Source organism: Algoriphagus halophilus (genome assembly GCF_900129785.1).
Taxonomy (GTDB): Bacteria; Bacteroidota; Bacteroidia; order Cytophagales; family Cyclobacteriaceae; genus Algoriphagus; species Algoriphagus halophilus.
Window position 1 is genome coordinate 2,537,547 of sequence record NZ_FSRC01000001.1, and the last position, 115,343, is coordinate 2,652,889.

The window sequence follows — 115,343 nt, forward strand, 5'->3', positions numbered from 1 at the left end:
AAATCTCTTCTTTTCAATTTACCTTCTGTTTAAATGATGGTGTATTAGTGATATTTGGTTTGATAGGGTTTTCTGTATAAAAATACCTTTAAAGATCAAGATGCCAATCGAATTATACAGTCACGGTAAATAAGCTATTTATCCCGCCATATTTTTTGTTTGGCAACCTTCAACTCCAATTTTTAATCAAAATATGAGGCTATATTCATTAAAAAATAACCTGAAAATAAAATTTTCACCATTTATTTAAGTTCAATTAACTCAATTTGACCCTTGATCAATCATTCAAACCGTTTTCAATTGATCTTTCTCTTTTTAAAAAACTGTGATGATTTCTCTTCAGATTCCTTTTTAATATGCTTAATTTTTCAGTGATTTTTGAATATAAATACCAAGCATGAAGCTACACACTATTTTAGGGGCCAATGGAAATATTGCCCAGATCGTTTCCAATGAACTGAATCTACACGGCATCCAAATCCGTCAATTCAGTAGAAACCCACAAAAGGAAAATGACTCTGACGATCTAGCTTCAGGAGATTTATTGGATAGCCTTGCAGTAAACAATGCCGTTTCCGGCGCTGAGGTGGTCTATCTTTTGGCTGGCATAAAATATAGCAGCAAAATCTGGGAGGAAGAGTGGCCAATCATTATGAGCAATACCATTGAAGCCTGTATTTCAAACAATGCTAAACTGGTCTTCTTCGATAATATGTATGCCTACGATCCTGATCAGATCAGCAACTTGACAGAAGAAACCCCATTGAATCCTAAAAGCAGAAAGGGGCAGGTAAGAAAGGAAATATTAGAGATGCTGTGGAAAGCGGTGGAAGAAAAAAAATTAACTGCAATGGTAGCCCGCGCGGCTGATTTTTATGGACCCAATGCTTCCAATAGTTTCCTGAATGAATTGGTGATCAAAAGAATGAAATCCGGAAAAGCTCCCCAATGGTTATATTCTGGCGATAAAAAACATTCCTTTACTTATATACCAGATGCAGGGAAAGCGACCGCATTTTTGGCTCTGCAAGAAGATTCCTGGAACCAAAGCTGGCACCTTCCGACTGACAATTCTTATCCTTCTGGAAATGAAATCACAGAATTTTTAAATAAGGAGCTTGGCACCAAGTTTAAACTTCAGGTCATGCCCTCCTGGCTGGTCTTTGTATTAGGGATATTCATGTCGATCATGAAAGAAATACGGGAATTAAAGTATCAATCTGCCGAAGACTACTGCTTTGATTCTTCAAAAATAGAGAAGAAGTATGGGCTAACACCCACTCCTTTTAAAGAAGGTCTGAAAGCCTGTATTTAATGTTATTTCTTTACCAGTTTTAATTTGTAAAGGATCATTCCGTCATCTTCTGTATCAGATAGATTTCCATCTTTTGATACTACTAATTCTCCTTGCTTATTGACTACCATTGGGTAGTCACTTGCTTTAGGAAATGGAAGGTCTACCGCCACCTGATTGAAATCCTGGTCAAAAACTGCTGCTAAATGTGGGTCTTTCTTTCTCCGCTCGAATCCAAAATTAGGGTCTTGCCTATTCATAGTTGCCAATACATCCTCTGAGATTCCTTTGGTATAAGTTGCAATATAATAAGACCCCACTTGGAACAGATTCGTCAAATTACCTGGTATTTTCTTGCTATACTCTTCAAAAAATTTCTCAGCTTGATCCTCAGAAACGGGATCATAATGCACCCAATTCGGAATATTCAACTCTACTGTCTGATCATAGTCAAAGTGATCCCCCTCCTGATTGTAAACATAGAATCGGGGTTCTATCCACATGCTCAACAAAAGCAACTCATCTGATTTGGTGTAAACAGGTATGGGAAATCCGTGGACTTGCCCATTCAGCAACTTACTTGTTTCCGGAAGCCGAACCACACCCAGGGTATCTCCAGTCGACTCATCAATTTTACTAAGGATTGGGAGTCTATATAATTTCTTGTAGAACTCCCCTTCATTCATATTAATTGCAAAGGTTTCTGGCCAAAGGGATGGAAAATAAACCTGATTGTTTTCCTTGAACACCCCCAATTTGGGATAAAACATGAAAATCTGATAGGAATATGGAATTTCAATCTGCCCCACTTTCAGAGAGTCTTCAAACTGGTAATACCCATTGGTAGGCGTTAAAACGGTTACGTTTCCATCGACATAACCTAAACCTAAGGCAGTTTCAACGGCATCTATTCCCTCTGAGTTAAATTGATGGTGATTCAAAATTTCTCCGGATCCCTCTACCTCTACATATTCATAATAGGTATCATTGGATAAAAGGTATTTGCCTTCTTCTGGATCATAATCCAACAACATCAAATCCCCAAGGTAATCTACTTCCAAAGAATCGCTTAACACGAGAGAAAACCCGAGCTTTTCATTTCCCTCGTTTTTATTAGCTGTACAAGAAAATGTCAATATGCCCAGAAACAAAAGCCCCGAACATTTTTCAAAAATTGGTTTCATCCTATTGTTTTTTGCCATGAAAAATTAAATCACCGATAAATCACCTAAGAACATAGGTATTTAATTTAAATTATAAAAATAAATCAACTAAAAGTAGGATGAATTTAATGCAATAGCCTTGCACCGTTCTTTTAGTATTTTAGTGTTTATAGAATTTATTTATGGGACACTCACATTCACACCATCACCATCCTTCAAGCGGTTCCAATCTCAAGCTGGCGTTTTTTATCAACCTCGCTTTTACCATTTTGGAAATCTTTGGTGGAATCTGGATTAATTCTGTGGCAATCTTATCGGATGCCATCCATGATTTAGGAGATTCTGTTTCGCTGGGACTGGCTTGGTACCTGGATAAAAAGTCCAAAAAATCAGCGAACGAACAATTCTCTTTTGGGTACACTAGATTTTCACTTTTGGGAGCCTTAATTAATGCTGTCATCTTGATTACGGGATCTTTTTTCGTGATATCAGAAGCCATCGACCGATTCATCTCTCCAGAGGTATCAGACGCCAAAGGGATGATCCTTTTTGCATTGCTTGGAGTGGCTGTCAATGGATATGCTGCCTGGAAGGTCAGCACGGGTTCCACCCAAAATGAGAAAGTGGTCAGTTGGCATTTGCTCGAAGATGTATTGGGATGGGCTGCCGTATTGATTGCAGGGATTATTCTCTATTTTAAATACATTCCTTGGCTGGATCCAGCTTTATCCTTGGGTATTTCACTATTTATCCTTTGGAACGTTTTCAAAAACCTCAAGGAGACTTTATACATTTTCTTGCAAGCTGTTCCAGCTGAGCTTTCACTGGAAGAAATTAAAAAGAAAATATGTCAAATCCCTCAAGTAGAATCCATTCATCACACCCATTTATGGTCTTTGGAAGGTGCTCATCATGTGTTCACCACACATGTGCGAATAAAGGAAGTTCATAGCCTGGAAGATGTATTGGAAGCGAAAGCTGCCATTAAAGAAGTTTTAAAATCCTATCCTTTCAGCCACTATACCGTTGAAGTGGAACTGCAAGAGGAGCGTTGCGAACTTACAGAACCTCATCAACATTAGATCCTAAGATTTTTTTGACCCGATTTTGAAGTTCCGGAATAACTTTTTCCTCAAACCAAGGATTCTTCTTTTGCCATAGGCGATTCCTTGGAGAAGGATGCACCAAAGGAAAATAATAAGGCAAATATTCCTGAAATGCTTTGACTGTATTGGTCAGATTCTCTTTTCTTTCTTTGGCTAAATAATAGGTTTGTGCATATTGGCCAATCAACAATACCAACTCCAACTCTTTCAAATGATGGATGAGTTTTGGATGCCAAAGCGGAGCACATTCCGCACGGGGTGGCAGATCTCCTTGTTTACCCTTGCCAGGGTAGCAAAAACCCATGGGCATGATTCCAAAAACCTGTTCATTGTAAAACTCTTCTTCTGTAACATCCAACCATCTTCTCAATTCCCTGCCGCTAGGGTCATTCCAAGGAATACCTGTCTCCTGCACTCGGGTACCAGGGGCTTGACCTACTATCAAGATTTTACTCTTTGGATGGACCGCAAAAACAGGTTTAGGATGAAAAGGCAATTCTTCCTTACAGACTATGCAGTTCTTGGCTTGGTTACAAATGGATTCAAACTTTCTCACCACACAAATTTCTAAAATCTTCAAATAAACTGTCATCAATGGGACATTATTCAAAATACAAAGGCTATTGGATGATATTGTAATTTTTTTTCAATAACTTAAGTAGATACATAATTGAATTACAAGTATTTGAAAACAACATTACCGAAATTAGGTTAATCCAATAGAACCGGATTGTTCGTATTTCTGATAGACTTTTTATCAACCAAATGACTTAAGAAATCATGAAAAACTCTTACCTGATTTTATCCTCAATCTTGATCTTATGTGCCTCCTGCTTTTCGCAGAAAGATTATGTAACCGAATATGATTACAATTATCAAGGCTCATTCAAAAAGTATAAAACCTTTGCTTTTGTGGTTCCGGATGAAATTGACACCACTTCTATCTCTCCTGTTTTAAATGCCACCATTGGGGCAAGATTGGGTTCGCAAGGCTTCCGAGAATATGAACAAAAGCCCGATATGCTGGTAAGCTATAAGATCTTTATGGATTCTATTCGGTATAGAGGGTATGTTCAACCAGAATTTGATTATTGGTTAAACAGGCGGGGTATCACCACCATCAATGAAGAAGGTGAAGAGGAAAAGGAACAAGAAAAAGATGAAACTTATAATCAGGTGAAGTATCAAGAAAACCAAGGCATGTTGGTCATTTATGTCATTGACAGTAAAAGAGGAAGTACTATTTGGCAAGGATATACTGCAGCAAACTTTGATGCATCCTCTCCTAACTTTCAATCCGACATCACCAGAGCTGCTTACCGAGTCATGAATGAATTCAAGGTTGTCAATAGGTATATGCAATAACCTCAGATAGTTATTAGGGAATATTCCTGTGCAATCTGTGGACTTAATCCACAATAAAATATGAAACCCCGATTCTTTCGGGGCTTTTTTTTGCCTAATTAATTCTCCAAAAACTAGCCGAAATCCACTCATACACCTCAAATAGACCAATTTTCAGTATTACTAGGATTAATTTTCTTTACTCCATTTTGGGACTGGCAATTGGTTTGGAACTAGTTCATCAAAACCAAGAAAACTGAACAATGAAAAAATCATTTATTATCACAGGAATTTTAGGAGCCACGATCATGGTTTCATGTGTTTCCAAGAAGAAATACACAGAATTAGAGAGTAATCTTTTTAAGACTCAAACAGAACTGGCCACTACGAATCAGGAAAAAGCTGAATTAGAGGAAAAGATGGCAATCATTGAAGCAAGAGTAGCAGAATACAATAACCGAATCAACTCTTTAAGAGCTGTTAATGATGAATTAAACAGCACGAATGCAAGCCTATATAGCATTGAAGGCTCTACGGTCATGTCCAAAAACTCCAAGACCAAGATGAATGAGACTTTGGCAATGGTGGATCAAGAAAAATTAGCTCAGGCCAAAACCTTGGAAGATTCAGTAAACTTAGCTGTAGAATACAACCTGAAGAAAAATATTACGGAGACTTCCGAAGAAGGTGATCAAGATGATGTTCAAATTGATATTGACCAAACTGTAGTGATGATTTCCGTATCAGATAAATTGTTATTCAATACAGGGAGCTACAGAATCAATAGTAAGGCCAACCCATTATTGCAAAAATTGGCTGAAGTAATCAATGCTGAACCAAGCCTACAAGTGATGATTGAAGGTCATACTGATCCAAGATCTATTTCAACAGGCGTAATCCAAGATAACTGGGATCTATCTGTGAAAAGAGCCACAAGCATCGTTAGAAAGCTTCAGGAAGAATACAATGTAGCTCCAGAGAAAATGATTGCAGCAGGCAGAGCGAGCTATATGCCGATCGTTGAAAATGACTCTCCAGAAAACATGGCGATCAACAGAAGAACTAGAATTGTTTTGATTCCAGATTTGGATATGTTCTTTGCAATGTTGTAAACTTCCCGATTACCAACACTACCAACCATAAAAGGCTGATCTCAATTGAAGATCAGCCTTTTTTTGCTAGAGTTCGTTTATTCTTTTATTTCTTTTAGTATTCTACTGTCAGGGTTCCCAAAGCATGTTTCATCAACACCTCTTGAAAATACAAGGTATAAATCGCCTGAGCCTGGTCTGCTTGTGCAGCTACCAATTGCTGATTGGCCGTAGATAGGTCCACAAAATTGGATAAACCTAATCTAAATCGCTCACGAACTGCCAACAGAGCTTCTTCTGCAGCCAATACCTGAACCTGGGTATTCTTTTCATTTCTTACCGCAGCCTGGTAATTAATATAGGCAAGCTTAACCTCTTGATAAATCTTTCTATCCAAAGATTCCTTTTGAAGAATTTGGTTTTGATACGCTACTTTCCTTCTTCCTACTTCCAACTTGGTTTGAAGGTTATTGAAAATTGGAATTTGTAAGTTCAAACCTAAAACTTGTTGAGGGTAAATTTTCAACAATTGCTCACGCAATGTCCTATCATCCAAAGAAGTAAAGAAGGTATTGTAATTATAAAAAGCACCGATTCTTGGATAATACATCGCTTTCATGGCTTTCACACTTTTTTGTGCTGATTCCACCAACATCTCTTGCTGGTCTAAATCTGACCTACTATCCATAGCCAATTCATACAGTTCGTTGACGCTTAGCCCGTCAAACGTGACCGTAGTAGCCAATGGGTCCACAGAATCCAGTTCCGGTACCACAGTAGGTTCCAGCATCAGGTATTCTGATAAATTCCAAAGGTCTGTTTCCAATTGAACCTGAGCTCTCACAGCGACAGACTCCAATCTTGCCACTTCTGATTCCTGATTGTATTGATCGGATAAGGTTCTCAGACCGGCATCTACAAAACCAGTGATCTGTTCTAATTGCTGTTTCTGATTATCCAGGTTTTCCTTAGCTATTCTATAGAGTTCCCCATCCAGCAATACTTGTAAATACCTTCTAGAGACCTCAAATACTACCTGTTGTGCTGCTCTTTCAAGCCCCTTCTCTCCTGCCAAATAAGATAATTTTGAAGATTGCGTATCTAATAATCTTCTACCAAAGTTGAACACAGGCATATTCAGGTTCACTCCAGAGGAGACAATTTCATTGGTCACGTTTGTCACCACAATTTCCCCTTCAATTTGTTGAAATTGCTGCCCTCTTTGCTGTTGAAAGGAGGTACTTAGATTCGCACTTGGGAAATGAGAGGCCAAAGCCGATTGCTTTTGCCTTTTCAATACCTCCATTTGGTTGGACTGGATTTGAAAATCCAGGTTTTTGGAAAGTGCAATATCTACTGCTTGCCGAAAGTCCAGTTTAAGGGTGTCTTGGGCTTGAACTCCTCCTAAAGTACTTATCAGGAGTGTAGCTCCTAAAATATAGTTACGCATGGGTAATAACTTCATCTTGATCAATTTTTCCATCCAGCATTTGAATCAACCTGGTACCAAAATCCGCATTTTCCCTGGCATGGGTAGCTTGGATTATGGTCGTGCCTTCCTTGTGAAGCTCCTGGAAAACCTGCATGATTTCCTGAGCTTGTCCAGAATGTAAATTACCAGTCGGTTCATCCGCTAAGAGTATTCTTGGTTTTCCGGCTATTGCTCTGGCAATACCAACCAATTGTTGTTGCCCTCCTGATAGCTGGGCAGGGAATAGGTCTTTTTTGGCTACCATATTGAATCTATCCAATAAGTCTGCAATGATACTTTTTCGCTCATTGGAGGATACTTTTCTATATAGAAGTGGAGTTTCAATGTTTTCATAAACGGTCAACTCATCAATCAAATGATAGGCCTGGAAAATGTAGCCGAATTCTGATTTATGAAGGGCAGATCTATCCCGATCCCTCATTTTGTTGATATTATTGTCTCCAAACCAATATTCCCCAGAATAGTCCTCATCTAACAAACCAAGAATATTGAGTAACGTTGACTTACCGGCACCGCTAGGTCCCATCAACGTAACAAACTCTCCCTCATTGATGGTAAGGTTAATTCCTTTGAGAATAAAAATCCTTTGAAAGCGGGATTCTATGTACTTATCAATTTCTTTAAGTTGAATCATTCTGTTTTAATGAAATAGGTATTGTGTGTAATTAATCACTTTTTAATGTTTTTGCCGGATTCAATGAATACACCTTCCAGCTTCTATAGGCAATGGTAATTAAGGCCAATAAGAATACGACAGCAATCGAAATCACAAATGGCCATATAGATTGAGTGGTTCTATTTGCAAAGTCCTGTAACCAGGAATTGGAAAACCAAATCCCGAAGCCGATCGCCAAAATAGCTGCCACCGACAATAGTTTGAGAAAATCTGCAGCAAGCACCCCCACCACATTTTGTTGGGTAGCTCCCAGCACCTTTCTAATACTGATCTCTCTGGTTCTTCTTAGGGCTACATAACTAACCAACCCAAAGAGTCCCATGCAGGCAATGAAAATGGCAATTCCTGAAAAGACTCCAAAAATCAATCCTGCTTGTTGTTCAGAATTATACATATGAGCATAGGCTTGATCCACAAATACGGGATTGAAAGGCCGCTCTGGTACCAACCTCTGCCAAACATTCTCCAAAGTAGCCAAATGAGTTGCAGGGTTCCCTACCGGAAGTTTTACCAAGAGCACGTTCGCCTGGTCAGGATCATTAAATATGACTAGTGGCCCCACTTGATGATGCAAAGAATTGAAATAAAAATCCTTTACCACTCCTTTCACTTCTGAGTTGGAATTAAAGCCAACATTGATGGTTTTGCCTACTGCTTCTTCTACTGTCCAGCCCATTTCTTTTACGGCCGTCTCATTCAAAATCACGGTATTACGGTCATCTGATTTTTCCAATTCACTTCTTTTTGGATCTGTTTCAGAAAAATTATTACCTGCTATCAAATCCAAATCAATGGTTTTGATCAGATCGGTATCTACAGAATATCCAGTAATCATGAATTCTCGCTGATTATCACCACCAGGGAAAATTTTATATCCTGCTTTGATGTGTACCGGCATGTCAGCAGCACGGGAAATGGAAGTAGCTGCTCCTGACCTCAACAGTTCATTCTTGAGGGTTTCTATCCCACCTCTCATGTTGTAGTGGTAGCTCAACGAAACTAAATGCTCCTTGTCATACCCCAGGTTGATTTCTTGCATGTAATCCAATTGGTTTTTCACCACCATGGTGGAAATCAAGAGACCAATGGAAACAAAGAACTGAAAAACCACCAATGTTTTTCGTACCCATGCGCCTCCTCCCATTTTGGTCTTGTTGGCCAAGGCTTTAATGGGCTCCATTCCAGAAAGGATCAAAGAAGGATATAACCCGGCCAATACTCCCATCAATGCCACAAAAGCAAGAATCAACGTGACTCCTAGTGGAGTTACCAAAAGGTCTAATCTCAAAGGAACTCCACTGATCGAAGAAAATTTGGGAGAAATCAGATAGAGCGCCAAAATACTGAGTAGCGTAGAGGCAAAAGTCAATAGCATGGATTCGGAAACAAATTGTCCAAATAATTGGATTCTTCCTGCTCCCATGGCTTTCCTCAAACCAACTTCTTTATTTCTTTCTGTGGCTTCAGCAGTAGCAAGATTCACATAGTTGATCACCCCAATTGCGATCAGTAATAATGCAACAATTCCAAAAATATATAAATAACGAATATCAGTCCCTGGCTTAATTGAGTCCAAAGCCTGATCTCCAAGATGTATATTGGTCACAGGTTGAAGGAAAAAGGCAGTTTCATATCCATACTCTGCCAATTCTTTGCCTAAATACTTATCGACTAGCTGTGCTAATTTACCTTCAAAAACTTCTGGCTCTGTTCCGGGCTTCACCTTGACATAGGTATAATAATTACTGGGAGACCACTCCGGATCTCTACCATGCCTATGGGTCTTAAACGAAGCTAAAAAATCAAAATCAATATGGCTGTTGGATGGAAAGTCCTCCATGACCCCAGAAATCACATAATCATCATTGTCTATTTTCAAAGCTTGACCTTGAGCTGCATTGGCATTCCCAAAATATCTTTCTGCGGTGCTTTTGGTCAACACCACTTGATTGGGTTCTGAAAAAGCCTGTAGTGGATTTCCGGAAACCATTTTAAAATCAAATACCCGATAGAAGTTTTCATCTACATAGGCAAAAGCTGACTCCTCTTGGTTTCCTTCCCCTGCATCTACCATCACAGTAGAAAAAATACTGATATCAAAAATCAAGGTTCCGGTTTCTGCCTCAGGTATTTCCTCTAAAATGGAAGGCACCAAACTGGAAGGTGTAGTAGACACCAACTGCGATTCCCCATCAGATTTGAATTCCTGATTCATTTTATAAATCCGGTGATAATCCGAATACATCGTATCATAACTCCATTCATGATGGATATATAGACAAATAGCCAAGAAACTTACCACTGCGATGGTCAGGCCCAACAGATTGATTCCAGTATACAGCTTTCGCTTCTGGAGATTTCTAAAAGATACTTTCAAGTAATTTTTCCACATGGCCAAAAAAGGTTTGATTTAGGAAAATTGAATTTTAATGAATTGTCATGTTCTTCCAACACAAAAAATAAAGGTGAATTGAACACACCTTCGGCTTTTGTGATCCTACTGCTTTCTTTCCCAGTTTTGTGCCATAAAAAAAAGCCCCTGAAATAACTCCAGAGGCATTTTTTGGTATTCAACCCTATTGTTTTCTCGAACATTTTTGTTCGCATGCGGACGAAACATATGAATTATTTCATCCGGTAAGATGGTCTTTTTTAAAATTTTCGATATTTCCCATCCAGGTATTTATTGGCCTCCTTTTCTGAGAATCTCGCTTTTTTACTATCCCAATGCAAGGTCTGGTTTGGAAAACGACCAGCAATCACTCCTAGCAAAATGGTCTCTGTCAATCGGGCTGCATAAGAGAATGGTGCACTACATTCATCTTTACCAAGACAGGCATCCACAAACTGATGGTAATGTTTTTTACTTTCAGCATCATAGTCCTTTACAGGCTTACCTAAGTTAAATGACTCAATGTCCATTTCCACATAGTTACCATCAACTATTTTTCTTGGCAACTGCTGGAAGTGTGGAAGCAACAATCTGCCTTCCTCACCAATAAACATTGCGCCTTGATCGGGTAATTGATCTCCATTTGGCAACACCAAATCTTCATGATCTGCAGGAGCTCCAGGTCCATCGTACCAAACCCATTTCAATTTCTCTGTAGTTTGTGGTGTACCCGGGAATTCATAGGTTACCACGTTATTCTCTGGAAAACCAAATCCTGTGGGTTGACGGCATTCGTTGATGATCGTTTCCGGTACATCCAACTGTAAGGCATTATAAGGGGTGTCAAAAATATGGACTCCCATATCTCCAAGCGTACCACAACCATAATCCATTACTTTTCTCCAGTTACCTGGGTGATAATATCCTTCTTTATAGGGTCTTTCCGGAGCTGTACCCTGCCATAAGTTCCAATCTAAAGTAGATGGAACCGGATCTGATCCCGCTGGCTCTGGCCCATCAAATCCCCAGTTTTTGGGAGACCAGGCTCTTACGGTATGAACTTTCCCTATGATTCCTGATTGAATCAAAAGTGTCGCTAATTTATAGTCATAAAATGAATGAACCTGAATCCCCATTTGAGTTACCAGATTCTTCTTTTCAGCCATTTTCTTCATTTCTCTAGCCTCTGAAACATGATGGGTCAAAGGCTTTTGACAATACACAGGCTTATCCATTTTCATCGCCATCAAGGACGCAGGAGCATGTGTATGGTCTGGAGTAGAAACAACTACCGCATCAATTTCATCTTCAAGCTCTTTCAATAGAACACGATAGTCTGCATAGGTTTTCGCATTAGGATGAAGGGCCTTTGCTTTGGCCAATGCCTCACTATCTACATCACAAAGCGCAACCACATCTACCAAATCATGGGATGAGATCGCATCTAAATCTGCCATTCCCATTCCACCTAGACCAATGTGTGCAGTTCTTAACCTACCTTCTGCATTCAGTTTCCCTAAAAAAGATGGTGCCAAAGCGGCTCCAAGCATACCGATGCTACTCTTCTTTACAAAGTCACGTCGGTCCATGATTGCTAATTTCTTACTCATTTTTGTGCTTTATTACTTGATTAATTTAATTCCTTGATTCGAATATTCTTAAAATGAACTACATCGCCATGTCCTAGAAAACCAATATGCCCAGAGGATCTTTGAAGCCCTGGGTGATCTTTGCCATCCAAGGTCCCATTTTTACTTGCCTCTAAATAATCTCCCTCCAATATCACTTCTCCATTCAAAATAATTTTGATTTTCGGATGCTTGACAATTACTTCTTCCTGATTCCATTCACCCACTGGTTTTAGATAGCCACGTTTGGCAGGGATCACCCCATAAACAGAACCATGGTATTGGTATTCATGAAGTTCCGCATATTTTTCGGCAGTATTGTCCAAAATCTGAAGCTCTTTTCCCATATAAGCAGCATCTCCTGTCAAAGGCGCATGAATCCCCAAACCATTATTAGCTCCTGGAGTAAGCTGAAATTCAAACCTCAAGACAAAATCCCCATATTCCTTTTCGGTATAAAGATTTCCTCCTCCACTCCCCTTGGGATCAATGACAATCATTCCATCCACGGCTTTGTAAGACTCTTTGTTCCCCACCCATCCCTCAAGATTGGTCCCGTTAAATAAAGAAATAAAATCTGAATCCTCAGATTTGACTTGTGCTTCAACCGAAACGGATAGAAGAAGTAAAAAAGATAGTAAGACAAGAGAATATTTTCTCATAGGTTTAAAAGGGTCTATTTAATTGCTACTCTATTTGAAAAGACAATTTAAAGGAACAATGGGATATTTCCTTAAAAACTTATTTAAAAATTTTCAATACTTCCAAGGGTGTTATTTTATTTTTTTGAAAAAGATAGAATTTATTCAAAATCAAGTGGGAGGCAAAAGCTTTTTTTTAGGGCTGGTTTTTAATAATTGACAGCTCTTGTCCAATATTCCAAGCACACTTTCCATCGTTAGGATAAGGTGGTATTTTAGATGTATGGAAAATCGATTCAAACTTGGGGATCACTTCAAGGGCAGAGGTGCTCAAATCAAAACCAGGAATAGGTTTTTAAGTAGAGAATATGTTACGGAGCACGTAGAAGGGTTAGACGAAGAATTACACGTAAACCCGCATACCAAAATTTACTATGAGCAATCAAAATCCATTGTAAACAAAATTTCTAGCCCAGATCTGGGAATGAGCTACTCTTTAAACCCTTACCAAGGTTGTGAACATGGATGTTCCTATTGTTATGCCAGGAACACCCACGAAAATTATGGGCTGGATGCAGGGATCGATTTCGAAAGTAAAATCATGGTAAAGAACAATGCAGCGAAACTTTTAGAAGAGCTATTCCTGAAGAAAAGCTGGAGGGCTACCCCCATATCCCTATCCGGAAATACGGATTGTTATCAACCCATCGAACGAAAGCTGTCGATCACCAGAGCACTGCTTTCCGTATTTTTGAAATACCGCCACCCTGTGGGAATCATTACTAAAAACAGTCTCATCCTCCGCGACCTTGATATCCTTCAGGAACTTGCCCGGCACCGTCTGGTTCATGTATACATATCGATCACCACGCTGGATGAGCAACTCCGAAGAGCCATGGAACCGAGAACTGCAAGTGCTTCAAAACGGATTCAGACCATCGCGCAACTTAGTGATTCAGGAATCCCTGTTGGAGTCATGAATGCTCCTATCATTCCAGGTCTGAATGACCATGAGATCCCCTCTATCTTAAAAGCCGCATCTGACGCAGGAGCTCTTGCTGCAGGAAAGACGTTGATCAGATTAAATGGAAATGTAGCTCCCATATTTAAAAACTGGATTGCTACTCACTATCCCAACCGAGCCTCCAAAGTTTGGAATCAAATCCAATCCATCCATGGAGGCCAGGTAAATGATAGTCGCTTTGGTAAACGAATGACTGGCGAGGGAAAAATCGCTGAAATCATCAACCAACTCTTCCTCACTGCCAAAAACAAACAGTTTCAACACAAAAGCTTTCCTGATTACGATCTTTCTCTTTTCAGGAGAGGGGGCAATCTTAACCTATTCTAAAAGCGATCCCTATAAATTACTCATCTTTCAATACATTGGCAGGGTTGGTTTGGGCAGCAGTAAAGGAATGAAGCCCCACTATGATCAAACAAATAACCAATACACCCAAGCCAGAAATCATATATATGAAATAAGGCATCTCTACTCGGTATTGAAATCCATTGAGCCAATCATTTAAAAAGTAATATGCAGGATAAACGGCTAACGCAAAGGAAACCATCACCAAGAGCACATATTCCTTGGAGATCAATCCTAAAATCTGAAGGATACTTGCCCCTAACACTTTTCTAATACTGATTTCTTTGGTTCGCTGTGCAATGGTGAAAGAAGAAAGTCCAAATAAACCCAAACACGAGATTAATATTGCCAGACCACAGGCTAAGCCCAATACATTCCGGATTTTCAAGTCTTCCTGATAAAATCTACCAATCTCTTCATCTAAAAATTTAAAGGTCTGATTTTCTGACCCTATGACTTCTTGATACACTTTTTCCAGTCCCAATTTAGCCTCCGCCAAATTGATATGATCCTGAAGCTTGACATTGATCGCCCTAAACGTTTCAGGTTGATAAATCATCAGAATAGGCCTAATCTCTTCCCTTAACGTTCTTGAATGAAAATTTTTCACCACCCCAACAATGGTTCTCTCTTCTCCAGAAAACTTCATCTTTTGTCCTACAAGCTCTAAGGGGTTTTCAACAAGCACCTGATTCATAAACACCTCATTCACCAACACCTCACCCTCTCTATTTTGACTCGTTCGACCTGCCAATAACTCCAACCCGTTTACTTCCACAAAAGCAGAATCCATATTTTTTATCTGTACAAAGAAATCCAGCTCGGCTGTATCTAATTGATACTGGGCATCGGAAGTCCATAAACTGGTAGAAGAAACCAAGTCTCCACTAAGGCTTGTCCCTTCTACATAACTCAATTGATTCAATCTTTCCCTCAGCAATTCGAATTTATCCTGCCCTCCTCTATAAGGTAAAGAAGAATATAAGATGGCCTGACTATTAAACCCTAGGGGCTGACTGGATACGTATTTAAGCTGAAAAGAAATCACTGAAACAAGAATTATAAATGCGATCGAACTAGCAAATTGTAACACAGTCAGGTTCTTTCTCAGAAAGACTCCCAAAGAGAATTTATGGGATTGTTTCACCTCCCCTTTTAGAGCTCGTTGAGGTTGATAGCTGACCAAAACCAAGGATGGATATATTCCGGAAACCAAGGTCAAAACCAAGGTAAACCCTATGATAAATAGCATGTTTTCAACAGATAAAAAGTCAACTGAAATCCCATTGGGAAGATAGGATTCATATGAACGCAATAAAATCTGAACCAGTAAAAAGGAAATAATGGTAGCTGTCAGTACAATCAGATAGGTTTCAGCCAGGAATTGAACGATCAACTGGAATTTATTCCCCCCTAAAGTTTTGCGAATCCCCACTTCTTTCGCTCTGCCAATTGCCTGGGCGGTTTCAAGATTCACAAAATTCAAACAAGCCAATATTAAAATGATCGCTCCAATCACCAACAATCCATTTAGGAAGGTTTTTGAAACAGAATTACCATCGTAGGTCTGTCCAAAATGGACCTCTTTCAAAGGCTCCGCAAAAAAACTGGTCTCAGCATCTTCTTGATCGCCTAGATTTTTGGCTACAATCGCCTCTAACCCTTCATTGACACTACTTTCAGTAACTCCATCCAACGTTTTAATATAAAGCTGGCTGCTTGAATTCACATTATCCCATTGCTCCAAAGCATATCGGTTTTTGTTGGAGGACATGGATATCGTAGAAAAGGAAATAAAATCTGTGAATATAAAGTCAGTGTGCTCTGTAAAGTCCTTAACCACACCTGTTACCTTGGTGTACATGGTGTCTGTTTCGGTGTAGAGAATCTCTTTCCCTAATACCTCATTAAAAGACATATCTGGAAAATATTTTTCTGCAGAAGAGGCGGTCAAAACCACTGAGTAAGGCTCTTCCAAGGCATTTTTAGCATCCCCAGCCAACCATTCTCTCTTAAAAATCTCCAAATAACCAGGACTTGCCAGAATCACTTGATTTGTTCTTCCAAAATCTTTCTCTGGTGACTGTACCACTACGTTGGTCTGGTAAGTAGTATAGAACCTCGCCTTTTGATCAATGCCTGAAATTTCATCTTCAATCACCTCTCCTAATGGCATAGGAGTCCCCGAATTGGGATAGACTTCTCCTCCACCAAAGTCTGTGACAGTAGAAATCCTATAAATATTTTCTGCTTTGGGATGAAAATTATCAAAGCTATTGGCATACCAAACCACATTGAACACCAGAAAACAAATTGAAACTCCTATGGATAGGCCAAGGACATGAATTGCCATCCTCAACCTATTTCTAAGGATATTTCTAAAGGCGATTTTGAAGTAGTTCTTCAACATATTTCATTTTTTTTAAAAATCTGACTGACCTAAACCTGGGTTCTAAATGCATGGAAATCTTTATTCATCCTTTAGTACTTCTGAAGGATTGGCTTGGGTGGCGTTGTAAGCATGCAGCCCAACAATCAGTAAGCAAATACTCAAGATGAATAAACCAGATAAAGCAAAAAGCTCATATGGCATTCCAATCTTGAAGGCATAGGTATTCAAAAATTCACTTGAAAAGAACCAGGCTATTCCTGAGGCCATCACAAATGAAATTCCAATCAACCATACATATTCCTTACTGATCAATACTAACACTTGCGCGATGGTCGCACCTAAAACCTTGCGGATCCCAATTTCTTTGGTGCGTTGGGCGATTGTAAAAGAAGATAACCCAAATAGGCCTAAGCATGAAATCAAAATAGCAAGTCCGGATGCAAAGCCCATGACATTTCTAAGCATTTGATCATCTTTATAAAACTCTGCAACCGTCTCATCAAGAAAATTAAATTCAGACGATTCCAATGGGTAGACCCCTTTAAAAAGTTCGTCCATTTCGGATTTTGCCACACTGATATCCGTTCCTTTCTCTAACTTGACATTGATAATCGGTGAATATTCAGGCATATAAAACATGACCAAGGGGCTTATTTTAGATCTCAGATTCAACGCATGAAAATCTTTGACCACTCCCTTGATTACTCTGTTTTGACCATTGTAATTAAACATCAAACCCAACACTTCTTCCGGGTTTTCAAGTCCTAATTCCCTCACCAAGGCCTCATTTACCAACACATGATCTACCTGGTTATTCATGTTTTCTCCTGCCACCAACTCCAGTGTATTTACCGCCACAAATGATGAATCAATATTCTTGGTCTGTATATCGATTTCCATTTTGGTGGTGTCCACCACTAGGTTGATACCAGAGATATTATAACTATTGGAGGAGACCAAGGCATCACTTTGCGAAACTCCAGCTATATAGGATTTTTGAAGTAACCGCTCCTTTAAAACATCAATCCGGCTAGATGACTCCATAAATGGGGTAGCAATGAATAGTACGGCTTCTTTGTCAAAGCCCATTTCCTGTCTACTCAAAAATCTTAATTGGCTATTCACCACCAGCACCATAATGACAAAAGCAATGGAACAGGTAAATTGCACCACCGTTAAATTTTTTCGGAGAAATACCCCAAAAGAAAATTTTCCAGTGACTCCTTGCCGCTCCCCTTTTAAGGCTCTTTGAGGATCATAATTTCCAAGAACTAAGGCTGGATATAGCCCCGCTACCAAGGTCAACAACAGGGAAAACCCGATCAAGAAAACTAAATTGCTAAGGGAAAAGAAATTCAGCTCAAAATTTTCAGGCAAGTATGACGTTGAAACTGACCTTAACATTTCAGTGAAAACTCCTGAAATACAAGTGGCAATCAAAACAATCACTAGCGTCTCTGCCAAAAATTGATTCGTTAGCTGTCCTTTACTCCCACCTAAAGTTTTCCGGATTCCTACCTCCTTGGATCTGTTGATGGCCTGAGCGGTTTCTAGGTTGATGAAATTCAGGCAGGCTAAAACCAAAATAATCAATCCCAAAATAACCAGTCCATTGAGTATCAATTTGTTTGCAGGCTCGTTTCCTAATGCATCAGAAAAATGAAGTTCGGATAAAGGCTGAGCAAAATGTTGTCTATACTCTTCATCCTCATCTCCTAAATACTTTTTAATCATCTCCGGAAATGCTGCTTCCAGGTGCTCTGGACTTACCCCCTCTGCCAACTTGACAAACAATTGAGAATCTGAAGTAAAGGCATCCCAACGTTCCATATTGAATCTGGAATTGTCTGGAAGGACATTTAAACTGGTGATCGAGATAAAATCCGTAAAATCAAGATCTGAGTTTTCGGTGTAGGGCTTCACGATGCCTGTAACTGTAGCTGAAATTGTATCCTGGTTGAAATAAACTATTTCTTTCCCTAATATTTCCTCCGCAGGCAAATTTGGAAAATAGACCTTGGCAGTTTCTTCCGAAAGCACCACCGAATTTGGCTTTTCCAATGCCTGTTCCATTTTACCAACTACCCATTCTCTGGGAAATATCCTGAAGAAGGAATTGGAAACCAATAAAGCTCCATTTCTTCTACCTAAGTTTTCGTTGGTTTCCGGAATTCTGACCATGGTCCTTTTAAATAAATGGGCATGGGCTTTTTCCTCAATTCCTGTTATATCCTGATCAATGACTTCAGCCAAAGGAAATGGAACTCCCGGATTACTATACTCCATATTTCCATAGGATGACTTTGTTGTAATTCTAACTATTCGATCTCCATCTGGATGGAAGTTATCAAAGCTGTAGGAATGGACCACCACATTGAAAATTAGGAAACAAATAGAAATCCCGATTGATAAACCCAGAATATGAATTATGGTCCTCAGCTTATTTCTGAGAATATTTCTCCATGCTATTTTGAAATAATTTTTAATCATACTTTTTCTATTTGATTTGCCTCTGCGACTAAACTATTTATTAAAGGAAAACTATTCATCTTTCAAGGTTTTCACTGGATTCATTTGTGCTGCAAAATAGGCCTGAGCAGAAACGATCAGTAAGGTAAATCCAATTCCACCTATCGCAAGCAGTGTGAAGTTTACCCAAGAAGGCCAGGCCTTCACTGCAAATTGTTCGATCCAACTTTGCATCACATATAAACTTAATGGGAGCGCGATCAAGATTCCCGCTAGGGTGATGATCAAGAATTCTTTGTTAAACATCCACGAAATACTCCAAATAGATGCACCCAATACTTTTCTGATTCCAATCTCTTTGGTTCTTCCGGAGATACTCAATGCAGCCAATGCAAATAAGCCCATCGCAGCAATTAAAATGGCAATCCCTGCAGCAAAAAAGACCATTTTACCTAGCCGCTCATCTGCCCTGTATTGTGCTTCCACGGTCTCATCGAGGAAGCTAAAGCTAAATGCCTCCGAAGGAAATACCTTTTCCCATTCGCTTTCCAGCAAGGCTCTAAAAGACTCAAAATCTGTCCCTGTGCCCTTGACAATCACTTTAGGATTAGTTGCGGAGTTGATACTCAAGGAATTAATCCCACTGAAAACCGCATCTGGACTTTTAGCGAATAAGACCGGTTCAATATCCTGATATAAGGAAGCATGGTTAAAATCTTTTACCACGCCCACTATTTCATGGCTATCGAATCGTGTGCTAGGCAACATCTCAGCAGTTGGATCATCCCAGCCCAAGGCTTCTGCAAACTTTTCATTGATGACAAATGCACTGCTATCTGCTCCTAAATCAGGATTAAAGTCCCGTCCATCTACCAATTCCAGACCAAGGGTTTTGATATAATCCCCTCCTACAAAGTTCACCCGAAACTGAAATTGTTTTCCTTCTTCCAAAGGAAATCCAGCCTCCCAAAATGCATCGTCTCCGTAGGTGGCGATGGTGATTCCCGCTGTTTGAATCTCAGACCTGGCATTCAAGGATTGTCTATATAATTCCGCTTGTTTAAAACTCTCATTAATGGTTTTAATGAAACTTGGAGAAGGGATTTCCGGCACATCTACCAGCACCACCATATTTTGATCAAATCCCAAATCGAAATTGCGAATGGTATTCATCTGGTGTACCATGATGAGTGTAGAGGCGATTAAAAGAAAAGAGATGAAAAACTGTATGGCTACTAAGCCTTTTCTTAATCCTTGCTTTCCAAAATGAAGCGAAAGGGTTCCTTTTAAGACTTTGATGGGTTTTAATCCCGATAGGAAAAATGCAGGATAAGCTCCTGCCAAAAGTGTAATCGACACTACTAATCCAACTAGGATCAAAATTTGGTTCAACCCATAAACCAGCACTAGATTCTTCTCAAAAAGCTCATTAAAAGTAGGCAAAAGGACTTCTGCTAGAATGACTCCAATAATTAATGCTGCCATCGTAGTCAGGAAAGCCTCTGTCAAGAACTGAATGACCAATTGACCAAAATCAGCCCCCATGGTCTTTCTTACCCCAACTTCTTTGGCCCGGGTCATGGCCCTACCAACGGCCATGGTGGTGAAGTTAATACTGGCAATCAATAGAATTAAAACCGCTATCGTCGAAAGAATCCAAAGTAATTTAGGGCGGGTAGTTTCAACCATTCCCCCATTTGGATCGTCTGAAAAATGCATTTCTGAAATAGGTTCCAACGTAAAGAAGTATTCTCCTTCTTCGTAATCCTCTCCTAGTACTTTCTTCATCATTGCTTCCATTCCCGCTTCCACATCCTGTTCTTGCTTGGCACTGGAAAGGGTCACATAAGTTTCCCCAAACACATTATACCAAGAGTTTCTACTTCGCTCCTCCACCATGAAATCAAGATTCTCGTCATTTAGGAGCATGTCAAATTTGATACTTGAGTTTTCCGGGATATCCTCTAGGATTCCAGCAACTTGATATTCCTCATATGACTCTCCCAATCGGATTCGGATACTTTTACCAATCGGGTTCGCCTCTCCAAAATATCTACCGGCAGTCTCTTCTGTGATGACGATTCCATATTTATCGCCCAACACATTAGAAGGATCGCCTTGCAGTAAATTGAAATCAAAAATTTTCAGGAATTCAGGACTTACCATCAAAAACTCCTGACTTTGGGTATTGGTCTCATCCAAAAAGGCCTGCGCAACCCCACTGATCATCCGTGTCACATTTTGTATTTGAGGGAATTCTTCTTGTAATGCGGGAGCTGAAACAATGGGGGTGGAAAAGGAACTTCTCAACTCCCCTTCAAACATTTCAAATCTTTTTAACCTAAATGTATTTTCAGAGTTGGAGTGAAATGTATCGAAATTCATTTCGAACTGAACAAAAAAGAAAATCAAAATACTCACTCCCAAACCGAGAGAAAGACCAATTAAATTGATCCCTGTATGCAACTTGTTTTTAGACAAATTACGAATGGCGATTTTGAAATAGTTCTTGATCATGGATATATGGATTTAGATTGGCTTAGTTTTATATCTGTAGGGTTTGCTATTCATTTTTGATGGATTCTACCGGATTGGCATGGGCCGTTCTAAAGGATTGGAAAGAAACAGTCGTATAGGCCAATAGGATGGAAATACTTGCTGAACCGACAAAGAACCAAACGGAAAGTGGAACTTTGAACGCAAATTGAGCGAGCCATTCTTTCATCAGAAGGTACCCTGAAGGAAGGGCAACCAATAGGGAAATTCCTACCAAAATCAAGAATTCAGAGGTCAACTTATTGACAATACTCAGTGAAGAAGCCCCTAGCACGCGTCGTATTCCTATTTCTTTCTTGCGAGATTCTGCAGTGAAAATGGATAGGCCAAATAGACCCAAACAGGAAATAAGTAAGGTGAGAAAAGCAAAAGAACCTAGCAATGTACTGGTTTTGGATTGTTGCTCATATTGCTGGGCAATGTCCTCATCCAAAAACTTATAATCGAAAGGCAATCCATTATTTATTTCTTTCCAGGTAGCTTGCATCTCAGTCAACAACTCAGGACTGATCCCCTCCTCCGACTTGATCAAGGTATAAGAAGTACCATCAAAAGCCGCATTTTTGGCTGGGAGGTAAATGGTTGGAGTAATAGAAAAACGCATGTCTCGAGTATGGTAATCTTGAACTACCCCTATAACAGTTCCCTTGAAGTTTGAAAACAACTCGCCATTTTCTTCGGTAAATACTCTCAATTCAGATTGTAATGCAGTATTCGCATCTTTTCCCATCCATTCCAACGCAGCTTCATTGACAATCATGGCCACTTGGTCCAACTGAGGGAAACGGTCTCTCATTAAACTGTGAATCCCCCTATCTGCTCCATCTTCTATGAATTCCCTGCCCGATACCATGGGGATACCTAAACTTTCAAAATATCCTGCATCTACATATTGTACATTGATATTTTTAGTATCACCTTCCTTGATACCCGGATAATCTGCTGTGGGGTTCCAACCGGTGTCTATCCCTGGCCTGTCACTGGTAAACTTCACGGAACTTACACCTGGGATTTTTGCCAATTCTTGTTTTAGAACATCTCCTTTCTCTTTTGCGAGTTCTCCCATTTTAACTGAAATCAATCCATTGGAATCAAAGCCCATGGAGGCATCTGATAGGTATTGATGTTGAAAATAGGCTACAGAAGCACAGAAAACCAACAACGTTGATAGCACAAACTGGAAGACTACCAATCCTTTTCGAAGCAGGGATTTGCTTCTACTCAAAGGAGATTGCTTTAAGATCATTTCTGGCTTTAATCCAGAAAGGTAAAATGCAGGAAAAATTCCCGCCAAGAGTGAGGAAAGTACCCAAACGCTTATTATCAATACTTGTAGTTGGGTATCATTTACCAAGTCTATTGGAATTCTTAAGTCCAAACTGGTTTCAACCAGGGGAACTACCAAATAGACAATCATTAGTCCAATGACAATGGACAGCGCGTTGATTAAAAATGACTCCGCTAAAAATTGGGCAATCAATTGACCTCTTTGAGCTCCATTGACTTTTCTAATCCCTATTTCTTTCATCCTCTTTATTGCCCTGGCTGTTGCCAGGTTAATAAAGTTGATACAGGCCAACACCAATACAAAAATCCCTATTGAAAGAAAAATCCAAAGGGTCTTTGCAGCAATTGGAGGAGTCCATTCTCCTTGAAAACCTGCATTGGTATGGATATCTGTAATCGGTTGTAAAAAATGCACATAGGATTTTGCCTCTTCTGGATTCCTATAATTCCCATTGATTTCTGGAATGGCTTCGCTGACCTTATAGGGATCTTGCTGTTCATTGACTTTTACATAGGTATAGGTCTGAGGCCACCAGAAACTACCAAAATCTGAGGTGATTGGAAATTCATTGAACGCCTTGAAAGTGTTCATGCCAGAAATAAAATCAAATGCCATATGTGTGTTCTCCGGCAACTCCTTCAACACTCCTTTCACTTGAAAAGCAAAGTCTCCTGTAGAAATTAAAACCTGATCAATCGGGTCCTGATTTCCAAAATATTTCTGGGCGGCTTTTTCTGTGATCACTACTTGATAGGTGTTTTCCAAAACACCATCCCAACTCCCTTTTATCAACTCAAAACCAAAAATTTCATCAAATCCCTCATCCGAAAAAATAAAGCGATCCTCTCTAAATCGCTCTTCAGGATTTATTCCTTCAGGAGCATATAAATAAGTACTGATCTGGGTTAAGCTAACCACTTCATCCAGCTGCCCCTCAAATTCCTTTCGAAGCATTGGTGCTACAGCACCTCCTGCCCAAGCCCAGGAATTCTTTGATTGAACCTCTTGAACTACTCTAAAAATCCGGTCAGAATCTGGATGAAACCTATCATACGTTTTTTCCTGTTTGACATAGGATAAAAGGATCAGACAGCAAGCCAAACCTAAGGACAATCCCAATACATTGATGAGTGAAAATGATTTCTGACGAACCAAATTCCTCCAAGCTATTTTAAGGTAATTTTTTATCATGCAGCAGATCTGTTTCAATAGAATACTGAATTCCCGGGCTATTCTATTTTACAATGCTGCCATCAATTCCACATTTATGCCATCAAAAAACCTCCAAAACGGAGTGTTTTGGAGGTTTATATGGCTTTTGATTCAAATTTTTCGGACAAATTTGTTCGCCTACGGACTATCCGCCCCTATCAGTCACTTAAATAATTTAATGGATAGGAGGTCAACCCAACTCATAAATTCAATCATCCCTGACGATCAATCTACCCTTTTACATACCTATTCGTTTTTTAGACTTTCAATGGGATTAATCACCGCAGCACGATAGGCTTGTGAAAATATGATTCCTATACTGATCAAGAGGATTACCCCGACTCCTATTCCTATCGGTACAACTCCGATACTGACTCGGGAGGCGAAGAATTCCAACCATAAATTATTGATGAAATAAGCGGCAGGAACTGCCAACAGGATCGCTATTCCGAGCAATTTCAAAAAGCCCTTGGAAAGCAAAAAGATAACCTGGGAAATACTGGATCCTAAAGTTTTGCGGATTCCTATTTCCTTGACTCGAGTTTGTGCGGTATAGGTAGCCATGCCCAACAATCCTAAGCAGGAGACAAAAATGGCCAAGAAGGAAATAAGTCCGATGACAGCAAACACATCTCCCAACACCTGATGGATAAACAAAAGCTCCTGATCCAGGTATTTGTAAGAGAACTTGGAATCAGGGTTCACTTCTTTCCAGGTAGCCTCGAGGGAAGCCAGGGTTTGGGCTTGATTGACCCCGGATACTTTTACTAAAGCAAACCCCAAAGCATCATTTCTATTTCGTAAAACCAGGCTTTGCATGGGTCTATCAGGTGAGAGGAACTGAAAATCCTTTACCACGCCGGCAATCTGTACATTTTTAAACGCAGCTCCATCCTCTACCGCCAGTTGTTTCCCCACTGCCTCGGTGCTACTTCCAAGATTAAAACTTTTTACTGCGAATTCATTGATCAAAATGAGGTTATCACCCCCTTCTAATGGTAGATTTTTACCTGCTACCAATTCTAAATCCAAGACCTCTACGATTCCGCTATTGACATCAAAATAGTTGGTTTCCAAACTATCCAGTGGGTAATCCGGGTTGATCACTTCTGTTCCAAAATTCCATCCTCCGGCGGGAATAAGTGAGGATCCTCCTACAGAAGAAACGGCAGGATTAGCGTTCAATGCCTGTGCAAATCTTGGGTAGTTCTCATGATTGAAAAGCTTAACGGTGACGACATTTTCCTTGTTAAAGCCGTAATCAAAATTCAGGATATGCCTTGCCTGGGATTGAATCAAAACCACCGAAATAATAAAAATCAAAGAGATTGAAAACTGGACCACAAGAAGAACATTTCTCAAACCCATACTTTTGAAAAGCCGAACGCCATTCAGTTTATTAAAAAGATTGACAGGATTCAGTTTTGCCACGTAGGTTGCTGGAAGTACACCTGCAACTACCCCTACTAAAATGCTGAATCCTATAAAGATCAAAATACCAAGTAAACTCTGCTTTAGGGAAATTTTAAGATATTGGTTAAAAGTCAGTCCATCCACGCCATTTTCCAGAACCTGAAGCATCAAAAATGCAAAGAACAAGGAACAGAGAGATATGACCACCGCTTCTGTTATAAACTGTCCAAAAATCTGTCTTTTATTCGCACCCGAAACCTTCCTGATCCCTACTTCTTTTACTCGCGTCAAAGCCCGAGCTACAGACATATTGGTGTAGTTTAAACAGGCTGAAAACATCACGATCAAGCATAATATTGATAATATCACTAAAACCACTTTTGGAACTGACACATGAGTCATGTTGCCAATAAACCCCACAGGAGTGATTTCTCCCAAAGCCACTGCCTTAAATGAATGCTTGTTATCATATTTATCGCCATAAATCTCCTCCGAGATATAATCCAGGTTTGACTGTAAATCCTGTTTGGCTTTTCCTTCTTTTAAAAGCACGTAGGTATAATTTGACCAGACATTATCCCAGTCACCCTGAGCAGCCATGACTGATCCCTCAGGGAGCGATTTCATCGTACTGAGGGAAGCCAATAATTTAAAAGGAAGGTGTGTTTTGCCTGGGCTGGGATTTAAAACTCCGGTGATGGTAAAATAACCGAAGTCAGTTTCGGTATTCCCCTCTTCAATATCCATTGCTCTGATATCCTTGTCATGAAATGCCACTGTTTTACCTAAGGCTGATTCATCTTTGAATAGGATCTCCGCCATGTCAGAAGAAATAACCATCGAAAAAGGCTCGGTTAACGCAGTGTTTGGATCACCTTCCTTAAAGGAAAAATCCAGGATTTTGAAAAGGTTGCCATCAGCGAAATACCCTCCCCCAGTCGCAAATTTTTCTTCATAAATAATATCACCCCCAATTTCACTATTCAGCGCAGCTGCTTCTTCAATATTGGGATAGTCACTTTTCAGCTTCTCAGCCAAAGGCAAAGCCGAACTGGCTGTTTCACCATTATTCTGCTGATAACGAGTGGTATGAACCCGATAAACCCTATCCTTCTTACTATGATAGGTATCGTAGCTGTATTGATCCATGAGGATCATGATGATGAGGAGACAAACGGACATGCTCACTGCAAGTCCCAGTATATTGAGAAAGCTAAAGGATTTATTCCTTTTAAGGTTTCTCCAGGCAAGGATGAGGTAGTTTTTGAACATATTCTGTTAGATGATATGGACTTAGGAAAAGTTACAAGATTGTTCTATCGAGGACGATTCCTCTTCCCCATCCAAATTCCTGTGCCAAGCAAAAAATCATGCTTTTGAGCTTGAAATAGCCCTTTTATTAGATTCCTGATATTGATTTCGGACCTTTTTAATGAAAAAAATATTTCCGTTCAACAGGCTCTTTTTCAATTCATTGAATTTGATCGCAAATTTTCGAGATTTCAATAATTGAAAAGTATATTGAAAAAAATAATTGAACCCAACATGCCCCATTTAAGAAATCAGATTCTCCTTTTTCTTGCCCTTTGGTTCTGCTATGCTTCAGCAATTGCTCAAGAATCGCAAGGTACCGTTTTAGTAGATTCTATTTATTCTGAAAACCTGGAAAACAATTTCGGAGAAAATCCAACTAGAAAGGTATCCATTTACCTCCCTCCCAATTACGAACATACCCAACAACGGTATCCCGTCATTTACTTTCTCCATGGGTTTATGGGAAACAATCAAATGCTTTCTTATATGAAAGAGATTCTTGATTTTTCGATCAACACCCATAAAATCAGGCCTTTTATCATGGTGATTCCAGACGAGCAAACCACGTATGATGGGAGTTTCTATAGCAATTCAGGGATCTATGGGAATTGGGAGGATTTCACTGCCTTCGATCTTGTGGAATACATGGATGAAAACTATAGAACCCTTGCCAAAAAAGAGAGCCGTGGAATTACAGGGCATAGCATGGGAGCTTATGGGGCTTTGAAAATCGCCATGCATCATCCCGATATTTTCAATTCAGTGTATGGTTTAAGCCCTGGAGCATTGGCCATTGTAAGGGAGTATGGTCCTAATAGTGATACGTATAAAGAACTTTCGGGAATCGATAATTACGAGGACCTGAATAAAACTTACTTCGGAAAAGTCATTATTGCCTTTGCAAAATCTTGGTCACCCAACCCCAACAATCCACCTTTCTATTGTGACCTTCCATTTGAAGTGAGGGGTGAAGAATTAATTGTCAATCAAGAAGTTTTAAAAAAATGGCATGCCAATATGCCTGTACATATGATTGAGGACAATCTGGATAACTTACAACAGTTAAAAGCTATCAAATTTGATTGGGGAAGGAATGCCGGAGACCGATTTACTATCCAATGTAAAATGTTTAGCCAAAGGCTTGAGAATGTTGGAATCACCCATTTTGCGGAAGAATATATAGGAACTCATACCTCTGGGATCTATACCAAGGATGGCAGGATTCCTAACCAAATGCTTCCCTTCTTCGATTTCTATCTGGAATTCCAATAAAATCTAAATCAATCCCCAATCAACCGCTTTCTTGATCATTCCCACTGAGTTTTTGACATCCATTTTGACAAACAGGTTACGTTTGTGAGTAGCTACTGTATTGGTACTGACAAATAATGCATCAGCAATTTCCTGCGTGGTGTATTCTTGGGCAATCAACTTCACCACCTCTATCTCCCGTTTGGTGATTTTCGGGATTTCACCTTCTCTGGGTTTGGGTTTTTCATGGAGACTCTCTATCATTTTCTCAGTCAGATGGGAACTGAGAACTTTCTTCCCTTCAAAGGCATCTTTAATTCCTTGGATCAAGGATTCCTTGGATGCATTTTTAAGCAAATAGCCCGTAGCTCCTACTTTAAATAAAGAGGTAATGATGCTTCCTTCATCATTGGTAGTCAGCATGATTACTTTCACCTCAGGATAGGATTTTTTTACATGCATGGTAGTTTCCAATCCGTCCATGACAGGCATTTGCAAATCCAGAAGCAGTACGTCTATGGATTGATTTTTCAAAAATTCCAAGACTTCTAAACCATTACTGGCGGTCCCTACCACTTCAATGGACTTATCCTTTGCAAAAATTGCCTTTAAACCATCGAGCATGATTTGATGGTCATCGGCTAATAGAACTTTGATCTTTTCCATATGGATTTCAATTTCTGGTCTAAGCTTCCGGTTTTGGATGAAGAGGGAGGTTAATGGTCACCAAAGTTCCTACTCCAGGCCTACTGTTTATATCATAAGTCCCTCCTATAAACTCGGTTCGAAAGGCAATACTTTTCAACCCCATTCCCTTTTCTGATTCTGAGGAACCAGGATCAAACCCGACTCCATCGTCTTCTATAGTCAGGTCAAACCATTCTTCTGAGTAGGTAATCTGAACAGACACCTCAGAAGCTTTTGCATACTTGACGATGTTATTCAAAGCCTCCTGAACAATTCGATACAACATGACATTGGTATTGTCATCAAAGGTTTGCTCTACCCCATGAACATGGAATTCCGCGTCAAAAGGATGGGTTGCATCCATTTTTTTAACTAAATCCTCGAGGGCCTTACGAAGTCCCAGTTTCTTTAAGGCCTGGGGCATCATTTCATGCGCAATTTTTCTTACTTCGGTACAAGCTTCATCGATCATTTGACTTGCTGACCCATAGATTTTCTTGGCATTTGAATCATCAAAATTAATTTGAAGACTCCCAATGTTTACTTTTAGGGTTGATAGCAAATTCCCCAAGCCATCGTGTAAATCCCGGGCGATTCGGGACCGTTCTTTTTCCTGGCCTTCCAACATCGATCGCATGGATACTATTTGCTGTTCCCGATGAGCATCTTTGAGTTCGATTTGAGCAGATTTTACTCGGTTCTGATAGTAAAGGAACCCAATCATTGAAATCAGAAATAGGCCTGCTAAAGAAATGATTAAAAATGTCACTTGTTCCTGTTTTTTTTGGTTTAAAACTTCCTCCTCTAACAGTTGAATGGTCAGCTGATCTTTTTCGAATTTTACTTTCAAATCAGCCATCGCCTCCAAACTGCTTTCTCGAAGCTTATACTCTTCTTGGATTTGTTTTTGCCTCAAGAGTAATTCGTATGCCGCTTCAAAATCCTTGTTTAATAAAAATCTCCGCCTTTTCACATCCATGATGGACTCTTGTATCCCGATTCGATCTGCTACACCTGGGGTATTTTCAGCTTGTTCGATCAGGCTCATGGAATTATCAAAGCCATTTTCCTTTATAATTTCCTGAATGGAAGTGGTATCTATGTTTTGTTCTGCCACATCGTACATCATCGAGGCGATACTGAGCATAGATTCAACTACACCGATATTCCCAGCCGCTTTTCTGTGTTCATAACCTTTAAGGTAATTCCTAGTGGCTAATACCAGATCCCCTTGCAGTCGGTAACATTCTCCCAAACCTTGATAAAGCCGCGCTATATCAATAGGTGAAATAGGTTTTTCCTCTACTCTAAATGCCAGGGCAGTCTTAAATTTTTGTATTGCCTCATTGACATTTCCCCTGGTATATTCCGCAATCGCCCAATTATTCAAAACTCCTGCCTTTCGCTCCTCGTTCCCAATTCGTGCATAGTAATCATATGCCTGCTGATAGGAATCATTTGCATCAGATAAGGATCCATATTCCATCAATATGGTGCCTTTGGTGTCAAAGACATTTCCCAAGCCATAATAGTCAGCGATGCTGGTAAAAGTTGTAGCCGCACTATCCAGATAAGCGGTCTTTTTATCCATCTCATCCAATCCATGACACCAGGCCAATCGATGGTAAGATTTACCTATCAAGTTCGGACTATTCAATTTCTTCGCTAACTCCAGCGCTTTTTGGGCATATAATTCAGACTCATCGCCTGCATATAAAATGTATGCGATCCTCAGGTAGGTTTCAGTTTTCAAAGAATCATCTGGTATGCTTTCAACCCTTGATTTCAGGCTATCCAGATTATCTGATTGCGCAAATGTCAATCTACAAGTCAGGTAACACAGAAAAATCAACAATCTCTTTAACCCCATATCAGGATGTTTGGCCTATAAAAAAAGAAACATTTATCAATAAAACTGATAAAGTATGAGAAATCAACTCCTTAGGAATTTCCACACTCCAAAGTAGTTCTTTTCAAATTTTGAGACAACACCCAAAACCATGACTTTTTCACCTCACACAATTGTGTGAGTTTTCCTCTAATAGAAGTATGATTTTCTGAAATCATACGAATGGGTGTAAAAAACCGACCCATGCCTTCCTAGCTTTGAAGCAAGTTTTTAGCGTGATTTTTCAACCAATTAATTCTTTGTTCATGTCTTTTAAAATTACCTACTCCTCTATCAATAGACAGGTGGAATTCGAGGGCCAGTCTCAAACCATTTTGGATCTATCTATCGCTAACCGCATTCCCCATATGCATGAATGTGGTGGCCATGGCATTTGTACCACCTGCAGAGTGAGGGTGCTACATGGGATGGAAAATCTTAGCCCCAAAACTGATTCCGAGAAAATAAATGGTCATTCCAGAAAATGGGATCCAACGGTCCGCCTTGCTTGTCAAGCCAGACCCAAAGGGGATGTCATTGTCCAACGACTAATCTGGTCCAGTGGAGAGGTGAATAATTTGCAAAAAGAATTGGTACCACAAGGGAAAGCGGAAGAACGACCCATCGCAATTTTGTTCTGTGACTTAAGAAACTATACCAACCTATCTTCTGAAAACCTAAACTATGACATCGCCTACCTTCTGAACAAATTCTACACTGCATTAGGCGAACCTATCTTAATGAATAATGGAATTATTTATCAATATGTGGGAGATGAAATTGTGGGAGTATTTGGGACCAACGGAGGTTCTGCACAAAAAAATTGCGAAGATGCTATCCGTGCTGCTCTAGGAATGCAGTATGCCTTGGAATCCCTCAACAAAACGGAACTCAAAGATTTTGGCATCAAATTAAAATCGGGAATTGGGATCAATTTTGGAACTGCCTATATCGGCCTTTTAGGTCACCCCACCTTCAAGCAATTTTCTGTGATTGGAGATCCTGTGAATGTAGCCAGCAGAATCCAAAATGAAACCAAATCCACTGGTACTAAAATACTCATTTCAGATTCGGTATTCCAAAATATAGAAAGTGGCTCCTTAATCATCGGCCAAGAATTCAATAACAAAGTCCGGGGAAAAGATGACCCTATCAAAATCCTTGAACTCTTGGGCTTCAAGGAACTGAACCTTCAACTGGAATTGCAATGCTCCATGAATTTTCTATTAGAAGACGAGGATCGATTTGCTGAAATCTTCTACCAAAAAGTCTTTGATATTGCCCCAGAGGTCAGGGCATTATTTAGGAATAATATGACAGAGCAGGGAAGATTACTTACCCATATGCTCGGTGGAATCATCCATTCTTTATCTAGACCTGATCAACTCCAAAATGGATTAAAAACATTAGGCAGAAACCATGTAAGCTATGGGGTCAAGGTCGAATACTACCCAGTAGTTAAACAGGCTATGATGGAAACTATTGAAGAAATCCTCGGAGATAATAAAACTACAAAAACCATCAATGCCTGGAATTCAGCATTGGATTATGTCATCGAAAACATGCAAAAACATGCCTATCCAAAAGCTGAAACTGTCAGTAGCTAAAAAGAGTCAAACCACCATTTAATTTTTATAGAATCATTTTTCTCATCATTAATTTAAACTAGTAATCATGACAACGAAAGTGAAAGAATTAGAGCAATCAGTGATTGAAGCATTTGTTACTCAGATTAGAGGCAAGGTCATTTTTCCAGAGGATCCAGCATATAACGAAACCCGAAAAGTTTACAATGCCATGATCAATAAACATCCAGGTATGTTTGTGATGTGCGCAGATGTAGCCGATGTCATCTATGCTGTTAATTTCGGGAGAGAAAACAATCTCTTGGTCGCAGTACGAGGGGGTGGCCATAATGGAGGGGGCTTAGGGCTATGTGAAGAGGGAATGGTCATCGATCTATCAGGTCTTAAATTCGTCCATGTAGATGTTCAAAACAGCACCGTGAGAGTTGGAGGAGGAAACTTATGGGGTGAAGTAGATCATGCCACACATCCATTTGGATTAGCAGTCCCTGCCGGGATTATCTCCACTACGGGGGTAGGTGGGTTGACGTTGGGTGGAGGGGTAGGTTACCTCTCCCGAAAATATGGTCTGACCATAGACAATTTGTTGGAAGCCGATATGGTGCTAGCTGATGGCTCGTTTGTAAGGGTGAATAAAGACCAGAATCAGGATCTTTTTTGGGCAATCCGAGGAGGAGGAGGGAATTTTGGAATTGTCACTTCTTTCAAATTCCAAGCACATCCCGTAAAGACTATTATTGGTGGCCCTACGCTGTGGCCCATAGAACAAATTGATGAAATCATGGAATGGTATCATGAGTTCCTAAATCATTCATCTGAAGATTTAAATGGATTTATTGCAACCATGGTGATTCCAGGGCCTCCTTTTCCAGAAGCATTACATCATAAAATGTTCTGTGGAATCGTATGGTCGTATTTAGGTGATCCAGCTAAGCAAGAAGAAGTATTCCAACCTATTTTGGAAAAGAACCCAATTTTCCATCATGTGGGCGAAATGCCTTATCCATCCATCCAGACTATGTTTGATGGAATGCTTCCACCGGGTTTACAATGGTATTGGAGAGGAGATTATTTCAAGGAATTGGGTGCAGAGGTAAGGGCCAAACACTTGGAATTCGGATCCAAGATCCCTACTCCGCTTTCACAAATGCACTTATATCCTATCAGTGGGGCTGCCAGCCGAGTGGGCGAAGAAGAAACTCCCTGGGGACATAGAGATGCCAAATACGCAGGGGTGTATGTAGGGGTGGATCCTGATCCTGCCAATGCAGAAAAAATCACCCAATGGTGCAAAGAGTATTGGGAAGCACTTCATCCCTATTCCTCAGGTGGAGCCTATCTGAACTTTATCCAAGATGAAGGGCAGGAACGGATAAAAGCGAGCTACAAAAAAAATTACGAGCGCTTAACCAAAATCAAAAAAGCATACGACCCGAATAATTTTTTCAGGGTGAATCAAAATATCTTACCCGCAGATTAAGGCAAGCGCTTTCCTGTGAAAACAAAAGGGACTTAAGCATAACAAAGTCCGGGCAGATGCCCGGACTCTGTTTTTATAATTACCTGTGTATGGTACAGTTTATTCGCTTTTCAACGTTTTGGCCGGGTTGATCAACGCTGCTTTGATGGCTTGGGAGCTCACCGTTAAGAAGGCTATGATCAATGCTGCCAAAGTGGTCCAAAGAAAAACTTTCCAATCAATTGAAATACGGTAAGCAAAAGACTCCAACCAAGTATCCATGAAATACCAAGTTACAGGGATACCAATTACTACGGCGATCAACACGAGTTTCGTGAATTCAGAAGAAATCAACCGGACTATACCAGCTACCGAAGCGCCTAATACTTTACGGACAGATATTTCCTTACTTCTTTGTTCGGCCATGAATGTGGCCAGTCCGAACAGCCCCATACAGGAAATGATTATCGCAAGTCCAGTAAAAACTCCAGTAAGTTTCGCGGTTCTCTGTTGAGAAACAAATTTCCGTTCGTGTGCCTCGTCCACAAACTGGTATTCAAAAGGAGAACCAGGATTGAATTTGGAAAAGAGGGCTTGTAGATTATTCATCGCCCCTGCATATTCCAGGTTGTCTTTTAATCGGACATGGATAAAATTCAGGTTTCTTTTTGGACCCATGATCACGATGGGTTTCACCTGGTCAAAAGGTGATTCCATAATAAAGTCCTTCACTACTCCAACGACGGTGAATTCATAGGAGTCATCTTTGATAACCTGACCAATAGGATCCTCAAAGCCCATCGTTTTCGCAGCTGTTTCATTAATGACAGCAGCCAAACTATCACTGGGGTATGAATACACGTCAATATCACGGCCTGCAATCAATTCCATTCCAGCGGTCTTCACCAAATTGGCATCTGAGCCCATTCGACTGATATTTGGCCTGAACTCCTCTGGCTTACCTTGCCATTCCATGGCATCGGTGTCACTGTAAATTTCTGTTAGTGGTGAAAAGGTATAACTGACTGATTCCACTTCATTCATTTGAAGAAGTTCATTCTTAAATGCGACTTTATTTTTTCTGATGGATTCGGTCAAGGGATGGAATAATAAGTTTTCCTTGTTAAGGCCCAAGTCCCTGTTCTGAACATAGACCATTTGGTCTCGGATTATCCAAGCTGAAGAAATCAATATTCCCACAATGGCAAACTGGAACACTACCAACACCTCTCGTGGATTTACCCAGTAGTGTCTGGATTGAAGCTTAGATTTCAAGACGATGGCAGGTCTGAATGAACTGAGCAAAAATGCCGGATAACTTCCTGCCAACACCCCGGTAATCACCACATATATTCCAGAAGTCAGCCAGAAAAAAGTCTGAGTAAAGGGGCTTTCCAATTCTTTACCGATCAATTCCTGAAACCATGGAAAGGAAAGGGATACGATTAAAGTCGCAAGAATAAATGCAAAAAATGCGATCATGATGGATTCTACCAAAAATTGTCGAATCAACATTCCTCTTCCTGCTCCTGAGATCTTCCTCACTCCCACTTCTTTGGCCCGTCTCTCACTTTGGGCGGTACTCAAATTGACAAAATTGATACAGGCTATCAATAATACAATGATCGCCACGATTCCAAACATCTTGATCAAATCAATTCTTCCTCCAACGGATACTCCGTTTTCAAACTTGGACCTTAAATGCCGGTCCCTCATAGGAAAAAGGAAGTCACTGATTCTTTCACTTCCAGAATTTTCGGAGGTAAACCCTTTAAATTTCTCATTGAAAAAATCCAAATCCGTCCCTTCATTCAACATCGCAAATGTCAAATAGGAGTTATTGTTCCAATTTTCATCCACCCATCCCAATTGCTCCAATTTTTGAAAAGGAAGAAATGCTGTGTAATCAAAATCAGTGTTTTGAGGAAGATCTTGAATGATTGCCTTGACCTCTAAATCAAGCTGTTTTTCTAAAGTCACCGTTTTTCCGATGGCCTCTTCATCATTAAAAAGATTTTTGGCCAGGGTTTCTGTCAATATAATGGCATTCGGGTCAAACATTGCATCGGAAATATCCCCTTGCAATACCTTAAATGAAAAAATCTCGAAAAAATCAGGATCAACAAAGGTGGTTTTTTGATACATGCTGGTAGCTCCTACACTGATCAACATTGGATCCCATTCCGTCAACCTACTGGTAGCTGCTACTTCAGGAAACTGCTCCTTCATGGCGGGTGCATAAGGAGCCGGAGTGTAATCCCAGGTAAAAATTTCTCCTTGATTGTTGTCATTTCTCATGACTGCGTAAATTCTATCAGAATTTTGATAGAAATTATCCACTGACAATTCAAACTGGACCCAAATCAGGATCAAGATGGATGCTGCCATTCCAATGCCTAGACCTCCTATATTAATGAAGGTATACCCTTTACTTCTGGTAATATTTCTCCAGGCTATTTTTAAGTAGTTTTTCCACATAACAGGTTGGTTATTTTATTCACAACTTTCCAAATTCATTCAATGAGAGGTATGAAAAGATCAATCGATAAACTCCAAATTGATACTACCACCGGAACTTCTCATGGAAAGTAGAGGTCCCCCTCCATTCATTTTTCCAACAATCAGGTCTTTTTTCACTTCTCCATCAAAATTGGAAAATCTTGAATTGACTCTCCCACCTCGCAAATCCAGGTTCAAACCCAATCCAGCTGGTACCATGGCAGTGATACTTCCACCTGAAGTTTGAAAAGACAGGTCTTCATCTACCCCAAGCAATTTTGCACGAATCGAACCGCCACTGGTATTCGCATCAATGCTCCCCGAAATATCTTCCAACGTCACACTGCCCCCAGAAGTATTGATTTCAAGATCTCCCTCCAGACCATTGATTTTTACAGATCCCCCGCTGGTTTGAACATCCACCATTCCATCAAATCCAGTTAATGAAAAGGATCCTCCAGAACTTTGGGAAGTGACTTTACCACTTGCATCTGCAATACGAATACTACCTCCACTGGTCTCGATCTTATGTTCTCCGGAAACATTTTCTAATGAAATAGATCCTCCACTTGATTGAAAGTAAGAGGACATCTCGGTAGGCACCTGTACCTTGAAGGAAAGGTTTAGATTGTTTCGATTATTCCAGCCTGAATTATTCTTTTTCTTTACTTTAAGGGAAATCGTATTGCCACTCTTTGATATATCCAATTGATAATTTTCGAGCAATGCTTCAATTTCAGGATCTTTGGAACCATACTCTCGCCCATTTCTTTTAACATACATTTCTACAATCACCTGGTTTCCAGGCATACCTATTACAGCCACGCTAGCACCAGAAGTTTCTACGTCTAATTCACCCTTTCCACTAAGGGTAAATTCTTTTGTTAAATAAGGGTCAGCAATGGAGCTGGCTATTAATTCCTGAACTGAAGCAAAGAACAGACAGAAGGATAGATAAAACAGAGAATAGAATGAGGTTTTCATGGTAGTTTAAATTATCAAACACCCTACTCATTCTACTTTTGTGCCAGCAAAAACCCCTTTAAAATGGCTTTTTGGGCATATTTTCAATAGAACTACCAGAATTTCTCGGACAATTTCGTTCGATTTCGGGCAAAGATCATATAATTTTCTGAGTTCAGAGATCTAAAAAAATCACATCAATTTCATTTCAAAAAATTATAGTTGGCTCTATGGTAGTTCTCGATTACCACCCCAATCGTTTTTGCACCAATTCATCAATTTGCTTGAAAAGTAGTTTTGGGTGCTTTGTCCTCCAGGAGACATCATCCAATTTACCCCCCATGACAAAGAATTGATCGATTCCAAACCTGCTCATCTCTTCCATCACTTGGGGCCGTAAATTCAAGGCCGCAATCCAACCTTCTTCCAGTTCATCTTGCCATTCCTCATAATAATCTACGGAATCCAAATCGGAATGAAAATTAAAGACATTTTCACCCACGAGGATAAATTTATTGATTCCCTCACTGATCATCAGTTCAATCACATCTCTCTTCAAAGTCATGATATCATTATTTAAGAGATCATTCCATTCTCCCAATAATTCAATAACCGCAAATCCATGCGTGTAATCAGCAAAAAGAACCTTCAGATAAAGGGTCTCACTCCCAAAATTATCCCATTGAGGATGGATGAGGTAATTATATATTTGATCTGTGAAGTAAACCTCACTGTTTTCATAGCCAAAAAATGGAGACTTCGGGTCTTCTGCGGAAATGTATATATTCCTCCAATTGTAATGGGGTTCTAAAGTATGCATAAGTCAAGTCCAATTGAACAAACTAGAACAAAACAAAGGAGGAATTGCTCTAAAATAAAGGGCCAGGTCAAATCCTTACCTCACTTGCATCCACTTTTTACTTTCCTTGTTGACAAAAGTGATGGGTACAAACTTGTCTGTGGGAGCTCCAATGTAATAGACGGTCCAATTGGGGTCATGGTTGGCCAGCATGTCTGAAATACAATCTGCCCGATGCCCCTGGGGATTGGCACAATCTTCCCAATAAAAAAGCTCGACTTTATAATGCAGGGATTTTACTTCGTTGTTGATGATTACCTGGATTTCTATGTCCTGTTTTCCAGGAAATGTCGGAATTGGAATGGCGATATGGCTCATGGCTCTAGGGGTTTAAGTGTGTACTAATAGATGCATTTATTTTTAGGTTGTTTATTCTCATTCAATCTATATTTCCAGCAGATCAAGGTTTTCCTATAATTACTGACCTGACATGAGGTGTTTCATGCCCATCCCTGCTGATCTAAATTCTTGGAACTTTTCACTTTGTTTCGATTCTTGATCCTTAATACTCGGTAATTTCAACTCCGTACTATATCACTCGCTCTTCAAACTATTCACAGGGTTCATCATCGCTGCTTTGATGGCTTGGAAGCTAATGGTAACTAAGGCCACGATCACGGCCAACACCCCCGCAACCAAGAAAACCCACCAATGTAAAGGCACTTTGTAAGCAAAGCCTTCCAACCATTTATTCATGGCAAACCATGCCAAAGGTGTGGCAACCAAAATGGCAATCAGCACCAGCTTGATGAAATCTTTTGAAAGCAATCCCACGATACTTCCCACGTCTGCACCCAATACTTTTCGGATTCCGATTTCTTTGGTTCGTTGCTCCGCCGTATAGGTGGCCAATCCCAGCAACCCCAAACAGGCAATCATAATTGCCAAGACTGAAAAAGTGGTAAAGATCTGTCTGAAGCGGAAATCCGATTCATACTGGCTGTTAAAATCCTCATCCAAAAAGCTGTAGATGAATGGACGGTGAGGAGCCAGTTCCTTCCATACATTTTCAATTTCTGACAAGGTTACTGGAAGATTTTCTGTGTTGAGTTTGAGACTCATATAGCGACTGGCATATGCCTCAAAAGGCAAAGTCAGAGGTTCTACGGTATTATGTAAGGAAATGTAATTGAAATCTTTCACGACCCCGATGACTTCTCCTGCTCTTCCCCACTGATCAAACTTTTTCCCAACAATATCTGCTGGATTGGAATAGCCATATTGTCTGGCTGCCGCCTCATTCACTACCAAAGCCGATGTAGAATCTGAGGGATAATCTCTGCTGTAGGATCTTCCAGCTACTAATTCCAGATCAAAATGATCAATAAAATCCAATCCGACCTGAAATATGGCCTGCCCTTGCATCACCATTTCACCTTCTGGATTCTCGATGGTGGTTCCGGCATTTGGGAAATGACTTCCAGGTACGCTACGGGAAAAAGCCACTGAAGCAATGTTTGGATTGTTCTCCAATTCATTTTCCAAAGCAGAGGATACGTTGTTTACTTGCTCATCGTAATTGTAATCCACAATTAACATTTGCTCCTTATCAAATCCCATATCCTTATCCAATAAATGACTCATTTGATTGTAGACGATAATGGTCCCGGCAATCAATGCAATAGAAAGGCTAAACTGAAAAACCACCAGGCCTTTTCTCAAATTGGCTCCTTTGGCATCGGATTTATTGATGCCCTTCAGGATCGATACCGGTCTAAAACTAGATAAAACCAAAGCCGGATAGGAACCAGCAAGAAGTCCGACCACTAGTACAATGCCCAAAAAGAATGGAATGGTCTGCCAATTCAATATGCTATTGAGCATCAGTTCTTTTCCTGTCAGCTGGTTCATCAATGGCATGGCCAAGGAAACGAAAATTACTGCTACGATAGCAGACAAGATTACAATAACCAATGACTCTCCGAGAAATTGGAATATCAAACTGTTTTTATCTGCTCCGATGGATTTACGGATCCCAACCTCTTTGGCACGCTCCATGGATCTGGCGGTAGAAAGGTTCATGAAATTGATGATAGCAATACCGAGGATAAATAATCCAATCACAGAAAACACATAAATATTCGTCAAGGAAGCTGTTTCGCCAGGTTGACGCTGCACCTCAGAATTGAGGTACACATCTTTCAAAGGCTCAATTCCAATAGTGTAATTAGGCCCATTTTCTTCGCTTGCCCTCCGAGCTATAAATTCCGGAAGCTTGGCCTCAAACGCTTGCTGGTCAAACTGATCATTTACTAAAAAATAAGTATAGGTATCCACATAGCCCCAAGCATCAAAGACAGTTGGTCGGGATTGATGAAAAGTGCTTAAAGAAAGCAGGGTATTAAATTTCAAGTGGGAATTAGAAGGTAAGTCTTTCATGACTCCAGTGACCGTGTAATCACCGGGATTTGCTCTACCTGCCACATCCGATCCTTTCAGCGTTTTACCCAAGGCTTCTTGGTCTCCAAAATATTTCTTTGCGGTGGACTCTGAAAGCACTATGCTATAGGGTGCCACCAAGGCTTTTTGAGGATCTCCCTCTACTAGTTCCCAAGAAAACACATCAAATACCGTAGAGTCCATGAAAACTATTCCTTCCTCTTGTTGAGTCTGATCTCCAATGGTAAACAGAATATCTGCCTTACCTGAAAATCTGACCACTTTTTCTATTTCTGGAAAATCCAGTTCTAAAGCTGGCCCCACGGGTGCATTTCCCCAAACCCAATAATTTTCCCTGGAATTACTCTCAGCTTGTTCATCCTCAGAAAAATATCCGTGGACCACTCTATATATCCGATCCCCTTTCTCATTAAATTGATCATAGGAAAGTTCATCCTGAACAAACATAAATATGAGCACGCAACAAGCCATTCCGATACCCAAACCCAGAATATTGATAAAAGAGTACACCTTCTTTTTAAGGAGATTTCTATAGGCGATTTTCAGATAATTCTTAAACATATATTTCTAATTTTTTAAGCTATTTGGATTAACACCAATGCTCTTTTTACATTTCACTTTTCATACTTTCCCACTTCCTCTTTGGTACCTCTGACTTCGTCTTTCGTATTTACCACTTCATACTTCTCATTTCTCATTTCGTTCTTCCCATTTCTCACTCATCCTTCAAACTCTTCACCGGGTTTGCCTGGATACTTTTATAGGTCTGGAAGAAGATAGTCAATGCTGCCAATCCCAAACAGGTACCAACCGCCAGTGTGATCACCCAAATGCTGATACCAGTCTTGTAGGCAAATTCCTCCAGCCATTGATTCATGAAATAAATAGCAAGCGGAATGGCCAATGCAACAGAAATTAGAACTAATCGAAGATAGGATGCAGACAGCATGACAAAGATTTCTGCCATGGAAGCACCAAAAACTTTTCGGATTCCAATTTCTTTGGTTCTCAAATGAGTGGTATAGGCCGTTAACCCAAACAGTCCCAAACAGGCAATCAAAATGGACATGAAAGTCAATACTTTTAGTAAATCAGCCATTTTCATTTCAGACTGATAAACTTTTGCAAAATCCTGATCCATAAAGGAATAATTCAAAGGAATCCTTGGCTCATAAACATCCCAACCAGCTTCCAATTCCTTGAGGACAGATTCCACCTGATTCCCCGCAACTCTTACTGTGATGTAATCTCTCAGGTAATAATCATGCATGTATTCGATGACCAGAGGTTTGATCTCATTTCTGTAGGTTTCGAAATTGAAATCCTTGACCAATCCTACCACTTCTAAGGAAGCCTCATCATTTTCCCCTTCGTTTTTCACCAGAATCTGTCCAATCGGATCATTAGAGATGCCCAAGTATTCGGCAGCTTTTTCATTGATGATGATTTTCCCGGCATCGGTGCCTGGCGTTTGTGCAAAGTTTCTCCCCTTCAATAATTCGAAATGATAGGTAGTCAGATAATCTGCATCTGCTTCATACCAATTCATTCCTTGATTTTCTTTGGAATTAATGGAGTTAAAAGAGCGCATTTGATATTGACCAGTCATCGGAATTCCTGTTGAAAAGCTCATGGATTCGATTTGGCCACTGGAGGCAAATCTCCCCTTGAAATCCTCACGTTGTTCATTTCGTATTTCCCCATCATTATGAATGATGACCAGTTGCTCTTTATCGAAACCTGGGTTGGAGTTTTGAATAAAGCTCATCTGACGCTGTACCAGAAGGGTACAAATAATCAGGGTCAAGGAAGTAGCGAACTGAAAAACCACCAAGGCATTTCTGAAGGAATGGGCATTCTTCCCAGCGGATAATTGCTTCTTAATGATCAACAAAGGCTTGAAGGAAGAAAGGTAAAAGGCTGGGTAAGCTCCAGAGATCAAAGTCAATCCAATCAAGAGCAATGGAATCATTGCCAGGATCCACGGATTTGTAAATAAATTAAACTGAAGATTTTTACCTGAAAGTTGGTTGAACAGTCCATTTGACAACTGAACTACCACCAGTGAAAGTATCACTGAAATCAGAACCAAGATGAATGCTTCAGTCAGAAACTGGTAAATCAATTGGGATTTCGCCGATCCCATTACTTTCCTTACCCCTACTTCCATAGATCGAAGCCCCGCTTTGGCAGTGGCCAAATTCATAAAATTGATGCAGGCCAAAAGCAGCACAAAAACAGCTACCAATGAAAAAATATACACATAGCTTTCATAGCCATTCGCCTCCAACTCTCTCAATAAATGAGATTTCAAGTGGATATCCTGAATGGGCATCAATTGAAGATTGTAATCCGATCCCTCTCCTTCCTTATTAAAAGCAGGAATGGCATAGTTCGAAACGATTTGATCCAGTTTCGACTTTACGGCTTCACTACTACCATGTTCAATTTTCAGATAGGTATTTAAGATTGGCCAGGTCCAAGAGTCCATTAAGAAAATCTCTTGATGCATTCCCGGTTCGTATACCAACATATCAAAATGTAAATGGGATTGAGCAGGTATATCTTGGATCACAGCAGCAATTTCCCGAGGTGTAGGGTCATTACTTCCGATCAACAATACCTTTCCAAGGACTTCCTGAGGTGAAATATCTCCAAAATACTTCTTTGCGAAAGCTTCTGTTATAACAATATAATTCGGCTGGGATAATGCCTTTTCCTTACTTCCTGCCGCCAAAGGCATATCAAAAACCTGAAAGAAATTTGGCTCGGCATAAAATACATTCTCTTCACGGAATACCTGATCCCTATTGGCTCCTGATCCTGGCTGTATGGTAAAGTCATTCCATTTCAGTATTCGGGTCACCGCATTTACTTCCGGAATGTCAGAAGCTATTCTTGGCCCCAAAGCGGGTGGAGCAGTGGCATAGCTCGCTGTTTTAAAGTTCCCCCATTGCGCATTCACCCTATAGACGGATGATGATTCAGGAAGGTATTGATCATAACTTAACTCATCCTGGATAAAAAGTGTAATCATCAAAAAACCACTGATCCCTAGCGTCAAACCAAAGACATTCAATCCAGTATACAGTCTGTTTTTCTTTAATACTCTCCAGGCAATTTTTAAGTAGTTTTTTAACATAGTCAAATCAAAATAGAATGAAAGGGGTACAACATTTCCTATTTCATCTCATTCTTTAATCCCAGTTTTGTGCCATAGAAAAAAGCCCAAAACAGCATTGTTTTGGGCTTTTTTAGCGGATTCTTAGTGAGCAAGCGAACAATTTCGTCCGCTCGTGGTCAAATCATAAAATCACTATTCATCCGATAAACTATCCACCGGATTCGCCAAGGCGGACCTGATGGCTTTGGATCCTACTGTTAAACCTGTAATCAACAGCGAACAAATCATGACCACCACAAAGAGTCCTGTTGAAAATGGAATTTTAAAGGCAAAATTTTCCAGCCATCGCTCCATCATCCAATAAGCAATTGGAACTGCTATAAAAAAGGCTAAAAGAACCATTAAGAAATACTCTCTTGTCAATAAGAATGTAATCTGGGAAACGGAAGCTCCCAACACTTTGCGAATACCGATCTCCTTTACTTTTTGGCTGATCATAAAAGAAACCAGTCCATAAAGGCCTATGCCGGAAATCAGGATGGAGATGGCAGCAAAAATCTTGAATAGTAAAGCTAATTTCTGCTCACTTTCATAGAATTCCTGAATGGATTCATCCAAGAAATACCCATGATAGATTTGCTCAGGATAGGTTTTTTCAAAGGACTGCTCCAAATCAGCAATGCTTGCCAAGGATGCGTTTTGGTCCAATTTCAACCCCACAACATGGTAAAAATCCTTCTTCGGAGCAATGACCAGCTGTCTGATTTCATCGCGCAGGGAGTTAACGGTAAAATCTTTGATCACTCCAGTAATGGTGGCCCACTCTCTCATAATGCCCAGCCTAAACTGCTTGCCGATCGCATCATTTGGATCTTCAATCAGTAAGCGCTTGGCCATGGTTTCATTAATTACAACCTCCCGAATGGTGTCGCTAGCCTGATAGGGACCTCCAGCTACGAATTCAATCCCATAGGTTTCAAAATACTTTTCATCCCCAAACTTTGCAAAAGCAGGAAAAGGCACGTCTTCTGACTTTCCGTCAAAATAAAAATTAAACAGGCTATTATTATCAGAAGCTGGAACATCCGAAGCCAAGCTTGCGGAGACTACGCTTGGATTGCTAAGTAATTCCTGCTTGAAATATTCAATTCTCCGTTCATCCTCTGAATCAAATGGCACTTCAATGTAATAGACATGATCCTTGGTGAAACCCAAGTCTGCATCCTGAACCATGTTCATTTGTTGAATGGCAATGATCGTGCTGATCATCAGGATCTGTGCGATGGTGAATTGGACTACTACCAAAGCTTTCCTAATCGATACTCCTCCCACCTGACTTTGGTGGAATTTGCTTTTCAGCGCATGAATGGGCTTAAATTTAGAAATCACCAAGGCGGGATAAAACCCGGAAAGTAAAGTCAAAGCTACTATCAAAATTCCGATGAATATCAGGACGACAGGTTGGAAGAAATCCATCTTCTCAGGAACATCGGCGATCAGGCTTAAAAAAGGAAGTAATAAGGTGGCTCCCATCACACCTATCAAAGCTGCAATCAACACAGACAGAAAAGTTTCTCCAAATGATTGAAAAATTATCTGGGCTTTGGAACTTCCCATGACTTTTCTTACCCCAATTTCTTTCCCTTTACCAATGGCACGGGAAGTGGCCAAGTTCACAAAATTAATGGAAGCCATAACCAGAATAAACAATCCGATGATCACCAAGGTGTTGACGGTGGACAATCGGGTCACACTGCCGCTGATGCTTCCATATTGTTGGTCAAAGTGAATGTCTTTGTAAGGCTGTAAGATCAAAGACTTTTCTGAATTCCCTCTCCCCTCAAAATTCTTCTTGGTAAAACCATCCAAAGCGGCTTGAGCACTCGCGACATCTGTATGCTCTGCCAAGCTCACATACAATTGATTATCGCTTCCCAAACTGCCCCAGGACTCTAAATCATGATCAAAAATCCTTGGATTGGATCTCACTGTCTGGTAGGAAACCAGCATGTCAAAAAACATATTGCTATTATCCGGAATATCTTCCACGATCCCTCCAACAGTTAATTTCAAGCCGCTGGAAAAATCTAAGGTTTTGTTTTCAGCCAATTCCCAGTTGTCAAAAAACTTGGCTGCTGTCGTTTTAGTAAGGATTATTTTATTGGGTTCTGAAAGGCTTTGGATGTTGCCCGAAGCAAATTCCAGATCAAAAAGATCCGCAAAATCCGGAGTGGTATAGAAGGTATAGTCAATTTCATATTTGTCAGGAATCCCAACTTCAGTTGCATCTTTATAGATATTCACTTGGGTGTTGTAGGCAGATTTTACTGGCACCACTTCTCCAAAAGGCAAGTTGTCTGCAGCGATGGCATCTGGTACAGGGTTATTGACCCCGGGATTGTAATCGTATCCATCCGGGTATTTGTCCTTAGAAACGACGCGATAAATTTCATTGTAATGACTTTGAAACTTATCAAAACTCATTTCATATTGTACTACCATAAAAAGTAAAAGGGATGCAGTAATCCCTATGGCTAAACCAAGAATATTGATTACACCTGCCCATTTGCTTCGGACCAGATTTCTCCAAGCAACTTTCAAATAATTTGTAAACATGTTGGCAATTGTTTTGGTATTTCTAATTCTCAAGATTGAAAATCCCAACTAGCTATTCCAGTTTAATGCCAAAGCTAAACTGCTTTAAAAAGCCCGAATAGCTATTTTTATGAAATCCCTATTCAAAAGTAACGGACAATTTTGTTCGATAATGGGCGATTTCGGGAAGCAGAAGTAGTAAATAGTCACAGAGTGGGCAGTCGGAGTCTCAGAAGGAAATGGTCAAAGTTACCAGTCCTTCAATTGTCATTCCCACACCTCGCTTCGCCGCATTCCGTATATCGTATTCCGTATAGCTTATATCTTACTTTATAAATTCATTCTACTACATCACCTTCGATCTCTGAAAACTAAACAGAAGATAAAAAAGCGAGGGTAAAATAAACAAGCTTCCTATCAATAGTGCCCAAGCCAGGGTTTCAATTGGTTTTCCAACTGCTGCAGAATTGAATACTGAAAGGTTTTCTCCGGATTGGGTAATGATGATATCCGGAAAATAATGGTATCCAAAAGCAATCAATATCGCACTGACTATAAAACCACTAAGGGCTCTGCTTGATTTTCTGTTTCCCTTTTCAATCTGAAACCAAAGAAAGACCAATGCAAGGGTGGCAAGTAGGAGTATTGAAAGTGTCAAGGGTTCTTGTACCAAGAGACTGACCAATGCAATTCCTTCAACTTCAGCTGCCAAAAAGACCAATCCACCTGCCAGGACAATCGCCACCATAAACATCCGTGATCTCTTCAAGAGGAATGGTTTCAAGGTAAATTCCTCTGTTTCACCTACCAGGTAAACAGCTGCCAAGAACCCACAAATTGCCACTGTAAATACACCGATAGAAAGGCTAAAGAAATTGAACCAGGGGTGGATAAAGGAATCGTAAAAATTCACTGCATTCGGGTTGATGTTTCCGCTGACGGTTGCTCCAAATATCAAACCCAAAAACAAGGGAGTGACAAAGCTGGAATAGGTGAAAACCAAATTGTAAATCCGCTGCATATCATCCTTCACCGCATCGTAATGCCTAAAGACAAATGCAGTTCCCCTTCCAATGATTCCTATCAGCATGAGCACCAAAGGAATATGTAAGTGCACGGAAAGCATGGTATAAATAGCCGGAAACCCCACAAAAAGGATCACAATCGTAATAATCAACCACATGTGATTGGCCTCCCAAATCGGTCCGATAGTCTGATAGGTAATTCTTCTGACCTGATCCCGAATCTTTGCCGGAGAGGTCATTTCCACGATCCCAGCACCAAAATCAGCTCCTCCCATCAGAATATATAACAAGATGGACAACCCCAGAAAAACAATGACCACGTAAAGCATGCTTTCGAATTTAAGAGTTAGAAATGACTGACTTGGAACTCATTTCACCTGAACCTTTCAGGGAGCTAGGTACTGCTTTGATCTGTCGGATCAGCAAGAAGGTAACTACGAGAGCGAGGGAAACATAAATCGCTGTGAACAAATAAAAGGAATACGCAATCCCGGGGATTGGGCTTACGGCATCTTCTGTCCTCAGAATTTCATAAATAATCCAAGGCTGTCTTCCTACTTCCGTCACGGTCCAGCCGGCTTCTACTGCGATAAATCCAAGCGGGGTAGCCAAAGCAAACAACCTGAGAAACCAATCCTTCTTCATCCATTCCTTCTTTTTCCAATTGGAAAAGAAAAATAACAGTCCCAGGCCCATCAACACCATACCCAAGCCTACCATAATTTGAAAAGCAAAGTGTGTCACCAGGACGGGAGGGTGATTTTCTTCTGGAAATTGATCCAAACCAATTACCTCTGATTCAAAATCTCCATGAGCCAAAAAGCTCAAAGCTCCCGGAATTTTCAAAGCATAATTTACTTCCTTAGCTTCCTCATCAGGAATCCCACCAATTATCAAAGAAGCCCCTTTTTCAGTTTCAAAATGAGCTTCCATTGCCGCCAATTTTGCAGGTTGTCTGACCGCAATATCCTTGGCCGATATATCGCCAGAAATAGGCTGAAGCAAGGCAGCAATCCCTCCAAAAACCAAAGCAATGCGGAAGGCTTTTCGATGGAATTCAATGTTTTTCTCTTTCAACATCATGTAGGCATGAATACCTGCTACTGCAAACCCAGTTGCTGTAAACGCAGCCAAGGTCATATGTAAGGACTGAGAAAACCAAGCATCATTAAACAAGGCCTGTATGGGATCAATATTCAGGTATTCACCATTGACAAAATCAAAGCCTGTAGGGCTATTCATCCAACCATTGGCAGCCACCACCAGTATACCAGAGGCCAGACCACTAATTCCTACCACCACACCGGTAAACCAATGAAACCATGGTTTGAATTTACCCCAACCGTATAGAAAGAATCCCAATGCGATGGCTTCAATAAAAAATGCCGTTCCCTCCAAAGAAAACGGCATTCCAAAGATCGGTCCGGCATGCAACATAAACTTTGGCCAAAGCAACCCCAGTTCAAAGGAAAGCATGGTTCCTGATACTGCACCAGTCACAAAAAATATGGCCACTCCTTTGCTCCAAGCCTTGGTTAAATCTTTGTACAAAGGATTTCCAGTCTTCAGATATTGATAATGAGATGTGGCCATAAAAAAGGGCATCACCATACCAATACAGGCAAAAATAATGTGAAACCCGAGCGAAAGCGCCATTTGGGAGCGTGCTGCGAAAAGGTCCTCCATGTAACTTCTATGTTTAATGACCAGCTTTTTCAGCTAATCAATCACGTGAAACTTCTTACCAAACTGACACACAAATTGAGGGATTAGTTCACCTTTTTCAAACTATTTTTTCAAGAGCTCTTGGGCTCCCCTTGAGTTTGACCAAAACACTAAACCATCTACGAAAAACGCACCTTCTAAAAGTCAATTTGGTGTTTTTTATCACCATGCCAATCAATTAGTTAAGTGATTTTTTAACAAAAATCAGTAGCTTAATAACAAAAAACCAGTTTTATGTACGTCAAACGGTATTATAGTTTTTGGATGACAGTTCGCTGGTCCAAGTTTTCTTTGATTTATGGCATACTCTATTCCTTTATCATCATTGTCCTATATGAAATTACTTCCATTCCATTTTCACTCCCTTGGGAACCCATCTCAGTAATCGGTGTCGCTGTTGCTTTCTTTTTAGGATTTAAAAACAACAGTTCCTATGACCGAACTTGGGAAGCAAGAAAAATTTGGGGAGCCATTGTGAACGAAAGCAGAACCTTCGCCACGGCAATCCTAAGTTTACCAAATCCCGATATGCCTTTGGAGGAGAAGAAAAAGTTCATCTATCGACATTTGGCCTGGCTGATGGCTTTGAAGCATGCAATGCGTCAGGAAAAAACATGGGAACACAACCTTCCCGTCAACAAATTGAATTTCATTCCTGGATTTATCAAGGAATATTACGACGGTATTTTTACTGAAATAGATAGGTACCTTTCTGAAGAAGAATTGAATCAACTCAAAAGCCATTCAAACATTCCCTCACATATCTTAAAGAACCAAAGTAATGAGATTTCAAAATTAAAAGAACAAGGGTTTTTAAGTGATTACAAGCAAGTCAGGCTCCATGAGCTAATCGGAAATCTATACACCCATCAGGGGATGTCAGAACGCATCAAAAACTTTCCGTTCCCTAGGCAATATGCCTCCACGGGGCTTTGGATCACCTATATTTTCTGCGCATTGATACCTTTTGGCTTATTGGATATTTTTGAACAATCCAGGGCACTTCACTATTGGCTGACCATTCCTTTTTCTGCCATTATCATTTGGATCTTCTTTTTGGTGGACAGGATCGGTGATTATTCTGAAAACCCCTTCGAAGGAGGTTACAATGATGTGCCAATTTCTTCAGTGGCCAGGGCCATAGAAATTGATCTTTTGGAAATGATCGGAGATGAAAATATCCCTGCACCTTATGAAACTGAAAATGGTTTCTTGATGTAATGGAAACCCAGTCATAGATAGAACAAAAAAACCACCAAAAAATTGGTGGTTTTTAAATTGGTATATAATTGAGTTTAACGTTTTCTAATGCTGCTGGAACCAGACACTTTGATGTCTCCCATACGAGGTGAGCCTGAGTATACAATATCTCCTGAACCAGAAGAACGAACTGATATTTCACCCAAATCACCGACATAGGTGTCTCCGGATCCTGATTTTTTTACTTCCAATTCTTCGAATGTCACCTCTTCTGCTTCAAAATCACCGGAACCGGACTGACTGATTACAGCTCCTCCTATTGCACCTCTATCAATTTGGATTTTTGCAGATCCAGAGATGGATGCATCTAGTTCGTCCGCTCTCAAAGATTGCATGATGATGTCCCCAGAACCAGAAAGAGCCAACATAAAATCTTCGGCTACCACATCAGATTTTACATGAATCTCTCCTGATCCAGAACATCTTAAACCCTCGAGGCTTTTATATGTCACATAAAATTTCAATTTCACTCGGTTATAGCTTCCCTTTACTAAGCCCAACTTCAGTTCATTCCCTTCTATTTCAGTTCTAACCTTACTTAGGTCTACACCACTGGCTTCAATCCGAACTTCCTCCTTATTCCCTTCCTCCAAAATCACTTCCCAACTACCTCCGGAATGCACTTCTGTAAAATGACCAAGAGATCTTGTTTCTGTCTGCTGGGCTTGTGCACAAGAAACTAGGATAAAAGCTGAAATGGCAAAGGCCAACAATTTTGAATAGATTTTCATTGTAATGATAGTTTTGTTGATTTGATTTATTCAATGGAGTTTCTAAATAAAAAACATGGATAGCATCACGTGCTATGAATAAGATGCAGTAAGTGCTTTGAAGGTTGCATGCTGTTATCAGGGTTACTAGTATATTTTTTCATCCTATTATTCTGGGTGGAAGAAATCATACAAAAACGGCCGCCTAAGCACTTTTAATAAAGAATCAAATCCAATGGGATAGCTAGTGCATGAACATTCTTCTACCTGCCATATTCCAGATCTTCTCCATTTTATATCCTCTCTATTCACCAGTATTGTGCCATAAAAAAAACCTGCTCTAATGTCAATAAAACTCGGTTTTGAGAGCTAGTGGACTAAATATTCGGACACTGTTGACCAAATTCGAACAATCAAAAAATTCCTTCCCCTGAATGTTTTACTAAATTCTAAAACTGGTAGTCAAGTAAAAAAGTATTCAGAATGAGATCGTAACTAATTCTCGTTTTTCTCTTCCTTCTTTCTGGCTTTTTCTTGCTTCTTATAATACCCCCTGAAAAGAAAATTTGATTTCATCGCCTCCATATTCTCATTTAATTTGTAAGTACTGGATTCAAGATTTTGAAGGGTTTGATCCACTTGTTGTCGAAACAAGGAATCCTGTAAAATCAACCCGGCAGTTCCTTTGCCTTCCTGGATATTATGGAGTAATAAATTGACGCTCTTCATCATTTCCTCCGCTTCTTTACTAGTATTTTGAAGCTGGATCAAGGTTTCCTCGAAATTAGAACTCATACTACTGTCGGTAAATAACTGATTGACCAGGCCATCTCCTTTTTCAAAAGAGGTGATCATATTCCTACCCGATTCAGTGATTTCGACCGCATTCGAACCAGCATCTCTAAATTTACGAATCGCAGTATTCAAGTCGTTCACTAATTCTGGTTCTGACAACAAGTCCCATAGTGCTTTGCTTTGATTCAATCTTTCTGTGATCACAGAAAGATTTCTTAAGGTACTTTCTAAATAATTCCCGGTGGAATTAAGTGTTTGAAGCATTTCATCCGTATCAATCTGAGGCAATGAATACAATATATCTCCGGGTTCCAAGAGGGGGGCATCTGCCTCCATTTGATTAATATGAAGTATTTTATTTCCCATCAAGCCATCGGTATTGATCGTAGTCTTCGAATTTTTCTTGATATAGGGCTGCATGGATTTATGAATCAGGAGTTCCACATGAATGATAGAATCATTTTTCATATCAATCCCACTCACCGTTCCAATATCCATTCCTTTGAAGCGCACATTATTACCAGGAAGAAGCCCATTGACATCTTTCATCTCTGCGATCACTTTGATAGAGGAACCAAAAATATTCTGATTTTTACCTATTAAATACAGGGAAAAAACCAGAAATATCAGGCTAGCTAATACTAGTACTCCCAGTTTTGCATTTTCTATTTTCCGTTCTTTTTTCATCCTATCGAAAGAATTCACTGACTTTTGGATCAGTGCTTTTCATTAAATTTTCATACGTATCCGTCTCATAATTCCTTCCCTCTATCAAAGCAATTACCCGATTAGAAGTCATTTTTATACAGTTCATGTCATGAGAAATGATCACTGATGAAGCTTTGTATTTTTCTTGAATAGAAATCATCAGCTCACTGATTTCTCTACCTGTAATGGGGTCTAATCCTGTAGTAGGCTCATCATACAATATCACTTGTGGTTTCAAAATCAGCGTTCTTGCCAAAGCGATTCGCTTTCTCATTCCCCCAGACAATTCTGCCGGCATCATATTGACCGTGTGGGAAAGCCCAACATCTTCCAGAGCCTCCATCACTGCATCTTCAGCTTTGTTTTCACGTTCTTCTAAAGTCCAATGCCTCCTCAATGGAAACTCCAGGTTTTCCCGGACGGTCATGGAATCATACAATGCATTACTTTGAAAAAGAAAACCTACATCTTTTCGGAGTAAATCCATTTCATCCTCATCCAATTCACTGATATCCTGATCTAACACCTTAATTTCACCAAAGTCCGGCTCCAAGAGTTTGATGATACATTTGATCAAAACGGACTTCCCAGATCCTGACTTTCCAAGAATAACCAAGTTTTCCCCTCGGCCTAATTCCATAGAGAAGTCCTTGAGCACTTGATTACTACCAAATGACTTATTGAGTTTTGAAACTTTAATGATATGATCCTTCTGTTCCATTTCTTAAGTCAGTCCTAATAGATCAGTAATCTGAACAGCAATCAAATCCAAAATAAAAACCATTAAAGACGCGACGATCACGGCGGTGGTAGCCGACCTCCCTACTCCCTCTGTGCCTTTTTGAGAATTATAGCCTTTATAGCATCCAACTATACCTATCGCAAAACCAAAGAAAAATGTCTTGATCAATGAAGGGATAAAATCCCCAAAAGTAAGAGCATCAAAAGCTTGAAACCAGTAAAGGGACCAACTTACAGAACCTTTCAAATTCACCCCTAAATACCCTCCATAAAGAGAAATAGCAATAGCCAAAATGGATAAAATGGGAACCATCAACGTAGAAGCCATCACCCTGGTGACCACCAAGTATTTAAATGGATTGGTTCCTGACACTTCCATTGCATCAATTTGTTCTGTCACGCGCATGGACCCCAGCTCAGCACCTATTCCAGATCCTATTTTACCGGCACATATTAATGCCGTGATAACCGGTGAAATTTCACGAACCAAGGATACCGAAACCATAGACGGCAAGAGGGAGGCTGCTCCAAACTCGACCAAAGTAGGTCTAGATTGGATTGTCAATACCAGCCCCATGATAAAAGCAGTGATGCTTACCAAGGTGAAGGTCTTATAGCCAATCCAGAAACATTGATTGATAAATTCCTCATATTCCTGCTTTGGTTTGACGATCTGTTTGAAAAACCTTCCGGTAAACCTAGCTATTTCTCCTACTTCTTTGAAAAAAGGTGTATTGATTACATCCAAAACCCAAGGCGTTATTTTTATACTATAATTTCAGAAAAGTATTTATTAAAGATGACGAGAAATAATTCCTAAATAACTGATTTATATCAGCTTTACTTGAAGAAAAAAGTTTATTACTTCGGTAATTTCTCCAATCCTCTTTCAAAAAAATTAGAGAATATCACCTACTGAATTTCTGAATTATTGAATAAAAAAATGGCCCACCTGAATTTACAGGTGAGCCGATATCATGTTAGAAACAGGAGCTTTATTATTCGTTTTTAATGCTTTTCACGGGGTTTGCTAAAGCAGCCTTCAGGGATTGCATCATCACGGTTCCTGCTGCAATCAGTCCTGCAATCAATCCCGCCCAAAGAAAGACGGTCCAGCTAATGCCAATCTTATAAGCAAAATCTTCCAACCAGCTGTCCATTCCAAACCAGGAAATTGGAACCGCTATCAAGAATCCAATCAATACCAGTTTCATAAAATCTTTGCCAAGTAATATCAGAATATTGCTGGTTTCAGCTCCCATCACTTTTCTAATTCCTATTTCCCGAGTTCTTTGTTCCGTGGCAAAGGTGGTTAATCCAAGCAATCCCAATACGGAAATCAAAACAGCTAAAGCAGAGAAAAAGGTAAAAATTGTTTTCACTCGTTGCTCGGCTTCATACTGCCTGTTAAATCCTTCGTCCACAAAACGTGGCTCAAAAGGGAATCCAGGGTTCAAATCAGCCCATTCAGATTTGAGGTAAGCCAAAGTTTCCTCTCTTCTGGAAGCATCTATTTTGATACTCACCTGGTTTGACCGATCCTGAGTAATCATAAATACAATCGGCACAATCGGCTGATGCAAGGATTCGAAATGGAAGTTCTTCATCACTCCAGTAACAAAGCCATTTCTTCCTCCATAATTAAATTTCTTTCCAATTGCCTCTTCTGGAGTTGCCCATCCAATATCACGAATAGCTACCTCATTGAGGATAAAGGCTTCGGTGGAATCACTGGCCATTTGAAAATCAAAATCTCTTCCCGCCACCATCGGAATTCCATAGGTTTTAATAAACTCGTGACCTACGTGGATATCTGCGATTCTTACATCCAACTGGGACATTTCACCATTCACTTCGGCAGTTCCATCCTGCGAGTCCAAAAGTCTTCCCGATGGCACTCTACTGGAAATGGTTACAGCAGAAATCCCTGGATTATTAACCAATCGATCTTTAATAATCTGGTAGTTTTCCACTATTCTAGGGTTTGCAGGCAAAACCACAATATCATCTTTTTTGAAGCCCAGGTCTTTGGATTGCATAAAATCCAATTGCCGCACTACGACAATGACGGCTACAATCAAAATTACTGATATAGCAAATTGACCCACTACCAAAACGGATCTGAAATTCTCATGTCCCTTTCCCGCTTTAAAAGTTCCTTTCAGCACCTTTGAAGGAGAAAATCCCGATAGAAATAAAGCGGGGTAACTTCCTGCCAATAACCCAACTCCAATAGCCAAGCCAACTAAAATCAGAAAATATTCAGGATGTTCAATAAAATTAAGGCTTAGCTGTTTTTGCGTGAAATCTGAAAAAAGAGGAAGGAATATATAGACCAGAATGACCGCGATGATCAAGGAAATAAAGGTCATCACAAAGGATTCCCCCATAAACTGGTTGACTAACCTACTTCGATCTGCTCCCATCACTTTTCTCAATCCTACTTCCATGGATCTCAATGAGGATCTGGCTGTAGATAGGTTCATAAAGTTGATACAAGCAATCAGTAGGATGAACAATGCTACTGCAAAGTACACATACACGTAATCGATATTTCCATTGGCTTCTATCTCGGAATCCAGATTGGAATATAAATGGATATCCTCAATGGGCCACAAATGCAATTCAGTCACTTTGGACATGGGTACCCCCGCTTGTGCTTCTCCCATGTTCCGATCAATCAAAGCTGGTAATTGGGCTTCCAAAGCTTGGTAATCATACCCCTCTTTCAACAAGACATAGGTGGAGAAATTATTCCCCCCAAAATTTTGCATAAATGCCTCCAAGCCTCCATAAAATTGGATTACGGGGTTCATAGTAGCAATGAAGTCCGGATGCATATGGGTATTATCTGGGATATTTTCAAAAACTCCTCTGACCTGGAATGTCAAGGTCATTCCCTGAATTTCACCAATTAATTCCTGACCTATAGCCGAGGAATTCCCAAAATACTTCTTGGCCATATCCTCTGAAATCAACACGCCATCTCCTGACTCCAACCCAGCTTTAGGGTCACCATCAATCATGTTCCATGAAAACACATCAAATACTTCGGGATCAGCAAAGAAAAAATCATCTTCCATAAAGGAATTCTCTCCAGACCGAATCAACAATCCATTATTCGTCAGTCGAACTACTTCCTCCACCTGATCACCAAAATCAGACTTGATCAATGGACCAAAGGGAGCAGCCACATGCCCTAAGTGTAAACTCACATCTCCATCTGCATTGTACCAATTTCTGGATACCCTAAAAATCCTATCTGAGTTGCTATGATAAGTATCGTAGCTCAATTCATGCTGTACAAACAAAAAAATCAGAATACTGACCGCCATCCCGATAGAAAGCCCTAGAATATTGATAAAGACATATAAGGGGTTTTTCTTGGCGTTTCTAAAAACAATTTTGAAGTAGTTTTTAAACATGGTCGAGCGGGTTATTTTGAAAAAAAAAGTTTGACTTGAGCTGATTAGCCTCAAGTCAAACTCTAATGGAATTTTTATTTTCTAATGATTCTGGCCGATCCAGAACTTCCTATAGATTGGCTGGTCGGATTTCCTTTGATATATACATTTCCAGAGCCAGAAGCGCCTACTTTTAAATCTCCTGTAACTCCTATTGAAGTAGCTCCAGAGCCGGATTTTCCAATTTTCACATCTCCGGCCATCAAATCCAAGGCATCAAAGGAACCAGATCCGGATTGACCAATATTGGCATTTTCACAAGAGCCTCCCTCAATAATTACTTTTCCTGATCCACTCATACCTACAAACAAGGATCTTGCTTCAAGTTGTTGCATCTTAATATCTCCTGAACCAGAAGTTCCGATTGCAAATGATCTGGATGAAATATCAGATTCAATTTCCATATGACCTGATCCACTTAATCCAACAGATTCCAATTCACGGACTGTTACATATGCAGTAAAGTTCACATTGTTATGTCTGCCTTTCTCCAATTTAATTTCCAGCGATCCATCTTCTACTTCTGTGATGACTTGGCTTAGATCAAAGCCTTTAGAAACCAATTTCACCTCGTCTTTATCTCCGATTGTGATATATACATCCCAAGACCCTGAAGAAGTCACTTTTGTAAAGTCACCTGGCGTTCTAGTTTCTGTTTGTGCCTGGGCAGTTGCACCCATCAAAAAAAGCATGAACACGAAGGCGGATATAGTTGAAAGTTTCATAGCGTTTTTAGTTTAGTTGGTTGTCATCACTAATTCAGAGACTGTGCCAACCGACAAAAAGCCCTTTTAGAGCCCTGAAAGGGTCAACTGAAGAATAAACTTGTCCGAACAACCTTGATTTTGACCGCAAGCGAACAAAAGAAACATAAGGTATCGAAGGTAGATAGGAAAGGATTTGGAATTAAGTTAGAATAATCCCAAATCCTGAATTCTCCTACTCACTTTTTAAATAGTCTACTGGATTTGAAGCGGCGGTCTTAAAACTTTGATAACTGACAGTAAGCCAAGCGATAAGAATGGACAGCATTCCCGCACCAAAAATCAGGACCCAACCTATGGAGGTCCTAAAAGCGAAATTTTGAAGCCAATACTGATCCATCACATAGTAGGCCAAGGGCCCTGCAATGACAAAAGCAATCAAAACTAAAACGGTAAAATCCTTACTCAGCAAAGTGACCAAATGAGGCATTGTTGCTCCCATGGCCTTGCGGATACTAATTTCCTTTGATCGCTGCTCGGTGGTATAAGCTGCCAACCCGAAAAGCCCCAAGCAGGCAATACTGATCGCCAGGACTGTAAATACCAAAATGATATTACCCATATTCTTTTCTGATCGATAAAGGGAATCAAAATTTGAATCCACAAAAGAGTATTCAAAAGCAGCTCCATTAGCATATTTTGACCAAAGCTCTTCAATTAAATTTATCCGATCAGTAATATCACCAGGATTTAGTCGGATAGCCATTTCCTGATAATAATCAGGTGCAATCCCCATAATCAATGGTTCTATTTTTAGCTTGAGATTATCATAATTAAAATCCTTAATCACCCCGATTACTTCCCTTTCTTCGTTGGTATCTGCATCAAAATACCCAGAGATTTTTTGCGTTCCGTCCAACTCTGTCCAACCTATCTGTTTGAATGCACTTTCATTAACTATCAAGGCTGAGCTGTCAGTTGGAAAATCTTCAGAAAAAAACCTTCCTTGCACCATCTCATACCCCATTGCATCCAGGTGATCCTGGTCCACCCAATTCATCGTAAAGAGATAATCTTGCTCGGTATCGACCGCCCGGTACACAGAGGTCCAATCTATTTTCGGAGGCAAATTATTAGCGAAGGAGGCTGCAACAAAGCCAGTATTCGACAATAGGTCCTGCTTGAAAGCTTCAGCATTATTTCCCAAAGCCCGGGTATGAAGCAAATTGATCACATTTTCTTTGTCAAAACCTAAATTGACTTCCTGCATATAGGTCAGCTGCTTATACACCACCAAACTACTGATGATTAGGCAAATAGAAACAATGAACTGAAAAATAACCAAGCCATTTCTAAAGCCAGATCGTTTGGTTCCTTTTCTTACTTTTCCCTTGAGCACTTCCGAAGGAGAAAAGGATGTCAAGTAAAAGGCAGGATAGGAACCAGCCAAGAGTCCCACGAAAAAAAGAAAGGCAAAAAAACCTAGGAGTAAAATTGGATCAAGAAAAACCATCCAACTCAAATTTTTACCTGAAAGGGCATTGAATGGCTGCAATGCTACCAAAATAAAAATCAAAGCCACAAAGCCAGAAATAAAACTGTAAATCATGGATTCAGAAAGAAACTGGCCAACTAGTGAAGTTCGACCTGCGCCGATGGATTTCCTTACTCCTACCTCCTTCGCACGATTAGCTGATTTGGCCGTGGCAAGATTCATGAAATTGATGCAGGCTATCAGAATGATAAAAATGGAGATAGCCCCAAATATGTATAGGTATTGGATGTTGCCCGGCGTAGTCGGTTCTTCGGAAAGCTCAGAGTACAAATGGATATCCTCTACAGGCATAAAGCCATACCCAACATTATTTCCTTGGGCTCTTAGCTCATCCATGGAAAAACCAAGATACTGTTCAATCTCAGGTCCAAAATATTTTTCAATAAATCCATCCAGAGCGGTCTGTACATTACTCAGGTCTACCTCAGGATAAGTCCTGAAATACGTATATAGATTGTTACTGGACCAACTCTCGTTTTTCATGTATTCCCAGCTTTCTCCTGAGATGATCATATCATACGTGAGATGGGAATTTGATGGAGGATTACTGATCACTCCTGTAATTTCAGAAGCAGTTTTGTCTGAACCACGTAAAAGCACCTTCCCTATTGGGTCTTCATCTCCAAAGTATTTTCTCGCATTATCTTCGGTAATTACAATTTTATTTGGACCATCCAAAACTGTGGCTGGATCTCCCTGTAGCAGCTCAAATCCAAAAAAATCGAAGAAGTTTTTCTCAACCACCAGAATATTTCCCTCTGTGAAAGTGAGTTCTTCATATTGGATTGGAACTGACTCCCATTGCCCTACCCTAAGGGTGCTTTCAACTTCAGGAATTTCTTCGGCCATAGCAGGCCCAATAGGTGCCCCTGTCATGGCCATGTTAAATTCATTACCGTTAAGCTTTCCGGTAAAATCAACTCGGTAAAGCCTTTCACTTTGTGGATGAAACTGGTCATAACTCAATTCGTCCGCTACAAAAACAACAATCAGTATACTGGCGGCAATCCCTAGACTAAGGCCCAGGATATTGATAGATGCATACACTTTGTTTTTCTGCAGCGTGCGAAAGACAATTTTCAAATAATTCTTCAGCATGGTAGGTTGGTTTAGTAGTCAAAACAGGAAATAAAAAAGCTTCCTACTTTACAAGATGACACTAAAGCCAAAAAGGTTGCATCTGAAGGACTTTATTATGAAGAAAAAGGCAGGAATTAAACGCTAACCTTCAAGTCCTTATTCGCTTTTCAGACTTTTTACCGGATTGACTATAGCAGCTGAAATTGCTTGATAGCTTACAGTAATTAAAGCCACTCCCAAGGTCAAAAGCCCTGCTACCAAAAACACAGAAAGTCCCAAGTCTATTTTGAAAGCAAAAGAATCCAGCCAACCGTCCATGGCAAACCAAGCCACTGGAACAGCAATTAAAAAGGCAATCCCTACCAGCTTGGCAAAGTTGATTGACAAAAGGAACACAATGCTGCCCACGGAAGCCCCAAGTACCTTTCGAACGCCAATCTCTTTCGTACGGAGAAATGCCGTATAGGCTGCTAATCCAAATAAGCCAATACAGGCAATTAGAATTGCCAAAATGGAAAACACTCCTAAAATTTTGCTGGAGGTCTGCTCATTTTTATATAGTTCCGCCAAGCCATTGTCCAAGAAATAATAGGAAAGAGGAAGGCCGTCGGATAGGCTTGCCCATTTTTCTTCTACTGCTCCCAACACTTCATTTTGACGGTTATTCTCAAATCTGATTGCAAGGGTATTGGTGAAACCAGCTGGATTTTTGGTATTGAAGATTGCCAATGGTGTCACCACTGTGTGTAGGGATTCAAAATTAAAATCCTCGACCACTCCCACCACTGTTAACTCGGATGTAATATTTTCTCCATTGATGTTATTCGTAGTCATCAAGTGTTGCCCTAAGGGATTTTCATCTCCAAAAAACACTTTTACAGCGGACTTATTTAAAATCAAAGAAAGTGAATCATTGAAATCTTCATCAAACACCCTTCCTTCTAAGGCTTCTATTTTTAAAGTACTGAAGAAATCAGCTTCGGCAGAAAAACCTTTGGTGGTCAACACATCTCCTCCACCAGGCTTGGTAAATTGAACACCAAATGTACCTTTTCCTGGCATGGTGCTAGTCTTCCCTGCAGATATCACTCCCGGTAAATTCTCTATCTCCTGCTTTAAAGCATGATGATTGTCTTGATTGCCAAAACGCTGTAAAACCAATACATTTTCTTTATTAAAGCCCAAACTGGTGGATTGGATGAACTGTATCTGATCATTGATGATCAAGGTACCTGAAATCAATACAATGGCAATTCCGAATTGAAATACCACCAACCCATTTCTGAGCCAATTGCCTTTACCCGTCTGCAGTTTTCCCTTGAGAATGCTGATCGTATTGAATTTTGAAATCTGGAATGCAGGATAATACCCTGCCAATAAGCCTACAATCACCCCGAAAATCAATAATAATGGAATGGAGGATACCATGGCTGCAAAATCAAATACCAAGGATTTCTGGGCCAGATTATTGAAAAATGGAACGGCAAAGCTGACCAAAACGATTCCAATCATCAAACTGACTATGGTAAGTAATACTGCTTCCAATAAGAACTGAGTGATGATTTGCTTTCTTGCTGAACCCATCGCTTTTCTCACACCTACTTCCTTAGCACGATCGGCGGATCTGGCAGTAGCCAAGTTGATGAAATTGATACAGGCTAAAACCAGAATAAATGCAGCTATGGAAATAAAAATATATACGTATAAATAATTGCCATTTGCCTTGATTTCTCCCTCCAGATTGGAGTGCAAGTGAATATCTTTTAGCGGCTGGAGGAAATAACGATAGCCATTCCCTGCTGCTGTATAATCCGCATAACTGATCCCTAAATTCCGCTCAATTTGCCCCGAAGCATATTTGGTCACTAATCCAGGAATTGCATCTTCCACGGATTTAGCCGATACATTTGGATCCAATTTTATATAGGTATGTGCAGAAAAGGAGGTATAATTATCCTGATCTATAAAAGGAAAGGAAGTACTGGAAACCAAGTAATCAAATTTCATATGGGAATTTTCCGGAATATCTTCCATGACTCCTGTAATCTCATATTCAGTTTGTCCTTGCTTGATGGTTTTACCCAAGGCAGACCCTCCTTTAAATATTTTCATGGAAACCGAATTGGAAATCACCACAGTATTGGGCTCCGCCAATGCAGTCTCCTTATCCCCTTCTAATAACACAAAATCAAAAACATTGAAAAAATTAGAATCCACAGCTGCCACGTAATCTTCTTCATAAGGAGTGTCTTCATAGGTAATTACATTCCCTGCACCAAAATTAAAAATCCGGATAGCATCCGATACTCCTTTTACTTCCTCTTGAATTACCTCTGCAAAACTATGGGGAATGATGGAATAAAAATTTACATGATCTGGGTAGATCCGTTCCAATGCGACGCGGTGTATTTGGGCATAGTCTGGAACAAATTTATCATAGGAAAGCTCATCTTTGACATGCAGCATGATCAACATGCAGCAAAGAAAACCTAGGGTCAGACCCATCACATTAATGATGGAATAAACCTTGTTTTTAAAGAGATTTCTGAGGGCAATCTTAATATAATTTTTAAACATAGCTCTGGGGTTTAGGGCGTTTAAATAGGCATTTCTACGTTAAGTCCATTTTATATTCTTTTTAATATATCCTACATCTTATATCATAAATCCTACATCTAAATCACTCGCTTTTAATCGCCTGTACCGGATTGGAATGGGCAGCTTTCAAGGATTGTAAGGTGACCGTTAAAAATGCGACACCTAAAATCGTAGCAGCTGCTACCGGTATAAACCACCATTCAAATGAAATCTTGTATTGATACCCTGCAAGCCAGTCTTTCATTACCCAAAAGGCAATACCGGATCCGATAAGGATAGACAGGGAAACGATTAGAATAAATTCCTTATTAATGACTTGTAAAATGGAAATAGTGGAGGCTCCCAATACTTTTCTTATTCCAATCTCTTTGGTTTTTTGTTCCGCCACATGAGCAGAAAGTCCAAGTAATCCCAGACAGGAAATCAAAATAGTCAATATGCTAAAATATTGAGCAAGATCTCTTAAACGTACATCCTCCTGATATAATCGAGCATAGTTTTCATCCATGAAACTATAATCAAAAGGAAATTCCGGGTTTAGATTTTTGGCAACAGTTTCTAAGTAAGCCACTGTTTCCTGAATTTTACTAGTATTTACCTTGATATAACCTTGCCAGGTGTTTTTAGGATCTAGCAGAAATATAGCAGGGGCTACATCTTTTCTAAAACTCTCAAAATGAAAATCTTTCACCACTCCAGTAATAGCTCTTTCCTCATCCCAAAGTCTAAAAAATTCATTTCCTTCATGATCTTGCTCCATTAATTCCAAAGCCGTCTGATTTAATATAGCTCCTGATACCGAATCCGATCCATGCTGGTGATCAAAATCCCTTCCCCTCACCAATTGCAAACCGGAAGTCTTTATGAAATCATAGTCGATCCGGATGATCTCAAATAACGCCGCATTTTCGGGGTCTTTTCCTTCCCACTCTACTCCTCCCGTATTAGAGTTTCTTCCCATAAACCCAAAGGACGAGCGGCTGACGGATTCTATGTTTTCATTTTTCTCCAATTCTGCTTTGAAAACATCAAAACTCTCCAATAACTTCCCTTCCAAGGTTACTTGAATCAATTGGTCTTTGCTGTATCCCAGGTCTTGGTTCATAGCAAAACTGATTTGCTGATATACTACCAAGGTGGAAACGATCAAAATTGTGGCAAGAATAAACTGAAATAGAACTAATCCTTTTCTGGCCATCACCACCCCTTTACCTGATTTGGTATATGACCGAAAAACTGAAACTACTTTGGTGGCTGACAGGTAAAGCGCTGGGTAACTGCCCGCAACCAATCCGGTAAATAAGATAATACTGAGCAATTCCATCCAGAAAATACCTGAACCATAAGGCACAAACATTTCTTTTCCAGTCAATTCATTAAATATGGGAAGACTAATTTCTACCAATAGCACGGCAATGAACCCAGAAAAAAATGAAATCAATATAGACTCACTCATAAACTGCATGACCAGTGATTTTTTGTCAGCTCCGGCCACCTTTCTTACCCCAACCTCCTTGGCACGTTTTTGAGATTTTGCAGTGCTCAAGTTCATGAAATTTATGCAGGCGATGATCAGGACGAAGAGACCGATCATGGCAAACAATTTGACGTTTTTTATTCTCCCTTCTATCAACTCACCATCTTTCCATTGCCCGTAGAGGTACAAATCTGCCAAGGGATATGCAAAAAGGCGCACATTGGAATCCTCATTTCTCTCGGAAATATAATTTTCAATACTGGCTGAAAAAGCTTCAGGATCTGTTCCTTCTCTCAATTTGATGATGGTACTGGGACCATTATTTCCCCAGTCAGAAAGCCATTCGTTTTCCTGAAAAAACAGGGCATAAGGCAAAATATAATCAAACTTCAAGGAGGAGCTTTCTTTCAAATCTTTAAGAACTCCCTGTACAATAAAATTTTTTGAGTCTGTCCCTTGTCGAATTTCTACATCCTCCCCTACCACATCTGTTTTCCCAAAGAGGGAGATAGCCCCTTTTTCCGTCAAGACTACATGGTTGTTTGCAGTCAACATCCGATCCAAATCTCCTTGCGCCACATCAAATTGATAAATCTGAAGTAAATCAGGCATGGCATAAATCCCAGTCAGCTTGATTCTCTTATCTTTTTGGATGAATAACTGGGTTTGTGACCAGGTATAGGTAGATGCAAATTCTACTTCCGAAAGAGTTTCCTTCATGCTTTCTGCCAATACGCCTGGAGTAGAATTGGTAGTAAAAACATCAACGCCATACGTCTGGTGCTCCATCACTCGATAGATTTGATCCAGATCTTTAAACTCTCTATTTACATTCAATTCAGAATTGACCCAAAGACCGATTAAAATAGCAGCCCATAACCCCAAAGACAACCCAAAAAGGTTAATGAAAAAAGTAAGCTTATGCTTGGCAAAACCCCGTAAGGCAATTTTAAAATAGTTCTTGAACATAGTAATGCGTCGTAAAGTGGAGGAGGTTTGATGAGGAATATTATAAAGTTGGTTTAGCTTTCTACTGAAGGAGATGCACTTAGGCTAGGAAAAGTTGCATAGAAAGTGCCAGTGGAATAAAATGCCCTAATTACTGAGTAAAAGCCATTTATCGGGATCTCTTTTGTCCGCTAATAGGCGCTTTTGGTCGCAATCGGACGATAACGGAAAATCTGGTTGCTTTCTCAATTCTTGAGATCTTAATGACCTTTCCAGGAGAACAAGAATCCCCTCAATTTTTCTAACTTTAGTATACACCAAAATTTTTGAATGATGACCCTGTTAATTTTACCATGGCTTGCACTTTTATTTTCTCAGGACCGGCCAAACTTCGAAGCCCAACTCATTGACTCCAATGTCTCTATAGGTTATGGAGTGGTCGTAGGTGATGTGGATGGAGATGGAAAACCAGATTTAATTTTGGCAGATAAAAAACAATTTGTTTGGTACCGAAACGGGGATTGGAAACGCTTTGTAATGGTAGAAAACCTAACCGAACGGGATAATGTCTGTATTGCAGCTAGGGATATTGATGGAGATGGAAAGGTAGAGATAGCTGTAGGTGCACAATGGAATCCAGGAGAAACCAGCGATGAAGCTCAATCCGGCTCAGTTCATTTCCTAATCCGACCCGCAGATCCTACACAACTTTGGACCCCAGTGCAACTTCCACACGAGCCAACGGTACATCGTATGTATTGGGTAAAAACAGGGAGTGAAACCTATCAACTCGTCGTACTCCCACTCCACGGTCGAGGAAATAAAGCAGGCGAGGGAGCTGGAGTGAAAGTGATTGGCTATGAGAAACCTTCAGACCCAAAAAATCCATGGAAAACCAATCTCATCGATGAATCCATGCATCTGACGCATAATATGACCTCCAAAGACCTGGGCGTGGGTGAAGGCGAGACCATTTTCATAGGGGGAAAAGAAGGTGTAAAAAGCTTTTCTTATCAAGATAACGCCTGGTTTGCCGGACCTACAAAGGAGTCCCCTCCAGGACATGAATCTTATGGTGAATTGGCTCTTGCAATGATACCCGCCAGAGGAATACTGCTGGCAGGCGTAGAACCCATGCATGGCAATCAAGTGACAACATACACCGCAACCCAGGAATCTGCTCAACCGCAGCGGATCGTCCTGGATAAAAACCTAAAGGAAGGGCATGGGATTGTGACTGGGGATTTCTTGGGAAACGGATCCGTTCAAATCGTGGCTGGATGGCGTATGCCCAATGAAGCCAGGGAAATTGGAATTAAATTATATGAACCTGTAAACGAGAACTATACAGAATTCAAATCCCACTGGATCGATCAAAATGGCATGGCAACGGAAAGTCTAACTGCCGCTGATCTCAATGGTGATGGGAAACTCGATCTAATCGCCTCTGGCCGATCCACCCATAACCTAAAAATTTACTGGAACCGAAGAGATTAAGTTAATACAAGTTATTATCTATCCTCAGGGAGGCAGACGATCCCGGGAATCGGGAGATGCAACCTCTTTTCAGACTTCAGACTCTTCTTATCTGATTTCAGGTTTGAATTAAAGTACTTTTAAAACTCACACTGTACATTTCGAGACTGGTAAAACACCCAATCGATGCCTAAAAATAGAATCAATACAAAATTTGAACTTCCATGTGGGATTACTCTGAAGAATAGATTGGTAAAATCTGCCATGACAGAGCGTATCAGTAACCATAAATTGGAACCCACTATTGAGCACGAAAGACTCTATGAAAAGTGGGCTGATACTGGGGCGGGTTTATTAATTACCGGAAATGTGATGATTGATAGGATTCATTTAGAATCCGCTGGAAATGTATGTTTTGATGATGAAAAGATGCTGCCAAAGCTCAAAAAATGGGCTGCTGCCGGAAAAAAGAATGGAAATCATATTTGGGTACAAATCTCTCATGCCGGAAGGCAATCCAATAAATTTAGCACCTTAAAACCATTGGCACCTTCAGAAGTACAACTCAAGAAACTTGGCCTATTTGGGAAACCAAGAGCCATGTCAGAAACGGATATTAATGTCACCATCAAAGGTTTTATAAAAGCTGCCAAAATCGCCAAAGATGCAGGTTTTACAGGGATCCAGATCCACGCAGCACATGGCTATTTGATCAGTCAATTTCTTTCCCCTTTAACCAATCAAAGAACGGATGATTGGGGAGGAAGTATTTTCAACCGTAGCAGATTACTGCTTACCGTAATTCGTGAAATACGAAAGGTGGTCGGACCTTCTTTTCCAATTGCAGTAAAATTGAATTCATCCGATTTCCAAAAGGGTGGATTTACTGAAGAGGAATCACTGGAAGTAATTAAGCTGCTGGACAATGAAAAAATTGACCTCTTGGAAATTTCTGGAGGAACTTATGAAAAAGTGGCGTTCTTTTTAATGAATGAGGATCAGGTTAAGAAAAGTACACGACAAAGAGAAGCCTATTTTATCGACTTTGCTAAAAAGGTGAGAACAATCAGCAACTTGCCCTTATTGATTACAGGAGGTTTCCGATCCTATGACTTTTGTAATGCAGCATTGGAAAAGGGAGAATTGGATTTGATAGGAATGGCCCGTCCCTTTATAACCAACTTAGATGACATCCACAGTTTTTTGAAGGGAGAAATTCCTAACCTGGACAACCTTATTTTAAGAACTGGAATTAGTCAGTTTGAGGACGCGGCTGAAGCTGGGTTTTATGCAAGACAATTGATCCGACTATCCAAAGGCAAGAAGGTAAAGCCATCTATGAGCCCTTTTATATGTTCCAATTTTTTAATCCTGAATGAACTCCGTCTGGCAGTCTCCAAAAAATTCAAATCCTAAAGTGTTTTCTAAAATTAAAACAGCACTATAACAATGGGCATTTAATTAGGGATAGGTACTTCTCTCCTCTCAGCTTTCTAAACTACCTTGAAAAGACAAGCTTTAGCCCTCCGGATTCCACCAACTAACCTTGCACATCAAAAACCCATCTAAGTAATTTCAATAGCTTTTAGAGGAAATTGACATCAATTTTTTTATAGATGGAAAAGGTAAACATGATGATCCCCTGTGAAATGAATTGAGTTATGAGAATAACCAATACAGTTTTTATAATACTCCATACTGACCGCGTTTGATAAAATTGTAACACAGCAAGTACATACCAAAAACTTATAAAAAGCCCTAAAATCAGACCTAATATTTTCATGGACGACGGAAAGAAAATAAAGATGATTATGGTAATGGTATAATAAAGCATCGTTTGTCCACTTAGATAAGCAGATAAAGCTAAATTTTCGACAAAATTGGTTCCTTGCCCTATAAAAAATAACCAGATAAGGAAACCATAAATTGGACAGTTGAGCAGTATAAATACATTGAAATGCCTAAAAGAGAAACGCAAAAGCTCAATCTCATTTGTTTCTATCTTGGAATAATTGATTGCGGTATCTTCGAACTTCAAAATAAAAAATAATGCTACGGCTACCATAATTACCAAAAAGCTAAAGGGATTAAAATAGGTCTTTCGCTGCCCTGAAATATAGGCACGAGCCACCCTGCCTGGCCTGTATACCAATTGTTTAACTAATAGCAGAATTCCCCGGTCTGTATTACTAAATGCCATCCAAAGGTCTCTCAGCAACTGTTGGAAATTCAATCTTTCAATATCCGTTTTTTGACCACAATGAGGACAATATTGATAATCACCCGTTATTTGTTTACTACAGTTTTTACATTTCATCCTCAATAATTGGTTTAGTGCATAAACAATATTCAAGTAGCTTCAGCCTACGTCTAAGACATTGTATTACAGGTTATGAGCATACACTTAGCCACTTTATCTTTAAATTGCTCCATTTAACCTATTAGCTAAAAAAGTCATGAGTTTTAACCTACTTAAATTTAGTAATAAGAATAGTATTATGGCACAAAGCCAAAATCACACGGCAGCTAAACACCAAATAATTCATCATATCATAAGGGCTTCCATAAATACTCAAAAATTGAATTTTTAGCATTTTTTCTGGAAGAGCTACTCTTGATTATTGTGGGTAGACGTACCAAGAAGTAAAGAACTAAATCATCTTTTAGATTTTTAGAACCTCAAAGATGATCTCACTTCACTTGTCTTGGCTCGAATCTCTTCGAGCCTTGCGATTTTCAGTTCGTGAAGACACAAACTGGGAAAAACAAAACCTTATACCCTACATTAAAATCTCCACTGGCTTTTTTTATATATTAAGAGTCGTTAACCAAAATCGTAGCCCATTAACCCATAAATCCTCCTATGAAAAACACTTTTTATATAGTTCTCGTCTTGTTATTAATTTCAAGAAATACGTTGGCTCAAGGAACGTATACGTTTCAGCCTCCCATTGAAGGTCGTGTTGTAGATCTGCTTCACGACAATCAATTCATTTTTAAAGATCTCAACAAAAACAACAAACTAGATCCCTATGAGGATTGGCGGCAACCTGTGGACATCCGAATCGCTGATCTAATAAATCAAATGACGCTGGAGGAAAAAGTGGGAATGATGTTGATCAATACCCTAAATGCTGGAGAACACGGAAAAATAACGGATCAAGCTGTAGACTTAATTGAAAATCAGAAAATGACCCGGTTCATTTTCAGGAATACCATTAAGGACAATCCAGTCAATATTGGCCCTGGAAATGGATTTGCTGGAGTACAAATCTCTCCCTTCGATGCCGCTCAATTTATGAATGCGATCCAAGAGCTTTCAGAGCACACACGCCTGGGTATACCAGCTATGTTTAAATCCAACGCCAGAAACCATATGGACTATGATTCTCGTGCCGGAATTAACGTGGAATCCGGATCATTTTCATCCTGGCCTAAAGAAAGTGGACTGGCAGCGACAAGAGATCTGGAATTAATTGCCGACTTCGCTAAAATCATGGCAGAAGAATGGAAGGCTATAGGCCTGCGTGGCATGTATGGATACATGGCCGACTTATCTACCGAACCGAGATGGTACCGGGTACATGAAACCTTTACGGAGGACAGCGAACTTGCTTCCGATATTCTCTCAGTATTGATAAAGAATCTTCAGGGAGAGCAATTGAATTCAAAAAGCATTGCCTTAACCATTAAACATTTCCCCGGTGGAGGGCCCCAGGAAGGAGGGGGCGATCCGCATTATGATTTTGGTAAAAACCAGGTCTATCCGGCTGGTAAATTCGATTACCATCTCGCTCCTTTTAAAGCTGCTGTGGACGCAGGTGCTTCATCCATCATGGCTTATTATGGCATTCCGGTAGGCCAGCCTTATATGCCCAATACAGTTGGGATGGCTTTTTCCAAAGGAATCTTGACAGAGTTATTACGTTCGAAACTCGGCTTTAGTGGATATGTGAATTCCGATACTGGAATAATAGGTGACAGAGCTTGGGGATTGGAAGATAAAAGTGTGGATGAACAAATTCTGATTGCAATTGACGCTGGAACGGATATACTTTCCGGTTTTAGCAATAACAAGCAAATCCTGGACTTAGTGAAATCCGGTCAACTTTCTGAAGATAGAGTCAATCTTTCGGTGACCAGATTATTAAAAGAGCAATTTGAATTAGGCTTGTTCGAAAACCCTTATGTTGACCCAAACCGAGCAGATTATGTAGTGGGAAATCCTTCTTTCCAAAAAAAGGCCGACCTCGCGCAACGTAAATCAATTGTGCTTCTCCAAAATAAAATGACTCTTCCCCTGTCTCAACCTAAAGAACAGGATACATTGAGGGTCTTTACTATGGGAATGAATACGGCTTTGTTTAAAGATCGAGCATGGTCAAATTACATCTTCACTCCAGGGGATGACAACAAAGCGAATGAGGAAACATTGCCAGCCATAGATAAAGAAACTGATATCGCTATTATCCGAATTCAGGTAACAACGGACGGAGGGCGCGATAGAAGATTTGGAGGAGCTAGTCCTGATGAATTAAACTTCCTTTCCTTTTCAGAAATGGCTAAATCAAACTCTTGGAAAATTTCACCTTCCTTAGAGGACATTCAGAAGGTTATGGAAACCGTTGGTCCGGAGAAAACCATTTTATCCATTGACTTCCGCCAGCCATATGTATTGGATGAAGCCAGTGGTGTTCTCAATGCTGGGGGTATACTTGCCACGTTTGGGGTAAGTGATGCTGCCGTGATGGATATAATTATGGGCAAATTCAATCCGAGCGGAAAACTGCCATTTGCCTTGGCAAAAACCAGTTCGGCAATTATTGAACAAGATCCAGACGCGCCGGGATATCCCGAAAAAGACACCTTATTCCCATTTGGGTTTGGGTTGACTTATAAATGAGATCTTGAATAGGTTGAGCAGCTAATTCCTCGAGAATTATCGGAATCAAATGCATTTGAAAACAAAAAAACCTTCGAGGTTTTAAAAAATCTCGAAGGTTGAATTTTGCTACGGTTCGTGCCTTCACGAGCCTTTTTTATTTATAAGTTCCCCAGTCCCGGCTTGTGTCTGCACGAGCCGTTTGTAACATCAGTTCGTGAAGAAAGAAACTTGTGCGACCATAGGCCTTTTTTCAGATTTATGACTTTAGCTTTCTGACTTAAGATTGCTTCGCTCGTACCTCACTCGCAATCACGATCAAATCAGAAGATCGGTAGTAACTAAATCTTATATCCTACATCTAAAATCTTAAATCAATTTATTCGCTTTTCAGCGAGTTCACAGGATTCGCAGTGGCAGCTTTGATGGATTGATAACTGGTGGTCAACAAGGCAATCACCACTGCAAAGAGTCCTGCCCCCAGGAATACCTGCCATCCCAAATCCTGTTTAAATTGATAATCTTCCAGCCATTTTTTCATGGCGTACCAGGCCACTGGTGAAGCAATCAAAAAGGCTATCAAAACCAGTTTGGCAAACTCTTTCGACAGCAAAACGATGATGCTTCCAATGCTTGAACCCAATACTTTTCGGATACCAATCTCTTTAGTTCGCTGCTCTGCAGTAAATGCCGTCAAGGCAAAAAGGCCCAAGCAGGCTATCACAATGGCAAATACTGCAAATATGCCAAAGACCTTTCCAAGTCGGGTTTCTGCTGCATACATTTTCCCAAAACGATCATCCAAAAAAGAATAAGTGAAAGGTTGCCCTGGAGCAAATTCATTCCACTTTGCTTCCACAAATTCAATCACCTGATCCGTATCATTCGCATTGAAACGAAAAGAGGCAATCCCTTGAGGTCTTTTGCTTAGGAAAATCATCAAAGATCCAATATTCTCTTTCAGAGATTGGAAGTGGAAGTTTTTCACCACACCTACTACCGTTTTGCTTTCCAATTCGTCTAAATTCATCGTTTCATTGTCCCCCGCCAAGGTGTAAATTCGCTGTCCGATTGGATCCCCTGTAAAGTTGAATTGCTTCACTGCAGATTCGTTTAGGATGACTGCACTTGAATCAGATGGAAAATCCATTGAAAAATCTCTACCTTCTACAATTTCCATTTCCATAGTCTTCACATAGTCGTAGTCTACCCGCCAGTTTTGAAGACTAACTAGATTTTCTGTTTGCTTGGGATCTTTTCCTTCCGCCCACCAAGGTGTATCAGATCTATTGGTGCCAGCTACTGGCAAGAACCCAGTGATCGTTCCGGATTCCATCATACTATTTGCTAGAATCTCCCGCTTGAAAGCTTCTGCCTGATCTCCCAAGGCATAAACATCATCAATAGTGATGACTTGATCTTTACTGAAACCAATTTTCTTGTTTTGAATGTAGTTCAGCTGGTTGAATACCGCGATGGTAGCAATGATCAGAATTATGGAAATCGAGAACTGGAAAACCACTAGGGAACTTCGTATCATCCCACTTTTCATTCCGGAGGCCACCTTTCCCTTTAAAATGCTCACCGGTTTAAATCCAGATAGAAAAAATGATGGATAGGTACCAGCAAGAAGACCTGTACCAATGGCACCCACCATCAAGATGATATAAAACGTCAATTGGGAAAATGGAATCCCCAAGGTTCTCCCTGCCAAATCATTGAAAACTGGCAATAGCAAGGCTACAATTGGAATCGCAATTAAGAAAGAGATGACACTTAGCAAAATAGACTCCATCAGGAACTGTCGTATCAAATGAGACCTATAAGATCCCATCACTTTTCGGATACCTACTTCTTTGGCCCGATTGGAAGATCGCGCAGTGGATAAGTTCATAAAATTGATGCAGGCAATGACCAAGATAAATAGGGCAATTGCCACAAAAAGGTAGACGTAGGTGATATTGAAATTTGGCTCAAATTCCCCCATCAAATCACTTTTCAAGTGAATATCAAGCAGCGGTTGCAGCACGTATTCCAATTTGCCCCCATCAGCAAGCATGGCATCCATTGTTGCCCCTTCACCAAATATTTTACTTAATTCAGGTTCGACATTCTTTTTGATCAGTGATTTCATCTTTAAATTCAAATCCTCTGGATCAGCCCCTTCCCTTAGTTTCAGGTAGGTCTGGAAATTATTGCTTAGCCAAGAGGTGGTTTTCGCTTCATCCAAACCTTCCATAGAAAGTAAAAAATCGAAATGGAAGTGGCTATTTTGAGGAATATCCTCATAGATTCCAGTGATCCGAAAATCATAGTCATTATCTAAAATCAAAGATTTTCCTAAAGCACTTTCTCCAGGAAAATACTTCTCAGCAATACTTTTGCTGATGGCCATGGTGTTTGGCTCAGTTAGAACGCCCTCCGGATTTCCTTCCAAAAGTGGCATCCCGAAGACATTAAAAAAATCCTTGCTCGCCCAAATTACATTATTTTCTTTGATGTTCTGATCTACTTTTTTGACCAGATAGGAACCACGCTGTCTAAAATTAACCGCGAATTCCACCTCGGGAAACTCAGCAGGAAGTGCTTCTGCCATGGGCGCCGGTGCCTGGGTCATATTATAATGATTCCCACCAAAAATAATTTCCGAATGAATTCTGTAAATCTGATTCGCATCTTTGAAATGCTTGTCGTAAGAGAGTTCATTGATGACAAAAAGTGAGATAATCATACAGACTGCCACCCCGACGGATAAACCCAAGATGTTGATAAAGGTGTAGAACTTATGCTTTTTTAAGTTCCTAATGGCGATTTTGAAGTAGTTTTCAAACATAGCTGTACTGGTTTAGGTGGGTTTCCAAAATTCAGAAAGAGTTCCTTGCCTTCATTAGATGCTTACTGGTTCCATAAGGTTGCAGAAGTCCTACTCTCTGAGGGTTATATATTTTTTAAAAGGTGTATTAAAGATTCCTAATCCTTTTCTTCTTTCTTCTGGGACCTATTCATTTCATTGAGAAAGAAATAATCCTTTTTACGGGAATCCGGCAATCACGAGATTTTTAATCGAGATTGCATGGTCAAATTTTCTTCATCTTACCATGAAGAACCTTAAATCATTCCTTTTTTAACTTAATTCGTGTAGCTCAAATTCTAAATCCCCTTACTCACTTCGAAGGGAATTGACCGGATTGGCAGAAGCTGCTTTGAAAGCCTGGTAACCTACCGTGACCAGGGAAATCAGAATCAATAGCACCCCTGATCCGGCAAAGATCCACCAACTCAAATCTGTTTGGTAGGCATAGCTTTGCAGCCAATTATTGGCAAAATACCAAGCAATGGGAACGGCAATGAGGATCGAAACCATAATCAAAGCAACAAAGTCTTTGGAAACCAAAGTCAATACGCTCATCAAGGAAGCCCCCATCACTTTCCGTACTCCGATTTCTTTTTTACGTTTTTCGGCAGTAAAGGCAGCCAATCCAAATAGCCCCAAACAAGAAAGGAAAATGGCTGTAGTACCAAAATATTTAGCCAGTTTCGAAGCTCTTTGTTCTGAAGCATACAAGGACTGATAATCCTCATCCATGAATGAATAGTTCAAAGGTTGACCCGTGAATTTCTCATAAACCTCGGATATTCCTGCAATACTGGCTTGCTGGTCATCGGACTCAATTCTTACCATCACTTTTTGAGCAAATGCGGGGTCGTATTTTAGAAATGCAGGTTTGACTGTTTCTTTTAAGGACTCAAAATGAAAGTCTTTCACTATGCCGATTACTTCTTTGTCTTCTCCCCAAAGATTCACGATTTGACCTACCGGATCCTGAAAACCAATCGTTCTGACGGCGGCTTCATTTAGGATGATCTTGTTATCTTCTTCTCCGAATTCGGGAGAAAAAGCACGACCTTCAGCCATTTCAAAACCCATGGTTTCGATCAAGCCCATATTCACAGTAATATTTTCAAACTTCACTTGTTCCTCAGGATCTTTTCCTTCCCAAGTCAATCCGATCGTAGAACTGGCAAGCCCTACCAATGGATGGGATAGGCTTGAGGCATTGCTTACCCCTGGCACTTTCTTGGTTTCTTCGAGGTAGGTATCCAATTGATTTGGAGCAATTCCAGAAGCATTCAGTTCCAGTAATTGTGCTTGATTGTACCCTAAATTTTGATTTTGGATAAAGTTCATCTGCTTACTCAATACGGTTATTCCAATAATGAGCAAAAGCGAGATGGAAAACTGAAATACAACCAATCCCTTTCTTGCCAAAAGTTCTCCAAAACTTCCTTTGAGATTGGATTTCATCACCTCTACCGGTTTAAACTTGGAAAGGTATATAGCCGGGTAAATTCCTGCTAATAATCCTGTAATCAACCAAACACCAACTATAATGAATACAATATCTGGTTGAAATGTAAGGCCAAGTGACTTGGAGGTAACTTGATTAAAAAATGGTTGTAATAGAAAGGAAACCAAGATCGCTAAAACAACGGCAAAAAAGGTCAGAACTAATGATTCTGTAATAAACTGGGCAAATAATCCTCCACGACTGGCCCCCATAGATTTCTTCACTCCGATTTCCTTTAACCTGCTCATGGATCTGGCCGTGGTCAAATTCATGAAATTGATGCAGGCAATGACCAGGATGAATATTGCGATGACGGAAAAGATTTTTACATAGCTGATTCTTCCTCCCGCAACTTTTCCATCCTCATAGGTTCCGTACAAGTAGGTATCTCCAAAAGGCTGTACAAAAACAGAAACATTGGATTCAGCTTCCTTATTTTTTATGAAATCAGCAACCTGCTCATTGAAGGAAGCCACATCTGTTCCTGCTTTCAATAACACAGTGGCAGTTGCATTGAAATTATCCCAATGCGCACCTTCGCCCAGCATTTGCTTAAAAAAAGGAAAAGCCAATAAATATTCAGGCTTAACCAGATCAAGTTTCCCATAGTCCTTGTAAACTCCGGTCACTTCTACCTCATTCTTAAAATCAAATACCTGCCATTTCAAGGACTTTCCTAAAGCCAGTTGCGGACTACCAAAAAGTTTATTCGCCAAGGTTTCTGAGATGACCACAGAATTAATATCTGTTAGGGCTTTTTCTGGATTTCCTGCCAAAAAATCTACATCGAAAATCTGGAAATATTCCTGATCCACGAAATATCCATCCCCTTCCATTTTTGTATTTCCCTGCTCAAAGGTCACTCCTTCGATAAAGGGAGAAAATGCAGTTGCCTTATCCACTTGTGACAATTCGGCTTTCATAGCCTCCGCCATTTCCGCAGGGGTATATGGAATAGTGACAATTCCAGTAGAATTATCATGATTCGTCATCACGGTGTAAATCTGATCTATCTGGGAATGATAACGATTGACACTCAATTCATCTTTCACCCAAAGCAATATGATAATGACCGTGGTAAGACCTACAGTCAACCCAAAAAGATTGATGGCAAAAATATGCTTGGACTTCATGAAACTTCGGAAGGCCAATAGAATTTGATGACGTAGCATGGGGAGGTTGGTTTAGTTGATGGTCTTTTTCGTCATTGCTTCCCCCGGCTTTCGGGAGAAGCAATCTCGCCCTAAGAAATCTACTCCTACTTTTTTGGATAAGTGCTTCTTTAACACGAGACTACTTAGTGGTTCCTCCTCGCAGTGACGGATTGTGCTTCACACGTTTTACACATGAAACTGCTCACGAATATTTTCAGTCACCACCTTACCATCAAATAAGTTGATCGTTCTGTGGGCATAGTTGGCATCATGAGGAGAGTGAGTTACCATCACGATGGTAGTTCCTTCATTGTTTAACTCCTCCAAGAGGCGCATTACTTCTTCACCATTGGTAGAGTCCAAGTTACCTGTAGGCTCATCGGCAAGGATTACAGAAGGTTTTGCGACAATAGCTCTGGCAATCGCCACACGTTGCTGCTGACCACCGGAAAGTTGCTGTGGGAAGTGATTTCGACGGTGCATGATGTTCATCCTTGTCAATACTTCTTCCACCCTGGTTTTGCGCTCATCTGCAGGAATTTTCAAATACAATAGAGGTAGCTCTACGTTTTCAAAAACTGTCAGTTCATCGATCAGGTTAAAGCTCTGAAACACGAATCCGATATTTCCTTTTCTCAAGGAAGAGCGTTGTCTTTCAGAAAACTTGGCCACTTCCTGATCCAAGAAATAATATTCACCGGCATCAGGGTTATCCAATAAACCAAGAATATTTAAAAGAGTGGACTTACCACAACCGGAGGGTCCCATGATTGCGACAAATTCCCCTTTTTTAATTTCGATTTGAATACTATCCAAAGCGGTAGTTTCTACCTCTTCAGTAGCATACATTTTCCTAAGATTGACGGTTTTGATGACGTTTTCCATATGGTGTTGTTATTGCCCGATGTCCGAAGTCGCTGATCCGATCCGGCTCAATCAGTGGTTTTAGTATTTATTTTATTTTTTGACTTTACTAGTTCTATCCTATTGATTAGATGGCAAGAATCCGGTTTTGGTTGCATGGGTTTCCTTTTTATACATGACACCCCAATTCATTCTTCTCAATTCTAATTTCTATTTCAACTCCAGTACCTCGTTATCCCCGAAATTCTCATAGCCCGATACAATGACTCTTTCTCCCTCTACCAAACCTTCCAGTACTTCGTAATATTCAGGATTCTTTCTTCCCAAACGGATATTTCTTTTCTCTGCATTTCCTGCAGCGTTTAAAACAAATACCCAGTTTCCTCCGGTATCTTTAAAGAAGCCTCCTGTAGGTAATAATAAGCTTTGCTCGCTATCTCCTAGCTCCAGCCTAATCCGAACACTTTGACCACGTCTGATCCCTTGTGGGCTTTCACCTGTAAACTTCATATCCACTTCGAATCGACCATTGGTAATGGTTGGATAGATTTTCATAATCTCCAATTCATGATCTACACCACTTAAGGTGAATTTACCTCTCAGCCCCTGTCCAATTCTTGGTAGGTATAATTCATCGATCGGAACTCTCACTTTAAACTCATCTAATACATCGATTTGCCCATAGCGCTCTCCCGAATTGATTGCTTGCCCAACTTCAATCTGCTCCATGGCCAACTGTCCAGCTATAGGAGCCTTGATGACCAGGTTATCCAAAATCCGACCTACTCCATTCAGAGAAGCATTCATTCTGCTTTCTGACTGCCTAAGCTGAGCGAGCTGATAAGCTCTTGCGATGGAATCACTTTTATATGATGCATAAGTCAACTCCTTACGCTTCAGGTTATATTCGTATTGCTCGGCTACTTCCTCGAATTCACGGTCTGAAACCAGGTTTTTCTCATGAAGCTCCTTGAATCTTTTATATTGGGGCTCTAGCAAACTGATTTGATAATCAATTTCAGCCAGTTGACCTTGTTGACTCAAATCATTTTGATCTAAAAAGAGACGAGTTTGACGCAGGTTATTGATTTGTTCGTACAACATCGTTTCACGCTGCATGACATCTAATTGTAGATTGGAGTTGGCCATGATCAAAATCGTATCACCCACATCCACCAAGGCTCCGGACTCCCGGACAATTTCGGCAACCATCCCGCCTTCTACAGCATCTAGGAAAAAAGTCTGTGCAGGTTCTATTTGGCCAGAGACCAAAATATAATCTGTAAACTCTCCTTTACTTACCGTAGCAATACTTAACCGATCTCGCTCTACATTCATGGTAGAACGGTGATCCGCAAAGCCTATTTGATAAATAATTCCGATGAGCAATGCTGCTCCTCCGACAATCCATGCAATTCTCCTGGGCGTCCAGGTCTTCTTTTGTATTTTTCTATCCATTGTGTGTATCTGCCATTTTCGGCTATACCCTTTATGCCAAATGGTATGCCATCAAAAAAACATCGTTCTCAGGCTTAAAATGGAGGTTTCACCTTTTTTGAATTTGGATCTCCCGAACATTTTTGTTCGCAGGCGAACAAAACTCATTCAACTTTCTTATTTTTATCAAAAGCAGATCACTGGCCCAAAAAGAATTAAAATGGCCTAATTTCCGTCATAGGGCTGGATTTGATTTTAAATTATTTGAAATGTAGAATTCGGTATGCTTTTGGAACACTACAGTGCAATTATTTGAATATGGCGAAAGCCTAGATCTTATTCTTTAAAACCCAACAGATAGATGAGTGAGCAAAAAATTGGTAAAATTCTCATTATTGATGACAATGAAGACCTACTAAAAGCTGCCAAGATTTTTCTAAAAAGACATTTTGCGCAAGTAGATACTGAAACCAACCCTGACCTACTTCCTATTTTGACTCACAACGAGCAATATGATGTGATCATGCTGGACATGAACTTTACTAAAGATGTGAGTTCAGGACAGGAAGGTTTTTATTGGCTTGACCGGATCCTGGAGCTAGATCCTTCCGCTGTGGTGGTCTTGATTACTGCTTATGGAGATGTCAACCTTGCTGTAAGAGCTATCAAGGAGGGTGCTACTGATTTTGTCTTGAAGCCATGGGAAAATGAACGCTTATTGGCCACGTTGAACTCTGCCCTGAAACTAAGGCAGAAAAAACTGGAGGTAGATTTACTGAAAGACCAGAAGCAAACACTTCAGGCGGACATGGACCGCAAGTTCAGCGAAATCATCGGTCAAAGTGCGGTCATGCAAAAAGTCTATGAAACCATAGAGAGGGTAGCTTCAACCGATGCCAATGTTTTGATCTTAGGCGAAAACGGGACAGGAAAAGAATTGATCGCCAGAGCGATCCATAGACATAGTAGAAGAAATAAAGAGGCTTTTGTAGGAGTGGATCTTGGATCCATCACTCAATCACTATTTGAATCCGAATTGTTCGGTCATAAAAAAGGGTCCTTTACGGATGCCAAAGAAGATAGGGCTGGAAGGTTTGAACAAGCACATAAAGGCACCCTCTTTTTGGATGAAATCGGAAACTTACCTCTTCCACTTCAAGCTAAATTATTAGCAGCATTACAAAATCGGCAGGTTACCCGTGTGGGAGCAAACCGTGCCATTGATGTCAACATCCGGTTGATTTCAGCGACCAATATGCCGATCCACAACATGGTATATGATAATAGTTTCCGACAAGATTTATTATACCGGATCAATACGATTGAAATCCAGCTTCCTCCGTTACGGGAACGAGATGACGATATCATGTTGCTGGCCAATCACTTTATCGCTTTCTATGCCAAGAAATACAATAAGGATGTCAGAAAAGCTTCAGAACCTTTGATCAAACGAATGATGAAGTACCATTGGCCTGGAAACATCCGGGAACTGCAACATAGTATTGAAAGGGCAGTAATTATGAGTAATCATAATGTGCTTCAGCCAGAAGATCTCTTCCTTCAAAAAATGCAGCAACCGGAAAGCAAGGATGAATCGGTGAGTTTAGAGCACTTAAATATTGAAGACGTAGAACGGATTTTGATTCGTAAAGCCCTTCAGAAACATAACGGACATATCACTAGGGCCGCTGAGGAATTAGGATTGACCCGCTCCTCACTTTATCGCAGACTGGAAAAATATGGTTTATAAGCGGTTTTCGATAGGTGTTGGGTTTAGGATTTTCCTGATTATTTTATGCCTATACCTAGGTTTATGGCTTTATTATAGGCAAGAGTTATGGCTAGCGCCGGGTATTCTAGGGCTGATTGCTTTGATCCAAATAGGCGAATTGATTTACTATGTCAACTCGGTCAATCATAAGCTTGCCCGATTTCTAGACTCCATTCGTTTTACTGATTTCTCCAGCTCCTTTACCTCTGATAGCCAAATGGGAGGTTCCTTTAGAGAAGTGAACATGGCATTCAATGAAGTCATGAACGTCTTCAAACAAACCAGGGCTGAAAAGGAGGAACAAATGCTGTTTCTCCAAGTGATTATCCAGCATATCAACTCAGGGATCATCTCTTTCAATTCTGAAGGAAAAATCGGGGTGATCAATAATGCCGCCAAGCACTTATTACAAATCCCTCAGTTTCGAGATATTTCTGATTTAGGAAAGCTCTCTACTTCTTTATTGGAACAGGTCATGGAAATGAAACCTGGTCAGCGAATCTCGTATCGGGTCAATCCAAACCTGCACTTGATCATTCAGTCCACCTCTTTGAAAATGGGAGGTCAAAGCTGGACGTTGCTCTCTCTACAAAACATCAATGCGGAACTTCAATCCAATGAATTGGAAGCTTGGCAAAACCTTACCAAAGTGCTGAGACATGAAATCATGAATTCCATCACCCCTATTTCCAGTTTGGTAGATTCGTTGAGTACCATTTTAGAAGAAGACTCCTACGTACAAAAAGAAGGGTTCTTGATCAAGAAAGACGGCTATCAAGACATACAGGAAGGATTGGAAACCATCGCCAACCGAAGCAAGGGCCTGGTAGCTTTTGTCAATGCCTATCGGGATTACACCAACATCCCTACTCCTAAAAAGGAGCTGATTTCTGTTAAATCATTGTTCGAAAATGTCCTGATTTTAATGAAGGAGGACCTGAAAGTATCGGATGTTAAAATTGTGACAGACATCATGCCGGAGGATCTTGAAATCAATTGTGATCCAGATCTAATTGCGATGATTTTGATTAACCTCGTAAAAAATGCCAATGAGTCTTTACAAAATCAAGAAGAACGAACCATTTGGCTGTCTGCCTTATCCCAAGGGGATTTGGGAATTCTGATCCGCGTGGAAGATCATGGCCCAGGAATCATACCGGAGGCCCTCGAACGAATATTTGTTCCTTTCTATACCACTAAAAAAACGGGATCAGGGATCGGTTTGGCAATTTCAAGGCAAATCATGAACCTTCATAGAGGAAGTTTACAAGTGACTTCCATCCCCAATGAAAAGACGGTCTTCACCTTAAATTTCAGATAACTATCGGTTATATAAGGAGGAATAATAATCGGTATAGTAGTTATATACATCAGGGGTCTGTCGGTACAGATCCCTCAATCTTTTGAAAACAAAAATAGATTGAGCGATCAATTCTTTTTCATTAGTCACCTCAACGGAAGCTACCCCCCTATTTTCTACACTGAACAAAAGTCCGGAAGGACCGATGATATCATATCCTTCCTTTTTCTTCTTCTTTTCAAAATTTAAAACCTCCCCATCTGTAAAAGTCAAGTTTGCCAACTGGTAACTATTCAAACTTTTGCCTTCTGCCAACACTTTATCGGACTCCAAATCGATGATTTTACATTTTTTACTGCTATTGTTCAGCAATATCCGGTAAGATCTAGACCCTACTTTTAGATCTGCATATTCCAGACTTTTTTCAACTCCTAGATTTGCTATTTCTTCGCCCTCTGAGACCAAAGGAATATTGATTTTTGGTAGTTCCCAACTGGATTCTTGGGCATTGGTTGAAATAACACTACCTATCAAAAGGGCAATTAGTAAGAATGACGTTTTCATCAGAAGGAGTTTATGGTGAACAAGTAATTGATACGCTTTTCATTCCTCCTAAGTTCTTATTAAACAGGAGTCTGCCATCATTTATTTTTGAAACTGACTTAAGTGGCCACTAACTTTCCGAAAATTACCCAGTACTGGGTATTTTATTGTAGTTCAAGTATTTGTAACTTATATACAAAAAAGAGGATATGGAAGAAAATATCATCACCCAAACCCAAATAGCTTTTCACAATTTGAATGGACTCATCAATGGTATTGCCATGGATGGACATATTTCAAAAAGCGAATTCGACGCACTCAAATCCTGGTGTCAAACTCACGATGGTTTATGCTCTATAGATCCTTTCAAGGATTTTCATGAAGAGGTAAAAGAAACAATCAAAAGTGGTGTCCTGGGCTCAGAAGAAATAATAGAACTGCAACAAATTATTGCGAAATATTCTCCCTTGTTTGAAGAAAAGGATCAAATCAAAGCGGATCTACATTTCTTACAAGGGGTTTGTTATGGAATCATGGCAGATGGAGACATTAACAAATATGAGTTAAGCCTGCTCCAAAAATGGTTAACTGACCACGATCACTTGAAAGACACCTACCCGTTTAATGAAATTACTGCTGTGGTGAAAAAAGGCATCGATGCCGGTAAAATAGAACAGGAGGAATACAAGTACCTCAGCAAGTATTTCTTGGAGTTCCTGAAGATTGACTAGTTATCATCTATTTCTGAAATCATTGAGTTGTCCCATTGAAAGCCTGTTAGGAAATGGTCTTCAATGGGACAATCATTTGTTATCTTTTGAATTGAATGGAATGCATATTAAAGGTGGACCAAATCGATATTCCAGATTCAGTACGTAAAATCAGGTAAATAGGGGTCGGAGCCTTCATTTTTGAAATTGGAATTTCTACCGTTAAGAACTGCTTGTCTTTTGGTTTTTGAGAATTGTCCAGCAACCTGGACTCCCCGATAAGCTCTCCGTCTACACTTCCTGCTCGTACTTCCAACTTACCTGATATACTTCCTGGCTCTACCTCCATTTCCAAGGAGGAAATACCACTCAGATCCAATTGATCAAATTTAATGTAAGCTCCTTTTTCGGTGAACTTTACAAAATGAGAGTTATTTTCATTGGATTTGGCAACATGTACGAATTCATCCGCACGGGTAGGTGATAGGCTTGGGCTTCTTAATACCAGCTGTTTGGTAACCTTTAAAGGTTGAATACCATGGGCTCCTTGGTCTTCATAGGATGCCTGAATTAAATAATAAGATTCACCTGAGCTGGACTGATCCAGCTGATAATCTCCTGCCAAAGGAAGTGTTCTTTCTTTGAGGGATGGGTCAGCGATGGCCAATATAAAATCCACCATCTCCTCAATCTCACCTTTATCCAGGTGGACGTGACCAGGCATTTCGGTATCTCCCCAAACTCCTGCACCGCCCTTGGTTACTTTCTCCACCAAATAGGCTTTTGCTTCTGGATCCTTTAGGTACTTCTGGGACACTTCGGTGTAACTCGGACCAACCGACTTATCGGCAATGCCATGACAGCCTTTACAGCCAGATTGATTGATCAATGTCTCCCCTAAACTAAGCACTTCTTCTTGGTGACCTGTTTGAATGAGGTCGTAGCCTCCTTCCATAAAATCAATGCTGAATTCAATTTTAGATTCGTTGATTTCTGCATCTTCTCGGTCTGAAACCAATACCTCATAGGAGACTTGATCACCTGGAAAATAAAAGCTTTGGTTCCCATTCCATTGGATATCCACCACTGGTGCTTCATTCCCAGCTAGGATCTCCATGGATTTTTCAGCTGTGGCTCCTGAGTCATCGGTTACGGTCAAGGTCACTGGGTACACTCCTGGCTTTTCAAAGGTGAAACTTGGGTTTCTCTCTTTCGAACTTCCAGCATCTCCAAACTCCCATCGATAGCTAAGCTCATCACCCTCATCAAAATCCTGCGTCCCTTCCGAAGAAAACTGAACCCGCAAAGGGGCCGCTCCAATTCTTTGATCCGAACTCAACTGAACCGAAGGCTTCCGGTTCCCTGCAGAAAATTCAATTCGATACAATCCGGAATTATCATTTTGGGAACGCCAGAAGGTTCCATATTCTAAAATATACAGTGCTCCATCTGGGCCATATTGCATGTCCATGGGCTTGTCAAAATTGGTAGATGGCATGAACTGTTCTAAGGTATCCAATTCATTATCTTCGGTAAGACTGACCATGAAAATCCAATTTCTCATCCAATCATAGAAAATGGACTTTCCATTGAAATAACCTGGAAACCGCACTTCGGAATCCCGGTAATCCTCTCGGTAATAAACCGGTCCAGCCATGGCATTCCTCCCTCCTGTCCCTAGCATCGGGAATTCCTCCGACTCATCATATGGATACCAGATCAAAGGTTTTTGTGCCGGTGGCAACTGTTGAATTCCAGTATTTCTTGGAGAAGTATTGATTGGGGCATTGGGATCAAATTGGAATAAGGATTCACCTGTGGCGAAATCAAATTTCCAATAGGCTTTATTGTCCCCCACAAAATACGGCCAACCATAAAACCCTGGTTTAGTTGCCAAGTTATATTCATCGTGTCCTTTGGGACCTCGGAGAGAATCACTTACCGCAGCATCTGGCCCCACTTCTCCCCAAAAGAGATTGTCATTATGCGGATCGATGGCAATTCGAAAAGGGTTCCGGTTTCCCATCACATAAATTTCCGGCCGAGTCCCTTCCGTACCTACCGGGAATAAATTTCCCTCAGGAATGGAATAAGTACCATCGGGTTCTGGATGAATTCTCAAAATAGCACCACGCAAATCATTGGCATTGCCCGAGGATCTTTGCGCGTCCACATTTTCATCTCTAAACTCACGCTCATCAATCGGATTATAGTTACTGGACTCAAATGGTGTGGAATCATCCCCTAGGGATAAAAACAAATTACCATGTCGATCAAACTCCAGGGAACCACCAGAATGGCAACAATCTCTGTAAATCGGGATATCCAACAATACCTTTTCGGAAGCCAGATCTACCAGATTATCTTTAAAATCAAATCTGGAAAGTCGATTGATTGAGGTATTTGGCGGAGCATAGTATAGGTAAATCCAATGGTTATTTTCAAAATCAGGATCTTTGGCCAAACCCATCAGCCCGTCTTCTCGCTCGGGATAAACAGGTAAAAACCCAGCCTCCACTAATTCTCCGGTCTCATGTTGATAAAGCCTGATTTTCCCAGCCCGTTCTATAATCAAAACATCTAGATTGTCGAGAACCTCAATTTCCATAGGTTCATTCAATTTCTCAACCAGGGTGATTTTTGTAAATCTACTTTCGTCAGGTTTGACAGTAGCAAATGGGTCTGAATCTTGTTCGGTGCAACTGCTCAGGCAAACACCTAAAACAGCCATGGCCAACAACCATTTCTTCATAAATTCTATCCTTAATTTTTGGCAGTGCCCAAGATATAAATTTTAGTTTTCTATGAAATTACCGATGGTGGATTTCAAGACATTATTCATTGGACTCCTAAAAAAAGTCCAATATCTACTCAATTTGTCATATAGAAGACACATCCACACCCCCTATTTATCCGTATTTTAAGCTAGCCATAAAAAACTTTATCTTTAACCAAAACACTAAGAGTGGATTGAAGGTTTTATCTTTTATTGGCTGATTCATTCGCCACTCGTTAAACTATACAACAACCCATGAATTATTTTAAAAATATGTCTTCAAAACTATTGATTGCAGGATTTGCGCTCATGGTGGCAGCCTGCGGAAATTCTCCAGCTGAAAAGAATGAAAATGGTAGTGCTGACATGGAAAAAGTAGCAGCTTATAAAGGGGATACCGAATTGGCGACTTTCGCTGGAGGCTGTTTTTGGTGTGTGGAAGCACCCTTTGAGGGGTTAGATGGGGTCATAGCAGTGACCTCTGGATATTCCGGTGGTAAGGAAAAGAATCCCACCTACGGAGAAGTAAGTAGCGGAGCTACTTCACATCGAGAATCTGTACAAATCACCTTTGACCCAGAAGTCATCAGTTACTCCGAACTGGTGGATATATTTTGGCAAACATTTGATCCTACTGATGTTGGAGGATCCTTTTACGATCGAGGTTCACAGTACGAATCGGCAATTTTCTACCATGATGCCGAACAAAAGAAAGTGGCTGAAGAATCCAAAAAGCTGTTGGATGCATCAGGAAAATTTGACAAGCCTATTGCCACTCCTATTATCAAATACACGAATTTCTACCCAGCTGAGGAATACCATCAGGATTATTATAAAAAGAATCCTAAAGAATATTATGCTTATAGAAGCGGAAGCGGAAGAGATGCATTCATCAAGGCTCACTGGCCAGAATTGTCAGAAAAAAAATATCCAGCTCCTTCCAAATCTGAATTAAAAGCCAAACTGACGGACTTGCAGTACGAAGTCACCATGGAGGATGCCACTGAATACGCCTTCCAGAATGAGTACAACGGCAATAAAGAACCTGGTATCTATGTGGATATTGTAACTGGAGCTCCCCTATTCAGTTCGAAGGACAAATACGAATCTGGCTCCGGATGGCCAAGCTTCACGAAGCCTATTGATGCAAGAATCATTGATAAACCTGTAGACAGATCTGCCGGGATGACCAGAGTGGAAGTCCGAAGCAAATTAGGTGACAGCCACATAGGCCACGTGTTCTACGATGGACCAAACCCTACCAACCTACGTTATTGTATGAATTCAGCAGCGATGAAATTTATCCCAAAAAGCGAGATGGAAGCTGCCGGATATGGAGATTACTTATGGTTAGTAGATTGAAATGGTTAGTAGATTAAAAAACTACCTCTTTTGAGAGATAAAGCCCAGATTAATCTGGGCTTTTAATTTTTTAGTAGGATCAATTTTATTTCTGCTAATTTTAGTTCAAAATTGAGGGTAGTATTTTTTCAAATGCTACAAATGAAGCGTCTATCTATTACCAAACCTATTATTGAATAATTTTTTGATATTGATTTTGAGGTATTGAAAAGAATTCAAAGCAAGAATCAGGGGAATTATAAATATTTTAAGAGAATTTGAAGGATTTGACGAGGAAGTTTCAAACAATTTTAAAATATTACTCCTTCATCCTTCATATAGTTGTTTCTATTTCAGCAAAAACGTGGAAACTTTATTAAAACAAGATAACCGGCCTAATGAATTTTGACCTATTAATCGTTGATGACGATCCCCAATTTCAATTATTACATAGAAAATTAGCTGAAATAACTGAATTTCATCTCCATCCCCATTGTGTTTCAAACGGATTGGATGCAATTGAATATATAAAGTTGAAAAGCGCAGAACCCAAAAAGAACCTGTTGATCTTTTTGGATATCTACATGGAAGGAATTGATGGATGGGGGGTATTGGACTATTTGGAATCCTTGAACCTCCCCAAAAGATTCAAGGTGATTCTGATCTCTTCTTCAGTCAATAGTGAGGATAAGAAAAAAGCCATTAAATATCACTCCGTGATCGAGTACATAGAAAAACCCCTGGCAACCGATTATTTAACCATGCTGAAAGACTGCTATTTGTTCTAGATGGATTTTAGGGCAGAAAGGGCAATTCCTTATGAGAAAACTATTTTTCCCTTTTCAGGTAAAATGTGTTAATCAATCGAACTCTAGGAAAAAGTTGGAGGCGTGAAAGATCAAATATTTGATTTTTGAATCAATTATTCTATTCCACTTTCTATATTTAATAAAACTTTTAAAATTTCATTATGAAGAAGTTCGCTTGGATTGCCGGTATCAGTGCATTGCTTATTTTCTTACTCTTTTTTTGGTGGAAATTCTATTTTGTTTTCGGTGAAGGAGTCAAAGCCGGAAGTTTAAATTACTTCGTGAAAAAAGGGGTCATCTTTAAAACCTTTGAAGGCAGAGTCGTTCAAGAGGGATTTCAAAGTCCCACCGCTGGAGGATTGCAAAGTAACGAATTTAGATTCAGCGTGGTAAGTGATGAGGTTGCCAGCGAATTGGAAAGGGCTTCGGGAAAATTTGTGGAACTCCGATACAAAGAATATAATGGAATGCTTCCCTGGAGAGGCACTAGTAATTTTGTGGTAACGGAAGTTTTGACGGTAAAAGAAGCAGGCAAAACGGACGGATCCGCTTTGCCATTTGATCAATAATTAATGGGTCCAATAGTCGACTACTACCACTTTGGATAGGCTATTGCCTAACACTTCTCCAAATGCTTTATGATCTGGATGAGGTAAATAAATAGCACGATCTTCTTCCGAGTGAAAAGTCAGCGTAAATGCATGGGTCAACCCATCATTTAATCCTTCAGGGCTGTTGTTAATCCCCCATTCAAATCCTTTTATTTGTTCGATTTTACTTGGCAATGCAGCAAATGCATCAATTACCTCTTGAATTTTTTCAGGACTCGTTTCTTCCTTAAAACCAAACATCACTACATGCCTTAATACTGAATCCGGAGCAGTACTTTCCATTTCTATTTCTTTCATTTCTTCAACAATTTTTTTCTCTTCTGTTTCCTGCGAACAAGCCCCTACCAAGGCCATTGCAACAACTAAAAGGACACTTTGATATAGTTTTTTCATAATCTGATGGTTTTTGACCCAATCTAGGCAGAAACTATAAATTTCTCCAACTCTTTGTCAAATCAGAAAGACAAAATCATGTTAATTGAAGGAAATAAGCTATTTGACGAAAAGATTTTAAATTAAACGAAAATTTCGTAGACTTACGAAAATTAAATATTTAAACATGAACAATTCTACTCACCCACTTCTATTTTGTCTTTTATTCGGGTTTTCACTCTTCAGCTGTACTTCAAAGACCGAATCTACAGTTGATCTGAATTACTCTTTAGTGAAAGTGGATTCTTTCCAGGTAAATAACTTTACCAGAGTGAGCATCCGGGATTATAGCCATGAAGAAAACATCTATTTAGGCTACTCTGAAGTTGAAGACGATCTACTTGAAATTTCAGAAAACGGAGAAATTATCAAAAGAGTCAATAAAAAAGGAGATGGACCGGGAAAATATGGGAATTGGAATCCAGTTGGCTTAGCCTTTGGCCCCAATCAAGAACGAATTGTGGAGCTTCCCTTTCAAGTAATTTCTTACGACCCCAATTATGAGATTACCCATTCCCACCGTGTGTTATCTCCGTTACCGATTAGAACGAATACTCCTTTGGGAAAAACTCCTTATTTTGTTTCTAATGACACCACTCATTTGTTGGTCGGCCCAAGCAATTACCTGACTGCCTCTCATTTGATTCGAAATCAAGAAGGAAAAGACACACTCAAAAACTTTTATCAATTAAACTTATTTACCGGTGAGACGAAAATGGTAGTCCCTTACGAACCAACCTCGGTTTATGAGCAGACAGAAAATGTTTATAACGGGGTCATGGGGAAGACTTTTTTCATTGACCATGACGCCAATGAATTGGTAGTAGCACAAGAACTGGATCCGGAAATCCTAGTGTATCAATTACCAGAATTCACGTTGAAAAACTCCATTCCTATCAACTATTCTGAATTTTTGACTTATAATCCTGTACCCATAGGAGCGCCTTTTGACGATCCACAGGCAATTAACCTTGCAAGACTTTCAGGGAGAAACAGAAAACTGATTAACCTGGGGAACGGCTTTGTGCTGCTCCAGTATTTCACCGGGATTACTGAATCTGAATTCGAAAACCGGAATTCAGAAGAAAACCCTTATTCTGCGGTACAAGATGCATCTGAGCAAAGAATTCTTATTTTTAAAGACGGAAAACAATTGCCAGTAGAATTACCGGGAATTGAGGGGGTGTTGGTCACTGCTCTCAAGGAGAATAAACTGTTAGTCCAAGAACCTGCAAATACGGAAATAGAAGAAGAGTTTACTAAATTCACCATCTACCAATTACAAACCAATTAGCTATGAAAGTCGCATGTTTTAGTACCAAATCTTATGATCAAAAGAGTTTCGATTTAAGATTGACAAAACATGGACATCATTTCACCTATTTTGAGGCAAAACTGGATAAGCACACGGTAAATTTAGCAAAGGGGTACGATGCGGTTTGTGCATTTGTCAATGATCATCTCGATGCTCCGGTTTTAAAAATACTCCATGAGTTCGGAATCCAGGCGGTTGTACTTCGCTGTGCCGGATACAACCAAGTAGACCTGAAAACTGCCAAGGAGCTAAACTTAAAGATTTGTCGTGTTCCTGCGTATAGTCCAGAGGCAGTGGCCGAACATGCATTTGCCATGATTTTGACTTTAAGCAGAAAAACCCATAAAGCTTACAATAGGATCAGGGAAAACAACTATTCCTTGGAAGGTCTTGTGGGGTTTAATTTAAACGGGAAAGTGGTCAGCGTCATTGGAACCGGTGCTATCGGCACCGCTTTCTGTAAAATAGCTCTAGGCTTCGGCTGTGAGGTTTTGGCGTATGACCTGATCGAGAACAAAGAGTTGAAAGCGATAGGAGTAAAATACCTGAACTTGGATGAGCTATTATCGCAAAGCCAGATCATATCTCTCCATTGTCCTTTGACTCCAGGAACCAAGCATCTGATCAATAAAAAGACCATAGACCAAATGCCAAATGGCGTGATGATCATTAATACCAGTCGTGGGGCTTTGATCGAGACCAAATCTGTCATTAGAGCCCTGAAATCCAAAAAGATAGGATATTTAGGAATTGATGTTTACGAACAGGAAGAGGACTTATTTTTTAGGAATTTATCCGAAGAGATATTGATGGACGAACAAATTGCGCGATTAATGACCTTCCCTAATGTGTTGATTACAGGTCACCAGGCATTTTTAACCCAAGAGGCATTGTCCCAGATTGCAAAAACCACCTTGCTCAACCTAGACGAGTTGGAACAGGGCAGTGAGCTGTCTAATGAGGTCACCTACTCCGAATAAGTTGGCTATCGCTAAAAAGAAAACACCTGACCTCAAGAGAAGCCAGGTGTTTTTGTATCAAAAAGTAAATAGATCGGGTTGCCCCATTCTATTTTTCCTTATTTGATCACTTTAACATTTACAGCGTTAACGCCTTTTTTACCTTGAACTAGTTCATAGGATACTTTGTCGTTTTCACGGATATCGTGAACCAAACCAGACTGGTGTACGAAAACGTCCTCGTCAGAGTCAGATGGTGTGATGAATCCAAAGCCTTTTGTAGTGTTAAAGAATTTTACTGTTCCTTCATTCATGATTTCTTGATTTAAAATTTGGTGTTCTTGTGTTTTTATTACTTTGATTTTGATTTTTTGTATTCTTTACTGGCTCCTCTTCAGGAGGAGTATCGGTGAAATTACCGAAGCGATCAACGTAGACAATCATGTCATCCAAGTCGCCGCTTTTGGGCTGTGCTTTTCTTTCTAACTTTTTCTCAAATTTTTCTTTCTGTTTTCTTCTCTTTAATTCAGCTTTTTGCTTCTTAATGAAGCTATTTTGATTTTTTGACATACAGTTATTTTAGTTGACAAATGTGAGGGCATGACCAGTCTTACCAGCCCTACCTGTTCTTCCGATTCTGTGTATATAGCTATCCATTGTCATGGGCAGCTGATAGTTTATCACATGGGAAACATCAGCCACGTCTATACCTCTGGCAGCTACATCTGTCGCTACCAACACTCTGGTTTCGCCAGATTTGAATTGCTCTATCGTTTTATTTCTAAAATTCTGAGACTTATTTCCATGGATCAATCCTGATTTAATCCCAGATTGGTTCAATTTTTTACTTAGCTTATCTGCTAAGCGTTTTGTTTCTGTAAAGATGATCACCTTATCCATGCCTCGATCCTGAAAAAGGTCTGCAAGCAATACAAACTTATCCTTGCCTTCTGGTACCCGGATGATTCCTTGTTCAATGTTTTCGTTTGTGGTAACCCCTGAATTGATTTTCACCTCCACAGGATTATTCAATAAGCTATTGATCAGTGCTTTCTGACTGGCCTCCAAGGTGGCAGAAAACAACATGGTCTGTCTTCTTTGGGTCATTGCCCCAACAAGCTTCTTGACATCATTGACAAAACCCATATCGAGCATTCTGTCAAATTCGTCCAATACCAAGGTTTTCACTTGGTTTAGCTTTAGAAGTCTTCTGCTGGCCAAATCCAACAACCTACCTGGGGTACCAACGATTACATGAAGTTTTCTCGAAAGCACCTTCATGTCCGTGTTGATATTGGTCCCTCCAATAAAGGTCGCAGAGTAAAGGTTCATCCCTTTGCTCAAGCTTTTAAATTCCTCTTCAATTTGAAGGGCCAGCTCCCGGGTAGGAGTTACAATCAATGCTGTAAACTGGTTTTTGTCCTGTAATGCATGTTCGATAATAGGAATCAAAAACGCTCCTGTTTTTCCAGAACCTGTATTGGAAATCCCTAGCATATCTCTTCCTTCCAACAAAGGGGCTACTGATTGCTCTTGAATATTGGTCATATTCACATAGCCTTTTGTTGCCAGGTTATTCATCAATCCTTTTGAAAGCGATAGGCTGGTGAAAGAAGTCTTCGATTGAAAACCCTTTTGCCCAGTTGGCTTGGCTTTCTTGATCAATAAATTTGGATCAAGCGTAGAAACCTTTTTCTTCTGAACCTGTCTCGGCCCGCGATTAGGTCTACTAGAAGAAGTAGGCTTCGTATTTCTATTTGTGGTGCTATTCATTATTTGAAAACTTTTTGAGGCTCCAACTTCGGAGTGTTTCCGAGGATATAAAGCATTTTAAAATGGTCTAAAACAGCCATCAAAAAGTTCGGCTTGGAGTAATAAGGCACATTAAACTCCGCTGCTGTAGCTTTTACAATAGGTGCGATTTTTTTATAGTGTACATGACAAATATCCGGAAATAGGTGATGTTCCACTTGGTAATTCAACCCCCCGGCAAACCAGGTGATGATGCGTGAATTCGGTGAGAAGTTACAGGTAGTTGCCAACTGATGCAGCATTCGCTCACCTTCCACATTTCCATGCTCATCAACTACCGGAAAATTAACATCTTCCACAATATGAGCGATTTGGAAAACCATGGTTATTACAAACCCTGTCACAAAGTGCATGGATACATAACCTAACAATATCATCCAAAAAGGAAAGGGAGAGAAGATTAATGGCAATCCTAGGATCACAGCAAAATATCCCGCCTTCCAAGCGATGATCTTCCACAAGGTTTTTTGATATCCATTTTTCCCTTTCACCAATCCCTTGTCATGGTATCTTTTAAGTCTAATGAAATCCTTGGCTGTTACCCAAGAAAGTGTAGACAAGGAGTAAAAGAACCATGCATAGAGATGTTGAAATCTATGAAGTTTATTTTGCTCAGCTTCAGGAGAAAATCTCAAAAAGAATGGAGCATTGATATCATCATCATGTTCATGGATATTCGTATAGCTATGATGCAACACATTGTGTTGAATTCTCCATACTTCTGAACTTGCTCCCACCATATTCAAGGTGTAGCTCACGAACTTATTGACTAAAGGATTTTTTGAATAGGAACCGTGACATGCATCATGCATGACACCCATGCCTATGCCGGCCATTCCGAAGGCTGATAATAAATAGCAGGTAAATAGCTGCCATGTTTCGGCAACCCATCCTGAAATAATGAGTGCTTGAGGGATTAAAAATAGTGAAACGAGTAAAACAGTCTTGATGACCATTTCCTTATTTGCATACTTGGATTTGTTATTGGACTTGAAATGTCCATAAACCCTTGACTTGAGGGTGACAGAGAAATCTGATAGATTTGATTCTGAGAATCTTACAGTTTTAATAGAGTGTTGTTTTGGTTTAAATTAAAAGGCAATTCTGATACTGTTGGGGAGGATTTTTACTGCAGGTTTTAATTCGAAAAATGACGCTGGGCCATTGTTGAATTAAAAAAGTAGAAAAGGGAGAGAATTAAAACCTAGGTAATCGTAAGGGAAAACTCTTGAATTTGCTACTTAAGCAGGTTGATAATCAACGCTAACTTTACTTCAAGGATCAGGATAATAGTTGTTAAGTGAATTCCTGACTGGGACAAAGGTCCATCTATTATTTGGTAATTCCTAATTTGTATCAAAATAGGGGTATTTTAATCCCCTATCTCTCCACCGGTATCTCATGGAAATGATTCAAATCACTTAAAAGGCCTCCAATTCAACATGCCGTTGACATGGATCATTTCCACTTTATTGTAGCGTAATTTCGGGCTAAGGTCCCTATTCCCCATGGCTTCCTTATTCATGATGATCAAATGAAAATCAATGGCTTTATAGGATTGGGGCACATATTTAAGACCTAAATTTACTTGTCGGTAGGAAGGAAAACCGTATTTGTTGGCTTGAGGATCTGTATAATCCGGCAACCAATGAAGTCCGAAATGCAAATATGGCTTAAGACCTGTATCCCCTATTTGATAATCCACATAAGCTACCAAGGCATCCATTCCTCCAAATCCTTCATTCCGCTCTCTAGGAATAAAGGTATACCAAGCATCTTTCCCCCACTCTCTAGGGCTTAGCCATCTCCCTTTGCCATCCAAGTGAGAATAACTCAAACTCATGGACCAGTTTTTTACAGCATAACCAGCCTTTGCCGACACTACCCAATTGGTATCTTCAGGGTCTTTGTATTGAAATATGGGATTGATATTACCTCCATCCCCTATCCCATTTTGAAATCCAAACTGAATTCCTGAAAACCACTTGCCATGAGGTTGCTCCGGCCAATTTTTCTCCAATGATGCCCAAAGGGTGTTGGATATATTCTGCACCAACGTTTCTGAAACACTTATTTTTCCAAACTTTTCGGTTTGATGGGAAAACTCCAAGATCCCTATCCAATCACTATTGGTATTCCCTGCATACTGAGACGGTTCTCCATTAATAGCTCTACCAACAGGAAATACTCCAATAGACTCCCCAACCCCAAGCCATTCAGAAGTTCCCCTCACTCCCATTTTACTGATTGCCCATAAACCGAATTCCCATTTTGGACTTGGTGCATACCAAGCATGGAGTCCCTCTATGGCTGTGGGAGCAAGTCTTCCATCCTGGGCATTGACCCAATCGGTATTGATCCCCATTCTACCCACTTTTGCACCCCACTTTTCTTGGGTGTAGGATATAGAAAGAGTCTCCAATTTTCCGAAAAACTTATCTTCTGGGTGGAGCAAATCAAATAATCCCACTTCATAACGATTCCCAAGCCCGGAAAGGGGATCCGGACTCGTGAGATCGGAACTCCATAGATTTCCGTAAAACCGATAACCCACATGGAAGTTTATATGATCTGCAAAAGCCAGATTCGCCCCTAGGTTCAAGCTTGAACCCAGGGCAAAGTCATTTTTAAAGTCTTTTGGATAGCTGGTACTCATCCAAAACATTCGGAAATGGACATCCGGTACTACTTTTAGCTGACGCTCTGATTGTTGAGCAATAGCTTGAAAAGATAGCACCAGGAATAATCCTAGTAGTATCTTTTTCATTTTAGTTTTGCTATCGCTTCTTTGATAGGTTTGAAAGGACCAAACTTATGTTGCTCCTCTGAAAATTCATCTGCATAAGGACCAAATGGATGATCCATTGGCTTTTTACTGATATCTGGCCAATCATTAGGAAAATCTCTGGTAGGTCGATCAAGGCTGTTTACATAGGCTGCCACATCCCAGGCTTCCTCGTCAGATAGCATTGGATTTTCATAAGTAGCCCCAAAAGGCATATTGGCTTTGACATATCCGGCAAATCTTGACATTCTAAATAGACCGGCTTTCTGGTTGTAGCTATGCTCTCCCCAAAGTGGAGGGTAAGTGTAACCGGTCCCGTCTGCTTTTGCCAAGCCTTGTCCATCCGCCATATGACAGGCAACACATTGTCTATCATACACAAGTTTTCCTTTTACCGGATCGGCAGCTCTATCCAACAGTGGCACCTCATAAATCCCTGCTCCTACCGGTTTTTCTCCTTTTGGAACATCCTGACCTAGCCAATTCATATAGGCAACCATGGCTTTCATTTCTTTGCTGTCCCTAGGCAAGACACCTCCATTCAAGCTTCTTTGGAAACAGCCATTGATTCGCATCTCAATATCTTCAGAAGTACCAGATCGACCTCTTACTTTTGGATAAGTACTTGCAGCAGCTGAATAATTATTTCCCAAGGGAACGGTACCTGCCTGAAGATGGCAATTCTGGCAATTCAACCCATTGGATATCTTTTTGACCTTTCCGTTTGGCCCCAAATATTCAGAAGTATTGGCAATCAATTCTCTACCATACTTGATTTCATCGGCATTGGGTTCCGTATCTACACTTGCCCAATCAGGCGCTTGCCACATACCCGAAGGATCCATCAATGCCTTAGAAACAGGTGTATTCACTACTTGGGCTACTACAGGCTGCTCTTTAAAAGCCGGTAGATTAACCCCCGAGTAGGACAAATAAATTACAAATCCGATTACGCCTACTAATAAACTGGCCAATACCAATAAACTTAGTACCAGCGTAATCAATTGCAGAAATGGTTTTCCGATCTCTTTCATAGTGCTATATCAAGCTACAAAAATGGCTCAAAGAATGGCTATAATGCTGTGACAAGAATCACATCTGGCTTGACATATTGTAATTTAATAGGCTTCTGCTAAAAATACGAGTTTAGCCCCCACTAATCCTTGAAAAATAAAACGATCTTCTTTTTGGTAGAGATTAATTTCCACCACCTCTCCCAACATGCATTCTGCCTGAAAATTGATTAAAAATTTAGCTTTCTCAATGTTCCTTTCTTTCAGGATATTTTCTACCCATAGAATGTAGCTGGTATTATTCACATGATCGTTTAAGTCTAAATCCGAATACCTTACCATCAGCTTTTCACTGGCAATCAAGTCTCCTTCCACTTTCACCTTCGCTGCTTGCCAATCCGGTTTCTCCAATGGATCAAATAGCTGGGATGGCAATACCTGCTCAGGTCTCATAGGTCTTTTGGACTCCATGTTCAACAAAAGATAAGAGGTCATGCAAAGTGCGAGGATATTATCTTCCTCATCAGTCATCATAAACTCCCTGAAAGCAAACAATTTCTCTACACCTCTCCCGGCAGTATAAACTTTCACATGATCGCCCCAAGAGGGCAAATTAAAACAATGAAAATCCATTCTTGACAATACCCACATTTGACCATTTTCCATCAAATTCCTCCCAAAATCCGCAGAATCAGCATGCCCCCAAGAACTTTCCTGGAATAAGTCTGCCACACAACTCAATCTGATTTTCCCCGAAGGATGAACTTGAAACGAGCCGATTTCAAAGTCTTTTTCGTACTGAAAGGTAGAAGCATGACTCATGAAACAGAAGAGGGTTTAACTTTTTGCGGAATAAGAAATACAGCTTTACGGAAACTTGAAAGCAAGGTGATCCCCAAGGCAGCTACCGCTACCATGGCGAAAGAGGTTTTCAAATTAAAGAGATCAGCAATGAATCCAATCAAAGGAGGTCCTAACAAAAACCCGAAAAATGAAATGGTAGATACCAAAGCCAAAGCCACGCTTGGCGCGTATAATTTAGATCTCCCAGCTATGCTATAGGAAAGAGGGATAATAGATGCCACTCCTAATCCAACCAATAAAAATCCTACAGTAGCCACCGTAACTGTGGGGAATACCACCGCTAAGGCTAAGCCTACAAATATCAAAACACCACTTACTTGAATGACGGCAACTTTGGTAAATCTCGCTGCAATTTTATCGGTAATAAATCTTCCTGTAGCCATGGTTCCCATAAAGGCTACATATCCTAACGCAATTAGTGAAGGGTCAGCATTCACCACTTTTTTGAAATACACGCCACTCCAATCAAACATACATCCTTCGCACATCATGCCCAAAAACGCAATCAAGCTAATTCTTAATAGCAAAGCATCCGGCTTTTTCAACACCAACCCACCATCTGCAGATGCAGCTTTTTCTTTAATGATGAATCTTTGAGCAACTAGAATAATCGTCAAAGAAATCAACATGACCACCCCATAATGCTGGGCTGGACTTAGCCCCAGGTAGATCATTAATGCGCCGATTCCAGCTCCTGTAAATCCCGCCATGCTCCATAGACCATGAAAGGAAGCCAGTATATTTTTCCCCATTTGGTCTTCCAAGTTTAATGCTTGAGTATTCAATGAAATGTTCATGGTATTCCCTAACATTCCATACAGAATCAAAACCGGAACAAGTAACCAAATAGCAGGAGCCAATCCAATCAAAGGCAAGGTGAGTGCATAAGCAACCGCGCCGATCATAATGACTTTTCTGCTTCCAAATTGATGAACTGCCCAACCCGCAATTGGAAGTCCTATCACTGAACCCAACGGAAGGAACAATAATAAAGTCCCGAGTTGACCTTCTGAAAGATCAAACCTGGCTTGAATATCAGGTATCCTTGCAGCCCATGAGGCAAAACATAAACCCACAAAAAAGAAAAATGCTCCGAGGGCTACTCGGCGTTTGGAATAAGAAATCATAGGTTGGGTATAGATTAATAGGCTCCGAAATTTAGAAAGATTACTCCAATAAGCGGCAAATAACCTCTCCTCAAGCTTAAACTATTTGGGAAAAGGGGTGTTATTGTGGTAAATTTAAGCACATGGAATTTATCATCGTAGGTGCAATTATCACCACAGCCATCTTGATCATCAGATTCATTATCAAAAAAGTATTTGATTAAAAAAGCCAGTTCCCTATCAGAAACTGGCTTTAATTATTCCATCTAAACCTAATAGTTAATTTGGAAGCTTCTTCGCAAATTTTCCATATACCCAGGTTCCCGCTATAGCTGAAATCAAGGTTACAAATACAATGGTAAATCCACTTCCTATTTGAGCAAACAATGGTCCTGGACAAGCTCCGGTAATCGCCCATCCTAAACCAAAGATGAATCCTCCGATAATCTGTCCTTTCCTAAATTCCTTTTTAGGAATATTGACAGTCTCTCCTTTGATCGTCTTGATGTTGAATCGTTTGATGATCTGGATGGAAATGATCCCGGTAATGATCGCGGAACCAATGACTCCATACATATGGAAAGACTGAAGACGGAACATTTCCTGAATTCTAAACCAAGAAATGATTTCAGCTTTGACAAACACGATTCCAAACAAAATTCCGACAATCATGTATTTTACTAAGGCTAGGCCTTTTTCAATATTCTCTTGAGAGTTTGGAGCATCACATACTGCAGCCCCTTGTATATTTTTTTCTGCTACTTTCATTTTATCATCTAATTAAAATCCCACCAAAGACATCAAAGGTCCCAACAACAAATGAGTCATCACAAAACCGCCAAGCATAAAGAAAATGGTAGCTACCAAGGATGGCCACTGAAGTGAACTAATTCCCATGATCGCATGCCCGGAAGTACATCCTCCTGCATATCGGGTTCCAAAGCCCACTAGGAACCCTCCAATCACGAAGAACAAAAGGCCTTTCGCAGTAAATAAAACGCTCCAGTCAAAGATGTCAGATGGCATCAGGCCAGAGAAATCCGTGATACCCAAAGCTGTTAAATCAGCTTTTGTCTGATCTGCCAGGATAAAATCATTGGGGTTTGCCAAGTAATTAGTCGCTATAAAACCACCAATTAACACCCCTAACACAAACAACATGTTCCACATTTCTTTTTTCCAGTTATAGGTAAAGAAAGGGATGCCTGCAGGTACGCAAATGGCGCAGACATGTCGCAAGGAAGAGGAAATCCCAAAGGTCTTATTTCCAATTAAGAGCAACGTTGGCACTGTAAGGCCAATCATTGGGCCCGCTACGTACCAAGGCCAAGGCTGGGTAATCCAGTCGATAAATTGATTCATTTTTATTCTCGTTTATTTAAAATCTATAGTCTAGTATGAGATTGAAATTCATCATTTCAACCCGGTTTATCACATATTCCAAAGGGATTTCCCTTTCAAATAGTTCTTTTTTGGCTACTACCAACAACTGTAAATCAAGTCCATGGAAAAACCCTTTAAATCTGTAATCTGCCAATCCTGAGAAATGCAGATAGCTTGGGATTCCATATTTATTAAGTTCTACATGATGGATATCCGGAGTTTTTACATGTGAGACTCCCAACACCACCTTCATTCTGTCATCTGCCAGCTGTTGTTCAAACTGGGTCATGATGGCATGAGTAGCACCTAATCCTTCGAACCGCTCCCTTGGAAGGCTCGCAAAGAACTGTTCCCTCCCCCATTCTCTTGGGAATAGAAACCTTCCCCGGTCTGAAAATCCAAGGTAGTTTACCGTCCATTTACTATGGGGCCATGACAATCCAGCTCTCATTCCAAATGCAGAGGATTTCTCCCCTGGCAGAATATAAGCCTTGGCAGGATCAGGATTTCCTCCATCTCCTATCGCAGCTTGGAACATGGTTTGTACCCCCCAAACCAAATCAGGTCCTTTCACCATGGGCTTCCTGCCTTCTACTTGGGAAAGATTAGTGGCAAACACCCCCTCCGAAAGATAGCTCCAGGATTTTGCTGTTACCTGTTCATTATCCCATCCAAGCCCTAACACACCAATTCCTTTGGTATGAATATGATGTTGGTAGCTTTCTTCCTCACCCGTTGGATTTCTTCCAGTAGGATAAAATCCAAAAGATTCATCAATGGGCAACCATTCTAGAGATCCTCTTGAAATCACATGGGTAAACCAAGCCCCTTGCACCGTGAAATCACTTTTATTCCAATCTAAGGATAGACCGCTGAACAAATTGGGACGCATCCTATTATCAGAGGCATTAAGCAAAGGACTTTCGAAATGATGTCTTCCGAACCAAGCTGAAATGGAAGAAGATTCATAGGAAATGTAAAACTCCTCCAATCGATCCATATCCTTGTGATTTTCGGGATGATGAACATCATACAATGGCAGTTCATATCTATTCGGCATTCCTGTCAAAGGATCTAGTTCGGTGATATGGTTTTCAAAATGTCTGAAGACAAAAAAACCACTAAAGCCCACTCCTAGTCCTTTCCATCTTGGTGAGAAATAACCGACTCCAGCTCCTGTACCCCAAGTACTGTAATTAGTCAAAGCACCCTGATTGACAGTTCCCATCATATATGACCTGAGATGAAACTCAAACGATCCAGTTTTCAATAGTTTACCAAACAACTTTTTGTCTGGCTCTTCTTCCATTTCTACCTCTTCATACGAGTGCTGGGAATAAACTGATTCAGCCATCACCATGAGAAGAAATAGTAATGCAAATTTGGCGATCATTTTCTGCATATAGTTGTGACTTTAATCACATGGAATAAGTTGATACTAAAAATGGCAAGTCCTAAGACTCGCCATTTTGGGAATTAAGCAACTTTTCTCCTAGCATTTAGAGAAGTGTAGTCGGGCAAACGTAATCTGTCACCTGAAACTTCTCGGATTCTTTGATGGCCTTAAATCCTCCATCCACATCGATTAAATTATCATATCCTCTCGCTCTCAAAATGGAATTAAACACCATTGATCGATATCCGCCAGCACAATGAACGTAGTAAGTTTTATCCTTGTCTACTTTCAACATACTCTCATTGATGTAGTCCAATGGTGCGTTTTCAGCATCTACTACATGTTCTGATAAGTATTCACTGTTCTTTCTAACATCCAGAATAGTCAATTCAGGATCTTTCTCTTTTCTTTTTGCAAGCTCTTCTGCAGAAATAGATTCTATTGAATCCAATTCATGTCCAGCTTTTTTCCAGGACTCAATTCCCCCTTCCAAATAGCCTAAAGCATAGTCATAACCTACTCTTGCTAACCTGGTGATTACTTCTTCTTCTCTACCTTCATCCGCTACCACCAATATCTCTTGTTTCAAGTCGGGAATCATTGCTCCTACCCATACTGCAAAACTTCCGTCAATTCCGATATTCACAGAGTTAGGCACAAATCCCTTGGCGAAAGTCTGAGGGGCTCTTGTATCCAAGATCAACGCTCCTGTTTCATTTGCAGCAGCTTCAAATTGCGCAGGTGTCAATGGTTTCACACCTCTTTCCAATACCTCATCAATGCTGTCATATCCTTCGATATTCATCATCACGTTTTGAGGGAAATATGCTGGAGGAGGAGTTAAACCTGTAAGTACTTCTTTGATAAACTCCTCTTTGGTCATTTCCTGAAGCGCATAATTGGTCTTCTTTTGGTTACCAAGGGTATCTGAAGTCTCCTTGCTCATGTTTTTTCCACATGCTGAACCTGCTCCGTGTGCCGGATAGACAATCAAATCATCTGGAAGGGGCATGATTTTATTTCTAAGGGAATCATATAAATGACCTGCCAATTTCTCTTGGGTCAAATCCTTCACTACTTTTTGGGCTAAATCAGGTCTACCTACATCACCGATGAATAAGGTATCTCCGGTAAAGATGGCTTCTGGCTTTCCTTCCTCATTGTAAAGTAGGAAACAAGAACTCTCCATCGTATGTCCTGGAGTGTGAATCACTTTCACTTTCACCTTACCTATCTGAAATTCCTGACCATCTTCAGCTACGATTGCATCAAATCCCATTTTCATGGTCGTTGGTCCATACACGATAGGCGCACCAGTCTTCGCAGAAAGATCTTGGTGACCAGACACGAAATCAGCATGAAAGTGTGTTTCAAACACGTACTTGATCTTCGCATTTCTTCTTTCAGCTTTTTCAATATAAGGCTGAACTTCTCTTAACGGATCAATCACCGCTGCTTCGCCATCTGACTCAATGTAGTAAGCTCCTTGAGCTAAACAGCCGGTATAAATTTGTTCGATTTTCATATGATGTGTTTTTATATTTTCTCTATTCGGATGTTCAAATATACCAGTCCAAAAGAACTGTATAGATGACTTTTGTCACACTATTATGCTTCTTTTAAAATATTGGATTCAATAGTTTGAATCAATTGATGTGCTGGCACCACTCCGGATTGTCTCCAAAGGATTTTCCCTTTTTGGAACAAAATCAACGTAGGAACACCTCGTACTTGAAATTTGCTCGCTGCCAATGGGTTTTTATCCACATCAACTTTCAATATTTTGACCTTGTCTCCCATTTGTCTGGAAGTATCTTCCAAAATAGGATGCATCATCTTACAAGGGCCACACCAAGTTGCAGTAAAGTCTACCAACACTGGCTGGTCTCCGTCAATTAATTCCTGAAAGGTTTTAGGTTGTGCGCTCATGGTCATTTAATTTATTTAACATAACAAAAGTACAGAGTCAATAGGTTCTCTACAGTAATTTTTATCACAAAGGGCTAGATTTCTATTTTACCTTTAACTTTTAAAAAGTGCTAAAAAATCCTCAGTTGGGAATTATTTTTTTATTTTCGCCAGTCTAATATTCCGAATTAATGCTCAAGTATAAGCAAATCAATAATTTAACCGGCTGGGTGGTTTTTACCGTGGCCGCGATCGTATATATTTTGACAGCCGAAGAGACGGCAAGTTTCTGGGATCCAGGAGAATTCATCGCTGTTTCTTATAAACTGCAAGTGCCCCACCCTCCAGGAGCACCATTCTTTTTGCTGGTTTACCGAATGTTTAGCTTCCTAGCGCTAGGTGATCCCTTAGAGGTGGCTTATTGGATGAATGTAGGAAGTGCGCTTTTTTCTGCATTTACTATTTTATTCCTGTTCTGGTCCATTACCCTCTTTGGAAGAAGACTTTACAAAATGGAGGAAGGAAAAGAGAGCAAAGGGCAAGTAATTACCTTAATGGGTGCTGGAATCGTAGGTTCCTTGTTTTATACATTCAGTGACAGCTTTTGGTTTTCAGCGGTGGAAGCAGAAGTATACGCCATGTCTTCTTTCTTTACTGCCATTGTCATCTGGGCATTTTTGAAATGGGATGTCATCAAAGATCCTAGAGATGAAAATAAATGGATGATCTTCATCGCTTATTTGGTAGGACTTTCCATTGGCGTTCACTTGCTAAACTTAGTGACCCTACCTGCTCTGGCGCTGATTTATTATTTTAAGAAGTATGAGAAACCAACTATAAAAGGTGCCATTCTTGCCTTTTTGGGCGGTGGAGTAGCCTTGGTCATCATCAACAACTTTATTATTCCTGGCTTACCTAGCCTTGCAGGTTCCATGGAGATATTCTTTGTCAATTCTTTAGGACTTCCTTTTGGATCAGGGATTATCTTCTTTGCGATTGTGTTCTTTACGGCTTTGTTTTTTGCTTATAAATATTCCAGAAGCAAGGAAAATGCTACCCTCAACACCGCTCTACTTTCCTTGGTGTTTATCTTAATTGGATATAGCAGTTATGCCTTAATTGTCATTCGTGCCAATCAAGACCCCATCATCAATGAAAATGCCCCTAAGGATATCATCAGCTATGTATCCTACCTAAAAAGGGAACAATACGGGTATCGTCCTCTGCTCCATGGTCAATACTTCACAGCCAAATTGGTGGACCAGGAAGAAGGGGATCCAGTCTATATGAAGGGGGAAGACAAGTATGAAATTGTGGATTATGGGCTGAAAAACATCTACGAGAAAAGCAAGACCACGATTCTACCTCGGGTATATTCTACTCAGGAAAACCATAAACGGATTTATAGACAAAAACTTGGCTTAAGAGAAGGTCAGGACCCGACATTCGGCGATAACTTATACTTTATGTTTAGCCATCAGTTAGGGCAAATGTATTGGAGGTATTTCATGTGGAATTTCTCCGGTCGTGAAAGTGACTTTTCAGATGCTCCTTGGATTGGAATTACGGATGCCCTGTCTGATAAATACCCTGATTATATCAAGGAGAACAAGGGGCATAATAACTACTTGATGCTCCCACTCTTATTAGGGATTATCGGAATGTTCTTCCAAGCCAAATACGATCCAAAATCTTTCTATGTCAACTTGATGCTATTCCTGATGATGGGAGTGGTACTGGTACTCTACCTGAATTCCCCTCCGGTGGAGCCGAGAGAAAGAGATTATATTTATGTGGGTAGTTTCTATGCTTTTGCTATCTGGCTGGGAATGGGCGTAATAGGCATTGCCCATGCCATAGGTAAAATGAATAAGAATTTGGCTACCGCTGGGTTGGTTGCCACCCTATTGACAATGCCAATTGTGGGGCTGGTAGCAAGCCAGACTTGGGATGATCACAATAGACAAGGAAGATATTTCTCAGTGGATTCTGCAAGAAATTTCTTGGCATCTTGTGCTCCAAATGCCATTCTGTTTACTGGGGGTGATAATGATACCTTCCCGCTTTGGTATGTACAGGAGGTAGAGGGATTCCGTACGGATGTGAGAGTAATTGTACTCAGCTATTTTGATACGGATTGGTACGTGGAACAAATGACCCGACCGGTCAATGAATCAGAGGCATTACCATTTAGTTTGGATAAAAACAGGTACCAAAAAGGAACCAACGACGTACTTTACGTCACAGGAGACGAAAATCCAAACTCTGCCATATCGGTTAAAGCCTACCTTTCTTTGCTGAATTCCGGAGATCCAAGATTGAATGTCAACACGGGAGGAAAAAGTGTGGTCAACATGGTTCCTTCCAGAAACCTGATTCTGGATGTGGATTCTGCTTCTGTGGCCAATAAAGATATCATTCCAGAAGAGTTCACTCCGTTATTCACTCCTCAAATTAATCTGAGAGTGAAAGGACAGTACCTCACTAAGGGAACTTTGATGTTGATCGATTTGATCACCACCAATAATTGGGAAAGACCAATCTATTTCAATAACACTTCCCTTTCCACGATTGGAATTGACCTGGAAAGCCATGTGGTCAATGAAGGATTGACTTATAGACTCCTTCCTATTCAGAAACCTGACTTCATCAGGGATGAATTAGTCAATGCAGACTTAGCTTACAAAAACTTCATGGAGAAGTTTGCATTTAGGGGAATGGACGATCCTGATGCATACCTGGATGAGGAATATAGAAGGTTTGCTTCCAATCATAGAAGTGCTTTAAACTCTATTGCCATCGCTTTATTGGATCAAAATGAAATGGATAAAGCAGCAAACATCCTAAACTATGGGCTTGAGGTGATGCCTCATGTTGCAATTCCTTACGATCTTTCAAGTGGACAGTCAGTACCCTTGTTCTTTGAAGTAGGCGAAGAAGAAAAAGCCCTAGACATCATAGATAAAGTATCCAAAAAATCGTTGGATATGATTGAATTCTATACCGCAGAAAACCGTGATTATGACCGGGAAATGATGATTTCCGTAGAAATGATCAGGTATTTCATCCCTCTTTTGGAAGAGCGAGGTTACCAAGAAAAAGCGGATGAATTAAAAGCTAGGCTCACCGCCTATATGGGAGCAGAAGCGCTCCCTACCGAGATTGATAGAAGATAAAAAAAGAGGCCCAAGGGCCTCTTTTTATTTTTTATGTAGGATGTAAAACAAATCCAATCCCTGAGCAGGATCTTCTACAATGGGATAATCTTCATGGGTAATATCCATGGCTTTGCTGGACTTTTGTTTATGAAGCTTATTTCTATTGATCCTATTCAATATTTCATAAGGCATGCGAAGTATCGATGCAGGAAGCTTGTGCTGCAAATCAAAAATATCAAACCGCATGATTTTATTGACAGATTCCCGATTGGCCTGATGATACGTCCAGACCTTGTCCGTTCCACCCACTCCTTTTGCCTCCACCTGATCAAAAATTGATTTCGAAAGATCAATTAATTGTTGAGGAGTATATTCCCTGACATGCCAAGGATTTCTTGAAAGCGTATGGTTAATATTCGGCGTGGAAATAATTGCCTTACCTCCCGGTTTTAAAACCCGGTAAATCTCTTCCAAAAACAAGCGATCGTTTTCAATATGTTCGATCACCTGAAAACTTACCACTGTATCAAATGAGTTATCTTCTATCCCTGCAAATGGCGGGATGACTGCTTGCTTGAAAGAAACATCAGGGAATTTTTGCTGGAGCATATCGATTACTTCCTGGATCTTATCAATCCCTAAGTAACCGCTAGCATGAGGCAATAATATTTCCACTCCCCTGCCTTCTCCACATCCCACTTCCAGCAATTTGCCAGAAATCCAGGGCTGGGCAGCAATGTATGCTTTCAGCAAACGTTGATGAATAGGACTGTCACTAATTAACTTGTCAGAAGCAATTTCCGTTGTATAGGTAGCCATACAAAATTTTACTATTTTGGCAAAAGTAAGGTTAATTTTTAAAACCCGATAGAATCACCTAATGAAGCTTAGAACAAACATCCTTTTCTCATTTTTTCTACTGGCATTTCTAGCCATCCATCCGGCTTTTTCACAGAAGAAGCTAAACAGCCTCAATCAAGCACTTCGGTATTCGAGGTACTCTAGATTAGGACTAAAAATCATTCCTATCAAAGAGAATGAGACCGATTATAAATTGCAGATGGTCGTAGAGAAAATTGAAGAAGATATCAACTTCAATACATTTAGTTTCTCTTACATGATCCTCAACAGTTATGATCAAGAGATCATGGATGATGAGGTAACAATTCTTACAGAAAATGATATCAAGCTAGATACAGAAAGGCATTGGTTCTTTGAAAAGACTGTCAGCATTCCGGCAGATCAAGAAGTTGCAGTAGCTTTACTTTCTGTGTTGGATACAAGGCAGGCGGATGAATATTATTACCATATTGACTTGAAAAGTCCTTTTGTCTTTGAGCAACCCTCTTTTGGAGCCTATTATGCCAATAACGTTCCCTTTGACCAAAATTTCTTAACTAAAGGTCAGTCCCTTCTCTTCAAATCAGAGGAAGGTCCTAGTCTTCATGAATTTTATTATCCGGCTACCTTCGATGTCCCTTACCCCCCTATGGAGACGAAACCTGCCACTGTACCCAAAGAACTGGAAGTAATAGATGAAGGAGATTTTCTAACCAATGTACCTGAAAGCTTGGATAATGAAGGGTATTATTTCATTCAAGGTGACACCAGCGCTAGCACTGGATTGTTATTGAAAACCACCCACGAGGCATTCCCTAAAGTGAAAGATTGGGAGGAAATGATTCAAATGGTCACCTATATATCCACCAGAAAAGAACATGAAACCTTACTTGCAGCGGAAGATAAAAAGAAAGCGCTAGATGAATATTGGTATAATTTGACCCGAAACCCGGACATTGCAAAAGACTTAATTCGTGAGTATTTCCGTCAGATCGAGTTTGCAAACATCTTATTTACAGACTTTAAAGAAGGTTGGAAAACAGATCGAGGGATGATCTATGTGGTCATGGGGCCACCGAATGAGGTCAACTTTTATCAGGATAGAGAAGTATGGACTTACATGGGTATGAATGAGAGTTCAAAAATTCGCTTTACTTTTGTCCGAGTTAAGAATATTCTAAACCCACACTATTACTCGCTGAACCGCTCCAGAGCATATCAGCCTGTTTGGTTTAAAAACATATCCATATGGAGAAGCGGAAAGATGGCTTTCTGATTGATAAAGGAGCAACCGAGAAAGATTTTCTTTTTGGGACAAGAGCTGTCATGGAGGCAATCCATGCAGGAAAAGAAATAGACAAAGTACTGATTCAAAAAGAGTTAAACAACGACTTGATCAAGGAATTGCTGAAGCTCTGCAAAGCAGATGGCGTCCCTGTAGTTCGAGTACCAGATGCGAAACTCAATAGAATAACCCGTAAAAATCACCAAGGGGTGGTAGCGTACATTTCTTCCATTGAGTATGCCTCATTGGATCATGTCATTGAAACTTGCTTTTCTGCTGGAAAATCCCCTTTGATATTGATTTTGGATAGAATTACGGATGTCAGGAATTTTGGTGCCATTGCAAGGTCTGCTGAGTGCGCCGGGGTGGATGCCATTGTCATCCCCTCCAAAGGAAGTGCACAGATTAATTCGGATGCGGTAAAAACTTCTGCCGGTGCTTTGAATTTCTTACCGGTAGCCAGAGTCAAAAACCTCTTCTATACCTGTAGGGATTTGCAAAAAAGCGGGCTGACTTTAATTGCCATCACTGAAAAGACGGATAAGAGCATGTATGAAGCTGATTTTTCAGCTCCTGTAGCCATGATCATGGGCTCGGAAGAAGATGGAATTTCAAATGAGCTAATGGGAATAGTAGACGAAAAAGTGAATATCCCAATGCTTGGTAAAATTGAGAGTTTAAATGTTTCAGTTTCTGCCGGGGTAGCCATTTATGAGGCTATGAGGCAACGAACAAACAAATAAGGTTCTTGGGGAAGGTCAAACAAAGTCCTTCCCTTTCTTTTTTGCATTGGCCACAAACTCTCTGAATTTTTTTTCTGCATCCAGCTTACAAATCAGAATGACATTATCCGATTCATTCACCAGGTAATTATCTAATCCCTGGACCACCACCAGTTTATCGCTGCTGACTTTTACATAAGAATTTTCTGTATCGTACAAGATGGCATTTCCCTCCACTACATTGTTTTTCTTATCCTTTTTCTTTAATTCATGGAGGCTATTCCAAGAACCTAAATCGGACCAACCAAAAGTAGCTGGGATCACATACACCTGATCTGAATGCTCCATAATCCCATTGTCAATGGATATATTTTTTAACAAAGAATAGGCTTTGGTGATGAATTCATGTTCATTTTCTTTACCAAGAAACTCAATCCCCTCATTAAATACCTCAGACACATCAGGCATATATTTTTCATAGGCAGAGATAATGCTGGAAACCTTCCAAATAAACATCCCGGAATTCCATACAAAATCACCGCTCTCCAAAAAGGTTTTGGCAAGTTTCAAATTAGGCTTTTCGGTAAATGTTTTGACCTTAAAAATCTCCTGACCTTCCTCTTCCAGGTATTGAATATACCCATAGCCGGTTTCCGGTCGATTGGGCTGAATTCCCATGGTAATTAATCTACCCTCTGTCTGAGCTGCATGACATGCTTGATCGATGGCAGCATGAAACTTATTTTCCTGCGTAATTAAATGATCTGCTGGAGCGACCACTAAGGTAGCCTTAGGGTCAATGGCATTGATTTTATAGACAGCATAAGCAATGCAGGTAGCTGTATTTCTCCGGAGCGGCTCTGTCAGGATCTGGTTATCGCTTATTTCAGGTAACTGCTCCTTGACTAAATCAAAGTACTGTTGATTCGTTACCACATAAAACTTATCTGGACTGGAAATTTCCTGAAACCGATCATAGGTCATTTGGAGCAAGGTCCTGCCAGTACCTAGAATATCTAAAAATTGCTTCGGTCGGTCGTTCCGACTGTATGGCCAAAATCTGGAGCCAATGCCCCCTGCCATAATGACGATATATGGTTTTACCTGCATTTTGGGTTTAAACAATTCCTTCTTTCATCAAATCATGAATATGAACAAATCCAGCGATTTTGTCCCCATCCATGGCTACAAGTTGTGTGATATTATGACTTTTCATCTGATTTAATGCACGAATGGCAAATTCATCTTGTGAAATAGTCTTTGGGTTTACCGTCATAATATCCCCTGCAGTTAGCTTTTGGATATCCAGGCTTTTCTCCAACATCCTTCTCAAATCCCCATCAGTAATGATCCCTTTTAAGTTTCCCCCCGAATCAATGACCGCTGTGGCTCCCAATCGTTTTCCTGAGATTTCTACAATTACTTCTGCCAACCCCGCTGCTTCATTCACCATAGGCAATTGCTCTTTGTTCAATAAATCCTTGACTTTAAGATACAACTGTTTTCCAAGAGATCCTCCCGGGTGGTATTTGGCAAAATCCTCTGAGGTAAAGCCTCTCGCCTCCAATAAACAAACTGCCAAAGCATCCCCCATGGCCATATGCGTAGTGGTACTGGTGGTGGGAGCTAAATTATGCGGGCAAGCTTCTTCTCCTATGGTTGCATTCAGGACATAATCTGCATGTTCTGCCAAATAACTTTTGACATTACTGACAAGTGCAACCAGTACAGATCCTGATTTTTTTAGAAGAGGAACCAACACTTTAATCTCAGGAGTATTTCCACTTTTAGAAATGCAAATCACCACATCATCCTCCTGGATCATCCCTAAGTCACCATGAATAGCATCTGCCGCATGCATAAATAGAGCAGGTGTTCCGGTTGAATTTAAAGTTGCTACAATTTTATTGGCAACAATGGCACTTTTCCCGACACCTGTGATTACCACTCTTCCCGTTGAGTTTAAAATCCTTTCCACACATGCCTCAAAATCACCATCTATATACTCTACTAAATTTAAAACAGCATTCGCCTCATTTTGCAATACCCGAGTGGCTGTATTTCTAATATTTTTAGTTAAATTCAATTTTACCTGCGTTTATGAGTATTTTCGTACAAAGGTATAAAAGTAATTAATCATTCCTGTTTACAGGCTAAGAGCACCCTTTAAAGCACCTGTTTCAAGTGGAAGAAAAAGTAAAATCAGAACTCAAAAAAATATTTGGCTTTAGCCAGTTCCGTGGGAATCAAGAACCCATCGTCGATAATTTACTAAGCCAAAAAAACACCTTCGTCATCATGCCGACTGGGGCGGGGAAGTCATTGTGTTATCAATTGCCAGCAGTTGTGTCTGATGGTACGGCGATAGTCATATCGCCTTTGATTGCATTGATGAAAAATCAGGTAGACCAACTGAATGCCATTGGTATCAATGCCCATTTCCTAAATTCAACGCTGAATAAATCAGAGGCGACAAAAGTGAAAAATGAGGTATTAAGCAAAAAAACCAAGTTGCTTTATGTGGCACCGGAATCTCTCACTAAGGAAGAAAATGTCACGTTTCTCAAATCAGCACATTTGAGTTTTGTGGCGATTGATGAGGCACACTGTATCTCAGAATGGGGACATGATTTTCGGCCTGAATACCGAAAAATAAAATCCATAGTGGCTCAAATAGCCCCTAATCTACCTATCATCGCTTTGACCGCTACTGCCACCCCTAAAGTGCAGCAAGACATACAACGAAACCTTCAGATGGAGGAAGCAGATTTGTTCAAGTCTTCCTTTAATCGAACCAATTTGTATTACGAGGTTAGGCCCAAATTAAAAAATGAGTCTAAAAAGCAGCTGATTAAGTTCATCAAGTCCCATAAAGGAAAGTCCGGAATCATCTATTGCCTGAGTAGAAAAAAGGTAGAAGAAATCGCCCAACTCCTTCAGGTAAATCAAATCAATGCAGCTCCCTATCATGCGGGATTGGAATCAGCCGTCCGGATAAAAAATCAAGATGATTTTTTAAATGAGGAGCTAGACGTCATTGTGGCCACCATCGCCTTCGGGATGGGGATTGATAAACCGGATGTCCGTTACGTGATCCATTACGATGTACCCAAATCACTAGAAGGGTATTACCAGGAAACCGGAAGAGCAGGTCGCGACGGGCTGGAAGGACATTGCCTCATGTTTTACAAGTACGAGGACATTGTCAAATTGGACAAGTTCAATAAAGACAAACCTGTTACCGAACGAGAGAATGCACGGGTTTTACTTCAGGAAATGGCAGCCTACGCCGAAACCGGAGTATGTAGAAGGAAGTTTATCCTGAATTATTTTGGGGAGACATTCGAAAAGGATTGTGGATACTGTGATAATTGTAAGAGAGACCGCGAGATTTTTGAGGGGATGACCTACATACAAACCGCATTGGAAGCAGCCCTTCAAACCAATGAACGGTTTGGACTTGAGCACCTGGTGAAAGTAATCATTGGAGAGCCTACCGAATACGTCACCAGCTACAAACACGATCAGCTTCCTGTATTTGGAAAAGGAAAAGAAGTTCCTGAAAAATATTGGACTTCCATCATCCGGCAAGCCATGATTTTTGACCTGTTAGAAAAGGATATTGAATCATTTGGCGTGTTGAAGCTTACTCCAAAGGGTAAAGAATTTATAGAAGCACCCTATTCTGTCAATCTGTATAAGGATCACGATTACGCGACAGAAGACCCATCCAGTACTCCTGATGTACCAATTACAGCAGGGATTGCTTATGATGAAAAACTATTTGAGCTCCTCAAAGCGGAGCGAAAAAAAGTAGCAAAGTCAAAAGGCTTACCACCTTATGTCATCTTCCAAGACCCTTCTTTGGAAGAAATGGCAACCGTTTACCCAACGACTCGAGAGGAACTTGCCCAAATCAACGGTGTTGGTATGGGAAAAGTCGCTAAATTTGGTGCGTCATTCTTGAGGATTATTTCTACCTATGTAGAAGAAAATGAGATTGAGACTGCTTCAGAAGTGGTAGTGAAGTCAGCAGGATCAAGGTCAAAAATAAAAATTACGATTATCCAACAGATTGATCGTAAAATAGACTTAGATGAAATTGCGGACAACTTGAACATCAGCATGTCTGAACTTCTTCAGGAAATTGAGCAAATTATCTATAGTGGAACAAAATTAAATATCGATTACTACATTGAACACATCATGGATGAGGAACGTGAGGATTTACTCCATGATTATTTCATGAATGCAGAAAGCGATCGAATTAAAGATGCTTTGGAAGAACTGGAAGACGAGGATTTCGCAGAAGATGAATTGCGGGTCTATCGAATCAAGTTTATTTCCGAGCATGCTAATTAACGTGAATTGAGTCAATGAATATACTCTTATTAGGCAGCGGAGGCAGAGAACATGCTTTCGCCTGGAAAATTGTACAAAGCCCAAAATGCACACAGCTATATGTGGCTCCTGGAAATGCTGGAACTTCAAGCATTGCAAAAAACATCCCACTTTCAATTACTGATTTTGAAGGAATAAAAAATTTTATTCTTGAGCATTCCATTGAGTTGGTTGTGGTAGGCCCAGAAGAGCCTTTGGTAAAAGGTGTAGTGGATTACCTGCAAAACGAGTCCGAGACCGCATCTATCCCCGTAGTTGGTCCTTCTCAACTTGGAGCTACCCTAGAGGGAAGTAAGGACTTCTCCAAAAGATTTATGCAGCGCAACCATGTTCCAACTGCGGCTTATGAGACTTTCACCGCAGAGGATATTGAAGCAGGACTTGCTTATCTGGAAACTCAAAACTTGCCTATCGTTTTAAAAGCAGATGGGCTTGCTGCAGGCAAAGGAGTATTGATCTGCCAAACTTTGGAGGAAGCCAAGGAATCCTTCAAGGAAATGCTGATCGATCATAAGTTTGGCGCAGCCTCAGCGAAAGTGGTTGTAGAAGAATTCCTTCAAGGAATCGAGCTTTCGGTATTTGTGGCTACGGATGGAAAGAGTTACAAAATTTTACCTGAAGCCAAAGATTATAAGAGAATCGGTGAAGGTGATACGGGTTTGAATACCGGAGGAATGGGTGCTGTAAGCCCTGTGATTTTCGCCGATGAAGCCTACATGAAAAAAGTAGAGGAATTGGTAGTCAAACCTACTGTAGATGGTCTATCTAAAGAAAATATCCCTTACAAAGGTTTTCTGTTCATAGGATTGATGAATAACAACGGGCAGCCTTATGTAATAGAATACAATGTAAGAATGGGAGACCCTGAAACAGAGGCAGTACTACCACGAATCACCAGTGATTTTGTGGACTTACTGGTAGGCATTGGAACGGGAACCTTGGACCAATACCAATTGGAAATTTCTCCTGAATATGCCACTACTGTAGTCATGGTGAGCGG

At 40.2% G+C, this 115,343-nt stretch carries 82 protein-coding genes (2 of these 82 cut by a window edge); 25 read left to right on the top strand and 57 right to left on the bottom strand.

Annotation, left to right across the window (positions count from 1 at the left end):
- Positions 1-17 carry the 5' portion of a TldD/PmbA family protein gene (locus BUR11_RS10640; protein ID WP_074224791.1) on the bottom strand. 1,627 nt of this gene lie to the left of the window's left edge, so only the first 17 of its 1,644 coding nucleotides appear in the window; the start codon lies at positions 15-17; the stop codon falls past the left edge of the window.
- Between the two features lie 380 nt (positions 18-397).
- Here BUR11_RS10640 and BUR11_RS10645 point away from each other — a divergent pair, with 380 nt between their 5' ends.
- Positions 398-1,315: an NAD-dependent epimerase/dehydratase family protein gene (locus BUR11_RS10645; RefSeq protein WP_074224792.1), complete on the top strand. Its 918-nt coding sequence runs from the start codon at positions 398-400 to the stop codon at positions 1,313-1,315.
- Between the two features lie 2 nt (positions 1,316-1,317).
- On the opposite strand, the gene BUR11_RS10650 is transcribed toward BUR11_RS10645, so the two are convergent.
- Positions 1,318-2,478 carry a hypothetical protein gene (locus BUR11_RS10650; RefSeq protein WP_074225213.1) on the bottom strand — a complete coding sequence of 387 codons (1,161 nt, stop codon included), beginning with the start codon at positions 2,476-2,478 and terminating at the stop codon, positions 1,318-1,320.
- 161 nt (positions 2,479-2,639) lie between these two features.
- Here BUR11_RS10650 and BUR11_RS10655 point away from each other — a divergent pair, with 161 nt between their 5' ends.
- The gene (locus tag BUR11_RS10655; protein WP_074224793.1) at positions 2,640-3,539 is read left to right on the top strand and encodes a cation diffusion facilitator family transporter; all 900 of its coding nucleotides are present in this window, start codon (positions 2,640-2,642) and stop codon (positions 3,537-3,539) included.
- Here BUR11_RS10655 and BUR11_RS10660 read toward each other — a convergent pair.
- Positions 3,517-4,155, bottom strand: a complete 639-nt coding sequence (locus tag BUR11_RS10660) for a uracil-DNA glycosylase family protein (protein WP_074224794.1) — start codon at positions 4,153-4,155, stop codon at positions 3,517-3,519. The genes BUR11_RS10655 and BUR11_RS10660 overlap by 23 nt on opposite strands.
- A 188-nt stretch (positions 4,156-4,343) precedes the next feature.
- Here BUR11_RS10660 and BUR11_RS10665 point away from each other — a divergent pair, with 188 nt between their 5' ends.
- Positions 4,344-4,928, top strand: a complete 585-nt coding sequence (locus BUR11_RS10665) for a DUF4136 domain-containing protein (RefSeq protein ID WP_074224795.1) — start codon at positions 4,344-4,346, stop codon at positions 4,926-4,928.
- A 242-nt stretch (positions 4,929-5,170) separates the two neighbouring features.
- Positions 5,171-6,019 (top strand): OmpA/MotB family protein, encoded by an 849-nt coding sequence (locus BUR11_RS10670; protein WP_074224796.1) that lies wholly within the window; start codon positions 5,171-5,173, stop codon positions 6,017-6,019.
- Positions 6,020-6,113: 94 nt separating this feature from the next.
- Here BUR11_RS10670 and BUR11_RS10675 read toward each other — a convergent pair whose 3' ends face one another.
- The 5 genes from BUR11_RS10675 to BUR11_RS10700 form a co-directional block, all read right to left on the bottom strand.
- A complete protein-coding gene (locus tag BUR11_RS10675; RefSeq protein ID WP_234982144.1) occupies positions 6,114-7,463 on the bottom strand; it encodes a TolC family protein in 1,350 nt (449 codons plus the stop codon).
- Positions 7,441-8,124: an ABC transporter ATP-binding protein gene (locus tag BUR11_RS10680; protein ID WP_074224797.1), complete on the bottom strand. Its 684-nt coding sequence runs from the start codon at positions 8,122-8,124 to the stop codon at positions 7,441-7,443. The genes BUR11_RS10675 and BUR11_RS10680 overlap by 23 nt, the downstream gene beginning before the upstream one ends.
- Positions 8,125-8,155: 31 nt before the next feature.
- Positions 8,156-10,558 carry an FtsX-like permease family protein gene (locus tag BUR11_RS10685; protein WP_074224798.1) on the bottom strand — a complete coding sequence of 801 codons (2,403 nt, stop codon included), beginning with the start codon at positions 10,556-10,558 and terminating at the stop codon, positions 8,156-8,158.
- A 260-nt stretch (positions 10,559-10,818) separates the two neighbouring features.
- A complete protein-coding gene (locus BUR11_RS10695; RefSeq protein ID WP_074224800.1) occupies positions 10,819-12,168 on the bottom strand; it encodes a Gfo/Idh/MocA family protein in 1,350 nt (449 codons plus the stop codon).
- Between the two features lie 20 nt (positions 12,169-12,188).
- Positions 12,189-12,848 carry a 3-keto-disaccharide hydrolase gene (locus BUR11_RS10700; RefSeq protein ID WP_074224801.1) on the bottom strand — a complete coding sequence of 220 codons (660 nt, stop codon included), beginning with the start codon at positions 12,846-12,848 and terminating at the stop codon, positions 12,189-12,191.
- Between the two features lie 262 nt (positions 12,849-13,110).
- On the opposite strand from BUR11_RS10700, the gene BUR11_RS10705 reads away from it, so the two are divergent.
- The gene (locus BUR11_RS10705) at positions 13,111-14,178 is read left to right on the top strand and encodes a PA0069 family radical SAM protein (RefSeq protein ID WP_074224802.1); all 1,068 of its coding nucleotides are present in this window, start codon (positions 13,111-13,113) and stop codon (positions 14,176-14,178) included.
- A 16-nt stretch (positions 14,179-14,194) separates the two neighbouring features.
- Here the strand turns inward: BUR11_RS10705 and BUR11_RS10710 are convergent, their stop codons facing one another.
- From BUR11_RS10710 to BUR11_RS10730, 5 genes are all read right to left on the bottom strand, one after another.
- Complete coding sequence (locus BUR11_RS10710; protein WP_074224803.1) at positions 14,195-16,606, bottom strand: ABC transporter permease; 2,412 nt, start codon at positions 16,604-16,606, stop codon at positions 14,195-14,197.
- A gap of 60 nt (positions 16,607-16,666) precedes the next feature.
- Positions 16,667-19,078, bottom strand: a complete 2,412-nt coding sequence (locus BUR11_RS10715; protein ID WP_074224804.1) for an ABC transporter permease — start codon at positions 19,076-19,078, stop codon at positions 16,667-16,669.
- Positions 19,079-19,129: 51 nt separating this feature from the next.
- On the bottom strand, positions 19,130-21,574 hold the full coding sequence (locus BUR11_RS10720) for an ABC transporter permease (RefSeq protein WP_084560928.1): 2,445 nt from the start codon (positions 21,572-21,574) through the stop codon (positions 19,130-19,132).
- A gap of 46 nt (positions 21,575-21,620) precedes the next feature.
- A complete protein-coding gene (locus tag BUR11_RS10725; protein ID WP_074224806.1) occupies positions 21,621-24,092 on the bottom strand; it encodes an ABC transporter permease in 2,472 nt (823 codons plus the stop codon).
- Between the two features lie 267 nt (positions 24,093-24,359).
- Positions 24,360-26,798, bottom strand: a complete 2,439-nt coding sequence (locus BUR11_RS10730) for an ABC transporter permease (protein ID WP_074224807.1) — start codon at positions 26,796-26,798, stop codon at positions 24,360-24,362.
- Between the two features lie 273 nt (positions 26,799-27,071).
- On the opposite strand from BUR11_RS10730, the gene BUR11_RS10740 reads away from it, so the two are divergent.
- Positions 27,072-28,112, top strand: a complete 1,041-nt coding sequence (locus BUR11_RS10740) for an alpha/beta hydrolase (RefSeq protein WP_074224809.1) — start codon at positions 27,072-27,074, stop codon at positions 28,110-28,112.
- A gap of 3 nt (positions 28,113-28,115) precedes the next feature.
- On the opposite strand, the gene BUR11_RS10745 is transcribed toward BUR11_RS10740, so the two are convergent.
- Together BUR11_RS10745 and BUR11_RS10750 are read right to left on the bottom strand one after the other, a co-directional pair.
- Complete coding sequence (locus BUR11_RS10745; protein WP_074224810.1) at positions 28,116-28,757, bottom strand: response regulator; 642 nt, start codon at positions 28,755-28,757, stop codon at positions 28,116-28,118.
- 19 nt (positions 28,758-28,776) lie between these two features.
- A complete protein-coding gene (locus BUR11_RS10750; protein ID WP_074224811.1) occupies positions 28,777-30,648 on the bottom strand; it encodes a tetratricopeptide repeat-containing sensor histidine kinase in 1,872 nt (623 codons plus the stop codon).
- Positions 30,649-30,932: 284 nt separating this feature from the next.
- Between BUR11_RS10750 and BUR11_RS10755 the strand changes: the two genes are divergently transcribed.
- Positions 30,933-32,273, top strand: coding sequence for an adenylate/guanylate cyclase domain-containing protein (locus BUR11_RS10755; protein WP_074224812.1), 1,341 nt, complete (start codon positions 30,933-30,935; stop codon positions 32,271-32,273).
- A 67-nt stretch (positions 32,274-32,340) separates the two neighbouring features.
- Positions 32,341-33,732: an FAD-binding oxidoreductase gene (locus BUR11_RS10760; RefSeq protein ID WP_074224813.1), complete on the top strand. Its 1,392-nt coding sequence runs from the start codon at positions 32,341-32,343 to the stop codon at positions 33,730-33,732.
- A 99-nt stretch (positions 33,733-33,831) separates the two neighbouring features.
- On the opposite strand, the gene BUR11_RS10765 is transcribed toward BUR11_RS10760, so the two are convergent.
- From BUR11_RS10765 to BUR11_RS10805, 9 genes are all read right to left on the bottom strand, one after another.
- Positions 33,832-36,189 (bottom strand): ABC transporter permease, encoded by a 2,358-nt coding sequence (locus BUR11_RS10765; protein WP_074224814.1) that lies wholly within the window; start codon positions 36,187-36,189, stop codon positions 33,832-33,834.
- Positions 36,190-36,249: 60 nt separating this feature from the next.
- The gene (locus BUR11_RS10770; RefSeq protein WP_074224815.1) at positions 36,250-37,194 is read right to left on the bottom strand and encodes a DUF4097 family beta strand repeat-containing protein; all 945 of its coding nucleotides are present in this window, start codon (positions 37,192-37,194) and stop codon (positions 36,250-36,252) included.
- Positions 37,195-37,417: 223 nt separating this feature from the next.
- Complete coding sequence (locus BUR11_RS10775) at positions 37,418-37,993, bottom strand: hypothetical protein (RefSeq protein WP_074224816.1); 576 nt, start codon at positions 37,991-37,993, stop codon at positions 37,418-37,420.
- Between the two features lie 75 nt (positions 37,994-38,068).
- Positions 38,069-38,350 carry a hypothetical protein gene (locus BUR11_RS10780; protein ID WP_074224817.1) on the bottom strand — a complete coding sequence of 94 codons (282 nt, stop codon included), beginning with the start codon at positions 38,348-38,350 and terminating at the stop codon, positions 38,069-38,071.
- Positions 38,351-38,566: 216 nt separating this feature from the next.
- Positions 38,567-40,993, bottom strand: coding sequence for an ABC transporter permease (locus BUR11_RS10785; protein ID WP_074224818.1), 2,427 nt, complete (start codon positions 40,991-40,993; stop codon positions 38,567-38,569).
- Positions 40,994-41,147: 154 nt separating this feature from the next.
- Entirely contained in the window at positions 41,148-43,574 is a 2,427-nt protein-coding gene (locus BUR11_RS10790) for an ABC transporter permease (protein ID WP_074224819.1), read from the bottom strand.
- A gap of 174 nt (positions 43,575-43,748) precedes the next feature.
- Positions 43,749-46,172, bottom strand: a complete 2,424-nt coding sequence (locus BUR11_RS10795; RefSeq protein WP_074225215.1) for an ABC transporter permease — start codon at positions 46,170-46,172, stop codon at positions 43,749-43,751.
- Between the two features lie 325 nt (positions 46,173-46,497).
- A complete protein-coding gene (locus tag BUR11_RS10800; RefSeq protein ID WP_074224820.1) occupies positions 46,498-47,505 on the bottom strand; it encodes a cytochrome d ubiquinol oxidase subunit II in 1,008 nt (335 codons plus the stop codon).
- Positions 47,506-47,515: 10 nt separating this feature from the next.
- Complete coding sequence (locus BUR11_RS10805) at positions 47,516-48,862, bottom strand: cytochrome ubiquinol oxidase subunit I (RefSeq protein WP_074224821.1); 1,347 nt, start codon at positions 48,860-48,862, stop codon at positions 47,516-47,518.
- Between the two features lie 273 nt (positions 48,863-49,135).
- Here BUR11_RS10805 and BUR11_RS10810 point away from each other — a divergent pair, with 273 nt between their 5' ends.
- Positions 49,136-50,122 carry a bestrophin family protein gene (locus tag BUR11_RS10810; RefSeq protein ID WP_074224822.1) on the top strand — a complete coding sequence of 329 codons (987 nt, stop codon included), beginning with the start codon at positions 49,136-49,138 and terminating at the stop codon, positions 50,120-50,122.
- Positions 50,123-50,196: 74 nt separating this feature from the next.
- On the opposite strand, the gene BUR11_RS10815 is transcribed toward BUR11_RS10810, so the two are convergent.
- From BUR11_RS10815 to BUR11_RS10855, 9 genes are all read right to left on the bottom strand, one after another.
- Positions 50,197-50,892 carry a head GIN domain-containing protein gene (locus BUR11_RS10815; protein ID WP_074224823.1) on the bottom strand — a complete coding sequence of 232 codons (696 nt, stop codon included), beginning with the start codon at positions 50,890-50,892 and terminating at the stop codon, positions 50,197-50,199.
- 474 nt (positions 50,893-51,366) lie between these two features.
- Positions 51,367-52,353: an MlaD family protein gene (locus BUR11_RS10820; RefSeq protein WP_074224824.1), complete on the bottom strand. Its 987-nt coding sequence runs from the start codon at positions 52,351-52,353 to the stop codon at positions 51,367-51,369.
- Between the two features lies 1 nt (position 52,354).
- Positions 52,355-53,095, bottom strand: a complete 741-nt coding sequence (locus BUR11_RS10825) for an ABC transporter ATP-binding protein (RefSeq protein WP_074224825.1) — start codon at positions 53,093-53,095, stop codon at positions 52,355-52,357.
- Between the two features lie 3 nt (positions 53,096-53,098).
- The gene (locus BUR11_RS10830; RefSeq protein WP_200800389.1) at positions 53,099-53,863 is read right to left on the bottom strand and encodes an MlaE family ABC transporter permease; all 765 of its coding nucleotides are present in this window, start codon (positions 53,861-53,863) and stop codon (positions 53,099-53,101) included.
- 250 nt (positions 53,864-54,113) lie between these two features.
- Entirely contained in the window at positions 54,114-56,540 is a 2,427-nt protein-coding gene (locus BUR11_RS10835; protein ID WP_074224827.1) for an ABC transporter permease, read from the bottom strand.
- 74 nt (positions 56,541-56,614) lie between these two features.
- Positions 56,615-57,304 (bottom strand): head GIN domain-containing protein, encoded by a 690-nt coding sequence (locus BUR11_RS10840; protein WP_084560930.1) that lies wholly within the window; start codon positions 57,302-57,304, stop codon positions 56,615-56,617.
- 214 nt (positions 57,305-57,518) lie between these two features.
- A complete protein-coding gene (locus BUR11_RS10845; protein WP_074224829.1) occupies positions 57,519-59,936 on the bottom strand; it encodes an ABC transporter permease in 2,418 nt (805 codons plus the stop codon).
- A 138-nt stretch (positions 59,937-60,074) separates the two neighbouring features.
- Positions 60,075-62,495, bottom strand: a complete 2,421-nt coding sequence (locus BUR11_RS10850) for an ABC transporter permease (protein ID WP_074224830.1) — start codon at positions 62,493-62,495, stop codon at positions 60,075-60,077.
- Positions 62,496-62,598: 103 nt separating this feature from the next.
- Positions 62,599-64,962, bottom strand: coding sequence for an ABC transporter permease (locus BUR11_RS10855; RefSeq protein ID WP_074224831.1), 2,364 nt, complete (start codon positions 64,960-64,962; stop codon positions 62,599-62,601).
- A 309-nt stretch (positions 64,963-65,271) separates the two neighbouring features.
- On the opposite strand from BUR11_RS10855, the gene BUR11_RS10860 reads away from it, so the two are divergent.
- Both BUR11_RS10860 and BUR11_RS10865 read left to right on the top strand, forming a co-directional pair.
- Positions 65,272-66,438: an FG-GAP-like repeat-containing protein gene (locus tag BUR11_RS10860; protein WP_234982145.1), complete on the top strand. Its 1,167-nt coding sequence runs from the start codon at positions 65,272-65,274 to the stop codon at positions 66,436-66,438.
- 165 nt (positions 66,439-66,603) lie between these two features.
- Positions 66,604-67,833 carry an NADH:flavin oxidoreductase/NADH oxidase family protein gene (locus BUR11_RS10865; RefSeq protein ID WP_074224832.1) on the top strand — a complete coding sequence of 410 codons (1,230 nt, stop codon included), beginning with the start codon at positions 66,604-66,606 and terminating at the stop codon, positions 67,831-67,833.
- A gap of 169 nt (positions 67,834-68,002) precedes the next feature.
- Here the strand turns inward: BUR11_RS10865 and BUR11_RS10870 are convergent, their stop codons facing one another.
- The gene (locus tag BUR11_RS10870) at positions 68,003-68,734 is read right to left on the bottom strand and encodes a DUF3667 domain-containing protein (RefSeq protein WP_074224833.1); all 732 of its coding nucleotides are present in this window, start codon (positions 68,732-68,734) and stop codon (positions 68,003-68,005) included.
- A gap of 546 nt (positions 68,735-69,280) precedes the next feature.
- Here BUR11_RS10870 and BUR11_RS10875 point away from each other — a divergent pair.
- Complete coding sequence (locus BUR11_RS10875; RefSeq protein ID WP_074224834.1) at positions 69,281-71,320, top strand: glycoside hydrolase family 3 protein; 2,040 nt, start codon at positions 69,281-69,283, stop codon at positions 71,318-71,320.
- Between the two features lie 358 nt (positions 71,321-71,678).
- Here the strand turns inward: BUR11_RS10875 and BUR11_RS10880 are convergent, their stop codons facing one another.
- The 4 genes from BUR11_RS10880 to BUR11_RS10895 all read right to left on the bottom strand — a co-directional run bounded on the left by BUR11_RS10880 (position 71,679) and on the right by BUR11_RS10895 (position 79,124).
- On the bottom strand, positions 71,679-74,132 hold the full coding sequence (locus BUR11_RS10880; RefSeq protein WP_074224835.1) for an ABC transporter permease: 2,454 nt from the start codon (positions 74,130-74,132) through the stop codon (positions 71,679-71,681).
- Between the two features lie 327 nt (positions 74,133-74,459).
- A complete protein-coding gene (locus BUR11_RS10885) occupies positions 74,460-76,820 on the bottom strand; it encodes an ABC transporter permease (protein ID WP_074224836.1) in 2,361 nt (786 codons plus the stop codon).
- A gap of 168 nt (positions 76,821-76,988) precedes the next feature.
- Entirely contained in the window at positions 76,989-77,687 is a 699-nt protein-coding gene (locus tag BUR11_RS10890; protein ID WP_074224837.1) for an ABC transporter ATP-binding protein, read from the bottom strand.
- 189 nt (positions 77,688-77,876) lie between these two features.
- Positions 77,877-79,124 carry an efflux RND transporter periplasmic adaptor subunit gene (locus tag BUR11_RS10895; RefSeq protein ID WP_074224838.1) on the bottom strand — a complete coding sequence of 416 codons (1,248 nt, stop codon included), beginning with the start codon at positions 79,122-79,124 and terminating at the stop codon, positions 77,877-77,879.
- Positions 79,125-79,464: 340 nt separating this feature from the next.
- Here BUR11_RS10895 and BUR11_RS10900 point away from each other — a divergent pair, with 340 nt between their 5' ends.
- A complete protein-coding gene (locus tag BUR11_RS10900; protein ID WP_074224839.1) occupies positions 79,465-80,853 on the top strand; it encodes a sigma-54-dependent transcriptional regulator in 1,389 nt (462 codons plus the stop codon).
- Positions 80,843-82,195: a sensor histidine kinase gene (locus BUR11_RS10905; protein ID WP_074224840.1), complete on the top strand. Its 1,353-nt coding sequence runs from the start codon at positions 80,843-80,845 to the stop codon at positions 82,193-82,195. The genes BUR11_RS10900 and BUR11_RS10905 overlap by 11 nt, the downstream gene beginning before the upstream one ends.
- Here the strand turns inward: BUR11_RS10905 and BUR11_RS10910 are convergent, their stop codons facing one another.
- Positions 82,196-82,738, bottom strand: coding sequence for a hypothetical protein (locus tag BUR11_RS10910; protein WP_074224841.1), 543 nt, complete (start codon positions 82,736-82,738; stop codon positions 82,196-82,198).
- A gap of 188 nt (positions 82,739-82,926) precedes the next feature.
- Between BUR11_RS10910 and BUR11_RS10915 the strand changes: the two genes are divergently transcribed.
- On the top strand, positions 82,927-83,448 hold the full coding sequence (locus BUR11_RS10915; protein WP_074224842.1) for a TerB family tellurite resistance protein: 522 nt from the start codon (positions 82,927-82,929) through the stop codon (positions 83,446-83,448).
- Between the two features lie 79 nt (positions 83,449-83,527).
- On the opposite strand, the gene BUR11_RS10920 is transcribed toward BUR11_RS10915, so the two are convergent.
- Positions 83,528-86,179 (bottom strand): PQQ-dependent sugar dehydrogenase, encoded by a 2,652-nt coding sequence (locus BUR11_RS10920; RefSeq protein WP_074224843.1) that lies wholly within the window; start codon positions 86,177-86,179, stop codon positions 83,528-83,530.
- A gap of 297 nt (positions 86,180-86,476) precedes the next feature.
- On the opposite strand from BUR11_RS10920, the gene msrA reads away from it, so the two are divergent.
- The 3 genes from msrA to BUR11_RS10935 all read left to right on the top strand — a co-directional run bounded on the left by msrA (position 86,477) and on the right by BUR11_RS10935 (position 88,922).
- Positions 86,477-87,565: a peptide-methionine (S)-S-oxide reductase MsrA gene (gene msrA, locus BUR11_RS10925; RefSeq protein ID WP_234982146.1), complete on the top strand. Its 1,089-nt coding sequence runs from the start codon at positions 86,477-86,479 to the stop codon at positions 87,563-87,565.
- A gap of 377 nt (positions 87,566-87,942) precedes the next feature.
- Positions 87,943-88,332, top strand: coding sequence for a response regulator (locus BUR11_RS10930; RefSeq protein ID WP_074224845.1), 390 nt, complete (start codon positions 87,943-87,945; stop codon positions 88,330-88,332).
- 182 nt (positions 88,333-88,514) lie between these two features.
- The gene (locus tag BUR11_RS10935) at positions 88,515-88,922 is read left to right on the top strand and encodes a hypothetical protein (RefSeq protein ID WP_074224846.1); all 408 of its coding nucleotides are present in this window, start codon (positions 88,515-88,517) and stop codon (positions 88,920-88,922) included.
- Here the strand turns inward: BUR11_RS10935 and BUR11_RS10940 are convergent, their stop codons facing one another.
- Positions 88,923-89,357, bottom strand: a complete 435-nt coding sequence (locus tag BUR11_RS10940; protein ID WP_074224847.1) for a Dabb family protein — start codon at positions 89,355-89,357, stop codon at positions 88,923-88,925.
- A 166-nt stretch (positions 89,358-89,523) separates the two neighbouring features.
- Here BUR11_RS10940 and BUR11_RS10945 point away from each other — a divergent pair, with 166 nt between their 5' ends.
- Both BUR11_RS10945 and BUR11_RS10950 read left to right on the top strand, forming a co-directional pair.
- The gene (locus tag BUR11_RS10945; RefSeq protein ID WP_074224848.1) at positions 89,524-90,690 is read left to right on the top strand and encodes a hypothetical protein; all 1,167 of its coding nucleotides are present in this window, start codon (positions 89,524-89,526) and stop codon (positions 90,688-90,690) included.
- Positions 90,691-90,692: 2 nt separating this feature from the next.
- Positions 90,693-91,691, top strand: a complete 999-nt coding sequence (locus tag BUR11_RS10950) for a 2-hydroxyacid dehydrogenase (protein WP_074224849.1) — start codon at positions 90,693-90,695, stop codon at positions 91,689-91,691.
- Positions 91,692-91,789: 98 nt separating this feature from the next.
- Here the strand turns inward: BUR11_RS10950 and BUR11_RS10955 are convergent, their stop codons facing one another.
- The 13 genes from BUR11_RS10955 to trxA form a co-directional block, all read right to left on the bottom strand.
- Positions 91,790-91,984: a cold-shock protein gene (locus BUR11_RS10955; RefSeq protein WP_074224850.1), complete on the bottom strand. Its 195-nt coding sequence runs from the start codon at positions 91,982-91,984 to the stop codon at positions 91,790-91,792.
- Entirely contained in the window at positions 91,977-92,240 is a 264-nt protein-coding gene (locus BUR11_RS10960) for a cold-shock protein (RefSeq protein WP_074224851.1), read from the bottom strand. The genes BUR11_RS10955 and BUR11_RS10960 overlap by 8 nt, the downstream gene beginning before the upstream one ends.
- 9 nt (positions 92,241-92,249) lie before the next feature.
- Positions 92,250-93,443, bottom strand: a complete 1,194-nt coding sequence (locus BUR11_RS10965) for a DEAD/DEAH box helicase (RefSeq protein WP_074224852.1) — start codon at positions 93,441-93,443, stop codon at positions 92,250-92,252.
- On the bottom strand, positions 93,443-94,438 hold the full coding sequence (locus BUR11_RS10970; protein WP_074224853.1) for a fatty acid desaturase family protein: 996 nt from the start codon (positions 94,436-94,438) through the stop codon (positions 93,443-93,445). Before BUR11_RS10970 ends, BUR11_RS10965 begins: the two co-directional genes overlap by 1 nt.
- 461 nt (positions 94,439-94,899) lie before the next feature.
- Complete coding sequence (locus BUR11_RS10975; RefSeq protein ID WP_074224854.1) at positions 94,900-96,249, bottom strand: hypothetical protein; 1,350 nt, start codon at positions 96,247-96,249, stop codon at positions 94,900-94,902.
- Positions 96,246-97,301, bottom strand: coding sequence for a c-type cytochrome (locus tag BUR11_RS10980; RefSeq protein WP_074224855.1), 1,056 nt, complete (start codon positions 97,299-97,301; stop codon positions 96,246-96,248). The genes BUR11_RS10975 and BUR11_RS10980 overlap by 4 nt, the downstream gene beginning before the upstream one ends.
- 84 nt (positions 97,302-97,385) lie before the next feature.
- Positions 97,386-98,102, bottom strand: coding sequence for an acyl-[acyl-carrier-protein] thioesterase (locus BUR11_RS10985; protein ID WP_074224856.1), 717 nt, complete (start codon positions 98,100-98,102; stop codon positions 97,386-97,388).
- Positions 98,099-99,271 (bottom strand): MFS transporter, encoded by a 1,173-nt coding sequence (locus tag BUR11_RS10990; protein ID WP_074224857.1) that lies wholly within the window; start codon positions 99,269-99,271, stop codon positions 98,099-98,101. Before BUR11_RS10990 ends, BUR11_RS10985 begins: the two co-directional genes overlap by 4 nt.
- Positions 99,272-99,529: 258 nt before the next feature.
- On the bottom strand, positions 99,530-100,018 hold the full coding sequence (locus BUR11_RS10995) for a DUF6691 family protein (RefSeq protein ID WP_074224858.1): 489 nt from the start codon (positions 100,016-100,018) through the stop codon (positions 99,530-99,532).
- A gap of 12 nt (positions 100,019-100,030) precedes the next feature.
- Positions 100,031-100,612 (bottom strand): YeeE/YedE family protein, encoded by a 582-nt coding sequence (locus BUR11_RS11000; protein ID WP_074224859.1) that lies wholly within the window; start codon positions 100,610-100,612, stop codon positions 100,031-100,033.
- A 16-nt stretch (positions 100,613-100,628) separates the two neighbouring features.
- Entirely contained in the window at positions 100,629-102,035 is a 1,407-nt protein-coding gene (locus tag BUR11_RS11005; RefSeq protein ID WP_084560931.1) for a hypothetical protein, read from the bottom strand.
- Positions 102,036-102,132: 97 nt separating this feature from the next.
- Positions 102,133-103,554, bottom strand: a complete 1,422-nt coding sequence (locus tag BUR11_RS11010; RefSeq protein ID WP_074224860.1) for an MBL fold metallo-hydrolase — start codon at positions 103,552-103,554, stop codon at positions 102,133-102,135.
- A gap of 83 nt (positions 103,555-103,637) precedes the next feature.
- Positions 103,638-103,958, bottom strand: coding sequence for a thioredoxin (trxA, locus tag BUR11_RS11015; protein ID WP_074225218.1), 321 nt, complete (start codon positions 103,956-103,958; stop codon positions 103,638-103,640).
- Positions 103,959-104,128: 170 nt separating this feature from the next.
- Between trxA and BUR11_RS11020 the strand changes: the two genes are divergently transcribed.
- Positions 104,129-107,113 carry a glycosyltransferase family 117 protein gene (locus BUR11_RS11020; RefSeq protein ID WP_074224861.1) on the top strand — a complete coding sequence of 995 codons (2,985 nt, stop codon included), beginning with the start codon at positions 104,129-104,131 and terminating at the stop codon, positions 107,111-107,113.
- Between the two features lie 24 nt (positions 107,114-107,137).
- Here the strand turns inward: BUR11_RS11020 and BUR11_RS11025 are convergent, their stop codons facing one another.
- Complete coding sequence (locus BUR11_RS11025; protein WP_074224862.1) at positions 107,138-107,914, bottom strand: class I SAM-dependent methyltransferase; 777 nt, start codon at positions 107,912-107,914, stop codon at positions 107,138-107,140.
- A gap of 61 nt (positions 107,915-107,975) precedes the next feature.
- Between BUR11_RS11025 and BUR11_RS11030 the strand changes: the two genes are divergently transcribed.
- A complete protein-coding gene (locus tag BUR11_RS11030) occupies positions 107,976-109,211 on the top strand; it encodes a GWxTD domain-containing protein (RefSeq protein ID WP_074224863.1) in 1,236 nt (411 codons plus the stop codon).
- Positions 109,184-109,963 (top strand): 23S rRNA (guanosine(2251)-2'-O)-methyltransferase RlmB, encoded by a 780-nt coding sequence (gene rlmB / locus BUR11_RS11035; RefSeq protein WP_074224864.1) that lies wholly within the window; start codon positions 109,184-109,186, stop codon positions 109,961-109,963. Before BUR11_RS11030 ends, rlmB begins: the two co-directional genes overlap by 28 nt.
- A gap of 15 nt (positions 109,964-109,978) precedes the next feature.
- Here the strand turns inward: rlmB and BUR11_RS11040 are convergent, their stop codons facing one another.
- Together BUR11_RS11040 and BUR11_RS11045 are read right to left on the bottom strand one after the other, a co-directional pair.
- The gene (locus tag BUR11_RS11040) at positions 109,979-111,052 is read right to left on the bottom strand and encodes a mannose-1-phosphate guanylyltransferase (protein WP_074224865.1); all 1,074 of its coding nucleotides are present in this window, start codon (positions 111,050-111,052) and stop codon (positions 109,979-109,981) included.
- A gap of 7 nt (positions 111,053-111,059) precedes the next feature.
- Complete coding sequence (locus BUR11_RS11045) at positions 111,060-112,028, bottom strand: KpsF/GutQ family sugar-phosphate isomerase (protein WP_074224866.1); 969 nt, start codon at positions 112,026-112,028, stop codon at positions 111,060-111,062.
- Between the two features lie 98 nt (positions 112,029-112,126).
- On the opposite strand from BUR11_RS11045, the gene recQ reads away from it, so the two are divergent.
- Both recQ and purD read left to right on the top strand, forming a co-directional pair.
- On the top strand, positions 112,127-114,304 hold the full coding sequence (gene recQ / locus BUR11_RS11050) for a DNA helicase RecQ (RefSeq protein WP_074224867.1): 2,178 nt from the start codon (positions 112,127-112,129) through the stop codon (positions 114,302-114,304).
- Between the two features lie 14 nt (positions 114,305-114,318).
- A protein-coding gene (gene purD / locus BUR11_RS11055) for a phosphoribosylamine--glycine ligase (protein WP_074224868.1) crosses the window boundary here: on the top strand, positions 114,319-115,343 show its 5' portion. It continues 265 nt past the right edge of the window; 1,025 of the gene's 1,290 nt are visible here — the first part of the coding sequence; it begins with the start codon at positions 114,319-114,321; its stop codon lies beyond the right edge, outside the window.

Bases quoted from the DNA above. Each gene is read 5' to 3' on its own strand.
- BUR11_RS10685 (WP_074224798.1), bottom strand. From the start codon at position 10,558: ATGTGGAAAAATTACTTGAAAGTATCTTTTAGAAATCTCCAGAAGCGA.
- BUR11_RS10790 (WP_074224819.1), bottom strand. From the start codon at position 43,574: ATGTTAAAAAACTACTTAAAAATTGCCTGGAGAGTATTAAAGAAAAAC.
- BUR11_RS10880 (WP_074224835.1), bottom strand. From the start codon at position 74,132: ATGTTTGAAAACTACTTCAAAATCGCCATTAGGAACTTAAAAAAGCAT.
- BUR11_RS10745 (WP_074224810.1), bottom strand. From the start codon at position 28,757: ATGGAAAAGATCAAAGTTCTATTAGCCGATGACCATCAAATCATGCTC.
- BUR11_RS10915 (WP_074224842.1), top strand. From the start codon at position 82,927: ATGGAAGAAAATATCATCACCCAAACCCAAATAGCTTTTCACAATTTG.
- BUR11_RS10780 (WP_074224817.1), bottom strand. From the start codon at position 38,350: ATGAGCCATATCGCCATTCCAATTCCGACATTTCCTGGAAAACAGGAC.
- BUR11_RS10720 (WP_084560928.1), bottom strand. From the start codon at position 21,574: ATGATCAAGAACTATTTCAAAATCGCCATTCGTAATTTGTCTAAAAAC.
- BUR11_RS10680 (WP_074224797.1), bottom strand. From the start codon at position 8,124: ATGATTCAACTTAAAGAAATTGATAAGTACATAGAATCCCGCTTTCAA.
- BUR11_RS10875 (WP_074224834.1), top strand. From the start codon at position 69,281: ATGAAAAACACTTTTTATATAGTTCTCGTCTTGTTATTAATTTCAAGA.
- BUR11_RS10920 (WP_074224843.1), bottom strand. From the start codon at position 86,179: ATGAAGAAATGGTTGTTGGCCATGGCTGTTTTAGGTGTTTGCCTGAGC.
- BUR11_RS10855 (WP_074224831.1), bottom strand. From the start codon at position 64,962: ATGTTCAAGAACTATTTTAAAATTGCCTTACGGGGTTTTGCCAAGCAT.
- BUR11_RS10890 (WP_074224837.1), bottom strand. From the start codon at position 77,687: ATGGAAAACGTCATCAAAACCGTCAATCTTAGGAAAATGTATGCTACT.
- BUR11_RS10895 (WP_074224838.1), bottom strand. From the start codon at position 79,124: ATGGATAGAAAAATACAAAAGAAGACCTGGACGCCCAGGAGAATTGCA.
- BUR11_RS10835 (WP_074224827.1), bottom strand. From the start codon at position 56,540: ATGTTTAAAAACTACTTCAAAATTGTTTTTAGAAACGCCAAGAAAAAC.
- BUR11_RS11030 (WP_074224863.1), top strand. From the start codon at position 107,976: ATGAAGCTTAGAACAAACATCCTTTTCTCATTTTTTCTACTGGCATTT.
- BUR11_RS10740 (WP_074224809.1), top strand. From the start codon at position 27,072: ATGCCCCATTTAAGAAATCAGATTCTCCTTTTTCTTGCCCTTTGGTTC.
- BUR11_RS10695 (WP_074224800.1), bottom strand. From the start codon at position 12,168: ATGAGTAAGAAATTAGCAATCATGGACCGACGTGACTTTGTAAAGAAG.
- BUR11_RS10775 (WP_074224816.1), bottom strand. From the start codon at position 37,993: ATGCATACTTTAGAACCCCATTACAATTGGAGGAATATATACATTTCC.
- BUR11_RS10870 (WP_074224833.1), bottom strand. From the start codon at position 68,734: ATGAAATGTAAAAACTGTAGTAAACAAATAACGGGTGATTATCAATAT.
- rlmB (WP_074224864.1), top strand. From the start codon at position 109,184: ATGGAGAAGCGGAAAGATGGCTTTCTGATTGATAAAGGAGCAACCGAG.
- BUR11_RS10805 (WP_074224821.1), bottom strand. From the start codon at position 48,862: ATGGAGGACCTTTTCGCAGCACGCTCCCAAATGGCGCTTTCGCTCGGG.
- BUR11_RS10980 (WP_074224855.1), bottom strand. From the start codon at position 97,301: ATGAAAGAGATCGGAAAACCATTTCTGCAATTGATTACGCTGGTACTA.
- BUR11_RS10850 (WP_074224830.1), bottom strand. From the start codon at position 62,495: ATGTTTAAAAATTATATTAAGATTGCCCTCAGAAATCTCTTTAAAAAC.
- BUR11_RS10710 (WP_074224803.1), bottom strand. From the start codon at position 16,606: ATGTTGAAGAACTACTTCAAAATCGCCTTTAGAAATATCCTTAGAAAT.
- BUR11_RS10795 (WP_074225215.1), bottom strand. From the start codon at position 46,172: ATGTTTACAAATTATTTGAAAGTTGCTTGGAGAAATCTGGTCCGAAGC.
- BUR11_RS10935 (WP_074224846.1), top strand. From the start codon at position 88,515: ATGAAGAAGTTCGCTTGGATTGCCGGTATCAGTGCATTGCTTATTTTC.
- BUR11_RS10840 (WP_084560930.1), bottom strand. From the start codon at position 57,304: ATGAAACTTTCAACTATATCCGCCTTCGTGTTCATGCTTTTTTTGATG.
- BUR11_RS10960 (WP_074224851.1), bottom strand. From the start codon at position 92,240: ATGTCAAAAAATCAAAATAGCTTCATTAAGAAGCAAAAAGCTGAATTA.
- BUR11_RS10970 (WP_074224853.1), bottom strand. From the start codon at position 94,438: ATGGTCATCAAGACTGTTTTACTCGTTTCACTATTTTTAATCCCTCAA.
- BUR11_RS10645 (WP_074224792.1), top strand. From the start codon at position 398: ATGAAGCTACACACTATTTTAGGGGCCAATGGAAATATTGCCCAGATC.
- BUR11_RS10725 (WP_074224806.1), bottom strand. From the start codon at position 24,092: ATGATAAAAAATTACCTTAAAATAGCTTGGAGGAATTTGGTTCGTCAG.
- BUR11_RS10820 (WP_074224824.1), bottom strand. From the start codon at position 52,353: ATGAAAAAAGAACGGAAAATAGAAAATGCAAAACTGGGAGTACTAGTA.
- BUR11_RS10770 (WP_074224815.1), bottom strand. From the start codon at position 37,194: ATGAAAACCTCATTCTATTCTCTGTTTTATCTATCCTTCTGTCTGTTC.
- BUR11_RS10985 (WP_074224856.1), bottom strand. From the start codon at position 98,102: ATGAGTCATGCTTCTACCTTTCAGTACGAAAAAGACTTTGAAATCGGC.
- BUR11_RS10945 (WP_074224848.1), top strand. From the start codon at position 89,524: ATGAACAATTCTACTCACCCACTTCTATTTTGTCTTTTATTCGGGTTT.
- BUR11_RS10650 (WP_074225213.1), bottom strand. From the start codon at position 2,478: ATGAAACCAATTTTTGAAAAATGTTCGGGGCTTTTGTTTCTGGGCATA.
- BUR11_RS10765 (WP_074224814.1), bottom strand. From the start codon at position 36,189: ATGTGGAAAAACTACTTAAAAATAGCCTGGAGAAATATTACCAGAAGT.
- BUR11_RS10705 (WP_074224802.1), top strand. From the start codon at position 13,111: ATGGAAAATCGATTCAAACTTGGGGATCACTTCAAGGGCAGAGGTGCT.
- BUR11_RS10865 (WP_074224832.1), top strand. From the start codon at position 66,604: ATGCCTAAAAATAGAATCAATACAAAATTTGAACTTCCATGTGGGATT.
- BUR11_RS10730 (WP_074224807.1), bottom strand. From the start codon at position 26,798: ATGTTCAAAAACTACCTCATCCTTGCCTGGAGAAACCTTAAAAGGAAT.
- BUR11_RS11000 (WP_074224859.1), bottom strand. From the start codon at position 100,612: ATGAATCAATTTATCGACTGGATTACCCAGCCTTGGCCTTGGTACGTA.
- msrA (WP_234982146.1), top strand. From the start codon at position 86,477: ATGTCTTCAAAACTATTGATTGCAGGATTTGCGCTCATGGTGGCAGCC.
- BUR11_RS10975 (WP_074224854.1), bottom strand. From the start codon at position 96,249: ATGAAAAAGATACTACTAGGATTATTCCTGGTGCTATCTTTTCAAGCT.
- BUR11_RS10990 (WP_074224857.1), bottom strand. From the start codon at position 99,271: ATGATTTCTTATTCCAAACGCCGAGTAGCCCTCGGAGCATTTTTCTTT.
- BUR11_RS11020 (WP_074224861.1), top strand. From the start codon at position 104,129: ATGCTCAAGTATAAGCAAATCAATAATTTAACCGGCTGGGTGGTTTTT.
- BUR11_RS10660 (WP_074224794.1), bottom strand. From the start codon at position 4,155: ATGACAGTTTATTTGAAGATTTTAGAAATTTGTGTGGTGAGAAAGTTT.
- BUR11_RS10845 (WP_074224829.1), bottom strand. From the start codon at position 59,936: ATGCTGAAGAATTATTTGAAAATTGTCTTTCGCACGCTGCAGAAAAAC.
- BUR11_RS10815 (WP_074224823.1), bottom strand. From the start codon at position 50,892: ATGAAAATCTATTCAAAATTGTTGGCCTTTGCCATTTCAGCTTTTATC.
- BUR11_RS10940 (WP_074224847.1), bottom strand. From the start codon at position 89,357: ATGAAAAAACTATATCAAAGTGTCCTTTTAGTTGTTGCAATGGCCTTG.
- BUR11_RS11025 (WP_074224862.1), bottom strand. From the start codon at position 107,914: ATGGCTACCTATACAACGGAAATTGCTTCTGACAAGTTAATTAGTGAC.
- trxA (WP_074225218.1), bottom strand. From the start codon at position 103,958: ATGAGCGCACAACCTAAAACCTTTCAGGAATTAATTGACGGAGACCAG.
- BUR11_RS10860 (WP_234982145.1), top strand. From the start codon at position 65,272: ATGATGACCCTGTTAATTTTACCATGGCTTGCACTTTTATTTTCTCAG.
- BUR11_RS10760 (WP_074224813.1), top strand. From the start codon at position 32,341: ATGACAACGAAAGTGAAAGAATTAGAGCAATCAGTGATTGAAGCATTT.
- BUR11_RS10800 (WP_074224820.1), bottom strand. From the start codon at position 47,505: ATGCTTTACGTGGTCATTGTTTTTCTGGGGTTGTCCATCTTGTTATAT.
- BUR11_RS10885 (WP_074224836.1), bottom strand. From the start codon at position 76,820: ATGCTACGTCATCAAATTCTATTGGCCTTCCGAAGTTTCATGAAGTCC.
- BUR11_RS10900 (WP_074224839.1), top strand. From the start codon at position 79,465: ATGAGTGAGCAAAAAATTGGTAAAATTCTCATTATTGATGACAATGAA.
- BUR11_RS10785 (WP_074224818.1), bottom strand. From the start codon at position 40,993: ATGTTTAAGAATTATCTGAAAATCGCCTATAGAAATCTCCTTAAAAAG.
- BUR11_RS10675 (WP_234982144.1), bottom strand. From the start codon at position 7,463: ATGAAGTTATTACCCATGCGTAACTATATTTTAGGAGCTACACTCCTG.
- BUR11_RS11040 (WP_074224865.1), bottom strand. From the start codon at position 111,052: ATGCAGGTAAAACCATATATCGTCATTATGGCAGGGGGCATTGGCTCC.
- BUR11_RS10905 (WP_074224840.1), top strand. From the start codon at position 80,843: ATGGTTTATAAGCGGTTTTCGATAGGTGTTGGGTTTAGGATTTTCCTG.
- BUR11_RS10655 (WP_074224793.1), top strand. From the start codon at position 2,640: ATGGGACACTCACATTCACACCATCACCATCCTTCAAGCGGTTCCAAT.
- BUR11_RS11010 (WP_074224860.1), bottom strand. From the start codon at position 103,554: ATGAAAATCGAACAAATTTATACCGGCTGTTTAGCTCAAGGAGCTTAC.
- BUR11_RS10910 (WP_074224841.1), bottom strand. From the start codon at position 82,738: ATGAAAACGTCATTCTTACTAATTGCCCTTTTGATAGGTAGTGTTATT.
- BUR11_RS10665 (WP_074224795.1), top strand. From the start codon at position 4,344: ATGAAAAACTCTTACCTGATTTTATCCTCAATCTTGATCTTATGTGCC.
- BUR11_RS10995 (WP_074224858.1), bottom strand. From the start codon at position 100,018: ATGAAAGTAGCAGAAAAAAATATACAAGGGGCTGCAGTATGTGATGCT.
- BUR11_RS10810 (WP_074224822.1), top strand. From the start codon at position 49,136: ATGTACGTCAAACGGTATTATAGTTTTTGGATGACAGTTCGCTGGTCC.
- BUR11_RS10965 (WP_074224852.1), bottom strand. From the start codon at position 93,443: ATGAATAGCACCACAAATAGAAATACGAAGCCTACTTCTTCTAGTAGA.
- BUR11_RS10700 (WP_074224801.1), bottom strand. From the start codon at position 12,848: ATGAGAAAATATTCTCTTGTCTTACTATCTTTTTTACTTCTTCTATCC.
- BUR11_RS10670 (WP_074224796.1), top strand. From the start codon at position 5,171: ATGAAAAAATCATTTATTATCACAGGAATTTTAGGAGCCACGATCATG.
- BUR11_RS10755 (WP_074224812.1), top strand. From the start codon at position 30,933: ATGTCTTTTAAAATTACCTACTCCTCTATCAATAGACAGGTGGAATTC.
- BUR11_RS10950 (WP_074224849.1), top strand. From the start codon at position 90,693: ATGAAAGTCGCATGTTTTAGTACCAAATCTTATGATCAAAAGAGTTTC.
- BUR11_RS10955 (WP_074224850.1), bottom strand. From the start codon at position 91,984: ATGAATGAAGGAACAGTAAAATTCTTTAACACTACAAAAGGCTTTGGA.
- BUR11_RS10715 (WP_074224804.1), bottom strand. From the start codon at position 19,078: ATGATTAAAAATTATTTCAAAATAGCATGGAGAAATATTCTCAGAAAT.
- BUR11_RS10825 (WP_074224825.1), bottom strand. From the start codon at position 53,095: ATGGAACAGAAGGATCATATCATTAAAGTTTCAAAACTCAATAAGTCA.
- BUR11_RS11005 (WP_084560931.1), bottom strand. From the start codon at position 102,035: ATGCAGAAAATGATCGCCAAATTTGCATTACTATTTCTTCTCATGGTG.
- BUR11_RS10930 (WP_074224845.1), top strand. From the start codon at position 87,943: ATGAATTTTGACCTATTAATCGTTGATGACGATCCCCAATTTCAATTA.
- BUR11_RS10750 (WP_074224811.1), bottom strand. From the start codon at position 30,648: ATGGGGTTAAAGAGATTGTTGATTTTTCTGTGTTACCTGACTTGTAGA.